At 40.2% G+C, this 114,381-nt stretch carries 117 protein-coding genes, 6 tRNA genes and 3 riboswitches (1 of these 126 only partly in view); of the genes, 58 read left to right on the forward strand and 65 right to left on the reverse strand.

Features of this window, described 5'->3' with window-relative positions:
• Window positions 1-824: hypothetical protein (locus V6W77_RS07460; RefSeq protein ID WP_334254260.1), on the forward strand; the 824-nt coding region annotated here is incomplete at its 5' end.
• Between the two features lie 95 nt (window positions 825-919).
• Here V6W77_RS07460 and V6W77_RS07465 read toward each other — a convergent pair.
• Genes V6W77_RS07465 through queC form a run of 3 tightly spaced genes read right to left on the reverse strand, consistent with a single transcriptional unit; the run spans window position 920 to window position 2,629 of the window.
• Window positions 920-1,546: a 7-carboxy-7-deazaguanine synthase QueE gene (locus V6W77_RS07465; protein WP_025235494.1), complete on the reverse strand. Its 627-nt coding sequence runs from the start codon at window positions 1,544-1,546 to the stop codon at window positions 920-922.
• A complete protein-coding gene (queD, locus tag V6W77_RS07470; protein WP_283387012.1) occupies window positions 1,546-1,968 on the reverse strand; it encodes a 6-carboxytetrahydropterin synthase QueD in 423 nt (140 codons plus the stop codon). The genes V6W77_RS07465 and queD overlap by 1 nt, the downstream gene beginning before the upstream one ends.
• Window positions 1,961-2,629 carry a 7-cyano-7-deazaguanine synthase QueC gene (gene queC / locus V6W77_RS07475; protein ID WP_283387011.1) on the reverse strand — a complete coding sequence of 223 codons (669 nt, stop codon included), beginning with the start codon at window positions 2,627-2,629 and terminating at the stop codon, window positions 1,961-1,963. Before queC ends, queD begins: the two co-directional genes overlap by 8 nt.
• A 3-nt stretch (window positions 2,630-2,632) precedes the next feature.
• Window positions 2,633-2,677, reverse strand: a riboswitch (PreQ1 riboswitch).
• Between the two features lie 253 nt (window positions 2,678-2,930).
• On the opposite strand from queC, the gene ubiK reads away from it, so the two are divergent.
• Together ubiK and pgi are read left to right on the forward strand one after the other, a co-directional pair.
• The gene (ubiK, locus tag V6W77_RS07480; protein ID WP_334254261.1) at window positions 2,931-3,179 is read left to right on the forward strand and encodes a ubiquinone biosynthesis accessory factor UbiK; all 249 of its coding nucleotides are present in this window, start codon (window positions 2,931-2,933) and stop codon (window positions 3,177-3,179) included.
• A gap of 39 nt (window positions 3,180-3,218) precedes the next feature.
• On the forward strand, window positions 3,219-4,859 hold the full coding sequence (pgi, locus tag V6W77_RS07485) for a glucose-6-phosphate isomerase (RefSeq protein ID WP_283387010.1): 1,641 nt from the start codon (window positions 3,219-3,221) through the stop codon (window positions 4,857-4,859).
• A gap of 103 nt (window positions 4,860-4,962) precedes the next feature.
• On the opposite strand, the gene artM is transcribed toward pgi, so the two are convergent.
• From artM to artP, 4 genes are read right to left on the reverse strand one after another with little or no spacing between them, the layout of a single operon-like run.
• The gene (gene artM / locus V6W77_RS07490) at window positions 4,963-5,646 is read right to left on the reverse strand and encodes an arginine ABC transporter permease ArtM (RefSeq protein WP_025216874.1); all 684 of its coding nucleotides are present in this window, start codon (window positions 5,644-5,646) and stop codon (window positions 4,963-4,965) included.
• A gap of 1 nt (window position 5,647) precedes the next feature.
• Window positions 5,648-6,319 (reverse strand): arginine ABC transporter permease ArtQ, encoded by a 672-nt coding sequence (gene artQ / locus V6W77_RS07495; RefSeq protein WP_025216873.1) that lies wholly within the window; start codon window positions 6,317-6,319, stop codon window positions 5,648-5,650.
• A 4-nt stretch (window positions 6,320-6,323) separates the two neighbouring features.
• A complete protein-coding gene (locus V6W77_RS07500) occupies window positions 6,324-7,052 on the reverse strand; it encodes a transporter substrate-binding domain-containing protein (RefSeq protein WP_334254262.1) in 729 nt (242 codons plus the stop codon).
• A 20-nt stretch (window positions 7,053-7,072) separates the two neighbouring features.
• On the reverse strand, window positions 7,073-7,804 hold the full coding sequence (artP, locus tag V6W77_RS07505; RefSeq protein WP_025235487.1) for an arginine ABC transporter ATP-binding protein ArtP: 732 nt from the start codon (window positions 7,802-7,804) through the stop codon (window positions 7,073-7,075).
• Window positions 7,805-8,015: 211 nt separating this feature from the next.
• On the opposite strand from artP, the gene V6W77_RS07510 reads away from it, so the two are divergent.
• The 3 genes from V6W77_RS07510 to V6W77_RS07520 all read left to right on the forward strand — a co-directional run bounded on the left by V6W77_RS07510 (window position 8,016) and on the right by V6W77_RS07520 (window position 12,321).
• Complete coding sequence (locus V6W77_RS07510) at window positions 8,016-9,737, forward strand: protein-disulfide reductase DsbD (RefSeq protein WP_334254263.1); 1,722 nt, start codon at window positions 8,016-8,018, stop codon at window positions 9,735-9,737.
• An 18-nt stretch (window positions 9,738-9,755) separates the two neighbouring features.
• On the forward strand, window positions 9,756-10,325 hold the full coding sequence (locus tag V6W77_RS07515; RefSeq protein WP_334254264.1) for an elongation factor P hydroxylase: 570 nt from the start codon (window positions 9,756-9,758) through the stop codon (window positions 10,323-10,325).
• Between the two features lie 220 nt (window positions 10,326-10,545).
• Complete coding sequence (locus V6W77_RS07520) at window positions 10,546-12,321, forward strand: AMP-dependent synthetase/ligase (RefSeq protein ID WP_334254355.1); 1,776 nt, start codon at window positions 10,546-10,548, stop codon at window positions 12,319-12,321.
• Window positions 12,322-12,383: 62 nt separating this feature from the next.
• On the opposite strand, the gene V6W77_RS07525 is transcribed toward V6W77_RS07520, so the two are convergent.
• From V6W77_RS07525 to fabB, 5 genes are all read right to left on the reverse strand, one after another.
• Window positions 12,384-12,728: a RidA family protein gene (locus V6W77_RS07525; protein WP_025235483.1), complete on the reverse strand. Its 345-nt coding sequence runs from the start codon at window positions 12,726-12,728 to the stop codon at window positions 12,384-12,386.
• A gap of 10 nt (window positions 12,729-12,738) precedes the next feature.
• Window positions 12,739-13,239 (reverse strand): membrane lipoprotein lipid attachment site-containing protein, encoded by a 501-nt coding sequence (locus tag V6W77_RS07530; protein WP_025216866.1) that lies wholly within the window; start codon window positions 13,237-13,239, stop codon window positions 12,739-12,741.
• Between the two features lie 65 nt (window positions 13,240-13,304).
• Window positions 13,305-14,342 (reverse strand): branched-chain amino acid aminotransferase, encoded by a 1,038-nt coding sequence (locus tag V6W77_RS07535; RefSeq protein ID WP_334254265.1) that lies wholly within the window; start codon window positions 14,340-14,342, stop codon window positions 13,305-13,307.
• Between the two features lie 492 nt (window positions 14,343-14,834).
• Window positions 14,835-16,103 carry an NRAMP family divalent metal transporter gene (locus V6W77_RS07540; RefSeq protein ID WP_334232032.1) on the reverse strand — a complete coding sequence of 423 codons (1,269 nt, stop codon included), beginning with the start codon at window positions 16,101-16,103 and terminating at the stop codon, window positions 14,835-14,837.
• A 339-nt stretch (window positions 16,104-16,442) separates the two neighbouring features.
• Window positions 16,443-17,660, reverse strand: coding sequence for a beta-ketoacyl-ACP synthase I (gene fabB / locus V6W77_RS07545; protein ID WP_283387001.1), 1,218 nt, complete (start codon window positions 17,658-17,660; stop codon window positions 16,443-16,445).
• A 221-nt stretch (window positions 17,661-17,881) separates the two neighbouring features.
• Here fabB and V6W77_RS07550 point away from each other — a divergent pair, with 221 nt between their 5' ends.
• Complete coding sequence (locus V6W77_RS07550) at window positions 17,882-20,413, forward strand: class I adenylate cyclase (RefSeq protein ID WP_334254266.1); 2,532 nt, start codon at window positions 17,882-17,884, stop codon at window positions 20,411-20,413.
• Window positions 20,414-20,472: 59 nt separating this feature from the next.
• Here V6W77_RS07550 and V6W77_RS07555 read toward each other — a convergent pair whose 3' ends face one another.
• The 4 genes from V6W77_RS07555 to V6W77_RS07570 all read right to left on the reverse strand — a co-directional run bounded on the left by V6W77_RS07555 (window position 20,473) and on the right by V6W77_RS07570 (window position 25,120).
• Window positions 20,473-21,630 (reverse strand): chorismate mutase, encoded by a 1,158-nt coding sequence (locus V6W77_RS07555; RefSeq protein WP_334254267.1) that lies wholly within the window; start codon window positions 21,628-21,630, stop codon window positions 20,473-20,475.
• Window positions 21,631-21,752: 122 nt separating this feature from the next.
• Entirely contained in the window at window positions 21,753-23,822 is a 2,070-nt protein-coding gene (prlC, locus tag V6W77_RS07560) for an oligopeptidase A (protein WP_334254268.1), read from the reverse strand.
• 119 nt (window positions 23,823-23,941) lie between these two features.
• Window positions 23,942-24,682, reverse strand: a complete 741-nt coding sequence (gene pflA, locus V6W77_RS07565; RefSeq protein ID WP_334254269.1) for a pyruvate formate lyase 1-activating protein — start codon at window positions 24,680-24,682, stop codon at window positions 23,942-23,944.
• A 105-nt stretch (window positions 24,683-24,787) separates the two neighbouring features.
• Window positions 24,788-25,120: a helix-turn-helix domain-containing protein gene (locus V6W77_RS07570; protein WP_188157559.1), complete on the reverse strand. Its 333-nt coding sequence runs from the start codon at window positions 25,118-25,120 to the stop codon at window positions 24,788-24,790.
• A gap of 134 nt (window positions 25,121-25,254) precedes the next feature.
• On the opposite strand from V6W77_RS07570, the gene V6W77_RS07575 reads away from it, so the two are divergent.
• From V6W77_RS07575 to V6W77_RS07590, 4 genes are all read left to right on the forward strand, one after another.
• The gene (locus V6W77_RS07575) at window positions 25,255-25,881 is read left to right on the forward strand and encodes a DUF805 domain-containing protein (protein ID WP_334254270.1); all 627 of its coding nucleotides are present in this window, start codon (window positions 25,255-25,257) and stop codon (window positions 25,879-25,881) included.
• A gap of 22 nt (window positions 25,882-25,903) precedes the next feature.
• Window positions 25,904-26,134 carry a hypothetical protein gene (locus tag V6W77_RS07580; protein WP_334254271.1) on the forward strand — a complete coding sequence of 77 codons (231 nt, stop codon included), beginning with the start codon at window positions 25,904-25,906 and terminating at the stop codon, window positions 26,132-26,134.
• 2 nt (window positions 26,135-26,136) lie between these two features.
• Entirely contained in the window at window positions 26,137-26,391 is a 255-nt protein-coding gene (locus V6W77_RS07585; RefSeq protein ID WP_334254272.1) for a hypothetical protein, read from the forward strand.
• Window positions 26,392-26,457: 66 nt separating this feature from the next.
• A complete protein-coding gene (locus V6W77_RS07590; protein WP_334254273.1) occupies window positions 26,458-26,838 on the forward strand; it encodes a hypothetical protein in 381 nt (126 codons plus the stop codon).
• A gap of 96 nt (window positions 26,839-26,934) precedes the next feature.
• Here the strand turns inward: V6W77_RS07590 and V6W77_RS07595 are convergent, their stop codons facing one another.
• The 4 genes from V6W77_RS07595 to focA form a co-directional block, all read right to left on the reverse strand.
• Window positions 26,935-28,038 carry an adenosylhomocysteinase gene (locus V6W77_RS07595; protein ID WP_334254274.1) on the reverse strand — a complete coding sequence of 368 codons (1,104 nt, stop codon included), beginning with the start codon at window positions 28,036-28,038 and terminating at the stop codon, window positions 26,935-26,937.
• Window positions 28,039-28,163: 125 nt separating this feature from the next.
• A complete protein-coding gene (locus V6W77_RS07600) occupies window positions 28,164-29,189 on the reverse strand; it encodes a virulence RhuM family protein (protein ID WP_334254275.1) in 1,026 nt (341 codons plus the stop codon).
• 152 nt (window positions 29,190-29,341) lie between these two features.
• Window positions 29,342-31,666, reverse strand: a complete 2,325-nt coding sequence (gene pflB / locus V6W77_RS07605) for a formate C-acetyltransferase (protein ID WP_188157557.1) — start codon at window positions 31,664-31,666, stop codon at window positions 29,342-29,344.
• A gap of 89 nt (window positions 31,667-31,755) precedes the next feature.
• Window positions 31,756-32,580 carry a formate transporter FocA gene (gene focA / locus V6W77_RS07610; RefSeq protein ID WP_025235467.1) on the reverse strand — a complete coding sequence of 275 codons (825 nt, stop codon included), beginning with the start codon at window positions 32,578-32,580 and terminating at the stop codon, window positions 31,756-31,758.
• A gap of 199 nt (window positions 32,581-32,779) precedes the next feature.
• On the opposite strand from focA, the gene V6W77_RS07615 reads away from it, so the two are divergent.
• A complete protein-coding gene (locus V6W77_RS07615) occupies window positions 32,780-33,271 on the forward strand; it encodes a YqaA family protein (protein WP_334254276.1) in 492 nt (163 codons plus the stop codon).
• A 1-nt stretch (window position 33,272) separates the two neighbouring features.
• Here the strand turns inward: V6W77_RS07615 and V6W77_RS07620 are convergent, their stop codons facing one another.
• From V6W77_RS07620 to dinB, 5 genes are all read right to left on the reverse strand, one after another.
• Window positions 33,273-34,151 (reverse strand): MurR/RpiR family transcriptional regulator, encoded by an 879-nt coding sequence (locus V6W77_RS07620; RefSeq protein ID WP_334254277.1) that lies wholly within the window; start codon window positions 34,149-34,151, stop codon window positions 33,273-33,275.
• 37 nt (window positions 34,152-34,188) lie between these two features.
• Window positions 34,189-35,556, reverse strand: coding sequence for a class-II fumarase/aspartase family protein (locus V6W77_RS07625; RefSeq protein ID WP_273747815.1), 1,368 nt, complete (start codon window positions 35,554-35,556; stop codon window positions 34,189-34,191).
• Window positions 35,557-35,565: 9 nt separating this feature from the next.
• Window positions 35,566-36,933, reverse strand: coding sequence for a C4-dicarboxylate transporter DcuC (gene dcuC / locus V6W77_RS07630; protein WP_273747814.1), 1,368 nt, complete (start codon window positions 36,931-36,933; stop codon window positions 35,566-35,568).
• A 248-nt stretch (window positions 36,934-37,181) separates the two neighbouring features.
• The gene (gene htpX / locus V6W77_RS07635) at window positions 37,182-38,051 is read right to left on the reverse strand and encodes a protease HtpX (protein WP_025235465.1); all 870 of its coding nucleotides are present in this window, start codon (window positions 38,049-38,051) and stop codon (window positions 37,182-37,184) included.
• A gap of 87 nt (window positions 38,052-38,138) precedes the next feature.
• A complete protein-coding gene (dinB, locus tag V6W77_RS07640) occupies window positions 38,139-39,221 on the reverse strand; it encodes a DNA polymerase IV (protein ID WP_334254278.1) in 1,083 nt (360 codons plus the stop codon).
• 121 nt (window positions 39,222-39,342) lie between these two features.
• On the opposite strand from dinB, the gene V6W77_RS07645 reads away from it, so the two are divergent.
• Window positions 39,343-40,254 carry a LysO family transporter gene (locus V6W77_RS07645; protein WP_334254279.1) on the forward strand — a complete coding sequence of 304 codons (912 nt, stop codon included), beginning with the start codon at window positions 39,343-39,345 and terminating at the stop codon, window positions 40,252-40,254.
• Here the strand turns inward: V6W77_RS07645 and V6W77_RS07650 are convergent.
• Window positions 40,243-41,202 carry a GlxA family transcriptional regulator gene (locus V6W77_RS07650; RefSeq protein ID WP_283386986.1) on the reverse strand — a complete coding sequence of 320 codons (960 nt, stop codon included), beginning with the start codon at window positions 41,200-41,202 and terminating at the stop codon, window positions 40,243-40,245. The two genes, V6W77_RS07645 and V6W77_RS07650, sit on opposite strands and share 12 nt — an antisense overlap.
• A 142-nt stretch (window positions 41,203-41,344) precedes the next feature.
• On the opposite strand from V6W77_RS07650, the gene V6W77_RS07655 reads away from it, so the two are divergent.
• The 3 genes from V6W77_RS07655 to V6W77_RS07665 all read left to right on the forward strand — a co-directional run bounded on the left by V6W77_RS07655 (window position 41,345) and on the right by V6W77_RS07665 (window position 44,612).
• Complete coding sequence (locus V6W77_RS07655) at window positions 41,345-42,196, forward strand: MBL fold metallo-hydrolase (RefSeq protein ID WP_334254280.1); 852 nt, start codon at window positions 41,345-41,347, stop codon at window positions 42,194-42,196.
• Between the two features lie 174 nt (window positions 42,197-42,370).
• Window positions 42,371-44,137, forward strand: coding sequence for an aspartate--tRNA ligase (aspS, locus tag V6W77_RS07660; RefSeq protein ID WP_334254281.1), 1,767 nt, complete (start codon window positions 42,371-42,373; stop codon window positions 44,135-44,137).
• Between the two features lie 139 nt (window positions 44,138-44,276).
• A complete protein-coding gene (locus V6W77_RS07665; RefSeq protein ID WP_334254282.1) occupies window positions 44,277-44,612 on the forward strand; it encodes a hypothetical protein in 336 nt (111 codons plus the stop codon).
• 137 nt (window positions 44,613-44,749) lie between these two features.
• On the opposite strand, the gene V6W77_RS07670 is transcribed toward V6W77_RS07665, so the two are convergent.
• Window positions 44,750-45,586: a DUF72 domain-containing protein gene (locus tag V6W77_RS07670; RefSeq protein WP_334254283.1), complete on the reverse strand. Its 837-nt coding sequence runs from the start codon at window positions 45,584-45,586 to the stop codon at window positions 44,750-44,752.
• A gap of 107 nt (window positions 45,587-45,693) precedes the next feature.
• Between V6W77_RS07670 and V6W77_RS07675 the strand changes: the two genes are divergently transcribed.
• The 5 genes from V6W77_RS07675 (at window position 45,694) to ruvC (ending at window position 49,083) form a co-directional block, all read left to right on the forward strand.
• Window positions 45,694-46,569 carry a DMT family transporter gene (locus V6W77_RS07675; RefSeq protein WP_334254284.1) on the forward strand — a complete coding sequence of 292 codons (876 nt, stop codon included), beginning with the start codon at window positions 45,694-45,696 and terminating at the stop codon, window positions 46,567-46,569.
• Window positions 46,569-47,012: a dihydroneopterin triphosphate diphosphatase gene (gene nudB / locus V6W77_RS07680; RefSeq protein ID WP_334254285.1), complete on the forward strand. Its 444-nt coding sequence runs from the start codon at window positions 46,569-46,571 to the stop codon at window positions 47,010-47,012. Before V6W77_RS07675 ends, nudB begins: the two co-directional genes overlap by 1 nt.
• Window positions 47,013-47,022: 10 nt before the next feature.
• A complete protein-coding gene (locus V6W77_RS07685) occupies window positions 47,023-47,763 on the forward strand; it encodes a YebC/PmpR family DNA-binding transcriptional regulator (RefSeq protein WP_165888204.1) in 741 nt (246 codons plus the stop codon).
• 143 nt (window positions 47,764-47,906) lie between these two features.
• Complete coding sequence (locus V6W77_RS07690) at window positions 47,907-48,440, forward strand: ACP-like domain-containing protein (protein ID WP_334254286.1); 534 nt, start codon at window positions 47,907-47,909, stop codon at window positions 48,438-48,440.
• A 64-nt stretch (window positions 48,441-48,504) separates the two neighbouring features.
• Complete coding sequence (gene ruvC, locus V6W77_RS07695) at window positions 48,505-49,083, forward strand: crossover junction endodeoxyribonuclease RuvC (RefSeq protein WP_025235454.1); 579 nt, start codon at window positions 48,505-48,507, stop codon at window positions 49,081-49,083.
• Window positions 49,084-49,140: 57 nt separating this feature from the next.
• On the opposite strand, the gene murA is transcribed toward ruvC, so the two are convergent.
• From murA to mlaF, 7 genes are all read right to left on the reverse strand, one after another.
• Entirely contained in the window at window positions 49,141-50,421 is a 1,281-nt protein-coding gene (gene murA, locus V6W77_RS07700; RefSeq protein WP_334254287.1) for a UDP-N-acetylglucosamine 1-carboxyvinyltransferase, read from the reverse strand.
• Window positions 50,422-50,498: 77 nt separating this feature from the next.
• Complete coding sequence (locus tag V6W77_RS07705) at window positions 50,499-50,759, reverse strand: BolA family protein (protein ID WP_025235449.1); 261 nt, start codon at window positions 50,757-50,759, stop codon at window positions 50,499-50,501.
• 16 nt (window positions 50,760-50,775) lie between these two features.
• Window positions 50,776-51,099, reverse strand: coding sequence for an STAS domain-containing protein (locus tag V6W77_RS07710; RefSeq protein ID WP_025235448.1), 324 nt, complete (start codon window positions 51,097-51,099; stop codon window positions 50,776-50,778).
• Between the two features lie 11 nt (window positions 51,100-51,110).
• Entirely contained in the window at window positions 51,111-51,746 is a 636-nt protein-coding gene (mlaC, locus tag V6W77_RS07715; protein WP_025235447.1) for a phospholipid-binding protein MlaC, read from the reverse strand.
• 51 nt (window positions 51,747-51,797) lie between these two features.
• Window positions 51,798-52,322, reverse strand: coding sequence for an outer membrane lipid asymmetry maintenance protein MlaD (mlaD, locus tag V6W77_RS07720; RefSeq protein ID WP_334232001.1), 525 nt, complete (start codon window positions 52,320-52,322; stop codon window positions 51,798-51,800).
• Window positions 52,323-52,343: 21 nt separating this feature from the next.
• On the reverse strand, window positions 52,344-53,120 hold the full coding sequence (gene mlaE, locus V6W77_RS07725) for a lipid asymmetry maintenance ABC transporter permease subunit MlaE (RefSeq protein ID WP_025235445.1): 777 nt from the start codon (window positions 53,118-53,120) through the stop codon (window positions 52,344-52,346).
• Window positions 53,113-53,916 carry a phospholipid ABC transporter ATP-binding protein MlaF gene (gene mlaF / locus V6W77_RS07730; RefSeq protein ID WP_025235444.1) on the reverse strand — a complete coding sequence of 268 codons (804 nt, stop codon included), beginning with the start codon at window positions 53,914-53,916 and terminating at the stop codon, window positions 53,113-53,115. Before mlaF ends, mlaE begins: the two co-directional genes overlap by 8 nt.
• 222 nt (window positions 53,917-54,138) lie before the next feature.
• On the opposite strand from mlaF, the gene V6W77_RS07735 reads away from it, so the two are divergent.
• The gene (locus V6W77_RS07735; RefSeq protein ID WP_334254288.1) at window positions 54,139-55,533 is read left to right on the forward strand and encodes a Do family serine endopeptidase; all 1,395 of its coding nucleotides are present in this window, start codon (window positions 54,139-54,141) and stop codon (window positions 55,531-55,533) included.
• A 42-nt stretch (window positions 55,534-55,575) separates the two neighbouring features.
• On the opposite strand, the gene V6W77_RS07740 is transcribed toward V6W77_RS07735, so the two are convergent.
• Complete coding sequence (locus V6W77_RS07740) at window positions 55,576-56,439, reverse strand: LysR family transcriptional regulator (RefSeq protein ID WP_334254289.1); 864 nt, start codon at window positions 56,437-56,439, stop codon at window positions 55,576-55,578.
• A gap of 85 nt (window positions 56,440-56,524) precedes the next feature.
• Window positions 56,525-57,445 (reverse strand): LysR family transcriptional regulator, encoded by a 921-nt coding sequence (locus V6W77_RS07745; protein ID WP_334254290.1) that lies wholly within the window; start codon window positions 57,443-57,445, stop codon window positions 56,525-56,527.
• A 135-nt stretch (window positions 57,446-57,580) separates the two neighbouring features.
• Here V6W77_RS07745 and V6W77_RS07750 point away from each other — a divergent pair, with 135 nt between their 5' ends.
• From V6W77_RS07750 to V6W77_RS07765, 4 genes are all read left to right on the forward strand, one after another.
• Complete coding sequence (locus V6W77_RS07750) at window positions 57,581-57,898, forward strand: hypothetical protein (RefSeq protein ID WP_334254291.1); 318 nt, start codon at window positions 57,581-57,583, stop codon at window positions 57,896-57,898.
• Complete coding sequence (locus tag V6W77_RS07755; protein WP_334254292.1) at window positions 57,883-58,593, forward strand: MBL fold metallo-hydrolase; 711 nt, start codon at window positions 57,883-57,885, stop codon at window positions 58,591-58,593. Before V6W77_RS07750 ends, V6W77_RS07755 begins: the two co-directional genes overlap by 16 nt.
• Window positions 58,594-58,769: 176 nt before the next feature.
• Complete coding sequence (locus tag V6W77_RS07760) at window positions 58,770-59,759, forward strand: zinc-dependent alcohol dehydrogenase family protein (RefSeq protein ID WP_334254293.1); 990 nt, start codon at window positions 58,770-58,772, stop codon at window positions 59,757-59,759.
• Window positions 59,760-59,802: 43 nt separating this feature from the next.
• Window positions 59,803-60,774 (forward strand): TIGR03571 family LLM class oxidoreductase, encoded by a 972-nt coding sequence (locus V6W77_RS07765; protein WP_334254294.1) that lies wholly within the window; start codon window positions 59,803-59,805, stop codon window positions 60,772-60,774.
• Window positions 60,775-60,842: 68 nt separating this feature from the next.
• On the opposite strand, the gene V6W77_RS07770 is transcribed toward V6W77_RS07765, so the two are convergent.
• Window positions 60,843-61,724 carry a LysR family transcriptional regulator gene (locus V6W77_RS07770; RefSeq protein ID WP_334254295.1) on the reverse strand — a complete coding sequence of 294 codons (882 nt, stop codon included), beginning with the start codon at window positions 61,722-61,724 and terminating at the stop codon, window positions 60,843-60,845.
• 132 nt (window positions 61,725-61,856) lie between these two features.
• Here V6W77_RS07770 and V6W77_RS07775 point away from each other — a divergent pair, with 132 nt between their 5' ends.
• From V6W77_RS07775 to V6W77_RS07805, 7 genes are all read left to right on the forward strand, one after another.
• Window positions 61,857-62,525, forward strand: a complete 669-nt coding sequence (locus V6W77_RS07775) for an alpha/beta hydrolase (RefSeq protein WP_334254296.1) — start codon at window positions 61,857-61,859, stop codon at window positions 62,523-62,525.
• An 86-nt stretch (window positions 62,526-62,611) separates the two neighbouring features.
• A complete protein-coding gene (locus V6W77_RS07780; RefSeq protein WP_334254297.1) occupies window positions 62,612-62,860 on the forward strand; it encodes an alpha/beta hydrolase in 249 nt (82 codons plus the stop codon).
• 50 nt (window positions 62,861-62,910) lie between these two features.
• On the forward strand, window positions 62,911-63,561 hold the full coding sequence (gene nfsB / locus V6W77_RS07785) for an oxygen-insensitive NAD(P)H nitroreductase (protein ID WP_334254298.1): 651 nt from the start codon (window positions 62,911-62,913) through the stop codon (window positions 63,559-63,561).
• A 65-nt stretch (window positions 63,562-63,626) separates the two neighbouring features.
• A complete protein-coding gene (locus V6W77_RS07790) occupies window positions 63,627-64,355 on the forward strand; it encodes a flavodoxin (protein ID WP_334254299.1) in 729 nt (242 codons plus the stop codon).
• On the forward strand, window positions 64,355-65,038 hold the full coding sequence (locus V6W77_RS07795) for a DUF4405 domain-containing protein (RefSeq protein WP_334254300.1): 684 nt from the start codon (window positions 64,355-64,357) through the stop codon (window positions 65,036-65,038). Before V6W77_RS07790 ends, V6W77_RS07795 begins: the two co-directional genes overlap by 1 nt.
• A 31-nt stretch (window positions 65,039-65,069) precedes the next feature.
• Window positions 65,070-65,651 (forward strand): NAD(P)H-dependent oxidoreductase, encoded by a 582-nt coding sequence (locus tag V6W77_RS07800; RefSeq protein ID WP_334254301.1) that lies wholly within the window; start codon window positions 65,070-65,072, stop codon window positions 65,649-65,651.
• A 232-nt stretch (window positions 65,652-65,883) separates the two neighbouring features.
• A complete protein-coding gene (locus V6W77_RS07805; RefSeq protein WP_334254302.1) occupies window positions 65,884-66,819 on the forward strand; it encodes an alpha/beta hydrolase in 936 nt (311 codons plus the stop codon).
• A gap of 69 nt (window positions 66,820-66,888) precedes the next feature.
• On the opposite strand, the gene V6W77_RS07810 is transcribed toward V6W77_RS07805, so the two are convergent.
• Window positions 66,889-67,773, reverse strand: coding sequence for a LysR family transcriptional regulator (locus tag V6W77_RS07810; RefSeq protein ID WP_334254303.1), 885 nt, complete (start codon window positions 67,771-67,773; stop codon window positions 66,889-66,891).
• Between the two features lie 109 nt (window positions 67,774-67,882).
• Between V6W77_RS07810 and V6W77_RS07815 the strand changes: the two genes are divergently transcribed.
• Window positions 67,883-69,019, forward strand: a complete 1,137-nt coding sequence (locus tag V6W77_RS07815) for an alpha/beta hydrolase (RefSeq protein WP_334254304.1) — start codon at window positions 67,883-67,885, stop codon at window positions 69,017-69,019.
• Between the two features lie 54 nt (window positions 69,020-69,073).
• Window positions 69,074-69,523 (forward strand): cyclophilin-like fold protein, encoded by a 450-nt coding sequence (locus V6W77_RS07820; protein ID WP_334254305.1) that lies wholly within the window; start codon window positions 69,074-69,076, stop codon window positions 69,521-69,523.
• Between the two features lie 75 nt (window positions 69,524-69,598).
• On the opposite strand, the gene V6W77_RS07825 is transcribed toward V6W77_RS07820, so the two are convergent.
• Window positions 69,599-69,937: a winged helix-turn-helix transcriptional regulator gene (locus V6W77_RS07825; RefSeq protein ID WP_334254306.1), complete on the reverse strand. Its 339-nt coding sequence runs from the start codon at window positions 69,935-69,937 to the stop codon at window positions 69,599-69,601.
• Window positions 69,938-70,051: 114 nt separating this feature from the next.
• Between V6W77_RS07825 and V6W77_RS07830 the strand changes: the two genes are divergently transcribed.
• The 3 genes from V6W77_RS07830 to V6W77_RS07840 all read left to right on the forward strand — a co-directional run bounded on the left by V6W77_RS07830 (window position 70,052) and on the right by V6W77_RS07840 (window position 71,982).
• Window positions 70,052-70,735, forward strand: coding sequence for a DsbA family oxidoreductase (locus V6W77_RS07830; protein ID WP_334254307.1), 684 nt, complete (start codon window positions 70,052-70,054; stop codon window positions 70,733-70,735).
• Between the two features lie 9 nt (window positions 70,736-70,744).
• Window positions 70,745-71,416 (forward strand): alpha/beta hydrolase, encoded by a 672-nt coding sequence (locus V6W77_RS07835; RefSeq protein WP_334254308.1) that lies wholly within the window; start codon window positions 70,745-70,747, stop codon window positions 71,414-71,416.
• A 125-nt stretch (window positions 71,417-71,541) separates the two neighbouring features.
• Window positions 71,542-71,982 (forward strand): nuclear transport factor 2 family protein, encoded by a 441-nt coding sequence (locus tag V6W77_RS07840; RefSeq protein WP_334254356.1) that lies wholly within the window; start codon window positions 71,542-71,544, stop codon window positions 71,980-71,982.
• Between the two features lie 93 nt (window positions 71,983-72,075).
• Here V6W77_RS07840 and V6W77_RS07845 read toward each other — a convergent pair whose 3' ends face one another.
• On the reverse strand, window positions 72,076-72,474 hold the full coding sequence (locus V6W77_RS07845; RefSeq protein ID WP_012340851.1) for a Cd(II)/Pb(II)-responsive transcriptional regulator: 399 nt from the start codon (window positions 72,472-72,474) through the stop codon (window positions 72,076-72,078).
• Window positions 72,475-72,545: 71 nt separating this feature from the next.
• Here V6W77_RS07845 and V6W77_RS07850 point away from each other — a divergent pair, with 71 nt between their 5' ends.
• From V6W77_RS07850 to V6W77_RS07880, 7 genes are all read left to right on the forward strand, one after another.
• Window positions 72,546-73,160, forward strand: a complete 615-nt coding sequence (locus V6W77_RS07850; RefSeq protein WP_039195096.1) for a cation diffusion facilitator family transporter — start codon at window positions 72,546-72,548, stop codon at window positions 73,158-73,160.
• Window positions 73,161-73,335: 175 nt separating this feature from the next.
• Window positions 73,336-74,184: an MBL fold metallo-hydrolase gene (locus V6W77_RS07855; RefSeq protein ID WP_334254309.1), complete on the forward strand. Its 849-nt coding sequence runs from the start codon at window positions 73,336-73,338 to the stop codon at window positions 74,182-74,184.
• 102 nt (window positions 74,185-74,286) lie between these two features.
• The gene (locus V6W77_RS07860) at window positions 74,287-74,910 is read left to right on the forward strand and encodes a DsbA family protein (RefSeq protein ID WP_334254310.1); all 624 of its coding nucleotides are present in this window, start codon (window positions 74,287-74,289) and stop codon (window positions 74,908-74,910) included.
• A gap of 189 nt (window positions 74,911-75,099) precedes the next feature.
• A complete protein-coding gene (locus tag V6W77_RS07865) occupies window positions 75,100-75,390 on the forward strand; it encodes a hypothetical protein (protein ID WP_334254311.1) in 291 nt (96 codons plus the stop codon).
• Window positions 75,391-75,522: 132 nt separating this feature from the next.
• Window positions 75,523-76,494 carry a hypothetical protein gene (locus V6W77_RS07870; protein ID WP_334254312.1) on the forward strand — a complete coding sequence of 324 codons (972 nt, stop codon included), beginning with the start codon at window positions 75,523-75,525 and terminating at the stop codon, window positions 76,492-76,494.
• Window positions 76,495-76,499: 5 nt separating this feature from the next.
• Entirely contained in the window at window positions 76,500-78,881 is a 2,382-nt protein-coding gene (locus V6W77_RS07875; protein WP_334254313.1) for an Eco57I restriction-modification methylase domain-containing protein, read from the forward strand.
• A gap of 186 nt (window positions 78,882-79,067) precedes the next feature.
• A complete protein-coding gene (locus V6W77_RS07880) occupies window positions 79,068-80,015 on the forward strand; it encodes an NAD(P)H-dependent flavin oxidoreductase (RefSeq protein ID WP_334254314.1) in 948 nt (315 codons plus the stop codon).
• A 92-nt stretch (window positions 80,016-80,107) separates the two neighbouring features.
• Here V6W77_RS07880 and V6W77_RS07885 read toward each other — a convergent pair whose 3' ends face one another.
• From V6W77_RS07885 to nrfA, 8 genes are all read right to left on the reverse strand, one after another.
• Window positions 80,108-80,875 carry a TPR domain-containing protein gene (locus V6W77_RS07885; protein WP_334254315.1) on the reverse strand — a complete coding sequence of 256 codons (768 nt, stop codon included), beginning with the start codon at window positions 80,873-80,875 and terminating at the stop codon, window positions 80,108-80,110.
• 11 nt (window positions 80,876-80,886) lie between these two features.
• Window positions 80,887-81,318, reverse strand: coding sequence for a heme lyase NrfEFG subunit NrfF (gene nrfF, locus V6W77_RS07890; RefSeq protein WP_334254316.1), 432 nt, complete (start codon window positions 81,316-81,318; stop codon window positions 80,887-80,889).
• A 3-nt stretch (window positions 81,319-81,321) separates the two neighbouring features.
• The gene (locus V6W77_RS07895) at window positions 81,322-81,855 is read right to left on the reverse strand and encodes a redoxin family protein (protein ID WP_334254317.1); all 534 of its coding nucleotides are present in this window, start codon (window positions 81,853-81,855) and stop codon (window positions 81,322-81,324) included.
• Window positions 81,852-83,756 (reverse strand): heme lyase NrfEFG subunit NrfE, encoded by a 1,905-nt coding sequence (gene nrfE, locus V6W77_RS07900; protein WP_334254318.1) that lies wholly within the window; start codon window positions 83,754-83,756, stop codon window positions 81,852-81,854. Before nrfE ends, V6W77_RS07895 begins: the two co-directional genes overlap by 4 nt.
• Before the next feature lie 136 nt (window positions 83,757-83,892).
• Window positions 83,893-84,840, reverse strand: coding sequence for a cytochrome c nitrite reductase subunit NrfD (nrfD, locus tag V6W77_RS07905; protein WP_334254319.1), 948 nt, complete (start codon window positions 84,838-84,840; stop codon window positions 83,893-83,895).
• Window positions 84,840-85,517: a cytochrome c nitrite reductase Fe-S protein gene (gene nrfC / locus V6W77_RS07910; protein WP_334254320.1), complete on the reverse strand. Its 678-nt coding sequence runs from the start codon at window positions 85,515-85,517 to the stop codon at window positions 84,840-84,842. Before nrfC ends, nrfD begins: the two co-directional genes overlap by 1 nt.
• Window positions 85,517-86,179 carry a cytochrome c nitrite reductase pentaheme subunit gene (gene nrfB, locus V6W77_RS07915; RefSeq protein WP_334231918.1) on the reverse strand — a complete coding sequence of 221 codons (663 nt, stop codon included), beginning with the start codon at window positions 86,177-86,179 and terminating at the stop codon, window positions 85,517-85,519. Before nrfB ends, nrfC begins: the two co-directional genes overlap by 1 nt.
• A gap of 18 nt (window positions 86,180-86,197) precedes the next feature.
• Window positions 86,198-87,682 carry an ammonia-forming nitrite reductase cytochrome c552 subunit gene (gene nrfA, locus V6W77_RS07920; protein WP_334254321.1) on the reverse strand — a complete coding sequence of 495 codons (1,485 nt, stop codon included), beginning with the start codon at window positions 87,680-87,682 and terminating at the stop codon, window positions 86,198-86,200.
• 340 nt (window positions 87,683-88,022) lie between these two features.
• On the opposite strand from nrfA, the gene ilvG reads away from it, so the two are divergent.
• The 6 genes from ilvG to V6W77_RS07950 all read left to right on the forward strand — a co-directional run bounded on the left by ilvG (window position 88,023) and on the right by V6W77_RS07950 (window position 94,695).
• Window positions 88,023-89,675 (forward strand): acetolactate synthase 2 catalytic subunit, encoded by a 1,653-nt coding sequence (gene ilvG, locus V6W77_RS07925; RefSeq protein ID WP_334254322.1) that lies wholly within the window; start codon window positions 88,023-88,025, stop codon window positions 89,673-89,675.
• An 8-nt stretch (window positions 89,676-89,683) separates the two neighbouring features.
• On the forward strand, window positions 89,684-89,902 hold the full coding sequence (gene ilvM, locus V6W77_RS07930; protein ID WP_025235409.1) for an acetolactate synthase 2 small subunit: 219 nt from the start codon (window positions 89,684-89,686) through the stop codon (window positions 89,900-89,902).
• 210 nt (window positions 89,903-90,112) lie between these two features.
• Window positions 90,113-90,586 carry an anaerobic ribonucleoside-triphosphate reductase activating protein gene (gene nrdG, locus V6W77_RS07935; protein ID WP_334254323.1) on the forward strand — a complete coding sequence of 158 codons (474 nt, stop codon included), beginning with the start codon at window positions 90,113-90,115 and terminating at the stop codon, window positions 90,584-90,586.
• A complete protein-coding gene (gene nrdD / locus V6W77_RS07940; RefSeq protein ID WP_334254324.1) occupies window positions 90,583-92,364 on the forward strand; it encodes an anaerobic ribonucleoside-triphosphate reductase in 1,782 nt (593 codons plus the stop codon). Before nrdG ends, nrdD begins: the two co-directional genes overlap by 4 nt.
• Before the next feature lie 46 nt (window positions 92,365-92,410).
• Window positions 92,411-92,514: riboswitch (TPP riboswitch) on the forward strand.
• A gap of 56 nt (window positions 92,515-92,570) precedes the next feature.
• The gene (gene thiM / locus V6W77_RS07945) at window positions 92,571-93,389 is read left to right on the forward strand and encodes a hydroxyethylthiazole kinase (RefSeq protein WP_334254325.1); all 819 of its coding nucleotides are present in this window, start codon (window positions 92,571-92,573) and stop codon (window positions 93,387-93,389) included.
• Complete coding sequence (locus tag V6W77_RS07950; protein WP_334254326.1) at window positions 93,382-94,695, forward strand: MFS transporter; 1,314 nt, start codon at window positions 93,382-93,384, stop codon at window positions 94,693-94,695. The genes thiM and V6W77_RS07950 overlap by 8 nt, the downstream gene beginning before the upstream one ends.
• A 46-nt stretch (window positions 94,696-94,741) precedes the next feature.
• Here the strand turns inward: V6W77_RS07950 and thiE are convergent, their stop codons facing one another.
• Together thiE and sppA are read right to left on the reverse strand one after the other, a co-directional pair.
• Window positions 94,742-96,262, reverse strand: coding sequence for a thiamine phosphate synthase (thiE, locus tag V6W77_RS07955; RefSeq protein WP_334254327.1), 1,521 nt, complete (start codon window positions 96,260-96,262; stop codon window positions 94,742-94,744).
• Window positions 96,263-96,323: 61 nt separating this feature from the next.
• Window positions 96,324-96,420, reverse strand: a riboswitch (TPP riboswitch).
• A gap of 79 nt (window positions 96,421-96,499) precedes the next feature.
• Entirely contained in the window at window positions 96,500-98,356 is a 1,857-nt protein-coding gene (gene sppA / locus V6W77_RS07960) for a signal peptide peptidase SppA (protein ID WP_334254357.1), read from the reverse strand.
• Between the two features lie 104 nt (window positions 98,357-98,460).
• Between sppA and V6W77_RS07965 the strand changes: the two genes are divergently transcribed.
• Window positions 98,461-99,024, forward strand: coding sequence for a nitroreductase family protein (locus tag V6W77_RS07965; RefSeq protein ID WP_283386957.1), 564 nt, complete (start codon window positions 98,461-98,463; stop codon window positions 99,022-99,024).
• A gap of 1 nt (window position 99,025) precedes the next feature.
• Window positions 99,026-99,847, forward strand: a complete 822-nt coding sequence (locus V6W77_RS07970; RefSeq protein WP_334254328.1) for an SDR family NAD(P)-dependent oxidoreductase — start codon at window positions 99,026-99,028, stop codon at window positions 99,845-99,847.
• A 42-nt stretch (window positions 99,848-99,889) separates the two neighbouring features.
• Here V6W77_RS07970 and V6W77_RS07975 read toward each other — a convergent pair whose 3' ends face one another.
• Window positions 99,890-102,226, reverse strand: a complete 2,337-nt coding sequence (locus V6W77_RS07975) for a Tex family protein (protein ID WP_334254329.1) — start codon at window positions 102,224-102,226, stop codon at window positions 99,890-99,892.
• Complete coding sequence (pilW, locus tag V6W77_RS07980) at window positions 102,223-102,780, reverse strand: type IV pilus biogenesis/stability protein PilW (protein WP_334254330.1); 558 nt, start codon at window positions 102,778-102,780, stop codon at window positions 102,223-102,225. The genes V6W77_RS07975 and pilW overlap by 4 nt, the downstream gene beginning before the upstream one ends.
• A 214-nt stretch (window positions 102,781-102,994) precedes the next feature.
• Here pilW and V6W77_RS07985 point away from each other — a divergent pair, with 214 nt between their 5' ends.
• Together V6W77_RS07985 and V6W77_RS07990 are read left to right on the forward strand one after the other, a co-directional pair.
• Window positions 102,995-103,297: a type II toxin-antitoxin system RelE/ParE family toxin gene (locus V6W77_RS07985; RefSeq protein WP_334254331.1), complete on the forward strand. Its 303-nt coding sequence runs from the start codon at window positions 102,995-102,997 to the stop codon at window positions 103,295-103,297.
• A 52-nt stretch (window positions 103,298-103,349) separates the two neighbouring features.
• Window positions 103,350-103,652 carry a helix-turn-helix domain-containing protein gene (locus tag V6W77_RS07990; RefSeq protein WP_334254332.1) on the forward strand — a complete coding sequence of 101 codons (303 nt, stop codon included), beginning with the start codon at window positions 103,350-103,352 and terminating at the stop codon, window positions 103,650-103,652.
• 42 nt (window positions 103,653-103,694) lie between these two features.
• Here V6W77_RS07990 and rlmN read toward each other — a convergent pair whose 3' ends face one another.
• A complete protein-coding gene (gene rlmN / locus V6W77_RS07995) occupies window positions 103,695-104,855 on the reverse strand; it encodes a dual-specificity RNA methyltransferase RlmN (protein WP_334254333.1) in 1,161 nt (386 codons plus the stop codon).
• A gap of 247 nt (window positions 104,856-105,102) precedes the next feature.
• On the opposite strand from rlmN, the gene V6W77_RS08000 reads away from it, so the two are divergent.
• The gene (locus V6W77_RS08000) at window positions 105,103-105,999 is read left to right on the forward strand and encodes a metal ABC transporter substrate-binding protein (protein WP_112110581.1); all 897 of its coding nucleotides are present in this window, start codon (window positions 105,103-105,105) and stop codon (window positions 105,997-105,999) included.
• Between the two features lie 11 nt (window positions 106,000-106,010).
• Window positions 106,011-106,754: a metal ABC transporter ATP-binding protein gene (locus V6W77_RS08005; RefSeq protein ID WP_025216715.1), complete on the forward strand. Its 744-nt coding sequence runs from the start codon at window positions 106,011-106,013 to the stop codon at window positions 106,752-106,754.
• A 47-nt stretch (window positions 106,755-106,801) separates the two neighbouring features.
• On the opposite strand, the gene V6W77_RS08010 is transcribed toward V6W77_RS08005, so the two are convergent.
• The 10 genes from V6W77_RS08010 to pepT all read right to left on the reverse strand — a co-directional run bounded on the left by V6W77_RS08010 (window position 106,802) and on the right by pepT (window position 111,419).
• Window positions 106,802-107,611: a metal ABC transporter permease gene (locus V6W77_RS08010; RefSeq protein ID WP_025216714.1), complete on the reverse strand. Its 810-nt coding sequence runs from the start codon at window positions 107,609-107,611 to the stop codon at window positions 106,802-106,804.
• Complete coding sequence (locus V6W77_RS08015; RefSeq protein ID WP_334254334.1) at window positions 107,604-108,479, reverse strand: metal ABC transporter permease; 876 nt, start codon at window positions 108,477-108,479, stop codon at window positions 107,604-107,606. The genes V6W77_RS08010 and V6W77_RS08015 overlap by 8 nt, the downstream gene beginning before the upstream one ends.
• An 83-nt stretch (window positions 108,480-108,562) precedes the next feature.
• A complete protein-coding gene (locus tag V6W77_RS08020; RefSeq protein ID WP_334254335.1) occupies window positions 108,563-109,345 on the reverse strand; it encodes a Rossmann-fold NAD(P)-binding domain-containing protein in 783 nt (260 codons plus the stop codon).
• A 53-nt stretch (window positions 109,346-109,398) separates the two neighbouring features.
• Window positions 109,399-109,474: transfer RNA gene (locus V6W77_RS08025), tRNA-Gly, on the reverse strand.
• Between the two features lie 29 nt (window positions 109,475-109,503).
• Window positions 109,504-109,590, reverse strand: a tRNA-Leu gene (locus V6W77_RS08030).
• Window positions 109,591-109,629: 39 nt separating this feature from the next.
• Window positions 109,630-109,716 (reverse strand) — tRNA-Leu (locus tag V6W77_RS08035).
• Between the two features lie 18 nt (window positions 109,717-109,734).
• A tRNA-Gly gene (locus tag V6W77_RS08040) sits at window positions 109,735-109,810 on the reverse strand.
• A 25-nt stretch (window positions 109,811-109,835) separates the two neighbouring features.
• Window positions 109,836-109,922, reverse strand: a tRNA-Leu gene (locus V6W77_RS08045).
• 16 nt (window positions 109,923-109,938) lie between these two features.
• A tRNA-Gly gene (locus tag V6W77_RS08050) sits at window positions 109,939-110,014 on the reverse strand.
• 172 nt (window positions 110,015-110,186) lie between these two features.
• A complete protein-coding gene (pepT, locus tag V6W77_RS08055) occupies window positions 110,187-111,419 on the reverse strand; it encodes a peptidase T (RefSeq protein ID WP_334254336.1) in 1,233 nt (410 codons plus the stop codon).
• 204 nt (window positions 111,420-111,623) lie between these two features.
• Here pepT and V6W77_RS08060 point away from each other — a divergent pair, with 204 nt between their 5' ends.
• Entirely contained in the window at window positions 111,624-112,001 is a 378-nt protein-coding gene (locus V6W77_RS08060; protein WP_334254337.1) for a cytochrome b562, read from the forward strand.
• Between the two features lie 145 nt (window positions 112,002-112,146).
• On the opposite strand, the gene V6W77_RS08065 is transcribed toward V6W77_RS08060, so the two are convergent.
• Together V6W77_RS08065 and mfd are read right to left on the reverse strand one after the other, a co-directional pair.
• A complete protein-coding gene (locus tag V6W77_RS08065; protein WP_334254358.1) occupies window positions 112,147-113,031 on the reverse strand; it encodes a pirin family protein in 885 nt (294 codons plus the stop codon).
• A 203-nt stretch (window positions 113,032-113,234) separates the two neighbouring features.
• Window positions 113,235-114,381, reverse strand: partial view of a transcription-repair coupling factor gene (gene mfd / locus V6W77_RS08070; protein ID WP_334254338.1) — the end only. Its footprint extends 2,303 nt past the window's final position; 1,147 of the gene's 3,450 nt are visible here — the last part of the coding sequence; its start codon lies beyond the right edge, outside the window; it ends in the stop codon at window positions 113,235-113,237.

Here is a 114,381-nt window from a genome sequence, read left to right on the forward strand (position 1 = left end):
AAAATGCTCCTCAGGTAGAAAATGCTCCTCAGGTAGAAAATGCTCCTCAAACAGAGCTTACTCCGCCCGTACCACAGCCACAATCACAAAAAATTGACGCTTCTTTTGAGAAAATTGGTTCAGTAAAACTCAATAAAGACGCTCAAACTCTTGAGCTTAGTAGATTCACTTTGGTGGATCAAGCTGGCACAAAGCCAAAATTTGATGTGGTAAGCGGTAAACAAATTATTGAAGAAAAAGATTTTCTCGTATTAAATTTGGCTGATATTAATGCTGAACAACTCTCTAGCGATTTTCTTATCCGCAGTAGCGATGATCTATTCTATGGCTACTATAACGATACAAATAGCAAAAACCTTGTCGATGCTGCCGATAAATTCAGTCAATATTTTGTCGTGTATGATGAGAAACGAGTAAATAATAATATCTCTGATAAATTAAAAGCAACTTACCATAAAAAAGAAGGATTTGTATATGGTTCAAATCCACATACTAAAGAATTTGCCGCACGTATCAGCAAATTGGGTGATGTAGAAATTCAATTTGAAAATGGTCAAGCTCAAGGAAAAGTGAAAGACGGGAATTCTGATATATTTACTATTAAAGGTGATATAAAGCAGTTAGAGATTACCCCAACAGAAGGTAACCCAATTATTACGGCAATTTTAACCCAAAATCAAAAAAGCTATACTCCAGGAATGGAAAAAGCAATTATGGAAACTAAGTTTATTGATTCAAAGGCTGGTAATTCTGACCAAAAATACTTAATCGGTGAAGCAAAAAGCGATAATTGGCAAGCTATAATGGTTAGCGAGAAAAAATAAAGTTATCTTCTGCTAAAAACTGAAATAAAAAGACTGAGTCTGGATAATATCGGCTCAGTCTTTTAAATTGAAGAAAATCATCTTCTAACTTCTACTTATTCAATCCCCACAATTTTATGCGTTTGGATACTTAGTTGCCATTTAGGCTTATTTGGACGCTGATTTAATAACCCAATCTGGGTGATGGTTTCCAACAAATTCATTTTTCCCTCTTTTTCACAAGGCGAAAGGTAATAATGCTCTGCTTTAATTTTATTTTCCAATTGCTCACAAAACGTTTGAACCTCACCATCCACTACTACTCGCACTTCATTAGCAAATTCAATGCAACGGCGTTGATATTTTTCTTGATACATTCGTTTTGGGCTAGTTGCTATATAATCAATTTGCGGTGGTATTTCCTTTAAACCGTTAGTTTCAATCGCTAAAAAATAGCCTTCTTTTTTTAGTTGATTAAGTAATAGCGATAAATTGGGCTGAATAGTTGGCTCTCCACCGGTGATGATGATATTTTTTGCCGAATAACTTCTTACTTTGGCAAGAATCTCATTTAACGTCCATTGCTCAAATTGATTGTAATTGGTGTCGCACCACGGGCAAGTGAGATTACATTTGCCAAAACGCACAAAAATTGAAGGCATTCCGGTGTTAAAACCCTCGCCCTGCAAACTCTCAAAAATTTCAACAATCGGAAAGCTTGGGTTAGAAATCAGTTCTGCCATTATTTGCTGTACTCACAATAAGACGTTGGCGTTTCCCACAGGCGAATTAAACTTACCGGCAACCCTACTTTCTCGAGCTTTTCAAACATATATTTTGCCATTTCTTCTGCTGTCGTCCGGCTTGGAATACCGTAAACTTTCGATTTTAAATCGATAAGCAATTGTGCCACTTGGCTTTCGCGTTCGTTGTGTAAATCGTAGATAAAGGCGTGATCCATCGGCTCTAAAATATGGGTTTTCACTATTGCCTTTAGATCCGAATAATCCATCACCATTCCACGTTTTGCTCCTTCTTGGAACAGTTCTCCTGCTACTTCAACTTGCAATTTATAAGTATGTCCGTGCAGGTTTTGGCATTTTCCATCGTGTCCATCAAGCATATGTGCCATATCAAAACTAAATTCTTTTGCAATTTTAAACATTGGATTGTCCTCTTTCCGCCAAATATTCATTCAAACCTTTTTCTCGCAAAATGCAACTCGGGCAGTCGTGGCAACCGCCTTCAATGCCTAAATAACAAGTGTGGGTATGCTCACGAATATAATCAAAAGCCCCTAATTTATCGGCTAATGCCCAAGTTTCCTTTTTAGTCAGATACATTAATGGTGTGCGAATATTGAAGTTATAATCCATTGCTAAATTTAGCGTAACATTCATCGATTTCACGAATACATCTCGGCAATCCGGATAGCCACTAAAATCGGTTTCACACACACCGGTAAAGATAGTTTGGATACCCTGCCCTTTAGCATAAATGGCGGTATAAAGCAGAAAAAGTGCATTACGCCCATCAACAAAAGTATTAGGCGTGCTACCTTGTTGCTCAATTTTAGCACTATTATCCATTAACGCATTGGTGGTAATGGCTTTAATCACAGAAGTATCAATGAGCGTTTGTTTCACGCCTAAATCTTTGGCGATCCATTCAGCTTTTTCAAGTTCAATAGAATGGCGTTGTCCATATTGGAAAGTAACCACTTCCACATTTTCTTTACCAAATTCAGCAATGGCTTGGAATAAACAAGTGGTAGAGTCTTGACCGCCTGAAAAAATCACAACGGCTTTTGGAGTTTGAATTGTCATTTTATGTCCTTAGTTTTTTTGCGTGGGAGGTTTGCGAACCACGAATTAGTCAATACAAGCGGTTACAAAAAACATCGCTTTTTGAATGTTGGCTTTGCCAACGGCAGCGAAGTTGTGAACAATCCTTACAAGGATTGTGAATAATTTTGGCTTATATTTTACGAAAGGCGGCATTTTACAGAGAAATAAGATAAAAGGCTATTTAAATAGCACCAACTAACGCAATAAATCAAAGAATTTACTTTCTCTTATACCTAAAATTAACTAGAATTAGGATAATTTTATTGTAAGGAATTAGAAAATGCTCACGCCTAAAAACTTAGAAGCTATTGCTCAACAATTACACAATGCGTTACCCCAAAGTCTAAAAAATGTAGGTAACGATCTAGATGAAAAATTCAAACAGATTCTACAAGCTCAGCTTGCTCGCCTTGATGTAGTAACTCGTGAAGAGTTTGATGTTCAATCGCAAGTTTTACTTCGCACGCGCGAGAAATTAAATGAATTAGAAAAGCGTCTTGATGAATTAAATAAAGATGCTCAATCCTAAACCGATTTCAATTTGTAAATTCGTAAAAGGAAATAAAAAATGCAGAAAATCAATCCTGTTCAAACCTTTGCTTGGAATGCTTTGACTCAGCATAAAGCAGATAACCTCTCCATTCCTCAACTTTTCGCCGAAGATGCCAGCCGTTTTGATAAATACTCCCTTCGTTTTGAAAATGAATTGCTGGTCGATTTTTCTAAAAATGCGATTAATGACAAAACCTTAACCCTTCTTCGCCAATTAGCAAATGAATGTGGTCTGGATTCAGCTAAAAAGGCAATGTTCTCAGGTCAAAAAATTAACCGTACCGAAAATCGTGCCGTTTTACACGTAGCATTGCGTAACCGTTCTAATACGCCAATTGCTGTTGATGGTAAAGATGTAATGCCGGAAGTGAAGGCTGTATTAGCTAAAATGAAAGCGTTCTCTGAGCGTGTGATTTCAGGCGAGTGGAAAGGCTATACAGGCAAAGCGATTACCGATGTGATTAATATCGGCATTGGTGGTTCAGACTTAGGACCTTATATGGTAACAGAGGCATTACGTCCTTACAAAAATCATCTGAATATGCACTTTGTATCAAATGTCGATGGCACTCACATCGCAGAAGTGTTACGCAAGGTAAATCCTGAGACGACCTTAGTTTTAGTTGCTTCAAAAACCTTTACAACGCAAGAGACGATGACTAACGCCCTTTCAGCTCGCAAATGGCTATTGGATTTTGCTAAAGATGAATCAGCGGTGGCAAAACATTTCGTGGCACTTTCAACTAATGCGAAAGAAGTCGCAAAATTTGGTATTGATACTGAAAATATGTTTGAGTTTTGGGATTGGGTAGGTGGTCGCTATTCACTTTGGTCTGCAATTGGCTTATCTATTGCCCTTTCTCTTGGCTTTGAAAACTTTGAGCAGCTTCTTGCCGGTGCTCACGCAATGGATCAACACTTCTTATTAGCTCCAATTGAACAAAATATTCCAACAACGTTAGCTTTAGTGGGGATTTGGAATAACAACTTCTTAGGAGCAGAATCTGAAGCAATTTTACCTTACGACCAATATATGCACCGTTTTGCGGCTTATTTCCAACAAGGCAATATGGAATCAAACGGTAAATTCGTGGGTCGTGATGGTAAGCCTGTTACGCATCAAACAGGTCCTATTATTTGGGGTGAACCCGGTACAAACGGTCAGCACGCGTTTTATCAATTAATTCATCAAGGGACTAAATTAATTCCTTGTGATTTTATTGCACCGGCTCAAACGCACAATCCGTTAAGCGATCATCACAACAAATTACTTTCTAACTTCTTTGCTCAAACTGAAGCACTCGCATTTGGTAAATCCAAAGAAGTAGTAGAAAAAGAGTTCTTGGACGCAGGCAAAACGCTTGAAGAAGTCGCTGAAATTGTGCCGTTTAAAGTGTTCACTGGTAATAAACCGACTAACTCTATCTTAGTACAAAAAATCACACCGTATAGCTTAGGGGCATTGATTGCTATGTACGAACACAAAATTTTTGTACAAGGCGTGATCTTCAATATCTACAGCTTCGACCAATGGGGCGTAGAGCTTGGTAAACAACTCGCTAACCGCATTTTGCCTGAGCTAGAAAATAATGAAGAAATTACCAGCCACGATAGCTCAACCAATGGCTTGATTAACCAATTCAAGGCTTGGAGATAACCAATACAAGCGGTTAAATTTTCATAAAATTTTGCAACTCGCAATCTATAAAGTAAAAGCGGACAAATCTGTATTTGTCCGCTTTATTATTGATATTAACTGATTAGGCTTTTTCTACTTCAAGTCGCTCGAAGGCTAATACTTTGCTTTCTAATTTTCTGAGGATTACCGTCATAATGCCTGTAATCACTAAATAGATCACACCAGCCATTCCGTAAATGGTTAGAGCATCATACTCCGTGCCATATAATTGGCGAGCGTAGCCCATAATATCCATAATCGTAATGGTTGAGGCAAGCGATGTACCTTTGAAAACTAATATAATTTCATTACTGTAAGATGGTAAAGCTCGTTTTAACGCATAAGGAATTAAAATTTTAAGCGTATCTAAACGGCTTAAACCCAATGCTGCACAGGTTTCCCATTGTCCTTTCGGAATCGCCTTTACCGCACCGTGAAACAATAATGTCGTATATGCGGCACTGTTCAATGATAATGCCAATACGGCACAGAACCAAGCATCTGAAAACAATCCCCACACAGCACTTTGCGTGATCCACTCAAATTGTCCCGGTCCATAATAAATCAGGAAAAACTGAACTAACAATGGTGTACCTGTAAACAGTGTTAAGAAACTATTAACCACCCATTTTACCGGGCGATTTTCCATTGAAAGTAAAAAAGTGAGGCTTACTGCCAATATAAAACCAACAACCAATGCCACTGCCATTAAAGCAAGACTGGTTGGAATACCCTGTGCAATCACGCTCAAATATTCTTGCCACATATTATCTGCCTCCTCTTTCAAAACGAGTAAAACGCAATTCAAGACGGCGGATAAATACCTGGCTGATTAAGGTAATCGCTAAATAAATCAAGGCTGCTAAACCATACCAAGTGAACGGCTCGTGAGTACGAGTGTTAATCAAGTCAGTTTGACGCATTAAATCGTGAACACCGATAAGCGAAACCAATGCGGTATCCTTCAGTAATACTAACCATTGGTTACTCAACCCAGGTAAAGCGTGTCGCCATACTTGAGGCATTACAATATGAATAAAAGTATAACTGCGGCTTAAACCAAGAGCTGCTCCAGACTCCCACTGCCCAAGCGGAATAGCTTGAATTGCACCACGCAAACTTTGTGAAGCATAAGAAGCAAAAATGAATGAAAGTGCCACAACACCACAACCGAACGGTCCAACTTCAACATATTGCCCTGTCAGCAATTCCAATACTTCAGGCGTACCAAAATAGATCAAAAAGACAACCAAAATTTCCGGTAAGCCGCGTAGTAATGTTAAAAAAGTACTCGTTGCTTTACGCACAACAGCCCACTTACTAGTTTCTAAGGAAACAAAACCAATAGACAGCACAAAGCCAAGTAGTAAAGAACAAACCGCTAACCCTAAGGTCATTAGGGTTGCGGTGTAAATTAAGGGAAGATAATCAGTAAACATCAGATTATTTTGTCATCCATTTATCGTAGATTTTTTGGTATTCGCCATTCTCTTTAATCGCTTTAATACCTTTATTCAAACTTTCAACCAACTCAGCTTTTGATTTATTTAACGCAATACCTAAGCCGTTGTTAAAGTATTTTTTATCGGTAATTTTTTCGCCAATAAAACCTAACTCAGGGTTTTTATCGAACATTTCTCTTACCACATCAGTATCACCAAAGATAATATCAATACGTCCATTTTTCAGGTCTAAAATAGCATCTTGTAAACTAGCATAAGATGACACTTCATATTGCTTCGCTTCATTTGCGATATATTGTTGATAAGTTGTACCGTTTTGTACCCCCACTTTTTTCGCTGTTTCAAGCGTTAAACCTTTATCTTTTACCGCAATAAAGCTTGCAGAACTTTCATAATATGGCTCAGAGAATAACACCTGTTTTGCACGAGCTTCTGTGATATCAATTGCTGAAATTGCTGCATCAAAACCACCACGACCTTTCACTAAACTTGGGATTAATGAGTCAAACGACATACTTTTGAAGTGGCAAGTCGCATTAATTTCTTTACAAATCGCATTGGCGATATCCACATCAAAGCCGATAATTTCACCTTTCTCATTGGTTAATTCAAAAGGCGGGTAGCTTGGCTCCATTGCAAAAGTAATTTCTTGCTGTGCGTTTGCCATTGCGGAGGTGGCAATTAAAGTCGCTAAAAGTAATTTTTTCATTGTTGTGTTCCTTATTTTTATTAGGAGTGTGAAAGATAATTTGCAAACTCAGCGGTTTTTGGTTGCATAAAACAACTTGCATCGCCTTGTTCAATAATTGAACCTTTTTCCATATACACCACTTTCGTTGCTACTTTGCGAGCAACACCAACTTCGTGGGTTACAATCACTTGCGTGATGCCTGTTTGTTGAAGTTCTTTAATAATATCAACAACTTGAGCAGTAATTTCAGGATCAAGGGCTGCAGTCGGTTCATCAAAAAGTAGTACTTGTGGCTGCATCATTAGGGCTCTTGCAATTGCCACACGCTGTTGCTGACCACCGGAAAGATGCAGAGGAAAACGATCTGCAAACTCGCTTAAACGTAAACGTGCCAAGTGTGTTTTCGCACGGCTTGTTGCTTCTTCTTTGCTTAACCCAAGCACTTTCATTGGAGCTTCAATTAAGTTTTGCATTACTGTCAAATGTGGCCATAAGTGATATTGTTGAAATACCATTCCCACTTCACGGCGTAATAAACTTACTTCTTTACTATTTGTTTTCGCGGCTAAATCAAATTTATGATTTGCAATTGCTAATGTGCCGGATTGCGGCACTTCCATTAAATTTAATGTACGAATTAAGGTACTTTTGCCTGCCCCACTTGGACCAAGCAAGACAACTGTGTCGCCTTTTTCAATCTCTAAATTAATGTCAAATAAGGCTTGGTTTGAGCCGTAAAAAAAATTGACATTTTGAATGCGAATTGCCATTCGTTAAAATCCTACTACACTTTAAAATAATGAATGAATAGTAATTATTATTGCATAAATATGCAATAACTTTTTTATTTTATTGTAATTTTTTACTAAAAAATGACCGCTTGTCGAAGTTAAAAGAGTACAAGCGGTTCAATTTCTTCAGAATTTTGCAATTTATTGCGTTATAATCCGCTCAATAGAATTTTAAAATGCTTGATTGAATATGATTAAGACGCTTTTTTCCCTATTTGTAAGCCTGTTGATGATAGGCTCATCTCACGCAGGGCTTTTCTCTTCTAAACCTAAATTTTTAAAAGCGGAAGAAGCCTTTGTTTTTTCGTTAGAAAACCGCAATGAAAACCTGCTACTTAATTGGAACATTGCCGAAGATTATTATCTCTACAAAAAAGAGATCAAAATTACACCACAGAATATTGAACTTGGCGACATCAAATTCCCAGCGGCTGAGCAGTATAATGACGAATTTTTCGGGCAGGTTGAAATTTACCGCAACGAACTACAATTAGCCGTGCCGTTTAAAGAGGTTAAAGATAATGCAGCTATTGAGGTGGTTTATCAAGGCTGCACCAAAGGTTTTTGCTACCCACCCGAACGACTAGAACTGAAATTCGATAGTATTCTTACCGCAAATCCTGAAGAACTGGCAGAACAAGCGGTTGAAAATAGCGAAAATTTTGCAAAATCAGAACAAGATAAACTTGCCGATAAGCTATCAAACAACCGCTTTTCGATTTTTTGGTTCTTTGTGCTTGGGTTAGGTTTGGCTTTCACGCCTTGCGTACTGCCAATGTTACCGTTGCTTTCTGCCATTGTGATTGGCAATAAAGAACGCCCTTCTACCGCAAAAGCCCTCTTGCTAAGCCTAGCCTATGTTCAAGGTATGGCTCTAACTTATACGTTACTTGGCTTAATTGTAGCGGCAATTGGTTTGCCATTCCAAGTCGCACTGCAAAGTCCACCTGTATTGATTAGTTTATCCATTGTTTTCATTTTACTCGCTTGCTCAATGTTTGGTTTGTATGAAATCAAACTACCAAATAGCTGGCAACAAAAACTGAATGCGATGAGCCAAAAACAGCAAGGCGGTGCATTTGGCAGCGTTTTTGTAATGGGTATGATCGCAGGATTAATTGCTTCCCCTTGCACTTCAGCCCCTCTTTCAGGTGCATTGCTTTATGTTGCTCAAAGTGGCGATTTATTAACCGGAGGATTAGCTCTTTACTTGTTAGCATTAGGAATGGGGCTTCCGCTTATTCTTATTACACTATTTGGTAATAAAATTCTGCCGAAATCAGGCGAATGGTTGCTAAAAGTCAAAACTGCATTTGGCTTTGTTATGCTTGCACTGCCTGTATTTTTATTAAGCCGCGTGTTGCCAAGCCACTATGAACCCTTTTTGTGGTCGGCACTTGCCGTCGCATTTTTGATTTGGTTATTAGAGACAATTCCATCTCGCTCTATAATGCAAAAAATCATCAAAATCTTTTTACTCATAGCATTAGCCTTTGCCGCTAAGCCTTGGACAGATTTAGTTTGGAATGGCTCTCAAATCGAGAAACAAAATACTCAACACTTAACGTTAGAGCAAATTCACTCACTTGCAGATTTAGAGGCAAAATTGACCGCTTCCAAAGGTAAAAAAGTGATGCTAGATCTCTACGCAGATTGGTGTGTTGCCTGTAAAGAATTTGAAAAATATACATTTACAGATACTAATGTTCAGCAAAAGCTCAATGAGATGGTTGTTTTACAGATCGATCTCACCAAAAACTCCACAGAGAACATTGCATTTATGCAACATTTTAATGTATTAGGTTTACCTACAATCCTGTTTTTTGATGAAAACGGCAATGAATTAAGCCAATCTCGTGTTACCGGTTTTTTAGAAGCGAACCAATTTTTAGACCGGTTAAATAAACTTTAAAAGAATAAAAGGAAGAAAATGAATCAAGAAAACCACAAAATTGAAGATATTATTCGCATTTTTGATGACTGCTTTGCTACCGAATACAATACTCGGTTAGAACGTGGTGGCGATTACCCTATCTATTTACCTGCCTTTTTGGCAGAAGATGGCGTAAAAAGTGAACGCCCTTACAACGTGATTTTATTTGCTCACGGCTACTACAGCAGTGCATTGCACGAAATTGCCCATTGGCTGGTTGCTGGTGAAGAACGCCGAAAATTAGAAGATTTCGGTTATTGGTATGAACCGGACGGCAGATCTGCCGAACGCCAACGTGAATTTGAGAGTGCGGAAATTAAGCCTCAAGCAATAGAATGGGTACTCGCGACCGCTGCCGGCTTCCGCTATTTTGCGAGTGCCGATAATCTCTCCGGCAACCCGGGCGATAATTCTGCATTCAAACAAGCAGTATATGCTCAAGTAAAAACTTACGCAGAACGAGGTTATCTCCCTAAACGAGCCGAAACCTTGCGTAAAGCATTATGTGCGTTTTATGGCACGCCTGATGTAATTGACTTAAAACAATTTAATATTGAACGGATTTAGTTGCAAAAATCTGAAAAAATATGACCGCTTGTAAACATTACAAGCGGTCTTTTTTGCAAAATTTACACACCAGACAATTTGCTAACATCATCTTCTAATTGATACTTCACTCCCAATCTAATTTCAGCGTACACTTGTTACTTTTTCCTAGATTTATCGGATAAAAATAGTTATATTAGAGTACACTTGTTCACTGAAATTTAAAATTAAAAACAGAATGATGACATCTTTAGACTTCCACTTTATCAATCGTTTTCACCAACAAGCTCAGAGGTTATCTCTCCAGCCTGCAGCCCGTTTTCTCCAAAATGGAAAATGGGTGGAGTTGAATTGGGTAACATTGCAAAAACATATTGATGAACTTTCTTACGCTTTGTTAGCTAGTGGTATTGAGGTGCAAGACAAAGTGGCTATTTTTGCACAAAATATGCCTCGTTGGACGATTGCCGATATCGGCACAATGCAAATTCGTGCCGTTAGCGTGCCAATTTATGCAACGAATACTGCTAAACAAGTTGAGTATATTTTAAACGATGCAGATATTAAAATTCTCTTTGTTGGCGATCAAGAACAATATGATATTGCTATTGAAATAGCGAACAAGTGTCCACTATTACAAAAAATAGTGGCAATGAAACAGTCTATTAAATTGCGTGATATCAAAATTGCTCAACATTGGCAAGATTTTATCAACGTATCGCCAAATGATACTGAATTGAATCAACGATTAAATGATAAACGTTTAGATGACCTATTCACTCTTATTTATACATCAGGCACAACAGGTGAACCAAAAGGGGTAATGCTAGATTATGCGAATTTAGCTTATCAGCTTCAGGCTCACGATAAAGCACTTCCGAACATCGATGAAAATGATGTATCGCTCTCATTTTTACCCATTTCTCATATTTTTGAACGGGCTTGGGTCTATTATGTTCTACACCGAGGTGCTATAAACTGTTATTTGGAAGATCCCCATCAAGTTCGTGATGCTCTTACTGCACTAAAACCGACTTTAATGTGTGCTGTACCAAGATTCTATGAAAAAATTTATGCGGCAATATGGGATAAAGTAAATCAAGCACCAAGCCACCGCCAAACCTTGTTTAATTGGGCTATTCGCTCGGCTCAATCCCATTTACTTGGTAAAAAAACAACTTTTTTAAACCGCTTGCAATACATCATTGCAGATAAATTGGTTTTATCCAAATTACGTTCTCTTCTCGGTGGAAAAATCCGTATGATGCCCTGCGGTGGTGCAACACTTGATCCTTCTATAGGTACCTTTTTCCAAAGTATTGGTATCAACATTAAACTTGGGTATGGTATGACTGAAACTACTGCCACAGTTTCCTGCTGGTCAGAGAACAATATCAATGTTCATTCAATTGGTATCTTAATGCCTGGTACAGAAGTTAAAATCGGTGAAGAAAATGAGATTTTAGTACGAAGTGGAGCCGTTATGAGGGGATATTACAAAAAGCCTGAAGAAACCGCTAAGACTTTCACGGCAGATGGATTTTTGAAAACAGGGGATGCAGGGGAACTCGATTCTCAAGGTAATCTTTATATTACAGATAGAATTAAGGAGTTAATGAAAACCTCAAATGGCAAATATATTGCCCCACAATATGTTGAAGGGAAAATTGGTAAAGATAAATTTATAGAACAAATTGCCATTATTGCTGATGCGAAAAAATATGTTTCTGCATTGATTGTCCCTTGCTTTGACAGCCTTGAGGAATACGCCAAGAAACTGAATATCCGCTATCAAGATCGCCTAGAGCTGATAAAAAATGCTGAGGTGGTTAAAATGTTCGAACAACGCATAAATGAATTGCAAAAAGATCTTGCGAGTTTTGAGCAGATACAAAAATTTACCTTATTATCTCAAGCATTTACAACTAAAATGGAAGAAATTACGCCTACATTAAAACTGAGACGAAAAGTGATTTTAGAACGCTACAAAGAACAAATTGAGCAAATGTATAAATAGCACAACTCTTTGAGTTTTAAGTGAAATTCACATAAAAGCAGATCGCAATGATCTGCTTTTTGTTATACAGCTGCTGTTACCACAATTTCCACTTTCCAGTTTGGATTAGCCAATTTCGCTTCAACCGCAGCTCTGGGCGGAGCATTATTTTCGGCAACCCATTCGTCCCACGCTCGGTTCATTTCAGCATAGTCTGTCATCTCTTTTAAATAAACCGTTGCCATTAAAATTTTGCTTTTATCGGTGTTAGCTTTTGCTAACCATTTATCAATTTCAGCCAATACTTGCTGGGTTTGAGTATAAGCATCGGCTGTTTCATCAAGTGGCACTTGCCCTGCTAAATATGCTACGCCATTGTGAATGGCGACTTCTGAGAAGCGATTACCAACTTCAAAACGTTGAATCATATTATTTCCTCTAGCTTTTTAAACATTGTCCTTTATAAGCTTTATGCCCTTTAACTTCCTGTCTAATCTCCATTTTTTGATTAGAAAAATCCGTTACCATTAATTCAATAGTTTTATTATTTTCAGTATCAGACAGAGAGCTAAATAAATTCTCTTCAAATTGTTGTAAAGCAGGATCACGCTGCAATTCAGCCCATATCTCAGCACGATGAGTGCGTTGTAATGACTGGGTTACGATACGATAAACAATTTTATTATTCTGTAAATTCCAACGTCCATTTTGTTGTATAGAATAAATAAAAATCGGTTTTTGGAGCGGGTAATTAATTGTGCCTTGATTGATAATATTACCGTTTGATGCAAACTTCAGATTATCTATCGTGCTAATATTAAAATCGTCGTAATTAATCGTACATTTCCAATTGCCAATTAATTGGTTAGAATTAGAAATGCTTGATGAACAACCGGCTAATGCGAATGCGGTTAAACCTAAAAAAATTAACTTTTTCATATTCTCTTAAAAAATAAAGCGGTAAAAAAATCTTATTTTTTGACCGCTTGTATGTGATATAAAAATTATTCTACTTTAACAATCCAGCCTTCCGGTGCTTCAACATCACCAAATTGAATGCCTGTTAATTCTGCATATAAACGGCGGGTAATTGGACCGACTTCCGTTTCAGAATGAAAAACGTGGAACTTATCTTTGTGCTGAATACCACCAACAGGGGTGATTACTGCGGCTGTACCGCACGCACCTGCTTCAATAAATTGATCAAGTTGGTCGATATACACATCGCCTTCAATCGCTTCCATACCTAAACGTTCTTTGGCAATATGGAGCAATGAGTATTTGGTAATACTTGGTAAAATTGACTCTGAAATCGGCGTGATAAATTTGTTATCTTTAGTAATACCAAAGAAGTTTGCCGCTCCCACTTCTTCAATTTTCGTGTGCGTTTTCGGATCTAAATAAATCGCATCGGCAAATTTACGGGTTGCCGAACTTTCTTCCACTGCTAATTCGTGTGGTAATAAACTTGCTGCATAGTTTCCGCCCACTTTTACGCCGCCAGTACCCATTGGAGCAGCACGGTCATAGTCTGTTGTGATAAAGTTAGATGGTGCTAATCCACCTTTAAAATACGCTCCCACCGGGCAGCAAAATACGGAGAAAATAAATTCAGGAGCTGCTCTCACACCAATGTTTTCGCCAACGCCGATTAAAAATGGGCGTAAGTAAAGCGTTGCACCAGAACCATAAGGACCTAACCAGTCTTGGTTTGCTTTAACCACTTCCTTGCAAGCACGGATAAATAATTCAGTCGGCACACGTGGCATTAATAAACGATCTGCCGTACGTTGCATACGTTCTGCGTTTTGATCAGGGCGGAATAAGTTGATTGAACCATCTTTGCAGCGGTAAGCCTTTAAGCCCTCAAAACATTGTTGTCCGTAATGTAATGCAGTTGAGCCTTCGTGAATGTGTAATACGTTATCTTGTGTTAATTCGCCTTCATTCCATTTACCATCTTTCCAGTGAGCAATGAAACGGTAATCTGTTTTGATATAGGAAAAGCCTAAATTTGCCCAATCTAACTCTTTTAATGCCATTGTTGTGTCCTTTTATTTTTTTAATGTTGCTAATTAATTCAGATATTCTAAAACAAAATGGAGGTTGAAGTAAGGATTTTTCAGAGAAATTGAGTGAAAAAATTAGGACTTAAATTTATATTTTTTTACACTTTATCAGCTATTAAATAGCCTATTCACTCGCTAACATTTTCAGATTGGAGAAACAACCAAGCACCATTGTTTTCCCTAATATAATCCTAATAATTTCAATGAGTTAATCTTACTAGATAAAAAGAAAACTTACTCCCCATCAGATTTAAATTATCTGCTTATACAAGCGGTCAAAAACGAATAATTTTCTGCAAAATATACCTATCTTTATAATGAATAGCTTTTTCGGTCGATGAGAAACGATTCAAATGAAGCTAGAAGGACTAAGCACTGTGGAATACAGCACTCAGTCCTTGAATTAAATCAATCTAACTTTTCGATACAGAGCTATTTTTAGCCGCCTTTTTCATCTCTATTAAATTAACCAATAATTCCAAACTGCTGTGCTAAGAATAATAATGCAAAAGCAGTTAAGTAAATTAAGCCAACGACTGCTAACCAGAATAATCCGCCTGTTACACGGTGCTCGCCTTTCAGCACTAATGAGAAGTTTAACCACGCAAAAATTGGCGTTGAAACAAACGATGAAATCATTGCAAATTTCAGCATTGTTGCTACATCACTCATAAATACACTAATAATTAAGATACCAATTGCTGATGTGAGTGTTAGCCAGATCGCTAATTCTGTTTGAGAATGCTCTTTACGGTTCGTTAAAATACGCAATGCTTCTGCATTCGCACGAGAATATCCGTCAATAACTGTAATGGTTGTACCAAACATACACATAAAGGCAATGAATGCAATTAACAGCTTAGACCAATCACCAATTGCAAAGGCATACATTTTGATCAATTGAGCAATGTATTTTACACCGGCTTGCTCAACTTGTTCGCCTGAACCATATTGTACCAATGCCCCTAATGCTAGGAAAACAATTGCTAAAATGGCTGTGCCAATATAGCCCACGTTGAAGTCAAAAATACCGTCTTGATAGCTGATTTTACTAAAACGTTTTTTAGCAATAACCCACATTGAGTTAATTGCTGAAATTTCAATTGGTGCCGGCATCCAACCCATTAAAGCAACAATAAAACCCAGTGCGGCTAAATTCCACGGAGACGGCTCAATAAAATCAGGGGCAACTGTAATTCCACCCTTTAAAGCCGCAATCACTACTGCAGTTACTGTTGAAACCGTTAGAGCAATCATAATCCATTTAGATAGAGAATCTAAGAAACGATATTTCCCTAAAAGCAATATTCCCCAGGTTACTACAATCACGATTGTCCCTGCCATTGGAATGCTTAAATCAAATGGAACACCTAATGCTGAAAAAATAAATTTTAAGATCGCAGCCGTAACAATGCCTACAGCAGCCGTATTAATCATTGCGGCAATCACATTTAGAATAAAGAAAATAACGAGATAAATACCACCCTTATCTTTATAACCTTCTAATAAACTTTTACCGCTTGAAAGTGTGTATTGCACGCCAAAACGGAAAAACGGATACTTAAACAAGTTCGCTAAAATAATAATAATTGCTAATTGCCAACCATAAATTGCACCGGCTTGGGTTGAAGCAACAATATGCGAGCCACCTACAGCCGCTGATGCCATTAAAATACCCGGACCCATTGCGGCAAACTTACTTTGCCAAGTTGAACGTTCTACTTGTTGTGTCATATATTCTCCAAAATATGTGTAAGACCTTTAATAAGGCTCCATTCTACTCATAAAATAAAGTAAAAAATAGATGACGAAAAATCTTGTTAAAAAAATGCTAAAATTATTATGCTGTTTAATAAATTGAAATTCTTTTATATGGCGACCAGAAAAATAATTTAGCAAAATTTAATGCTAAAAATATAACCATAAGTAGATAAAAATAAAATTTTAAATTTTTTATCAAAAATATGGGAAAGGTGTGAAACAGAGGTGAATTTGCAAATTTTTAGCCAAATTCAACCGCTTGTAGGCAATAAAAAAGTGCGTTACCGCACTTTTTTATCCATTAAGATGAGACTATTTTGAATAACGTTGGAATACTAAGCAGGCATTTGTACCACCGAAACCAAAGCTGTTAGACATAACAGTCGTTAATTCTTTATCTTGGCGTTCAGTTACAATATTCATACCTTCAGCTTGCTCATCAAGAGTTTCAATATTAATGCTTGGTGCGATGAAGTTGTTATCTAACATTAATAATGAGTAAATTGCTTCGTGAGCTCCTGCTGCACCAAGTGAATGTCCAGTCATTGATTTGGTTGAAGAAATAGCAGGCTTTTTATCACCAAATACATTGCGGATTGCCCCCAGTTCTTTTACATCACCCACTGGTGTAGATGTGCCGTGAACATTAATATACTCAATCTCACCATTTACCGTTGCCATTGCTTGTCTCATACAACGCTCAGCACCTTCACCACTTGGAGCTACCATATCATAACCGTCAGACGTTGCACCATATCCCACAATTTCAGCGTAGATTTTAGCACCACGGGCAAGAGCGTGTTCTAATTCTTCTACAACCACAACCGCACCACCACCTGCGATAACGAAACCGTCACGGTTTGCATCATAAGCACGGCTTGCTTTGGTTGGTGTGTCATTATATTTAGAAGATACCGCACCCATTGCATCAAATTCAGTTGCACATTCCCAAGAAAGCTCTTCCGCACCACCTGCAAAAACGATGTCTTGTTTGCCTAATTGAATTAATTCCATTGCGTGCCCGATACAATGAGCAGAAGTCGCACAAGCCGAGCTGATCGAATAGTTCACACCACGGATTTTATATGGTGTTGCCAAACAGGCTGACACGCTTGATGCCATTGTTTTCGTTACCGCATAAGGACCAATACCTTTCACGCCACGCGGACCACGCACCGCATCACACGCTACTAATTGACTATGAGCCGAACCTGTACCAGCACCGATAACTAAGCCCGTACGATCGTTAGAAATTTGTTCTTCAGTTAAACCTGAATCTTCAATCGCTTCTTTCATAGAAAGATAAGCATAAGCCGCTGCATCGCCCATAAAACGATAAATTTTACGGTCAATTAGCTCTGCCGGGTTTAATTTAATTGTCCCTGCAACTTGGCTACGCATACCTACTTCAGCAAAATCAGGCACGAATTCAATGCCCGATTTTCCTTCTTTTAATGAGGCTAACACTTCTTCTTTATTGTTACCAATACTTGAAATAACACCTAAACCTGTAATAACAACTCTTTTCATTTTGTTTCCTTCATCATTTTTTCTGAAAAAATAGTCAATTCAGCTTACACTTGTTCACTCAAATAAGCTACTAAAACTTGTTTATTTTACACTAAAATTATGACTGGTCTGAACTCTTTTAGAGAAAATTGTATTTTTTACTTTTTTGAGCTATTACCTTATACTATCATTACTTTTCAGCTAAAATGTTAAGTGGATCACATTTTAAAAAGGAAATTAGCGTGAAAACACTCTCCCTTGAAGCTACTACAGCAAAAATAGTAGAAGGAACTGCTATTAAGGCAAGTAAGGGAAATTTTTCCCAAAAATTAGCTTTAACTAAAAAAAGAATTGATAAACTTAATGCTTATCGCATTGAGCGGGCTATTAGTGCCAATAATCAAAGCTTTAGCCACGTTTTTTCATTGCTCCCATTACTTATTCATCTTAACCACCCAAGCTTACCTGCATATGTAGAAAATGCACCGCAAGGTATTTGGCATTTTGAATTATCTGATTATCAAAAAAACTCATTAATGTCTTATAGCTTTCACGAGGCTATTTCCGAACATCATTTAAAAAATCAAACTCATTTTGATGCTCTCTACTGTATGGGGAGCACGGGGTCTATTACTCAAACAAGTCTGTCAGATTTAGATTTATGGTTATGCTATTCAAACACGCTTACTATTGAACAATATAAATTAATGGAGCTTAAAATTACTAAGCTACAAGAATGGGCGAAAACCTTTGATGTGGACATTAATATTTTCTTAATGAACCCGGAGCAGTTTAAAACTCAAACTTACAGTAGTGGTGTAACAGATGAACACAGTGGTTCAGCTCAGCATTTTTTCTTGCTTGATGAATTTTATCGTTCAGCCATACTACTTGCAGGTAAACGCTTACTGTGGTTACATCTGCATAAAGATGAATATCAAACTGCTCATAATAATCCTGAAATTGATTTAAACGAATGGGTAGATTTTGGCGATTTCTCCAGTCTTTCTACGAGCGAATTCTTTGGGGCAAGCCTATGGCAACTCTATAAAGGGATCAATAACCCTTACAAATCAGCCATTAAGATTTTATTGCTGGAATGCTATGCCCACACTTACCCGAAAACAAAATTAATTTCAAAAGAGTTTAAGAAAAAAATTCTGAGTGATGAATCAATTGAATACCATTTTGACCCTTATCTAGCAATGCTTGAGCTAGTTACCGAACATCTTATTACTCGCAAAGAATGGGTAAAATTAGACCGCTTGCGTGTCTGTTTTTATGCAAAAGCGATTGAAGGGGAAATCAGAAAAAACTGGCGTACAGAAGCGTTACAATCTTTAGTTGAACAATGGTCTTGGAATGAGGCACAAACTACATTATTACAAAATCGCCTAAACTGGAAAATTAAGCAAGTGATGAGCCACGAAAATATGCTGATTGATCACCTGCTACAAAGCTATCGTAACTTAATCCACTTCGCTCGAAAATTCCATCTTAATCCGAGTATTATGACCAACGATACCGACATTTTAATGCGAAGACTTTACTCTGTATTTGAAACTTTGCCGGGTAAAGTGCCGTTAATCAATCCGAAAATATCGCCGAACGTAGCAGAAAATGCCGTAACTTTTATTGAAGTAAAAGCCGGTAGCTCAATGCAACCAGGTTGGTATTTAGTGAATCAAGCACCCAAAAGTCAATATGATTCAAACCTTCGCTATGTTCACTACAACAAAAGCCCGGTTAAACTGATTGCTTGGGGATTTTTTAACGGCATTATAAATGCCAATACCCATTTGCACACGGCGAGCAATAACCTAAATACGCAGAAATTACGCCAATTTATTACCGATTTACGCTTAACTTTCCCGATTCAAGCACCGGAGATGACACAGGAAGATATGTATCATCCGAATAAAATTCGTAACTTAGCGATTGCGATCAATTTAGTGCAAGATCCGACGGAAACCATTACTGACTTGCCTAAAAAAGTTTGCCAAAGTGATCTATTTAATTTTGGTAAAACGCAAAAAACCTTAGTCGGTAGTGTCAGCATTATTTACCGAAATGTTTGGAATGAAATCCGCACTCAACATTTCGACGGCGAAGATGCCATTTTAAAAGCACTGAAATTAGTTTCTAATCGAATTTATCAAAGTGCAGCCTCACCAAATTCCGTGAATATTTTTTGCTATAGTAAATATTTACGCAGCGATCTTCGTGAGTTTGTTGCTGATTTAGTGCATAAATGTATTGCAATTCAAACAGGTTGTTTACTGCACGCCGATGAGCTACGCCACTTAAAAATTGCGGGCAAAACGTGGCAAGTGATCTTCCGTAAACAGACGGTTGGCATTAAGCAGATTGAAGAACAAGCGGTCGAAAATCGTGAAAACGTTGCAAATCTAACCGCTGATATAGCCAAAGAGAAAAAACCATTTCCTCAAAAAATCAGCGAATTTGCCAGCGAAGGCTTTTTGCAATTCTTCTTTGAAGATAACCAAGATAGCAGTTTTAATGTGTATGTGGTTGATGAAAAAAATAGTGTGGAAAGTTACTATAATTGTTCCGGCAATAAAGAAGAAAAAATCCGAAAAATCAATAAATTACAACACAATAAACAGCAGAAGGAAAAAACAGATATCTCATTTGGCAGCTTTAACCACCCACAATTTTATCAACTTATTTCTCCTAATGGCGAGTTGTCTATTGTGCCGTTCCAAAGCCGCCAACATTTAGACTACCTCGCTGCTCAAGAAAGTAAATGCTAAATTACTCAAACATAATGAAGGGCTGTGTTTAAAAGCAGCCCTTCATTCATTTTTATTGATTAAAGCTTCACAGGCTCAATAATTTCACTCGGGTAGCAACCTAACACTTTAAGATAGCTAGTTACTTCTTCAAGTTCTATCAACGCTTTTTGCGTATTTTCGGAATGAATATTCGCTTCTAATTCCACATAAAACATCTCTTCCCAAGGCTTACCATAAATCGGACGAGATTCTAGTTTTGTCATACGGATATTATGGGTTTTGAATACCATCAACGCATCTACCAATGCACCGGCTTGTTGAGTGGTAGTCATCAATAATAAAGTTTTAGTTTGTACCTGTGGTGAGACTTTCACCGCTTCCTTAGATAACACAATAAAACGGGTGATATTATTCGGCTGATTGGCAATCTCGGTTTTAATGCTAGTTAAACCATAGAGCTTACCGCCATCTTCATTCCCTAGTGCCACAATATTAGGCTTATTCAAACGTGCTACCATTTGCATGGCGTGCGAGCTGCTTTCGCAATATTTAATATGCACTTTATCTAGGGTTGCCAAAAATTGGCTACATTGCTGAGCCGGCTGAGGGTGGGTGTAAACGGTATCTACTTCAGCTAAACCCACATTGCCGTTTGCTAATACACAATGTTTGATCGGGTAAGCCAACTCGCCCACTAAGGTTAAATCCGTATGCTGCAACAAATCATAGACTTCATTGATAGAACCTGAAGTGGTATTTTCGAGCGGCAGCACGCCAAACTCCGCCTCGCCCGAACTGACTTTTTCAAACACTTCATTAAAAGAGCCACAGCTTAGCTCCAGCAACGCCCCTTGATATTTTTTGGCAAATTGACGAGTTGCCATATTGGAATAAGAGCCACGCATTCCTAAAAAAGCAACTGACACCTGCTCTTCTTTCTGAGCGTTGAGTTTATTTTGCAGATAAGTTTGCTGAGTCAGCACCGAATCTTCAATAATGCGTTGGAAAATTTGGGTAACATATTGCGGATCGAGCTGATAATTCTCCGCTTCCGAAAAATTAACTAATTCTTGCAATAACGCTTTTTCACGCTCTAAATCTCGCAGCGGTTTTTGCGTGATTTCCTTGCTACGCACCACATCAAATGCCAAACGATGGCGTTCGGCAAGTAGCTTTAATAAATTGCGATCAAGGGTGGTAATTTGTGTTCGAATATCGGATAAATCTAAAGACATAGGTACATTCTCGTTATAATTAATGTTGGAAATTATAACCTGTTCCCAAAGAAAGAAAAGACAAGCGGTCAAATCTGCAAAAAATTTTGCAATTTTGACCGCTTGGTTGTTTTCATTTAACGCTAGTTTGTACCACAGGCTTCAGATGCCGTGTTACCCAAAATCCCTTTATGTCTGAGTAACGCATCGAGGGTTGGTTTTCTGCCACGGAAGCGTTCAAATAGCACCATTGGCTCTTCTGAGCCGCCACGGGTTAAGATATTATCTAAGAAAGATTGTCCGGTTTCCGCATTGAAAATACCTTCTTCCTCAAAGCGTGAATAAGCATCTGCTGAAAGCACCTCCGCCCATAAGTAGCTGTAATAGCCTGCCGCATAGCCACCGGCAAAAATATGCGAGAAACTGTGTGGCGTTCTTGCCCACTCCACGCCTTTTGCCACTGCCACTTTTTCTTTCACTTCTTTTAACAATGCCAATACTTGACCTTGTTTGTTTGGGTCGTACTCGGTGTGTAGGCGGAAATCGAACAAGCCGAACTCTAATTGGCGTAATACAAACATCGCCGCTTGGAAGTTTTTCGCCGCCAATAATTGCTCTAATTTCGCTTTTGGTAACGGCTCTCCAGTTTCGTAATGCCCTGAAATAAAGGCAAGTGCCTCTTCTTCCCAGCACCAGTTTTCTAAGAATTGGCTTGGTAATTCCACCGCATCCCACGGCACGCCGTTAGTGCCGGCAACATCGCCTACTTCAATTTCAGTCAGCATATGGTGAATACCGTGTCCAAATTCGTGGAATAAGGTAGTAACTTCATCGTGCGTAAACAATGCCGGTTTGTCGCCAATCGGCTTGTTAAAATTACAGGTTAAATAGGCAACCGGTTTTTGCAGTGAACCATCCGCTAAGCGTTTTTGGTTGATGCAATCGTCCATCCACGCACCGCCACGTTTGTTTTCACGAGCGTATAAATCAAGGTAGAACGAGCCACGCAAGCGGTCATTTTTATCAAAAATATTGAAAAAACGCACATCTTTATGCCAAACATCTACGTCTTGTTGTTCTTCCACACGCATACCGAAAACACGTTTCATCACCTCAAACAAGCCTGAAAGTACTCGGTTTTCAGGGAAGTATGGGCGAAGTTCTTCATCATTCACTGAATATAACGCTTGTTTTTGTTTTTCGCTGTAGAAAGTAATATCCCATAAATCCAAATGTTCTACGCTAAAGTGTTCTTTGGTAAATTTTTTCAATTCGCACAATTCGTTTTTACCTTGTGCTTTTGAGCGAGTGGCTAAATCGTTTAAGAAATCCAATACTTGTTGTGGATTTTCTGCCATTTTGGTGGCAAGGGAATAATCCGCATAGGTTTTAAAGCCAAGCAGTTGTGATCTTTCGTGGCGTAATTTTAAGATTTCATCAATGATGGCACTGTTATCCCATTTGCCTGCATTTGGACCTTGATCTGAGGCACGGGTTACAAAAGCTCGGTACATTTCTTCACGCAAGGTTTTGTTTTCGCAGTAAGTCATCACTGGCAGATAGCTTGGAAATTCAAGGGTAAAGCGATAGCCTTTTTTGCCTTTGCTTTCAGCGGATAATTTTGCGGCTTCAAGTGCCGATTCCGGCAAACCTTTTAATTGAGCTTCGTCAGTAATTACGATGTCCCAACCCATTGTGGCATCTAGCACGTTATTGCTAAATTGTGAGCTAAGTTCCGATAAACGAGCGGAAATTTCGCCATAGCGTTTTTGTTTATCTGCTGGCAGAGAAATGCCCGATAATTCAAAATCTTGCAGGCTGTTTTCTATCGCTTTTTTCTGTGCAGTCGAATAGTGAGCAAATTCAGGGCTGTTTTTTAATTTTAAGTAGCCTTGATATAAGCCTTGATGTTGCCCCGCCCAAGTGCTGTATTCCGATAATAATGGTAAACAGGCTTGATATTCTTCACGCAATTCAGGAGAGTTTTTCACCGCATTTAAATGCCCTACCGGCGACCACGCACGAGAGAATTTGTCGCCCGCCATCGCTTGCGGCATATAGAAGTTTTCCCACGTTGGGTTTTCAATTTTTGCCACCGCCTCAATGGTTTCACGGCACTCTTTAATCACGGCTTCCACCGCAGGTTTGATGTGTTCAGGTTTGATTTTGGAAAACTCAGGCAAGCCTGTGTAATTTAAAAGAGGGTTAGACATTATTTTTTCCTTTTATAGTCAAAATGAAAATTCGTATCAAAATAATACACAAAGTTGGAGAGAAAAGAAAACAAGCGGTCATATTTTGCAAAAAACCTACAAAATATAACCGCTTGTCTTTAGAATTTGACTGTGTGTCCGTAACTTTCAATAATTTTTTGGATACGCTCTAAATCTTCTTTCGGTGGTGGCAACACGCCGTCCAGATCATATTTATAGCCTAAGGTTTCCCACTTGTGTGCACCTAAGCGATGGTATGGCAATAGTTCCACTTTCTCAATATTATCCATTCCTTGAATAAATTGTCCTAAGCGATGAGCAGAATCATCATCGTCCGTATAGCCCGGCACAACCACATAGCGAATCCAAGTCGGCTTATTCATTTTGTGTAAATAGCGAGCAAAATCAAGGGTACGTTTATTAGACACACCAACCAAATCTTGGTGAATTTCATCGTTAAGCTGTTTTAAATCGAGCAACACTAAATCGGTCACTTCCAACATTTCATCCACTAATGGACTGTAATTACGGACAAAACCGTTGGTATCAAGGCAAGTATTGATCCCTTCCGCTTTACAAGCTCTGAACCAATCACGCACAAATTCCATTTGCAACACTGCTTCCCCACCCGAAGCCGTTACGCCACCACCGGTTGCTTTCATAAAATGCTTGTAAGTCGTTACTTCTTTCATTAGATCTTCAACGGTAATTTCTTTGCCACCATCCAGATCCCAAGTATCGCGATTATGGCAATATTTACAACGCATTAAACAGCCTTGCAAGAAAAGAATAAAGCGAATTCCCGGACCATCTACTGTGCCACAGGATTCATAAGAATGGATACGTCCAACAACAGACATTTACTTACCTCGAACCTCAAAAAATTTTGACAAATTGTAGCAAATTTTTAGATTGTTCGCAGAAATAAATCAAGCCATTAAACTTTACTCAGCGAGAAATCCCAACTATTTTTTGATCTCTTTCAGAAAATCAACTAATAGCGATTTTTGCGTTTGGGTTAATTCCTGCCAATATCGGTCGGCTTCATCGCTATTCCAATCAAATCCTTCCATACAATCGGCAAAAAAGTAACTGATCGGCGTTTTCAAAAAAGTCGCAATCGCCACCAAATGTGCCACGTTGATCTTATTCGCCCCACGCTCGTAGCGTGAAAGTTGTGGTTGAGAAATATCCACATACTCCGACAGCCTTTCCGCCGAATAGCCCATTTCTCTGCGTTTTTGTTGAATTCTTTGACCGACAAGACGGTCGATGTCTGATGCCACTGGTTGTGCCATTTTGCTGCCTACTCTGATTATTCATTTTAGGCATATTTTTTGTGATTTATTGCATTGACTGAATATGCTATAAGGCATAGAATACGCACATTAAATGCCTAGAAGGCATATTTTTCAATAATAGGAGTTTAAAAATGAATATCATCAAAGGAATCTTTGGATTTCAGGGAAGGGTTGGAAGAGCCTCCTTTACTCTATTCTTGTTATTTTTCTTTATAGGCTCTATAGCATTTAATCTAGCTATTCTTTTGTTAGTTGGTATGCGAGGAGAATTCGCTCTATTAGATATAATTCAGGAAGAGCCTGTATTCTATACTTCACTACTAATTGCTTTAGTTATTTATTTGATAATTAAATACTCTTATCTTACTAGAAGAGTTCATGATTTCAATAAGAAGCCAACAGAAAGTAAACTATATAACACAATACTCCTGCTTGATATCACTTCTTTTTTATTGATTATTTATTATCTTAATATGCAATCCAAAATTAATTATGATTTGATTGAACAATATCATTCATTAATGTTCTCTAGAATACAATCTGATATGGAGCAGGCAGAATATCTATTTATGTCATCAAATGAATTAAGAGATTCTCTATCACTACTGACTAATTCTGGAGGAGTTATTATTATCTATATGCTAATTTTAGGGCTTTCTTATTGTTGTGTAGTTTCACTATCTTTTCTTAAAGGTAACGATGGAGAAAATGATTTTGGGAAACCACAAGTTCCATTTTGGAAGAAAACAAATTCTTAATTAACCTAGATAGGAGAAAAGTATGCGTAATTTAAGAAAATTAGCTATTTTAGCTATTGGTTTAGGAACGTCTGTAAGTGCTTTTGCAGATTTTATTACTGCTTGGGAAGTATCTGATACTCAAGAGTGCGGGGTACAATATTGTAGATGTACATACGATGCCGATGGTCTAATTTTTACTATCAATATAAAATCAGGCTATTGTCCTTTGAGTATTCAAATTGATCCAGAAACAGGAAGATGGAGACGATAGCAATGAGCACTGAAATTCATATTATCAGCAATAATGTAGAATTGCATTCTGATATTATTTCTAAATTAGAAAAAGAAAATTATACATTCTTAGAAAAATATAGCGATAAGGCTACTAATGGGAAAAAGCACATTCTTATTTTCCATAAAGAAATATTTGATATTAATTTAGAAAAATTAAAAACTAATATAAAAAAAGAGCTAGATTCTATCATTCCCAATTTATATTCAGACATTGAAATTAAAGTATCTTACTAGTTGATTTTTAATATAAAGCAACTTAAATTTAGGTTGCTTTATTTTTAATATTTATTTTTTTCAACTATGTGCAATTTAAAATCAGTATTCATTTTAATCCCCCTTATTTTTCCTCTTTCAGCCCTTGCCTGCGATGAAGATTACGGGCAAGGACAACGCTATTCCACAGGTTATTATCTTAAGAACGGAAAGCTCACAAAAAGCAAAGTCAGAAACTGCTCAAATGGAATGCAAGAACAGAGCCATACTTTTGATAATGGTGTTATAGTGAGTTTTATCAACATCAATTTAGCAATGACAACAGGCGGAAACGGCTATCAAACTGATGCTTATATCAATGGGAAAGAGGCGAAAGAAGTGAAACGATTAAAAGGTATTCCCGCTCACTTTAGAGGTCAGTGCTACCAACCTAAATCGAAAGGTTCAAAACAAATTTATTGTATTTAGCGTACTCAATTTATCGACAAACAGCCCAATTCAGGGCTGTTTTACTTTAAAGTTGATTATTTTAAGTATATTCCAACCGATTACAAGCGGTCGATTTTATAACACTTTTTGCCAAACAGCTTTCGGTAGTAAGTAAACATCTTTTTCTGCCTTTTCACCTTCGCCGACAATATGCCCAATGCCGCTTGCCATAACCGCTAAAGTTACATCAAAGGCATTAATACTGTCGCCATAACCTGCTGTGAGGTTAAACATTGAGCCGTCTGCCAACAGATAAACGGTTTTCTCACCTACTTGGTAAGCATTGACATACGGCATCGGCACGCTCATCGGGTGTTGTTTTAAAAACGGCACATCAATTTCTTCGGCAACGTGTCCGACATTTAAAATAAATAAGCCTGATTTCGCTTGTTCAATCATCTTGCCTGAAAGCACGTTTTTCGCCCCTGTTGCTGTGGCAACCACATCAGCAATTTTGATTGCCTCAGCAAGTGGCATTACCATCCAACCGTCATATTCGGCTTGTAACGCTCTTGCACGATCTAATTCAGCCACAATCACTTTACCACCGTAGGCTTTTGCTGAAGCTGCCACACCTTGCCCTACCAAACCATAACCAATAACAACTACTGTTTTTTCGTGTAGGCTTAAGTGGGTGGTTTGTAAGAAAGTATGCCAAGCGGTTAAGCCCACCATATGGCGGTTGTGTAAACCTTCTTTCACCGGCAAATCATCCCAGTTGAAAATCGGGTAATAAGGTTTCAGACCATTTAAACGGTTCACGCCTGAACCGGTGGCTTCTAAGCCTGCTTTCACACCTGTTTGTAAGCCTTTCGAGTGAATGAGTGAGGTTAAATCCGACCCCATTTCGCATAAATGGGTTGGCTGCCAATCTACTGCTTTTTGGAAACTTTCGTGCCAGTCGGCATTGGACATATTTCGCCAAGCGTGAGCATCTGCACCGTGTTCAACTAAATACTCTACAACATCATCTTGTACGGTGGTTGGGTTGCAAGTGGTTAAAAACACTTTTGCCCCTTTATCTAGCAAACCTTTCACTAACGGAGCCATTTTCAAATCTAAGTGCATATTGCACGCCAAGCGGACGTGAGATAAATCAGGTAAAGCCTCAACAGCCGCACGTGTACGGGTCATATGTAGTGTTGCCCAATTTAATTCAGCAGAAAAATTTTGATACATTAAAGAAACCTTATATAAACAAATTAATAACATATTGGAATTATACGCTATATTTAAATTTTTGCATTTTTTAAACCTATTTTCACCGCTTGTAAGCGGTTAGTTTTCCGTAAAAATTTGCAAACCTAACCTGCGTGGTATTTGGCTGCTATCTCTTTTACCATTAAGTCAAAATCACTTTCATAACTCAAATCTTGTTTCACTCGGTATTTTTCAAATTCGCTTAAGGCAAACGATTTAGCGATTTCAGCAGTAACTTTGCCGGCATCTTGTAAAATTTCTCGGTCGGTAGCGGCAAGAAAGCGATTGAGACGGGTTTCCCAATCTGCCATTGTCATAGGAATTTGGCGTTCTGCCATATCTTCTGCCATATCTAAATAAGCCGATACCAGCCGTTGTAATTGTGCCAGCTCATTGTCAGACAGGTAATTTTTGGCAACGACTACATCAAAGGGGTAAATTTTACCCTGCGGAGCGTCTTTCCAATTCGTTAGCCCCATATTCGGTTTTTCGGCATTGGCTCTTGCCATAATCAGTTCAGCAGCAGTTTGTCCGTGAATTGCCCAGTGCAATTTATTTTGTACTGTAGCAAAAAAGCGTTTGGTGGCAGTTGCGGTGCGGTCGTAATCCACTGCGGTTGCATAAATGTCGGTGATTTTTTGGTAGAACTTGCGTTCGGATAATCGAATTTCCCGAATGCGAGCGAGCTGTTCTTCAAAGTATTTTTTGCCTAAAATAGTGCCGTCATTTTTTAGCCGTTCATCGTCCATCGCAAAGCCTTTAATCGCAAAGCTCTGTACAATTTCAGTCGCCCATTTGCGAAACTGCACTGCTCGCTCGGAATTAACTTTATAACCTACTGCGATAATGGCAGATAAATTATAGTGCTTCGTCTGGTAGTTTTTTCCGTCTTGGGCAGTTATCCAAAAAAATTGGATAACTGAATTTTCAGCTAACTCATTGTCATTAAAGATTTTTTTAAGATGATAGCTAATTGTTCGTACATCAACATCATACAACACTGCCATCATTTTTTGGCTTAGCCAAACATTTTCATCAGAGTAAATAGCATCAACTTGGCTTTCCCCTGTTGCCGTGATAAAGGTCAGATATTCTGCCACAGAGGAACGAATTAAATCTTGCTTAGACATCTCTTTCTCCCATATAGAACACTGTAATTATAAACAATATTTCTAAAGCTGTGTAAATGAATAACTATTTTTTCGAGCGAGATCACAAAAAAACCGCTTGTGGCATAAATACCACAAGCGGTTGATTTTTCTAAAAGTTTTGCAAATTGCTATTACATACTTTCAGTAAAGGTACGGGTAATTACGTCCATTTGTTGCTCTTTGGTTAAAGAGTTGAAACGTACCGCGTAACCTGATACACGAATGGTTAATTGTGGGTATTTCTCTGGGTGTTCTACCGCATCTAATAATGTATCGCGATTTAATACGTTCACATTTAAGTGCTGACCACCCTCTACTGTTGCTTCGTGGTGGAAGTAGCCGTCCATTAAGCCCGCAAGGTTACGTTTTTGTGCTTCATAATCTTTACCTAACGCATTTGGTACGATTGAGAAGGTATAAGAGATACCATCTTTCGCATAAGCAAACGGTAATTTAGCCACAGAAGTTAATGAAGCAACCGCACCTTTTTGGTCACGTCCGTGCATTGGGTTTGCACCCGGTCCGAATGGAGCACCTGAACGGCGACCATCTGGCGTATTACCTGTTTTCTTACCGTAAACCACATTAGATGTGATAGTAAGAACAGACTGAGTTGGGGTTGCGTTGCGGTATGTTTTAAGTTTTTGAATTTTCTTCATAAAACGTTCAACTAAATCAACAGCAATGTCATCTACACGGTTGTCGTTGTTACCAAATTGTGGATATTCGCCTTCAATCTCAAAGTCAGTTGCTACATTTTTCGCTACGCCAACCACTTCGCCAGCTTTATTTTTGATTTCAATGTCCGTGCGGATTGGTTTTACTTTCGCATATTTGATCGCTGAAAGTGAGTCAGCCGCCACAGATAAACCTGCAATACCACACGCCATTGTACGGAATACATCACGATCGTGAAGTGCCATTAATGCCGCTTCGTACGCATATTTATCGTGCATAAAGTGAATGATGTTTAAAGCAGTAACGTATTGCGTTGCTAACCAGTCCATAAAGCTGTCTAAGCGAGTCATTACGTCATCGTAATCTAAGTATTCGCTTGTAATTGCTTCAGATTTTGGACCAACTTGGTCGCCTGATTTCTCATCAATACCACCATTGATTGCGTATAATAAGGTTTTCGCTAAGTTTGCACGAGCACCGAAGAATTGCATCATTTTACCTACAATCATTGGGCTTACGCAGCACGCAATCGCATAGTCATCATTTTGGAAATCCGGACGCATTAAGTCATCGTTTTCATATTGTACTGATGAGGTATCAATAGATACTTTTGCACAGTAACGTTTAAACGCTTCCGGTAACTGCTCAGACCAAAGAATGGTTAAGTTTGGCTCCGGAGAAGGACCCATTGTGTAAAGAGTGTGCAAAATACGGAAACTGTTTTTCGTTACTAAAGTACGACCATCTAAGCCCATACCTGCTAAGGTCTCAGTTGCCCACATTGGGTCGCCTGAGAATAATTGATCGTATTCAGGTGTACGCAAGAAACGCACCATACGCAACTTCATTACTAAGTGGTCGATCAACTCTTGAGCTTCTTGTTCGGTGATTTTGCCTGCTTTTAAATCACGCTCAATATAAATATCTAAGAATGAAGATACACGACCAAACGACATTGCCGCACCGTTTTGCGATTTAACCGCTGCAAGGTAAGCAAAATAAGTCCATTGTACCGCTTCTTGTGCATTGGTTGCCGGTTTAGAAATATCGTAACCATAGCTTGCCGCCATCTCTTTCATTTTGCCTAACGCACGGTGTTGCTCGGCAATTTCTTCACGCAATTGAATGGTTGCTTGAATATCTTCACCGGATTCTAAACGAGCTTGTAATGAAGCAAACTGACGTTGTTTATCTTTCATTAAGAAATCTGCACCGTAAAGTGCCATACGGCGGTAGTCCCCAATGATACGACCACGACCATAAGCATCCGGTAAGCCGGTAATTACGCCTGATTTACGGCAACGTAAAATATCCGGTGTGTAAACATCAAATACGCCTTGGTTGTGGGTTTTACGGTATTCAGTAAAGATTTTTTCAACTTCAGGTTTAAGTTCACGACGATATACCTGACAAGAGCCTTTTACCATATTGATTCCACCAAACGGCATAATCGCACGTTTTAACGGAGCATCAGTTTGAAGACCCACGATTTTTTCTAATGATTTATCAATATAACCCGGTGCGTGTGAAGTAATGGTTGATGGAGTATCGCAATCAATATCGTACGGTTCGTGCGTTTTGTTTTCGACTTTAATCATTTCCATTACATCTGCCCACAATTTACTTGTTGCAGGTGTTACTTCAGCTAGGAAAGATTCATCGCCTTCATACGGTGTGTAGTTTTTTTGGATAAAATCACGCACATTTACTTCAGTTTGCCAATCGCCGGCGGCAAAACCTTCCCACGCTTTTTGTTGAGCGTCTGTTAATTGAGTCATTTTAAGTCCTCTATGTTAGTAAGTTAAAACGGGAAGCAGTTAATTTTTGGTAAAATTTTGCAAAAATTTGACCGCTTGAATCTAAAATCTTAGTGCTTTCTAATGTATAAGAACCACTGCATTAAGCCAATGAAGAAAACTCCACCCACAATATTGCCTAATGTAGCAGGAATAAGGTTCTTAAATACAAAATGAGATAAATCTAAATCCGCAAATTGTGCAGGATCAACATTAATTGCCGTCCAAAACTCCGGAGCGGCAAAATGAGAAATTGCAATTCCCATTGGAATCATAAACATATTTGCCACACAGTGTTCAAAACCGGAGGCAACGAACATTGCAATTGGCAACATCATAATAAAGGCTTTATCGGTTAGGCTTTTACCTGCATAAGACATCCACACTGCGATACATACCATAATGTTACAGAAAATACCTAAACAGAATGCTTCAAACCAAGCGTGATGAATTTTATGCTGTGCCGTATTTAAAATAACCAAGCCCCATTGCCCTTTAGCCGCCATAATCTGACCGCTAAACCACACAAGCAATACAATTGAAATTGCACCAACAAAGTTACCAAAATAAACCACTACCCAGTTTTTAAACATTTGTAGCCAGTTAATTCTTTTACTTGCTCTCGCCACAATCGTAAGGGTTGAAGAGGTAAACAATTCTGCTCCAAATACCACACACATAATAACGCCAAGCGAGAAAACCAAACCGCCAATCAGCTTAGCCACCCCCCAAGGCATTCCACTCGCACCTACTTGGGTTGTAGTATAAAATACAAAAGCTATTGCAATAAAACCGCCTGCAGTAATGGCAGAAAGAAAGGAATAAAATTGATTTTTTGTTGCTTTATAAACCGCACCATCTTCTGCGATTTTTGCCATTTCAGCAGGAGAAAACATCAGATAACCTTAATTATGAGAATTGAAAAACCGATATATTTTGAAGGAATTATAGACCTCTTCGTTTCATCTTTAAATAAAATCTTACATAATCAGAGGTATTTCTACTCTTTTTTTTGATGTAGAACAAAATCCCTTAAAAGCACAACATTTAATCAAATTCTAACAAACAAAATATTAACAAATTAACAATAAATTTATGACAGAATATATCACTTCATTTTTCAGCTTATTCTTCTCTGAACAAAACCAACTCATTACAATGTTTTTTAGCGGACTACTCAGCTCGACCCTATTGCCGGGAAATTCTGAGATCATTTTTACCACACTTGCAAGCCAGCATATTGTGTCAAATGAAACACCTTACCCATCATTATTTGTTTTAATAATTGTTGCGACCTTAGGAAACAGCTTGGGTAGCTTAATTACTTATGCTATGGGCTTGTTAGTACCTCACCCGAAAAAAACGGATCGTCGCTATACACAATGGGCATTAGAAAAAAGTAAAAAATATGGCATTTTAGTCTTACTTTTTAGTTGGCTACCCATTGTTGGCGATATTTTCTGTGGAATAGCAGGCTGGCTCAGATTCAACCTTTGGCAAAGCATTATACTTATTGTAATTGGCAAGCTATTGCGATACCTCTTTCTACTGGCAACACTCTACCCTGTTTTGAAATATGTTTTATAAATTAACTAGAAAATGTATGGAAATATTGGAATAGCTCTTCAAGTTCTTCAAAATTTCCTTCTTCTTCTGATTTTTCGTAGCATAAATGTAAAACTAATTCAATGAAATAAAATCCAATAATACGGCTTTGAAATATTGCATTAGCATCACTTGGTAATATAAATTGAATGTCTGTGAACTTTCCATATGGATTCGAAGCCGAATTAGTAATTAGAACAACACTTGCATCTTTATTTTTGAACCATTTTCCTATCTCGATAGCAACATTATTAAAACGATAATAAGAGAAAATAACTAAAATATCATTCTTATTTAAATGTAGCATTTCTTTAGGTAACTCACTTGTGTCCAGAGAAAGCAAAGAAATATTATCACGAAAATATTTTATTAATGTAGAAAAATGTTTTGCCATTGCAAATGAAGAAGATGGACCAATAACAAAAATCCTTTTTTCTTTATCAAGCAATAAATTAATTAAAGCATCTAAATCTTTTAAATTTAATTGCCCTATAAATTTATCTAGTAAATTTTGAATATTATAGCTAAATTTAGTTGCCAAGCTCGTGGTACTAAAAAAATTATTTTTTTCTTTTTGATTATAAATAGTAATTGGAGGACGCAATTTATTAGGTTCAAGTCCTAGCTCAATGCTTTTTTTAAATTCTGAATAACCAGTAAATCCTAATTTATTTAAATAACGCCCAATAGTTGCTTTACTCACATTAGCATTTACAGCAACATCAGTAATCCCACAATAGATAATCTCACTAAAATGCGATTTAAAATAATGCGTTAATCTTAATTCAGCGTCAGTTAATCTTACTAATTTATCAGCTAACCGATTATACTCTTCTAGCACTAAAGAATTCAATTTTGTCATTATTTTTCCTCACTATTTTATAAAATTTACTTAGGCTCTAAAGATTACTTTTAATACGAGAGAAACTAGAAAGAGTCTCTTGAATTAAACTATCATTACAGCCTAAATAGTTTGAAGGATTACAGGATTCCAAAATTTCAGAATCACTCAAAACATCTGTAATTAATTTATTACTTAAAAGTATATCAATCATTGATTTTTTATCATTATCCCCTCTTAATACTTGCTGCATTAATTTATAAGCAGACTGGCGACCTATTTTTTCAGCTAAAGCCATCATTACAGATTCCGACATAATAAAGTAGTATGACGCATTAAAATTTTCTCGCATCCTATTTACATTGATAACTAAATGCTCAAATAATTCTTTAGCTCTGAATAATGCAGTTGAAACTGCTAAGCAAGCTTCTGGCATCAAATTCCAACTTAACATACGCATTGAAGCAGAACGTACATCTTGCTGATCTAACATATTTGGGGCCCCAGATGCATACATCCATCCCATTCGTGAAAGTGTTTGTAACATATTACAATCACGAGGATTTGTTTTATGTGGCATTGTGCTTGAACCACCACCTTTTTTTCCTTCCATAGCTTCAAAAATTGGTGTGCGACACATCAATTCAATATCATTTGCTATACGGCATAAAGTACCGTGAATAAGGGCAAAGAATTGAATGACTTCAACATTTTGATCTTGGCTAGCATTATTCAATCCTTGCGGTACTGTTAGCCCAAGCTCAGCACAAAGTTTATCTCTTACATCCATTCCCTGTGAGCCCACAGATGCTAGATTCCCTACTGCTCCTCCATACATTCCTACAATTGCTCGTGGATAAATTTGTTCAAGGCGACTAAGATGTCTGCAAATTTCATTCAAATAAGAACTCATTTGCAACCCCCAAGTAGTTGCAGAAGCATCAATAGCATTTGTTCTGGCAACCATCACAGTATTTTGATGCTCAACTATAGAATTACTTAATTGATTACCTAAAGCAATTAACTGTTTTCTGATAAGAGTCAAACTTTCTTTTAATCGCATTGATAAGCTACTATCTAATAAATCTTGTGTAGTGCAGCCCCAGTGCAAATATTTTTTTACCAAATCATCCCCATTATCTGCAACTTGATCAATGATAGGTTTAATTGGCATTCCTATAACTTGTGTTTCTTTTATTAAACGCTGCCAATCTATTTCCAGACTATCACAAGCAGTTTCTATTGATATAACTGCATCAAGAGGAATAATACCCAATTCCGCCTGCACCTTAGCAATTGCTTTTTCAAATTTGAGCCAACATTCAATCTGGTAATTTTCTGACCAAATTTTTTTCATTTCTTGTTGGGTAAATAATGGAGAATAAAGAGAAGCATCAAAAACAGAAACAGATGAATTCATATTCATAAAAACTCCTTAACCAACAATAATAGAAGTAACGATTGTAGCAATTAAACCACCTACCATTGGAATTGATGTACGCTTAACCAATTCAATTGGTGAGATATTAGCAACACCTGCACAAGCTAGCACAACACCAGATACAGGAGAAAAAGAGCGAAAGATGCCTGCTGATAATTGCATTGGCATTGCTAATGTTGCCGTTGATATTCCTAAATTAGCTGCAGCTGTTGGTGCTAATCCGCCCAAACTAAAGAATGCAGCATTACCTGAACCAGATAATAAAGTGACTAATCCAATAATAGAAACTAATAAAATAATCATCATTGAAGAACTTAAACCTAAATGATCAGATAAATGCATCAAGCCATCAATAAAACCTATAGTTTCTAGTCCAACTACAAAAACCTGTGCTGCAATAATTAAAGAGACAACACTAGCAAATATATCACCCATTCCCTGTAAATAAACTTTGAGTGATGCTGCCACTTTTTTACCATCTTTTGTATAGATAAAATCAAATAACATCGCTACAGCAAGAGAAAGAAACATTGCAGTAACAACATCAATTTTTATTGAAGTTACCAAAAACTTACTGAATGTTAGTAAAAGAGCTAGAGGTAAAATAGGTAAAATAGCAAAGTAAAGAGGTACCGTTTTTTGTTCATCATTTTTAACCTCCAGTTTAGATTCTCCGCCTTTTTGTGCATCTCTTTTATCAAAGAACTTTTGTGTTACGATATGTAAAATAGCAATTACAATTGCCGTTATGATTCCTACTATAAGTTGGTGCTCTATAAAATAACTAGCGGCATCGATACCAATAATTTCAGCAGCTTTATTAGATGCTCCTGATGCTGGGCCTAGATCTAGACAAGCTGTTGTCGCTAAAACTGCTGCAACAGATGCAGGAGTGCAGCCAATAGAAACTAAAACAGGATAAAGGGCAATCAATAAAAGCATTGCTAGCCCAACTGCACTAGGAATAAATACATTTAAAATTTGTCCTATAATATAAGTTAGCCCTAATAATAAATAAGGGTTACGAATATAGGACAAAGGTTTTATCGCAATTTTTACTAATGCATTAGCAGCTCCAATATGTCCCATATATTTAGCAAAACCACCAGTTGCCATAATAATTAGCCCTATTTCTGCAACAGACTTAGCACTAATCGCTTTAATTACTAAGAATAGGTCAATAATTTCTGTTCCAGAAGATTGAGTTCCTTTTGGTAAAAAGGGAGTATTATTTCCCAGAATACCGATAGTAATCATCAATAATCCTGCAAATAAAAGAATGGCTTGCGTATTATATTTCTTAATAATGAAATATCCCGTAGCAATCACGATAAGAAGAGCAATAATTGAGAGCATCATCATAACCTCCTGAATTAATATGGAAGTTTGACTATAAAACGATGGGTAAATAAAAAATATGAGAAAAAGAATTTCCCATTTATCTTATGTTGAGAATGTGATCTCTATCACATTTAATGAGCACTATAATATCTTTATTAATAACCAGTATTTGAGTATTTCAACAAAACTATAATTTAATAAACGTACCGAAACTTAATTATAAAAAGGGCGAATATTATTTTTCATTCGCCCCCTAAATAATATGTATATTATAAGCCTCTTAACGCTTCGATACGTTTTTCTAACGGTGGGTGGCTCATAAATAATTCTTTACCACGTGCACCGTTAATCATAAACGCAGCAAGAGAACCGTGCAACTCTTGTGGCTCGTGAATACGCTGCAAACGTTGTAAAGCTGCAATCATTTTCTCTTTACCTACTAACTGAGCCGAACCTGCATCTGCACGGAATTCACGATGGCGGGAGAACCACATTGCAATCATTGTTGCTAATACACCAAATACCATCTGCAACACAATATCTACCACCCAAAACACTAACGTGTTAGTGCTTGAGTTACCGTTTTCATCACGAGAACTTGCCGCAGCAGTTGAAATAATACGAGCTAAGAAAATCACAAAGGTATTTAATACACCTTGTAAAAGTGTCATTGTTACCATATCGCCGTTAGCAATGTGTGCCACTTCGTGTGCGACTACCGCTTCCGCTTCATCTTGGGTCATTGAGTTAAGTAAACCTGTACTTACCGCAACTAACGAATTACTCTTTGTTGCCCCTGTTGCAAATGCGTTTACATCTGCTGAGTGGTAAATGGCAATATCCGGCATCGGGATATTTGCTTGCTGTGCTTGGCGTTGAACAGTGTTGAATAACCATTGTTCCGCTTCATTACGAGGTTGTTTAATTACTTCTGCCCCAACTGAGCGTAACGCCATTGATTTAGATAAAAACAGAGAAATTAAAGAACCACTGAAACCAAATACTAAAGAAAGAATTAAAATCCCACCAACGCTTTGCCCTTGAATACCGGTTACATTAAAAATAATATTTAAAACAATCCCTAAAACAAAGGTAATCGCTAAGTTGGTTAATAAGAATAAAATGACACGTTTTGCCATAATGTTGTAAATCTCCAAAAATAATAGATGCAATGTTGCCTAATTAAGATAATGCTTTTGTCAGCAAATTCAAGAGTTTGTTCACAATTATTCCCATAAATTTAACTGCTTATTTACTTTTTTCTCGGGAAAATGCACATTTAAGCCGATTAAGCGGATTTTTCGCTTATTTCTACGTACAAAAATTTGTGCTAATAATTCCTCAAATCGCTGGTAGGCAAAGCCTTCGGTAGTTCGCTCAAGCGTAGTTTGGGTAAAGTCATCAAACTTCAATTTTATGCCTAATTTTTTAAATTCAGCTAACGGCACATCTGACCAGTTCCGCTGAATTCTAAATGCTAATTTATCAAATAGCTCTGCAATCACTGATTTGGCTTGCTCAAACGTCCAAATATCATCAAGTAACGTATTTTCTACCGCTAATGACTTTCTTGGGCGATAAGGCTCTACTATTCTTTCGTCTATGCCGTGGCTAAAATCCCACAATCTTTGTCCAAATTTACCAAATTCACGGTAAATTATCGCTTTTTCTGCTTGCTGAATATCGCCACAGGTTTCAAAACCAAGCTGCTTTAATTTTTCATTAGTTACTTTGCCTACGCCGGGGATTTTTGCAAGCGGTAGATTTTTCACAAAATTTTGCACTTCATCAGGGGTAATCACAAACTGCCCGTTAGGTTTGTTTTGATCGGAGGCAATTTTGGCTAAAAATTTCAGTGGAGCAACGCCGGCAGAGGCGGTTAATTTCAGTTCATTGAAAATATCATTACGGATAGCCTCTGCAATCCAAGTGGCAGAACCTGAATAAAGCTCGCAATCACTCACATCTAAATAGGCTTCATCAAGGGAAAGGGCTTCGATAATATCGGTATAGCGGTGAAAAATTTGGTGAATTTGAGCGGAAACCGCTTTATACAATGGCATATTCACCGGCAATAAAATTAAATTCGGGCATTTTTTCAAGGCGGTTGCGGTCGCCATCGCACTGTGCAAGCCAAATTTTCGGGCTTCGTAATTGCAAGTTGTCAGCACACCACGTTGATTTGCACTGCCGCCCACCGCCACCGGTTTGCCGACCAAAGACGGATCTTCTCGCATTTCCACCGCAGCATAAAAGCAATCCATATCAATATGGATAATTTTCCGCTGACTTTTGCTTTGATTCGACATTTGCAAAATTCCCCAACAATCACACCGCTTACAATAAAATAACTGTATATAAAAACAGTTTTATTTTATGCCCTTATTGTTAAAATTTCAAGATTAAATCAATATTAAAAAAGGATAAAAAATGCTCTACGGTTTAGCCATTGTGCTAATTCCCCTTTTTCTTGGTTATCTAATCACCGTTAAAAACCACCGCTATATGGCGATTGTCAATAAAGTCGTGAACATCTGCCTTTATCTGATTTTGTTGGTAATGGGGATTTCGCTCGGACAAATCGACAACATCTTAACCGAGTTGCCACAAATCGGTGGAATGGCGTTTAGTTTAGTTGCTATTTTGCTTCTCTCAAACATTGCAGGTTTAGTGATTTACGACAGATTACAACCAATGAAAAGAGAGCAAATCAGCCGAGACGAACTCCCTTCTCGTCTGCATTTACTCATTGATTCCTTTAAATTAATCGGCGTAACCTTACTAGGCGGCATTATTGGCTATTACACTAAAGGCTCTGTAGATTTCCCTTTACACGCAAGCACTTATGTTTTAGAAGTGATGATTTTCGGGGTGGGTATTCAGCTTCGCAATAGCGGTATTCCATTGCGAGAAGTATTCTTTAACAAACGGGGCATTTACACTTCAATTGTGATGATTGTAAGCTCGCTAATTGGTGGCATAATTGCCTCATTTTTACTCAATATTTCACTTGCTAAAGGCTTAACCTTTGCTTCTGCTTTCGGTTGGTATTCCCTTTCAAGTGTGCTGGTGAACGATGCTTGGGGTCCGATTTACGGCAGTATTGCTTTTTTTAATGATATTTCTCGTGAAATTTTATGCCTGTTTTTAGTGCCGCTCTTTATGCGACAATTCCCCTCAACCGCAGTCGGCATTGGCGGAGCAACCTCTCTTGACTGTATGCTCCCAATCATTCAAAAATCGGGCGGTATTCAAATTGTGCCACTTGCCATTAGTTTCGGCTTTATCGTCAATTTAGCCGCCCCGTTATTATTGGCGATTTTTATTGGGTTAGAGGGTTAAACTACCGAAATTCCGCCTCCATTGACTTGGGCTAACAAAATGTTTAGTTTTAAAATGTTGGCGGAAAGAAGTAGCCGTTTGAAAGCCTATTTCTGCTGCAATTTGCTCTATACTCAAATCACTGCTCTCCAATAATTCTCTTCCCCGTTGCAAACGAGTTTCTATTAACCATTCGCCTACTGCCATACCTGTCGCTTTACGAAAATGGCGAGTAAAGGTACTACGACTCATTGCTAAACGTTCAGCAAGTTCATCAATAGTATGTGCATTATTTAAATTTTCTCTTAGAAAATCCAATAATTGATTGATAGTTTGGTTATTGGTTCGTGTTGCAATCGGCTGTTCAATAAACTGTGCCTGCCCCCCATCTCTATGAGGAGCAGAAACTAACATTCTTGCTAAACGATTACTTACTTTCACACCGTGAAATTTCCGTACAATAGCTAAGCAACAATCTAAACCAGCCATTGCTCCAGCAGAAGTAATTAACCTATCTTGTTCAACATAAAGAGCATTTAAATCTAGTTTTATCTGCGGAAAACGCTGACTGAAATCAGCTTCAGCAAGCCAATGTGTTGCCGCCATCTTGCCGTTTAGTAAACCACTATAAGCTAACGCATAAGTGCCATAACACAGACCTATAATTGTTGCACCACGCTGATAGTTTCGTTGTAAAGCCTCGCTAAATAGTGAGCTAGGTGGTGTATTAAGATCTGCCCACCCTGCAATAACAATGAGATCTGCTTCATCTAAGTAATTTAAATCCTCATCGGCAGAAATTGTAATTTTCCCACCATTTCCGACCGCTTGCAGTTGTTCTTCTGAAACCGTTTTGCATTCAAAAAGTGGCAATCCATCTATCTCCGCCATAAAAATCATTTGCGGAGGCACGAGAACGATAGGATTGAAATTTGGGTAAAGCACAAAAGCGACTTTAGGCAAATTCATTATTTTTTCCTAACAAATGAAATTGACCCAATTCTTTCGATTACTGCTCTAAAAGTCAATATTTCTTACTGCTATTTTTGCCGATAATAACCCTCATCAACAAGCAGTCATTTTTAATGAAATCTCACATAAAGGAAATATTATGAAATTAAAAGCTACTCTTGCTTCTCTCACATTAAGCTCAATGCTTATCAGTACAGCAAATGCTGAAATCAGCTATCAACATATTCGTAATGCTACGGCAAAAATAACTTATGGTGATGCAACTTTTTTAGTTGATCCTTACTTAGCTGAAAAAGGCAAATATGCCGGTTTTGCCGGCACTAAAAATAGTGAACAACGTAATCCTATGATTGATCTGGCTGAACCTGTAGAAAATATTCTAAAAGGTATAGATGCGGTTATTGTAACGCATACTCACGATGATCACTGGGACGAAGTTGCACAAAAATTAATTGATAAAAATTTACCGATTTTTGTACAGGATGCAAATGATGCTAAGATTATTCGTGCTCAAGGATTTAAAGATGTGCGAGTAGTCGGTAAAAATACGGAATTTAAACAAGTAAAATTATCTAAAACAGGGGGTCAGCACGGCACAGATGCTATGTATTCCAACCCTGCTTTAGCTGAATTATTAGGTAATGCAATGGGCGTAGTATTCAAATCTAAAAATGAGAAAACCCTTTATATTGTAGGCGATACCATTTGGAATGAACAGGTAGAAATGGCATTAAATCAATATAAACCTGAGGTTATTGTGATGAATACCGGGCACGCAGAATTAGGTAATTCTTCTGATAGTATCATTATGGGAACGGCTGACGTAGCAAAAATGGCAAAAATAATGCCAAACTCATCAATTATTACAGTACATATGGATAGCGTTAATCACGCAACAACGAGTAAATCAGATATGAAAGCATTCATCAAAGGGACGGATTTTGAAAAACGCGTTTATGTACCAAATGAAAGCGAAGTATTAAAATACTAATATCACATCTAACCATAACAAGCGGTCGTTTTTAACTAACATTTTGCAAAAAATTGAGTAAAAATCACCGCTTGTTTGTTTTTATTTCTCCCTTTCAAGCCAATTTCCGCTATAATCTTCAAGCTTTCCCCGATATTCGGGCAATCATTTTCAAAATTCAAAAGGATAATTTATATGATGCGTTCTCACTACTGCGGTCAGCTAAACCGCTCGCACGTTGGACAAGTTGTTACCTTAAGCGGCTGGGTTCATCGTGTTCGTAATCTTGGTCGTTTTATTTTTATGCAAATTCGTGATCGCGAAGGTATTGTGCAGGTGTTTTTTGATGAAAAAGACGAAGCACTTTTCAAACAAGCCTCTGCTCTGCGTTCAGAAGCTTGCGTGCAAATTCAAGGTGAAGTGATTGCTCGTGATGAATCGCAAATCAATAAAGAGATGGCGACTGGCGAAATTGAAGTGTTAGTGAAAAATTTAGTGGTGTATAACAACGCTGAAGTAATGCCGCTCGACTTCAACCAAAATAACTCGGAAGAACAGCGTTTAAAATATCGCTACTTAGATTTACGCCGTCCGGAAATGGCAGAAAAACTGAAAACTCGTGCCAAAATTACCAGCTTTGTTCGTCGCTTTATGGACGAGCACGGTTTCTTAGATATCGAAACCCCAATGCTAACCAAAGCTACTCCTGAAGGTGCGAGAGATTACTTAGTGCCAAGCCGTGTGCATAAAGGCAAATTCTATGCTCTGCCGCAATCACCACAGCTCTTCAAACAGCTTTTAATGATGTCGGGCTTTGACCGTTATTATCAAATCGTAAAATGTTTCCGTGATGAAGATTTGCGTGCAGACCGCCAACCTGAATTTACCCAAATCGATGTGGAAACCTCATTCCTCACAGCAGAAGAAGTGCGTGCATTGATGGAAGAGATGATTCACGGCTTATGGAAAGCGACTCTAGGCGTGGATTTAGGCAAATTCCCGATGATGACGTGGCAGGAAGCGATGCAACGTTTCGGCTCAGACAAGCCGGATTTGCGTAACCCACTTGAAATGGTCGATGTTGCCGATATTCTAAAAGAGGTGGATTTCAAAGTTTTCAGCGGTCCGGCAAACGATCCGAAAGGGCGAGTGGTCGCATTGCGTGTGCCAAACGGTGCAGCCTTAACCCGCAAAAACATTGACGAATACACCCAATTCGTTGGTATTTACGGTGCGAAAGGTTTAGCTTGGGCAAAAGTGAATGATGTAAACGCAGGCTTAGAAGGCATTCAAAGCCCAGTGGCAAAATTCTTAAATGAAGATGTGCTAAAAGCCCTATTTGCCCGCTTAAATGTTCAAAATGATGACATTATTTTCTTTGGTGCGGATAACTGGCACGTTGCAACCAATGCGATTGGTGCGTTACGCTTAAAAGTGGGTAACGATTTAGGCTTAACTGACACCACAGCGTGGAAACCACTTTGGGTTGTTGATTTCCCAATGTTCGAGCGTGATGATGAAGGCAATCTTTCAGCAATGCACCACCCGTTCACTTCACCGAAAGATTTATCGCCGGAAGAATTAGTGAAAGATCCGGAAAATGCGGTGGCAAACGCTTACGATATGGTGATTAACGGCTACGAAGTCGGCGGCGGCTCTGTGCGTATTTTCAACCCACAAATGCAACAAACCGTGTTCAGCATTTTAGGCATTAACGAAGACGAACAACAAGAGAAATTCGGTTTCTTATTAGATGCATTAAAATTCGGTACACCGCCACACGCTGGCTTGGCATTCGGTTTAGACCGTTTAACAATGCTGATTACCGGCACCGATAATATCCGTGATGTTATCGCCTTCCCAAAAACCACAGCAGCCGCCTGTTTGATGACCGAAGCTCCTAGCTTTGCAAATCCGAAAGCGTTGGATGAGTTGGCGATTAGAACGATTACACAGGAGTAATAAAATAGGTAGGTTTAGAGCAAGTCTAGCCTACCTTTCTTTTATTAAATTTATGATGAAAAGACCAATTTCTCTTTCTATTATTATATATGGGCTAATAATTATCTCCTTCGGTATAATTATTTTTCAAGGATACTCTGTGATTAAAGTAGCACAAATATTCAAAGAGGGAGATGACCTCTCGATAAATTTGTATCGTTTCTTAAATCCTATTATTTATCCTGTAATGCTAATTATTGCTTCCATTGGGGCACTCAAAGGAGCATATTGGAGTAAGATAGTAATATGGGTTTGGCTAATTCCCAAACTCATTAATAGCTTACTATTGATATTCCTTGAGTTCGAATTAGCAAGTGTTATTCAATTTAGTTTAATACTTGGGCTATCTATATTATTTTTCTATGTTTTTTCACGCTCAGATGTAAAAGCATTTTTCCAAGAAAAGCTAAAAAATTCTCTCGAATTACAAAAATAACCTTGTAGGGGCGCCCTTTTGTTTTAACAAGCGGTTGAAAAAGCGGAATAATTTGCAAATCGTCTTTTAGTTCCCAGCACGAGCCGTGCCGGGTTACGCATAATTGAGCAGCTCCGCTGCTCTTTTTTCTTTTTGGGTTAAAACAAACTCTGCTGTCCTAACAAATGCTCCGGCACAGGTTTTATCTGAAATCCTTTCTCCGCCAAAAATCCTTTGAGCGTTTGGATATTATAAAATGCGTGACTTTTGGTGGTGTTTTCAAAGTAGAGATAGAGTTTGTCGAACTCTGCTTTTCGATGAAACAGCAAATCTGCCAAACCGTTCAACTCTTCGTCCGAATAACGATAATCGTGGCGTTCTGCCGCACTTTGCCCTTTCCACCAATCAGGATTGCGACCATGCAGTCGTAAATAAGCGGTGCGTTGGTTGGCGAAAAAATGAAACGCTGGCAAACCGATATTCTGCGGATAATCCACATTGCACCAAATCAGATTTGGGCTGTTCGCAAAGGTGTCAAACACAGGCGAAATATGCCAACTTGGATGGCGAAACTCAATCGCAAGCGGTTGATTTTCAAACCATTTTATCAATTCGCCCAAATAACGGCGATTGGGCGACGTGCGTTCAAATTGAGTTGGGAACTGAATAAACAAATTCGCCAGCACATTTTGCTCCATAAGCGGTTGCAACGCATTCAAAAAGGCTTGAGCCTGCTCTAAAGTTGCGGTGCGTTGGTGGCTGAAATCTTGGTGTAATTTCACCGAAAAATTCAGCCGCCCTTCCGCTTTCTGTACCATTCCCTCAAAAGCTTTCTGCCCAATGGGAGCGTGGAAGGTGCTATTGATTTCGAGCGTGTCGTAATGCTGGCTGTAAACCGCCAGAAAATCCTCTTTTTTCGTGCCGAAAGGATAAAGTGTACCGATTAAGTCGGTGTCGGCATAGCCACCAGTGCCGATGAAAATCTGTGGAAACATTGTCTTCCTATCATTTTAATTTTTTGCAAATTTTAGTGATTTTTAGACCGCTTGCAAACTGTTAATAAAAGAGTAAGATTTGTTATCTTTTGTTGTGAGGGATCACTATGTGGATTTGGTTTACTCTACTTGCTGCGGTGGCTCAAGCCGGTCGCAATGCTTTTCAAAAACAGCTTAGCCGAGATGTGCCGGTGCTGGGGGTAACTCTTGCCCGTTTTTTCTATGCCGTGCCTTTGGCAAGCGGTTATTTGGCGTTTTTGTATTGGCACGATGAATCACTGACTTTACCGAATTTTCCACCGCTCTTTTTTGTGTATGTGGTGGGTGCAGGCTTGGCTCAAATTTGGGCGACCTCATTAATGGTGCAACTTTTTCATCTCAAAAATTATGCGATTGGGGTGGGCTTAGCCAAAAGTGAGGCAGTGTGGGCCGCGTTGCTTGGTGTACTATTTTTTGGTGTAACGATCAGCACACTCGGCTGGCTAGGTGTGGTTTTAGGGGGCGTGGCGATTTTCTTAATGACCGGCAGTGGTAACTTACGCCAACTTTCGTGGAAAACACTTTTCCTCGGTATCGCCAGCGGTTTATGCTTTGCCCTCACATCACTTTGGGTGCGAGAGGCAAGCTTGCAACTAAACAGCCATTTTTTGATTTCAGCCGCTTGGGTACTGTTTTCGGTGATCAGCTTTGAGGCTGTGTTACTGGTGGCTTATCTCACCATTTTCCAACCCGACACGCTACGAAAATTTTTCCGTTTCCCGAAATTAGGGATTCTCACCAGCCTGTTTTCATTTCTCGGCTCGTTCGGCTGGTTTAATGCAATGAGCCTTAACCACGTTGCCTTTGTGAAAACCCTCGGGCAGGTAGAGATCTTCTTTATCTTAGGTATTTCCTATTTTATATTTAAAGAACGCCTTAAAATTCAAGACTTTATCGGGCTGATTTTGGTGGTCATTGCAGCAATTTTGGTGGTAATAAATTGATGAACTACAAAAACCCTAATAGTGTTCTCGTGATAATTTATGCTAAAAACACAAATCGGGTGCTAATGCTACAACGCAAAGACGATCCTGATTTTTGGCAGTCGGTAACAGGCTCGATTAACGTTGGCGAACAACCGATTGAGGCAGCATACCGTGAAGTGATTGAAGAAACCGGTTTGCAAATTTCTGCCGAAAAACAACCGCTTGTTGATTGTAAAAAGCAGATAGAATTTGAAATTTTCCCGCATTTTCGGTATAAATACGCACCTAATATCACACATTGTGTCGAACATTGGTTTTTGCTGCCGCTTGAAAGCGAACAAGAACCGATTTTAAGCGAACATCTAGCCTATTGCTGGGTTTCAGTTGAGGATGCGGTCAAAATGACAAAATCCCCGAACAACGCACAGGCGATAAAACAATATTTAACAACATTAAAATAAGGACAACAAAATGGCAGGTCATAGTAAGTGGGCAAATATTAAACACCGCAAGGCAGCTCAAGATGCTCAACGCGGTAAAATTTTCACCAAATTAATTCGTGAGTTAGTAACCGCAGCAAAACTCGGTGGCGGCGATGTAAGTGCAAACCCTCGTTTGCGTTCAGCAGTCGATAAAGCATTATCCAGTAATATGACCCGTGATACTATCAACCGAGCGATTGAGCGTGGTGTGGGTGGTGGCGATGACACCAATATGGAGACTAAAATCTACGAAGGCTACGGTCCGGGTGGCACAGCCGTAATGGTAGAATGTTTAAGCGATAACGCAAACCGTACTATTTCACAAGTTCGCCCAAGCTTTACCAAATGTGGCGGCAACTTAGGTACAGAAGGTTCTGTAGGCTATTTATTCAGTAAAAAAGGCTTAATTTTAATTGCGTCTGGCGATGAAGATGCTTTAACCGAAGCCGCGATTGAAGCCGGTGCAGATGATATCCAAGTACAAGAAGACGGCTCATTTGAAATCTATACCGCTTGGGAAGATTTAGGTGATGTACGTGATGGCATTGAGGCAGCAGGCTTTAAAATTGAAAGTGCAGAAGTCACAATGATTCCATCAACCACCGTTGAACTTGATGCAGAAACTGCACCAAAATTACTTGATTTAATTAATCGCCTTGAAGATTGTGATGATGTACAAAACGTTTATCACAACGGCGAAATCAGTGATGAAGTAGCGGCGTTGCTTTAATTAAACAGCCTATTAAAAAGCGTAAAAATGGGGATAATTTGAGTTATCCTCATTTTTTTATGAACTTTTTTCACATAGCACCTCTCTAAATGAATAGAGGCGATTGCTTCTAAATTCTATGAAAATTACTTAAGGAGAAAACTATGAAATTAGTCAAATTCGTTCCCGCTCTAGCCGCAACTTTAGTATTAGCCGCTTGTTCTAATGCAAATAACCAACCGGCTCCTCAACCAACTGTAGATCCTGTAGCAAAAGTAGCTGACCAAGCAGCTCAACAAGTAAATGAAATTGCAGGCAATGCAGCTCGCGGAGCGGCAGCTGTTAAAGTGGAAAAAGCGACTGACAGCTCAAAATCAATCGTTTACCGTTGTTTAAGTGGTAAAAGAGTAACCGCGACTTATGCTTTCCAAGGTGATGAAGCAAAAGCGGTAAACTTAGTATTAAAAGAGGGCAGAAAATCGCAAAAAATCCCAACTTTAACACGTAATGCTGAAAACAAAGATTTTACCTCATTCGTTTCTGATGAATACATTTGGAACGTAGATAGCAACTTCTCTCTTGCCAATGCAACCAAAGAAACTACCGGTATGCTGACGAAAAAAGGTAAAGATTCTGACGATATCTTAGCGAAACTTTGCGATGTAGATAAAAAATTAACGAAAAAATTAAATAAATAAGCATTGATTAATTAAACTATAAGCGAGAAGATATACCTTCTCGCTTATTTTATTTATAACAGAAATGGCTATTATTTTAGGAATTGACCCTGGCTCTCGGGTAACTGGTTATGGGGTCATCCGCCAAAACGGGCGGCATTTAGAATATCTTGGAAGTGGTGCAATTCGCACAACAGTGGAAGATTTACCTACTCGGCTTAAACGCATTTACGCTGGCGTGAGCGAAATTATTACTCAATTCCAGCCCGATATGTTTGCTATTGAACAAGTCTTTATGGCAAAAAACCCGGATTCTGCATTAAAACTAGGGCAAGCACGAGGTACAGCAATTGTGGCTGCGGTCAATCACGATTTACCGGTATTTGAATATGCTGCGAGATTAGTAAAACAAACGGTTACTGGTATTGGTTCTGCGGATAAAATTCAGGTACAAGATATGGTAACCCGAATGCTACAACTCTCAGCTAAACCACAAGCAGATGCCGCTGATGCTTTAGCTATTGCGATTACTCACGCTCACTCTATTCAACATTCTTTAGTTGTAGCAAAACAGAGCCAACAAAGCGTGAGTAATGAGAAAGAGCAGATTTTAGCCTTAATGAAAACCCGTTATAGCAGGGGGAGATTTAGGTTGAAAGGATAATAGAAACCGCTTGATAGCTTCACTAACAAGCGGTTCTTTTTGTAGAAAATTTTGCAATTACTCGCCTTCAAATGGTGCAGAGAAACGTTCGATTCTCGCACCAATGCCACGTAGTTTTTCCTCAATGTGTTCATAGCCACGATCGATATGGTAAATTCGATCAACAATAGTTTCACCGCTTGCAATACAGCCGGCTAATACTAAGCTAATTGAAGCACGAAGATCAGTTGCCATAACTTCTGCTGATTTTAAACGATCTACACCATAGCAAATAGCAGTGTTACCTTCAATTTCTGCTTTAGCTCCCATACGGATTAATTCCGGAATATGCATAAAGCGGTTTTCAAAAATCGTTTCAGTAATACGGCTTGTGCCATCTGCGACTGCATTTAGCAAGGTAAATTGAGCTTGCATATCCGTTGGGAAGCCAGGGTGAGGCATTGTGCGGATATTTACCGCTTTCGGGCGACGACCAAGCGAATCTAATGTAATTGTATCTTCTGTAACATCAACTTGCATTCCTGCTTCACGCAATTTTTCAATTACTGCATCAAGCGTGTCAGCTTTGGTATTACGACAAGTAATGCGGCCACCTGAAATTGCAGCAGCAACAAGGAATGTACCCGTTTCAATACGATCCGGTACCACGCTATGTTCACAACCACCTAAATGTTCGACACCTTCAATAGTGATCATATCAGTCCCTGCACCGGAAATTTTCGCACCCATTGCATTTAAGAAATCAGCAGTATCCACAATTTCAGGTTCACGGGCAGCATTTTCAATCACAGTTGTGCCTTTTGCAAGCGTTCCTGCCATCATCACCGATAAAGTCGCCCCTACGCTCACTTTATCCATATAGACTCTTGCACCGCTTAAACGCCCTTGTGAGGTCGCCTTTACATAGCCTTCGTCTAATTCAATTTGTGCACCCATTTTCTCTAAACCTGAAATGTGCATATCTACCGGTCTAGCACCAATAGTACAACCACCCGGTAATGAGACCTGACCGACTTGGAAACGTGCAACTAGAGGTGCTAACGCCCAAATAGAAGCTCTCATTGTCTTAACTAATTCGTATGGTGCGATATAATTATTGATGTTGCTTGCATCAATATGTACAACGCCTTTTTCAGTGCCTTTCTCAACAATTACGCCTAATTGACGTAAAATTTTAAAGGTAGTATCAACATCTTTTAAATCAGGTACATTTTTTAATGTAACCGGTTTTTCTGCCAAAATAGAGGCAAACAAAATAGGCAAGGCTGCATTTTTTGCACCAGAAATATCTACTGTTCCACTCAAAGAGAATGGACCATACACACGAAATTTTTCCATTTGGGATTAGTCCTAAAATTAAGAATAGCAATTTATTCGAATTTGTAGGGGCAAATTGCAATTTGCCCCTATGATTATTAACCAACCATATTTAGCAAACGTTCAGTTTTCCATTTTTCTGTACTGAATACTTTAATGGTTAATGCGTGAATTTCATTTGTTGTGAAATAATCTGCTAAGGGGGCATAAACCGCTTGTTGTTGTTTTACTTTTGAAAGTGCGGCAATACTATCACTCACTACAATTACACCAAAGTGGGCATTTTCGCCTTGTGCGTGAACTTCGGCTACATCGGTTAAGCTTTGTTTTAAAATTTCTTCAATTTGTGATGGAGTCATTCTAAGTCCTAATTCTTTAAATAATAAATTGCTCAAACCAACCATCTAAATCATAGAGTTCTGCTAATGTTTTCACAGAATCTGGCGTATTGATCAGAGAATTTGGTATTACTTTATGATAATGATTTAATAATTCAGCAAGTAGCGTAAAGCCGGCAGAATCCACACGAGTGATCTCTTTTAAGTCCCAATATAACTTTTGATTGCCTTTTGGAGATAAAAAAGAAGCACGTTGCTTCCATAGTGGAAGCAACGTGTTACGAGTTAATTCGCCCGATAGTTTCACAAATAGACTTTCATTGTTTTGCTGAATGTCCCATTGTAATGTTTTTTGAGGCATAACTAAACACCTTATTTTAAGGTGATTGGTTGTTTTGCTGATTGAGCTACTTGTGCAGTTAAGGCATCAATTCCCTTTTGGCGAATTACACCAGCCCATTCATTTTGTTTGGTTGCAACCATACTCACACCTTCAGCAGCCATATCGTAGGCTTGCCATTCACCGCTTTTACTGTTTTTACGCCATTTAAAGTCTAATTTAATTGGCTGTGCCGCACCTTTACCAGATACATTTACACGAATGCTCACAATTGATTTACCATCCACTGATTTCGGACTTTCAATTTGTACTTGTTGGTCTTGGTATTGCGTTAAAACTTGTGCATAAGATTGCTCAACAAATTGACCAAATGCAGTAAAGAAAGCTTCTTTTTGTGCATCGGTTGCAGAGGCTAAATTTTTGCCTAATACTAACTGACCTGCATATTTTACGTGAACGTGCGGCATTAAATCGTTACGCACGATAGTACGTAAATATTCAGGATTTGCCTTGATTTTGCTTTGATTTGCTTTGATATTGCCAAATAACTTATCTGCTGTTTGTTGCATTAATACATAAGGGCTGGTTTCTGCAAATGCTGTGGTTGAAAATAATGCAGACACTGCTACTAAACCTGTTACGATAATTTTTTTAATGTTTTTTAACATTATTGATACTCTCCAAAATCTCTAATCACTTAGAGGTTCTTATTATTTGAATTACTCTGCCTTTGGTTCCACAGAATCATTCGCTTTTTCATCTTCAGTTTTATTTGACTTTTTATCACCATATAAGAACTGACCGATTAAATCTTCTAATACCATTGCAGAGTTAGTATCTACAAAAGTATCGCCTTCTTTCATTATTGCAGTTTCGCCTTCAATCATAAAGCCGACATTTAACGCAACATATTGTTCACCTAATAAGCCAGAGGTTTTAATTGAAAGTGAGCTGGTATCCGGAATCTGATTAAAATTTTGATTCACAGCTAAAGCCACTTTCGGAGTATAGTTTTTTTGATCTAGTGAAATATCAGCCACACGACCTACTACCACTCCCCCAACTTTAATTGGTGCACGAACCTTTAGTCCACCAATATTGTCAAAAGTTGCGTAAAGAGTGTAAGTTTTCTCACTAGAGAAGCCTTGTACGTTTGCTACTCTCAATCCTAAAAAGACTAAAGCCCCTAAGCCAAGTAGCACAAATAATCCTACCCAGAATTCATATTTAATTGATTGACGCATTGTCTGTTCCTTTTCCTAAAATCAACCGCCGAACATAATCGCAGTTAAAATAAAATCTAATCCCAAAATTACAAGTGAAGCATTTACCACTGTTTTTGTGGTCGATTGGCTAATACCTTCTGAAGTTGGCACACAATCATAGCCATTAAATAATGCAATCCAAACTACGGCAAAAGCGAAAATTACACTCTTAATAAAGCCATTGATTAAATCGCTGGCATTAACCGAGTTTTGCATTACTGACCAGAAACTGCCGCCATCAACACCTTTCCAATCTACCCCGACAAGCGAGCCACCCCAAATGCCGATTGCGGTAAAAATCACTGCCAGAATAGGCATTGAAATCACTCCAGCCCAAAAGCGAGGTGCAATAATACGTCTAAGTGGATCAACCGCCATCATTTCAAGGCTGGAAAGTTGTTCTGTGGCTTTCATTAAACCAATTTCTGCCGTTAGTGCCGAACCGGCTCGCCCTGCGAATAATAATGCGGTAACTACAGGTCCGAGTTCTCTTAATAATGAGAGAGAAACCAATGTGCCTAGACTGCTTTCCGCAGCAAAATCCACTAACACCACATAGCCTTGTAAGCCTAATACCATACCGATAAATAAGCCCGAAAGCATAATAATTAAGAGAGATTGCACACCGAGTACATAAAGTTGCTTAATCAGCAACGGCGTATGTTTTCTAAATTCAGGCTTACCGATTAATGCTCCCCATAACATAAAGGCTGAACGCCCTAAGGTACGGATAAAATTAATCACAAAAGCCCCAATAGAGCTAATAAAATTAACCATTAAACAGCTCCTCCGTATACTCTTTTGCCGGATAGTGGAAACGTACAGGACCATCCGCTTTACCTGCTAAGAATTGCACTACCTGCGGATCGTTGCTTTCTAACAACATTTCCGGTGTACCTTCTGCGATAATACGTTTATCCGCCACAATATAGGCATAATCAGCAATACTTAACACTTCTTTCACATCGTGAGAGACTACAATAGAGGTGAGATTTAATGCTTGATTTAGCTCTTTGATCAATTCCACAATCACCCCCATACTAATCGGATCCTGCCCGGTGAAAGGCTCATCATACATAATCAGATCAGGATCCAGTGCAATAGCACGAGCAAGTGCCGCACGACGTGCCATACCACCGGATAATTCAGAAGGCATTAAATTTGCAGCTCCTCGAAGCCCAACCGCTTCAAGTTTCAACAATACTAATTTTCTAATGAGCTCTTCAGGTAAGCGTGTATGCTCTCGAATCGGGAAAGCCACATTGTCAAATGTAGAAAGATCAGTAAATAAAGCACCAGATTGGAACAACATTCCCATCCGCTGACGAATTTCGTAAAGTTCTTTGTTGTTGGCTTTACAAATATCTCTGCCATCAAACAATATTTCGCCTGATTCAGGTAAAATTTGCCCGCCAATTAAGCGTAATAAGGTGGTTTTACCTATTCCAGACGGACCCATAATGGCAGTTACTTTGCCTTTTTGCACTTGCAAATTGAGATTGTCATAAATCACCCTCTCCCCTCTTTTGAAGGTTAAGTTCTTTACTTCAACCAAATTTTCCGTTTTAGACATCAAAATAGGACTCAAATTAATAAAAGTGATGTATGGTCCATTAAATTTGAGAGAAAGTCAAAAAACTTTTAATAATCTGACAAAACTTTAGTTCGCAAGCGGTCTGATTTTAGAAAAATTTTGCAAATTGATGAACTGACAAAAAAAGGGCTTGTCTTAGTAAACACGAGCGATTTCACTCGTAAATTATAAAAAACATAGGATATGAGGAACATACACAATATGAATAAAACACTCAAAAAATCATTTTTAACCGCATTAGTTTTAGGCTCAAGTATCGCAGCAATGCCAATGGTGGCACAAGCTACATTACCCACTCAAGTGGATGGTCAGGCAGTGCCTAGCTTAGCACCGATGTTAGAAAAAGTTCGCCCTGCTGTAGTAAGCATTGCAGTTGAAGGCAAAACAAAAGGCGATTCTCGCCGTACTCGTGATATCCCACCCGAATTTGAATTTTTCTTCGGTCCAAATGCGGATTTCTTTGGTGATCGTCAATCAGCACCTCGTAACTTTCGTGGTGTAGGTTCAGGCGTTATCATTAATGCAGAAAAAGGCTATATCATCACAAATAATCACGTTATTGATAATGCAGATAAAATGACAGTAAAGCTGGAAGATGGACGTGAATTTAATGCGAAATTAGTCGGAAGTGATCCACTTTCAGACGTAGCATTAATCCAAATTGAAAATCCGAAAAACTTAACCGAAATTAAATTTGCTGATTCCGACAAATTACAAGTGGGCGATTTTACAGTCGCAATCGGTAATCCGTTTGGCTTAGGGCAAACGGTAACATCAGGCATTGTTTCTGCACTGGGTCGCTCAACAGGCAAATCAGATGAAGGTTATGAAAACTATATCCAAACTGATGCCGCAGTCAATCAAGGTAACTCAGGTGGTCCGTTAATTAACTTAAAAGGAGAATTAATCGGTATCAATACTGCTATTATCTCTCCTAGTGGCGGCAATGCTGGTATTGCTTTTGCAATCCCAAGTAATATGGCAAACAGCTTGGTAAGTCAAATTATTGAATTTGGCGAAGTAAAACGTGGAATGTTAGGTATTAAAGGCGGTGAGCTCAATGCAGATCTTGCGAAAGAATTTAATATTGCTACCCAACAAGGTGCATTTGTGAGCGAAGTATTACCGGATTCAGCCGCAGCTAAAGCAGGCTTTAAAGCAGGTGATGTGATTACTGAAATTAACGGTCAAAAAATCCGTAGCTTCAGTGAATTAAGAGCAAAAGTTGCTACTTCTGGTGTAGGTAAAGAAATTGAATTAACTTACTTGCGTGATGGCAAAGAAGCAAAAGCAAAAGTTACGCTACAATCAGACTCAGAAGCCAAAACCACCGCAGAAAATATCATTCCTTCATTAAAAGGAGCGGAGTTTAATAACTACAGCTCAAAAGGCATTAAAGGTGTTGAAGTTTCAAGCGTAGAAAAAGGCTCAATCGCCGAAATGCGTAGCTTGAAAAAAGGCGATATCATCATTGGTGTAAACCGCCACTCTGTTGAAAATATTGCGGATTTACGAAAAATTTTAGATGCTAAACCATCTGTGGTTGCTCTAAATATTGTGCGTGATGGGGCAAATTTCTATATTATTTTGCAATAAATAATAATGAAAATAAGGTGGGCTTACCCACCTTATTTTTTCCTAACTTAATTTAGTATTAACAAAATCCAAAAATGCCCTCATTAGAGCTGACTGATGGCGATGTTTCACGTAAAGTAAATGCACGGCAAAGTCCGTTTTGGGTAAATCAGATAAGACCTCTACTAAGCCACATTCATCAATCAAGCGATTTGCCGTTGTGAGTGAAAGCATTCCTATGCCACGTCCATTTTTTATCGCATTTTCAATGGCATATACATCATTACTGGCAAAGGTGTAAGGTAATTCCAGCAATTTTTTACCGTTTGGAATGCGTAAAAATTTCTGGTCTGCTCTCGCCCAGCCCACAAGCGGGAAATTTGCTAAATCCGCCAAAATGTTTGGCGTGCCAAATTTGTCCAAAAGTTTGGGATGAGCCAGCCATTTGACACGGTTTGTCATTACTTTTTTGGCGATGACGGTATCGGTATGAAGCTCCCCTACCCGAAAAGCAAAATCTATGCCGTCTTCTACCAAATCCAAAATGCGGTCGGTTACTTCCAAATGCACACTCACCTTTGGATATAGCTCACAAAATTCATCTATCCACGCCCAAATTTCCTCCATTCCCATAGCGGTAGAAATACGAAGTTTTCCACCAATTTGGCTATCATCGGTAGTAAAGTTTTGCGTGATTTGGATCAGATTATCTACGCTTTGGGCAATTTGCTCGTAGAGCTGTTGCCCTGCCATTGTGGGCTTTACACCTGTTTTTTGACGGTCAAAGAGTTGTACGCCTAGTGATCTTTCAAGCTCGGCAATTTGACGGCTAATGGTAGCTATGGGTACACCAAGTTTTTCTGAAGTTTTGGATAGAGATCCTGTTTGGACAATACTGGTAAATAGAGGAAACGTATTGAGGTTCATTTTGGATTTTCAATTTTGATAATATTAGGCTTAATTTAATCAATTTGTATTTCGTTTTTCAAGAATTTTTCAGCCTGTCAGAAAACTAAACCTGCCAAGCCTTCCCCTCTTCCCACTTCTCCACAAAAAAATCCATTACGGCTTGTACGTTGATCGGGCGGTAGGCACTAGGTGGGGTGAGAATGGCGACATAGATCTCTTGGTTGTCGCTGGCAATGGGGGTATCGGGCAAAATCGGCACAAGTTTGCCAGAGCGGATTTCATCACACACCGCCCAGTCGGGCATCATCACAATGCCGTTTCCAGCAACTGCCATTTCAATCAGGCTGTTGCCGTTGTTGCTCACAAAACTCTCTTGTACCTTAATTACCTGCTGGCTTGCCTTTTCTCGCCAACGCAATAAACCCAACTGCCCACGATAAATCAAGCCACGATGGTTTGCTAAATCGGCAATGTGTTGCGGTGTGCCAAATTCGGCTAAATAGTCGGGCGATGCCAGCAGTAAAAAACGCTGTTTGGCGATCACTTTGAGCTTTAAATTGCTGTCGTTCAACGCCGCCACACGGAAAATAATGTCCGCCGTTTCGCTGTAAGGATCAACAAATTGATCGGTTTGGGTCAAGTTGATGATTAACTTTGGATAGCGTTTGGCAAATTCCGCCAAATAAGGGATAACGTGTTTTTTGCCGAATGCAACAGGGGCATTGATCCGAATAATCCCTGATGGCTCTTGGTTGCAGCTATCCAGCTCATCGCTCAAGGCATAAAATTGGCTAACAATGGCGTGGGCGTGAGTGGCAAAAGTTTCACCAGCCTGCGTTAAACTCATCGCACGGGTGCTGCGGTAAAACAGCGTCTGCCCAAAATCGTCTTCTAACTGTTTGATTTGGCGAGAAATGACTGAACTTGCCACATCGTATTGGCGAGCCACTTCGGAAAAATTCTTTTCACGTGCTACCGCAAGGAAAATTTCAAAGGCGTGAATGGTGGTGTTTTTTGCGTTCATTTGTGCTGATTTGGTAAAAGTGCTTTGCGATTGGTGTGATTTTAGCAAATCATTGTTTTATTTAAAATACGCTCATTCCGAGATGATGCAGTTTCATCATCAATTTGATTCACAATTAACTATCGAGTGTATTTTATGAAAAAATTATCAAAAATCAGTTTAGCGTTATTACTCTCAGGTGTCTTTGCAACTTCTGCGGTAATGGCTCATTCCCATTCTCACGCTGTTCATCAACCAAAAGAAAATATCGTGGCACAAAAACGTACCCAAGTGGACGGTTACTACCGTATGATGATTGGCGATTATGAAGTTACCGCACTTTATGATGGCTATCTCTCTATCGGAGCACCTGTTTACCAAGAATTTACCAAACTGACTAAACAAGAGTTAGACGATTTAATTTCAGGTCAATTCCGCCCAATGCTCCCGATGGCGGTGTGCAAACTGCGGTAACTGGTTACTTAATCAACACAGGCAAAAATTTAGTGTTGCTTGATGCAGGTTCAGGCGATGTGTTTGATGATAAAGTAGGTAAATTAACCGACAGCTTGATCAAAGCAGGCTACCGTCCAGAGCAAGTGGATACCATTATTCCAACCCACTTACACTTTGACCATTTCAGTGGCATTACCCGTAACGGCAAAATGGAATTCCCAAATGCCACCGTTTACATCGCTAATCAAGAAAAAGCATTTTGGTTAAACACCCCAATCAAAGATATGCCAGAGCATACCCAAAAATATGCACAATGGACTCGTGATGCCGTTGCCCCTTATGCAGCAGCAGGGAAAGTGAAATACTACAATTTGGGCGATGAAATTATCCCAAACTTTAAATCTGTACCAAGCACAGGACATACACCGGGACATTCTAGCGTAGAAGTGACTTCAAAAGGCGAAAGTTTATTTGTTTGGGGCGATCTATTACACAACCACGCCCTACAATTACCTGAGCCAGAAGTGGCGGCAGAATTTGACGTGGACTCAAATGCAGCTCGTCACAGCCGTGTAGAAATCTTGCCACAATTAGCCGAACGCAAAGTGTGGATCGCAGGGGCTCACTTGCCATTCCCAGGCTTAGGACACCTACGCAAAGAAAGCAAAGGTTTCTCTTGGGTATCTGTTGAATATATCCCATTAGAATACTAATTTTTTTGAACAAAACACCGTTTGTTAAAACAAGCGGTGTTTTATTTTCAGGCAGCCTAAATAAATAATTTATGCAAATTATGCAAAAGCAGTTTTGCGATTTGTGTGGTTTTTCCATAATGAACTATCGGATACACTGATTTCATCTTGAAAATCTTGTGATTAAGGAAAAACAAATGAGCAAACAAATTCAATTTACCCAAACAGGTTCGCCTGATGTGTTACAAATCGTTGATGTAGAAATCCCCACCCCAAAAGCGGACGAAGTGCAAATTCAAATCCACGCCATTGGCTTAAACCGTGCCGAGATGATGTATCGTGAAGGGGCGTATGTGATTGAGCCTGTATTCCCTGCCACAATGGGCTATGAAGGGGCAGGTATCATCACTGCCGTAGGAGAAAACGTCAGCGAATTGGCTGTTGGCGATAAGGTCAGCGTCATTCCGTCCTTTATGTTTACCGAATACGGCACTTATGGCGAAGTCGTCAATATGCCAAAACACGCTGTGGTTAAACACCCTGAAAATTTAACGATGGAACAAGCCGCCGCAAGCTGGATGCAGTTTGTTACCGCTTACGGTGGTTTGATTGAGTTTGGCAAAGTGAAAGCTTGCGATGTTGTCGTACTGGGGGCTGCGACCAGCTCGGTCGGCTTAGCGGCAATTCAAATCGCCAAAATGCAAGGGGCAACCGTGATCGCCCTTTCTCGCACCCACGCCAAAGGCGATGTGCTTTTAAGCAAAGGGGCGGATTTTGTGCTTGCCACAAAAGAAGACGATGTTACCGCTAGACTTCTTGAAATCACGGGCGGCAAAGGCGTGAATATGGTGTTTGACCCTGTGGGCGGAAAAGAAGCCGCAACCATCATCAACGCAATGGCACAAGACGGTCGCTACATCATTTACGGAGCATTAAGCCACGATGACATTGCCGTGCCTGTGTTCCCAATTTTGGGCAAGCATTTAACCGTGCGGGGTTATGAGCTGTTTGAAATCACGACTGTGCCTGAAAAATTAGAAATTGCGAAAAAATTTGTGTTTGATGGCTTGGCAAGCGGTCAATTACGCCCTGAAATTGACAAAATTTTTGCTTTTGATGAAATGGTCAAAGCCCACGAATATATGGCGAGCAACCAGCAGATTGGTAAAATTGTGGTAAAAATCTAAACAAAAGACCGCTTGTAAGCGGTCTTTTGTTAGGAGTGAGAATATGAATGAAGCGTTAAACTATCCGGCGGATTTAAGCCATCACAATGCATTTTCCCGCCTTTTTCAGCAAGGCAAATTGACCTTTGGCTTAATCGCCCCCTTTAAAGGCTATGCCGATAGCCCCTTTCCCGATATTTCGGATTTGGGTGATTTAGCCGAGCTTGCCGATCAACTGGGCTTTTCGGCATTGTGGCTGCGAGATGTGCCGTTTTTTGATCCGCATTTTGGCGATGTGGGGCAAGGGCTAGATCCCTTTGTCGCACTGGGCTATTTGGCAGCACGCACGAAAAACATCGCCCTTGGCACGGCTGGCATTGTTTCGCCCCTGCGTTCGCCAGCCCATATCGCTAAATCTGCGGTGAGTGTGGATCATTTGACGGGCGGACGTTTTATGTTGGGCGTATCGTCCGGCGACAGACCCATCGAATACCCTGCGTTTAACGAAAATTTTGACAACCGTGCCGAGCGTTTTCGGGAGAGTTTTGAGCTAATCCGCACCCTAACCAACCCGCAAACCCACGATTTTCCGCTATTCAAAGGCACACATTACGGCAGTTTAACCGGTGAGATTGACACCTATCCGAAAGTCAAAAATCGTCTGCCGATGGTGGCAATCGGGCGGGCAAGACAAGAAATGGAGTGGCTTGCCAACACGCCCGATGCGTGGATTTGGCACGGTGTGAATCCGAATGATACGGCTAAAATTATCCAAAAACTGACCGCACTTAACCAAGACGGCATTTGGCGACCGTTCGGTTATGCCAATTTTGTCGAATTGCTGGACGACCCAAACGCCCCAGCCCAGCTCTACAACAATATCTATTTGCGTGGCGGATCAAACGGTTTGCGAGCGTTTTGGCAAGAACAGCAAGAACAAGGCTTATCACACGTTACCCTCAATCTCAAACCCACCACACGTCCCGCCGAAGAGGTATTACACGACTTGGCAGAGAATGTGCTGGCGAAGTTATAAAATAGAAACACTTCTTGTGGCAACGCAAGCGGTGTTTTTCTCTCAAAAATCGGCAAAATTTCGGGCGGTTAAACCCTCAAAAAATCCACCAATGCCCTTAACGCCGGTGAAACTTGCCGATGGGGGAAGTAGAGATAATCCGGCGGATAAATCATCGCCCACTCATCTAACACGCTGATTAGCTCGCCGTTATCGAGATATTTCTGCACCAACGCTCGTTCAATCCAGACCAAGCCCAAGCTATCTAGGGCGGATTGAATCATCATCTGCGTATCATTGAAAATCCATTTGCCTTGTACCGATGTCGTCATCGTTTCGCCGGTTTGGGGGGATTTAAATTGCCAATTTAATAGCCCACCGTGAGTGGGTAGGCGAACTCGCACACATTGATGACGGCTCAATTCATCGGGCGTATTCGGCTTGCCGTAACGATGAAAATAGTCCGCCGTCGCCACGCAACACATTCTCTGTTCCTGCGAAATTCTCACCGCAATCACATCTTGATTTAACGTATCGCCACTGCGAATACCGGCATCAAACTTCTCTTTAATAATATCCACAAAGCGAATTTCGCTAATCAGCTCCAACACCACATCGGGATAGTCTGCCTGAAATTGCCGAAATTTATCCCACGCCAGCCATAGCGAATTAGGCGTGCCGTTAATGCGGAGCGTGCCTTGCAAGCGGTCTTTTTGGCTTAATACTTCGCTAATTTTGAGCGAAATCTCGTTAAACAGCGGTGAAATTTGCTGAAAAAGCAGTTGTCCTGTTTCGGTGGTTGCCACTTTTCGGGTGGAACGATGAAACAAGCTCGTGCCAAGTTGCCGTTCTAAATTACTAATACTTTGGCTGACTGCCGAACGAGATACGCCCAACTGTGCCGCCGCTTTGGTAAAATTTTCGGTTTCGGCAACCAGTAAAAAGGTACGGAGATCGTGGTGGTTAAACATTTCATCTCTCTAATTGGTTAGATTTTCTAACCATTGTATGCAGAAATCGACAGCTTATCAAACTAAACTTATTCACTATAATGCTCGTCATCAATGCTCAACAGGGTAAATTTCATCCATTAGGAGGCCAAAATGAAAAGCTCATCATTATTTAAAACCGCTCTTTTTTCTTTAACTGCAATGGCGGCATTAACGCAAACTGCCTTTGCCACCACTGCAACACAAGGTTCGGAAATCGTGAAAATTGAAGCAGGCAAAATCTATTCCGAAGCACACCGCCAATCCATCGGCAAATATATGGAAAAAGTGCGTTACGACAATAATGGCATTGAGATGGTGGCGAATCTCTATTTCCCTGAACATTTTGATAAAAGCAAAAAATACCCAGTGATTGTGGTGGGTCACCCCGGTGGTGGCGTAAAAGAGCAAGCCAGTGGTTTATATGCCAAATTACTTACCGAAAAAGGCTTTATCGCCATTGCGTTTGACGCATCACACCAAGGCGAAAGCGGTGGTTTGCCACGCCATTTGGAAGATCCGGACAAACGCACAGGCGACTATATCGCTACCGTTGATTATTTAACCACCTTGCCTTATGTGGATAGCGACAAAATTGGTATGCTTGGCATTTGTGCCGGTGGTGGCTATTCAACTGCTGCCACCTTGCGTGACCCACGTGTAAAAGCACTCACCACCATCAGTGCTTACCACGTTTCCAACCGTAACTGGGACGGCTCAGCAATTTCAGCCGAAAACAAACGCACTTTCTTGCAAAATGTTGCGGCACACCGCAAGATTTAGCCGAAGCCTACGACTACTATTTAACCGAGCGTGGCTACTTCCCGACAGCACAAAACAAATTCCTCTTCTCGGGTATGGGGAAATTTATGTATGTGGATCGCATTGCCGGCATTGAAGATCTACTGACTCAACCACTCTTGGTAGTTGCAGGTGATGCAGCAGGTTCTCGCTGGCAAAGTGATTTGATTTTTGAGCGTGCAAAATCAGTCAAAGATAAAGAATTTATGCTGATCAAAGGGGCAACCCATATGACGATGTACGACAATCTCGATCACATCAATCAAGCCCTCGATAAAGCCGTGCCTTTTTTCCATAAACATTTGCAAGTGAAATAACACCAAAATGCCGTTTGAATGTGCAAACGGCATCATTACAAGGAAACAAAATGAACGCATTAACCCTTGCCCAGCAACGTTACACCACCAAAGCCTACGACCCGGCCAAGAAAATCCCAGCGGAAACCGTTGAGCGGATAATAGAGATTTTACGTTTAACGCCCTCTTCCACCAATGTTCAGCCGTGGCATTTTGTGCTTGCCGAAAGCGAACAAGCCAAAACCCGCATTGCCAAATCAATGCTTGGCACGGACGATTACAACATTCCCAAAGTGATGAACGCTTCGCATATCATCGTGCTATGCAGTGTGAATGATGTCACGCCCGAACATTTAGAAAAAGTCACCGATTGTGAAGTCGCCGCAGGGCGATACAGCCAAGCTGACCGAAAACGCCTTTCTTCGGCACGCCGTGATTATGTGGCACTTTACCGCTCACAAGGCAAAATCCCGATGTGGGTGGAAAATCAAACCCATATCGCACTCGGGCAGTTGCTTTGGGCAGCGGCGATGGAAGGGGTGGATAGCACCGCTATCGGCGGTTATCAATTTGATGTATTAGACGCAGAACTTGGTTTAGCGGAAAAAGGCTTACACAGCAGCGTGATTGTAACGCTGGGCTATCGAGCCGAAGACGATCCAAACGTCAGCAAACCGAAGGCGAGATTGCCTTTATCGCAGATCTTGACGGTGTTGGCGTAAAGGTGCAGAGATCGTGGTGGTTAAACCTTTCATCTCTCTAATTGGTTAGATTTTCTAACCATTGTATGCAGAAATCGCTACCTTATCAAACCAAACTATGCTTTTATAATGTCGATAATTCAGTCAGATACAGAGGAAATCGAATCAAAATGGACAAACTATTCAAGGCGTTGAGCCTCTCTTTGCTGTTTATCAGCCCCGCAATGGCGGAAAACAAGCCGTTAATTCTCTATTTTTCGCAACCGCAAACGGTGGATAAAGATAACAATCCGGTTAAAGCGGAAACGATTGATGCTCACTCGGGGGCGAGCATGATTTTGAAAAATAACGCCTTGCTGGGTTCAAACGAATATCTTGCCACACTGATTCAGGCTCACACCCAAGGCGATTTGGTGCGGATTGAAACGGTTGAGCCTTACAGCACCGATCATAAAACTTTGCTAGATCAGGGGCAGGAAGAACAGCGTAAAAACCACAAGCCTATGCTGAAAACGCAGATCGATGTCAGCGGTTACGATACCGTGTTTGTTAGCTACCCGATTTGGTGGTATAAGCTCCCGATGGCGATGCAACGATTTTTTGAGGAACAGGATTTCAGTGGCAAACGGCTGATTTTAGTTGCCGGACACGGAGCAAGTCGATTTAGTGGCACCACCCAAGTCATTCAAAAATTACAGCCGAAAGCAACGGTGATCGAAGGGTTTGAACAGAATATGTGGGATTTAACCCAAGCGGACGACAAACTCGAACAGCGTTTAAGCGAACGTTTGATTGAACTCGGTTTTGCAAAATAATGGGGAAAAAACACCGCTTGCGACTCGCCCAAGATCTGATTTTAACCGCGATTTTGACCGCACTTTTCGGCTATCATTTGTGGGAAGAGCCGATTCACGAATGGCTGGGGCTGGCTTTTCTGACCCTGATTGGCTCGCACACGGGGCTGAATTTCTGGTGGTTTAACACGCTGTTTAAACGCAAACCACACGGCATACAAGCGGTCAAAATTGGGGTGAATTTTGCGACTTTTGCCCTGTTTCTCACCGCTTGTTGCACCGGTATTTTGCTTTCTAAGCATATTTTTGACGGCTTCTTTTTCCACTCCACAGCGGAAAACGTCCGTAAATTGCATATGCTTTCAACCCACTGGTTGCAAATCGTGGTCGGCATCCATTTGGGGCTACATTGGCAAGCGATTGGCACGATGCTGGCGAATGGGTTGCGGTTAGATTTGGACGAAAAACACGCCAAAATTGCCGCCAAAATCCTGTTGCCGATGCTTTGGTCAATCCTCACGCTGTATGGCATTTATGCCTTTGTACAACGAGATTTGTTGCCCTATCTGCTCAACCAAGTCAATTTCGCCTTTTTCCAGTTCGGCGAGGAGAAGGGGCGGTTTTACTTTGATTTTTTCGCCATTCTGATTGCGGTGGCGTATATCACCAGAATTGCCCTGTGGGTGATCTTTTTTCGAAAATAGACGGGAATTTCCCTCAAATAAGGAACAGAAAATGAAAAACATCTTAATCATCAACGGACACCAACCTTACGATTTTTCCAAAGGCGAGCTGACCCAATCGCTGATTGACGTGGCAACCCACGCCTTGCAACGCAAGGGCTTGACCGTCAAACAGAGCCGAGTCACCGCCTACGACATCAATGAGGAACTGGAAAAATGGCAGTGGGCGGATGCAGTGATTTTCCAATTTCCGTCTAACTGGATGATGATGCCGTGGTCGGCAAAAAAATATATGGACGATGTGTTTACCGCCGGAATGGGTGGGATTTTATGCCTGTATGACGGCAGAAGTGCGGAAAACCCAACCGCCAATTACGGCACAGGCGGAAAAATGCACGGCAAAAAATATCTGCTTTCCGCCACTTTTAATGCCCCAAAACAAGCCTTTGATAATCCTGATGAATATTTATTTCAAGGCAAAAATTTGGATGACCTATTCTTCCCTATGCATTGCAATTTCCGCTTTTTTGCTATGGAACAACTGCCGACCTTCGCCTGTTTTGACGTGGTCAAAAATCCTCAAATTGAGCAGGATTTAAAGGCATTTGAACAGCATATTTTGGCGAATTTCTAACGAAAAATGACCGCTTGTAGAGAATACAAGCGGTGTTTTTTCGTCAAAAATCTGCAAATTTTCAGACAGCCAAAGTGCGGTGCAATTTTGCAAAATTTTACGCAAAATCCACCGCTTGTTTTTGCTTTTATCCTTCCATTTTCAGAAATCATCTTCCCATAAATCGCTATTCTTTGTTGAATTTTAAAAATCTATAATAGGCTCATTCCAATCAAACAGTAGAGAAACTTTTATGAAAACGATCCTAAAATCCACCGCACTTGCGTTAGCGTTGTCCTTATCTTTTGGCTCGATGGCGAGTGCTGAGACCGCTTCCCTGCCGAAAACAGTGGTAGAACAGCCTGCCATTCAAACCATCAAAACCCTTGACGGTTTAAATTTGCATTTACAAAAGGATATGCCAAACACCAAGCCGAAAGCGGTGGTGGTGATTTCGCACGGGTTGGCGAGCCATTCGGGTGTGTTTGGCGAGTTTGCCAAAACGATGAACCAAAATGACATTGCCGTGTATCGCTTTGACCACCGTGGGCACGGCAAATCGGACGGGCGAGATTCCATTCACATCAACAGCTATTTTGAAATGGTGGAAGATTTACGCCTCGTGGTCGAAAAAGCCAAACAAGAAAACCCGAACACGCCGGTGTTTGTGTTGGGCCATTCGATGGGCGGACACATCACCGCACTTTTCGGCACAAAATACCCGCAAGGGGCGGACGGCTTTATTTTGGCGGCGGGCGTGTTGCGGTATAACCAGATGAATTTCGGCTATCTGCCACGCCCCGAGCCGGCAGGGAGCTTTGTTAATGGCTTTGAGGCGGCTCACAAAACCCTGAATTTACCGATGCCGGATATGGGGGCAGGGCTGTCGCTGCCGAACGATCCGCTGATGTTGGAGAAATTTTCCGTCTCTTTCCCGAACAGTTTTAAAGAGGGCGTGCAATATCTGAAAGACAATGACGATAAATTTGTCGCCCCTGTGCTGTTAGTCAGTGGCGATGCGGATCTGTACGTTGTACCGAAAGATGCCATCGACTTTTATAATGAAACCAATTCGGTAGATAAAAGCCTACGACTGTACCCGAATATCGGGCATATGTTAATGCTCGACAGCAACGGCAAACTGATTACCCAAGATATTGTGAATTGGATTGGGGAGCGGGTGAAATAAGAGATATTAGATAATTGAGTACACCGTTTAATTTCAAAATTAAGCGGTGTTTTTTTTGAAAATTTATTCCTAAACTCTCAAACTCTCCACCACCACCTTCAATGCAGGCGAGATATTGCGGTGCGGATAGTACAAATACAACGCAGGCAAACTTGGACAATAAGCAGGCAACACAACAACCAATTTGCCACTCGCCAATTCATCGGCAATAATTTCTTGCGGTAAATACGCTAAGCCCAAACCGTGCAAACAAGCCGTTTTGACCGCTTCATCGTCATCAAACAGCCAACGGCAAGGCGGTGTTTGGGTAAACGGTTTGCCATTAAAAATCAGCTCCCATTCGTATAATTTGCCATTGCTCATCACATAGCCGATCCCTTGGTGATGTACCAGCTCGTCAGGCGTTTTGATTAAACCAAATTGCTTGATGTAGCTTGGACTTGCCACGATTGTCATCGCCAAAGGCTCGCTGATTTTTACCGCTATCATCATCTCTCCCACATCATCACCCAGTCGCACGCCAGCGTCAAATCCTTCGGTGACAATGTCCACAAAGCGATTGTTGGCGGACAAATGCACGGTAATATCAGGATATTGCGTTTGAAAATGAGCCAGTTTGGGAATCAGCGTATTTTGCACCACTTGTAAGCCTGCACTGATTTTTACTGTGCCACTTGGGGCGTTACGATAATGGGCAAGGTGGGTCAATTCGCTATCAAGTTGAGCAAAACTTTTTTGAGCGGTGGCAAACAGCTTTTCGCCTGCGTGAGTAAGCGACACAGTACGAGTGGTACGGTTAAACAGTTGTAAGCCCAAGCGACTTTCTAGCAATTTAATGGTTTTGGACAAGGCTTGGGGCGAAACACCGAGTTTGTCGGACGCACGGGCAAAGTTTTTTTCTTGGGCGACCAATAAAAAAGCGTACAAATCATTGTAATTTTGGCGGTATGGCATAGGCTTATTATCAACTTAAAATTGATAGTTTAGCAAATTTTTTGCATATTATCATCTGATAAATGGGCTTGTATAATACGCACATATTTTCAACAACCAAAGAGATTTTATGAAAATCAAAACCTTAACTTCCGCTCTTTTATTAAGCACCGCACTTTTGGGAGCAAATGCTATGGCAAACACCATTCCAACTTCGGCAACACAAATTACCGTTCCTGCTCAAAATATTCAACTCACCCAAGAATGGGACAAAATTTTCCCAAAATCAACCAAAGTTGAACACCGCAAAGTTACCTTTAAAAACCGCTTTGGCATTACTTTGGTGGGCGATTTGTACATTCCCAAAAACGCCAAAGGCAAGTTACCTGCCATTACCGTTTCAGGACCTTTTGGGGCGGTAAAAGAACAAACATCAGGGCTTTATGCACAAACAATGGCGGAGCGGGGCTTTGTTACGCTTGCTTTTGACGGTTCGTACACAGGCGAGAGTTCAGGCTTGCCACGCAATATGCCAAGCCCAGAAATCAACAGCGAAGATTTTTCAGCCAGCATTGATTATTTGAGCAGTTTGGAAATTGTGGACAAAGACAAAATCGGCATTTTTGGCATTTGTGGTTGGGGCGGATTTGCCTTAAATGCAGCAAGTAGCGACCCGCGTGCCAAAGCGGTGGCGACTTCCACAATGTACGATATGACCCGTGTGGTTGCCGAAGGTTATGCCATCAATATGCACCCCAACGCACAAGGCACTTACGACCGCACTGCACCACAAACAGCGGACGCACGCCACAAAATGCGTCAGGCAATGGCAAATGCCCGTACCAATGCTTCGCAAAACGGCTATGCCGATTTACAGCCTGCCAACAATTTGCGTGCCAAAGACTTTACCGCCGATACGCCTTTGTTTGTTAAAGAATATTCCGACTTTTACACCACAAAGCGTGGCTTTCACCCACGAGCGGTCAATTCTAGTCCTGACGGTTCTTGGGCGACCACAGCGATGATTGGAATGCTTAATATGCCAATTTTAAAATACGCCGATGAAATGCGTACGCCAACTTTAATCGTACACGGCGAAAAAGCCCACAGCCGTTATTTTAGCGAAGGTGCGTTTGAAGCGATTGGCTCATCAAACAAAGAATTGTACATCGTACCAAACGCCACGCACGTTGATTTGTACGATAACCAAGCAGGCAAAATTCCCTTTGATAAATTTGAACAATTTTTTAAAGCGAATTTAAAATAACGCCCAAGCCGTCCAAAACTTTATTTTTGGACGGCATTACTATTAGGAAACACGATGAAAGCATTATGGATATTGGCAATTTTTGCTTTGTTTTTAACCGCTTGCCACGCCCAAACGCCAACCCAACCGCCAAAACAGGAACACGCAATGCACTCGTCCGTCATTTCTTTAAGCATTAACAATCAAGTATTTGATTTACAATTAGAAAATAACCAAACCGCCCAAAGTTTTGCCAATCTGTTACCGCTGGATTTGACAATGAGCGACCATTTAAAGAATGAAAAATACGCCACTTTGCCAAACGCTTTGCCTACCAACGACAAAACCGCAGGACAAATCCACGCAGGTGATGTAATGCTTTATCAAGGCGATACGGTTGTGATTTTTTATGAAAGTTTTCACAGCAATTATCGCTACACCAAAATCGGACGAATCAACAATGCCGATGCACTCAAACAAACACTTGGGCGTGGCGATGTGGTGGTGAAATGGAATGCAAAATAAAAAATGCCGTTTGCAAAAAAAATGTAAGCGGTGTTTTTTTATTGGCAAAATAATTTTCAGACCGCCTGAAAATCCCTAACGATAAATTTCACCCCATTCACACAAAGCGTCCAAAATCGGTATCAACGACAAGCCTTTATCCGACAAACTGTATTCCACTTTGGGCGGAATTTGCGGATATTCGGTGCGAATGACCAAGCCGTCATTTTCCAGTTCTTTTAAGGATTGGCTTAATGTTTTGACCGAGATTTTGCCGATTTTGCGTTGCAGTTCATTAAATCGCATATTGGGCGGATTACGGTGTAACCAAAACAAAATCACCATTTTGTATTTTCCGCCAATCAGCGACAAAGCATAGCCAAAACCTGTTTCGTCAAGCGACTCTATATTTTGATAATTGGGGGCGTTCAGCATTTTACACTTTCCTTTGGGTTAGTATATTACGACAAGTATCGTACTGTTTTTTTAAATCATACACCATTATAATAGACACACTTTCTTTTTTAAACCCTAAATCGGAGTATTTTTATGAACATTCAAATCTGGTCAGATTATGCCTGCCCTTATTGCTACATTGGCAAACGCCATTTGGAACAAGCCCTTGCCCAATTTACCCACGCTGATAAAGTGGAAATTGAGTTTAAGGCATTTGAACTTTATCCCAATGCAGGCAAAACGGCGGTCAATACCACCCAAGAACGCATTGAGAAAAAATACGCCAAAAGCCCACAAGGGGCGTTGGAGATGATTGCCCACATTGAAAAAATGGGCGAGCGGGCAGGTTTAACAATGAATTATGCAGGCGTGAAAAATACCAATACTTTTGACGCTCATCGTCTCTACCATTGGGCAAAAAGTTTGGGCAAGGGCGATGAGATGAACGAACGCTTAATGCGTGCCTATTTTAGCGATAATTTAGAGCTTGCCAATCACGACAATTTAGCAAAATTTGCCCAAGATGTCGGCTTAAATGGCGATGAAGCCAAACAAATGCTGGCAAGCAATGACTTTATCCAAGCGGTCAAAGACGATTTAAATCAAGCCCATCAGATTGGCGTGCAAGGCGTACCGTTTTTTGTGTTTGACGGCAAAACGGCTACTTCTGGAGCAATGCCTGTGAGCAGTCTTTTGGGGCTGTTAAACCAAGTTTATGACGACAATCAAGCGGACAATCTGACTGGGGCAAGCTGTGGCATTGACGGCTGTGAGTAAGGGGCAACAATGGCAATCACAGAATTGACACCGTCCGCCCAGCCCATTGTTTTGGGTCATCAAAACGCCCCCAAAGTTTTGATTTTGATACACGGATTAACCCTTTCAGGCAGGCAGTTTGTGCCGATTGGCGAGTTTTTGCTCGCTCATTTGGGGCAAGAGTGGCAAGTGATTTTACCCACCGCCCCCATTCAAAAGGTAACTTGGCTGGGCGGTCAAATGGCAAGTGCTTGGTTTGATTTGCCTGTGGGGAGATTTGACAAAAACCAAGACGAAACAGGACTAAACCAAGCCAAAACCTATATTCACAGTTTGATTGATGAATTGGTACAGATTGGCGTTAATCCTAAAAACATCGTGTTGGGCGGATTTTCGCAAGGCGGTGCGTTGGCATTGCTGTCCGCTTTGACTTATCCTGCACGGCTTGGCGGTGCGGTGTGTCTATCTGGCTATTTGCCAATGGCGGATAAACTTGGTAATGCTCTTCAACGAGCAGATAAATCCCCCATACTGCTGGCACACGGCACGCACGATGAGCCGATAGACATTAGCCTTGCCAAAAATGCGGATTTGATGTTGCAAAATAATGGTTTTACTGTGAATTTTAACACTTATCCGATTGGACATAGCATTGATGAAAGAGAGCTTTTTGATGTGGCAGATTGGTTAAAACAGCTTTAATAACAATACCGTTTGAGAAATTCAAGCGGTGTTTTTGTTTTTTAACTCATTAAAAAATACACCTTGAAATGTGGGTATCTTCCCCCAATATTTTAAAAAGTTTTTTGACAAATATGGAGCAAATGATGAGCTTTAACCCCCAAACCGAACGAGTCGCCCTAAAAGAGTTGGTGGACACTTTTTCCAATTTGGCGGACGAGAAAAAAGTCGCCGAACAAATGGCGTTATTTACCAAAGAAGCAATCGTACAAACTTTTATCGGTGGAAAATTGGTATTTGATATGGCGGGTGTTGCTCAAATTGAGCAAACTTTTAGCGATTTTTTGGCGGGCTTTCACACCGTTTATCACATTAATGGGCAACACACCGTGTCTTTTGTTGATGAAAATAATGCCACAGCGATTAACTATTGTGCGGTTAAATTGGTGGAAAGCAAAGACGGCAAAGAAATCCTACACGACCACAGCATTCGCTATAATGACACTTATGTCAAAGAAAATGGCAAGTGGCTGATTAAACACCGCATTGCCAATTTTATGATTAGTGAAACCAGAGTGATTGGGTAATTTGGGACACCGCTTAATTTAAAAATTAGGCGGTGTTTTTTTATTGAAATTTTGCAAAATCAACTTTCAGGCGGCAGCCTGAAAAATATTCCGCTATTCTTTTTCTTTAATACCTTGAATAATCTGACACTTATCAACCGTTTTATTTTCACAACCCACAAATTGCATTAAAAAAGTTTTAACTTGTTGTAATTCTGTGATTTGTTCGTCCAAATATGCCAAATGTTGCTCGGCAAGTGCATTGATTTCATTGCATTGTTTGTTAGGCGTTTGTTGTAATTGCAACAGCGTTTTGATGTTACTTAAAGAAAAACCGATATTACGGCAAGTTTTAATAAAGCGTAATTGTTCTAACTGATTTTCATCAAACACACGATAGCCATTTTGTTGATGTGTAGGGGCGATTAAGCCTTGTTTTTCATAATAACGAATGGTTTCCAAATGTACGCCTGTTTGTTCACTGGCTTGTTTTATTTTAAAAAATTTTGACATTTTGGCTTGACCCTGTAATGACTACGGAGTTTATAGTATAGCAAATTTCATCTTAAAACAGGAGCAAAAAAATGGCGTGCCAAAATTGTTGTGGTTCAAATCAGCCCATTCATCAATCGCCCAAGTACAAAAAAGCCTTGTGGATTGTCTTGATATTAAATTTATCAATGTTTTTTGTGGAAATTGTGATGGGGGTTAAATCGGGTTCAACTTCGCTGTTGTCGGACAGTTTGGATTTCTTGGGCGACAGTGCCAATTATTTGATAAGTTTGATTGTTTTGCCAATGGCGTTAAGTTACCGAGCCAAAGCATCTATGGTTAAGGGGCTAACGATGGGCGGTTTTGGTTTATTTATTTTAATGACGACCATTTATCGTGTGTTTTATGGGGAAATGCCCAGTTATTCTGAAATGAGCATTGTGGGATTTTTGGCGTTATTGGTCAATGTGTCGGCATTGTTGATATTATTAAAATTTCGTGATGGCGACAGCAATGTCCGCAGTGTGTGGGTGTGTTCCCGAAACGATGCGATTGGTAATGTGGCGGTAATTTTAGCGGGTATGGCAGTTTATTTTTTTCAATCAAAATATCCTGATTTAATTGTGGCGTTTGTTTTGGCATTTTTGGCATTACAAGCCAGTCAAGAAATCATCAAAAGGGCTTGGGCGGAATTAAAAGTCAGTTAATTTAAAACACCGTTTGGATTAATGTTCAAGCGGTGTTTTTTATTTTAATAATCATTTAAAATCAACATCTTAAAATTTATTTTCATACTTACTTTTTTGTAAGTACTTCCAAATATAAATTAAGGGCGTATAATGCACCACATCAAATCAATCTTTTAACCTTTTGGAATTTTTTATGAAAAAATTATTACTTGCCACACTTTTGCTGAGTGCCAATTTTGCCCACGCCCTAGAAATCAAAACCTATTCTGCCGATGAAAAAAGCTTTTCGGTGCAGTCCACTTTGGTGCTTGGCGAAAAAGAAGCAGTCTTGATTGACGCTGGTTTTACCCGTGCTGATGCCTTGCGTATTGCGGGCAATATTTTGGACAGCCAAAAAGAATTGACCACGATTTTGGTAAGCAATGCCGACCCTGATTATTATTTTGGCGTGGCAACCTTAAAAGAAATTTTCCCCAATGCCAAAGTGGTAACAACCCCTGCCGTATTGGAAAAAATCAACGCCAAAGTAGAAGGCAAAGTCAATTATTGGTCGCCAAAAATGGGGAATAATGCCCCAAAAGCGGTGGTATTGCCTGAAAAATTGGACAGCAATACGCTGACTTTGGACGGACAAAACATTGAAATTCGTGGCACGACAGGCATTTTGGCACATCGCCCTTATGTGTGGATTCCGTCTTTAAAAACCATTACAGGCAATGTGTCGGTGTTTGGCAATATGCACCTTTGGATGGCGGATGCACAAACGCCAGCCGAACGCCAAGCGTGGATTGCCCAACTTGACGAAATGGCAAGCCTTAAGCCCAAAGTTGTGATTGCAGGACACGCCACACCCAATACCAAAATGACCGTTGATTTATTAAAAGCCAATAAAGCCTATTTGAAAAAATATGAACAAGTTTTGGCAAGCAGTCAAAATAGCGGACAAGTCGTTGCCAAAATGAAAGTTGCTTATCCAAAATATCAAGCGTTGGGTAATTTGGAATTGGGAGCAAAAGTGAATAAAGGCGAAATGAAGTGGTAAAAAGTTGAAATTAAACTTTTTAAATTGATTTATCCAAAATCATTACCCAAGTTTTTGGCTTGGGTAATTTTTTTTAAACGAGATTTTATTAAAAGAGACCATATGAAATTTATCTATTTATTTGACCCTTTATGCGGTTTTTGTTATGCGTCATCAAAGGGCATTGCCAATCTTGCCAAAACGCACGAAGTTGATGGTTATGCCACAGGATTATTTGCCAATACAGGCAAAATGATGGACGAGCAGTTTGCCAATTATGCGTGGGCAAATGATATGAAAATCAGTCAGATGACAGGTTTGCCATTTAGTGAAAACTACCGTCAATTATTATTAAAGGGCGGTGAATTTAATTCTTTTGCTTTAACGGTTGCTTGCGTGTTATTGAAAAATCACAAACCCAATGAATTATTACCCGTATTTTCAGAGTTACAAAAACTGCGTTATGTGGACGGTTTGGATACCAGCGATATTACTGTGGTAAAAAATGGTTTAATCGCTCTTGGACAAAACAACATTGCCAATCAATTAAATAACGATGAAAGTAAAAATTTGGCAAATGACTTTATTAGGCAAGGGCAATTATTGGCAAGTCAATTTGGCGTGCGTGGCGTACCCAGTTTAATTGCCGAAATCAACGGCAAATTTATTCAAATACCCAGCCAATTTTTATATCAAGATACGGATAATGTGGCGGATAATATTGAACAGTTTTTAAAGGGTTTTTAATAAAAAACATCGCTTGCAGAAATAAAAGCGGTGTTTTTTATTGGCAAAATAAACTTTCAGGCTGCCTGAAAATCCATTTTCTTAATTTTTATCTTTCCATTTTTAAAAATCAACTTCCCATTTTTAACCATTCAATTATCAATAATAAAATTCTATAATATCCCATACTTTTGAATGAGAGAACCCAAAATGACCGATTACCTTGACAATTCAACCAAAAAAATCAAACTCGCCCTGCAACTCGTCTCCCCTGTGGTGGTGGGGACGGCTCACGATGTGGCGGATTTTATGGAAGAATGGTTTAATGCTGGGGCGACAGACGGCTTTTCGCTTGCCCCTGACAGCCAAATGGGCGTGCGTGAATTTGTGGAAAAAGTCGTGCCGATTTTGCAAGAGCGGGGGATTTATCATACCGATTATGAAGGCGATACGCTAAGGGAGCATTTGGGCGTGCCATATCAGTATGGGTTAAAAGGTTAAGGGAAAGGAAAACACCGCTTGGGGAAAGGTAAGCGGTGTTTTTGTTTCGTGGGTAGTTTGAAAGGTGGATTTTTAGGCTTAAAAATGTTAAAATTTTGAAATTTTTTTCAAATACCGTTGAGTGATGCACTTATGCAAACCTTTGATTTAACTACAAATAAGCTCATTTCTAATTTTAAGAATCGCACCTTTAATAATGAATCTGATGTGCAAATTCAATTTTATACTGCGATTGTCAATCCAATCATTTCAAACCTGAACCAAAATTCTACGGTTAATTATTCTTTTAATAACGAACATCGTTTTTTACAAGGCGGTAGGGCTGACGCAGTATTTGAAAATTTGGCTTTTGAAATTAAAAAATTAGGTTATTTTGATACCCCAAAAGGTATTAATGAAGCCTTGTTTGGTAGAAATGATAAAGATAATGGTCTTTACGAATATATTTTTGAATTAGCCAATATTGAAAAAACAGATAGTGATGAAATAAAAATTAAAAAAATTACCCATCAAGTTGGCATTGGTTTTGATGGCAAACAGTTTATTTTTGCTCGTTTTGCCACTTCTCACAACAATCAAATTATTAAAATACAAAAAGGAAGTCTTGCCAATCAAGAGTTTAATTTACCCTTAAATTTTACCTATGAAATTTTTGATATAGAGTCTGGCATTGAACGCTTAAAAATTCTCATTCGCCAAAGAGAAAAGTTGGCTTTAAGTAAAGAAACTTTATTACAATTTATCAATCCAAGTCAGCCAAATATTCGTAATGGTGTTAATACAATTTATAAAAGTTTAATGAGTAACTTTGATAGTACCAATCCCAGCAATCGTGTGATTACTTTGTATAATGAATGGGATAGGGTTTTTGGTGTTCTGTACGGCGAAGAAAATGAGCAAACTGATTTTACAGACTATATTAAACCCTTAAAAGATTTGTATCAAATTGATGATAGCCAATATCCCAATTTGGATATGAAAAAATATTTGTTTTCATTGCAAACCTATTTTAATATTTTAATCAAATTACTCATTAATAACTTTTTAAAACAGTTAATTAATCCAGAATTTGAAATGCAGTCAGCATTAAAAAATCTGTTTTAAAAGACTTGTTTGAAGGAAAAGACGAAAAACAACAAAATATTATTGCTAACTTTTTTGAAATTCATTTTTATGAATGGTTTGTTTATACTGAAAAATTTGACATATCCGTTATTCAGTATGCAATTGAAATCATTAATAATTTTGAAATGTCGTCATTTCAATTAAAACCTGAAACAATGCAAGATATTTTGCAAGAAGTTTATATGGGTTTAATTCCCAAAGAAATGCGTCATTTGATGGGTGAGTATTTTACGCCTGATTGGGCAGTAGAATTTGTATTGTCCAATGTAGATTATAATGGCAATATTGATGAACGAATTTGCGACCCAACTTGTGGTAGCGGTGCATTTTTATTACAAAGTATTAAAAAGATTGCAGAACAAAACCCTTTAAGTGATTTAAATGGTTTAAATAAAATTACCAGTAATGTGGTGGGATTTGATATTAATCCAATTTCTGCAATTTCCGCCAAAGCCAATTATATTTTGGCATTATTGTCTAATTTTAAAGGAAATAAAGACGATTTGATTAATCAATCCATTCATATTCCTATTTATATTAGCGATTCTGTTTTAACACCTGTTGTTTATTCTGAACAAAATCAAAATAAATTAGTCATAAAAACACATTTGGGTGAATTTGTTTTGCCTAAATTTAATTGTCAAAAAACCGCCAATCAATTTTTGGATATTTTGGGCGAAAATGTATTGCGAGCAGACATATCAGGCTTTGGCACAGCAAAAAACTTATTTCAATCAATATTGACAAATCAATTGGGGTTAACTTGTGAAAATGATTTGGCAATTTCTTTGGTATTATTTGAACAACTTTGCGAATTGCATTCGGCAGGAAAAAATTCATTTTGGGGTAAAATTTTTAAAAATAGTTTTGCTCCAATTATGATTAATCAAAAATTTGATTATGTGGTTGGTAATCCGCCTTGGATTAGTTGGAAATCTATGAGCAAAACTTATCGTGAAGGCACGCTAGATGTTTGGCAAAGTTATGGCATTTTTGAAAAAAGTGCTTATGATAAAAAAACAACCCACGATGATTTTGCAATGGCAGTAACTTATGTGGCTGTGGATTATTATCTTAAAGACAATGGAAAATTGGGGTTTTTATTGCCTGCGTCCTTTATCAAATCATCAAAAGGTGGACAAGGATTTAGAAAATTTAAGATTGTAAGAAATGGGCAAGATGTGCCATTTTCTGTATATCGTTTAGATGATTTTTCAGAGATTGAACTATTTACCATTAATACAATGGCGATATTTATGCAAAAAAATATTGCAATGCAATATCCAATGAAAAATTATCATCAATGGCAATATTTAACAAGAAAAATTAAATTTGACAGTCATCAAAAGTGGCATAATGTTAAACAGGTATTGGGACATAAAAAATTAACCGCTTTTCCTGTTTCTAATAATGACATTCAGTCATCTTGGATAACATTAGATGAGCATTATCTTGAATTAAGTAAGAGAATTTTAATGCCAAATAACCAAAAGCCAAATTATAAGGGCAGAAAAGGCATTGAACCTGCGGGGGCAAAAGGGGTGTATATTTTGGAAAAACCCATTAATCAAAATGGCAAAGCCAAAATTACCAATGATATTAGCAGGCAACGCAGAAAAGATATTTTGGATAAGGGGTCGCATACTGGTATTGTTGAACCTGATTTGATTTATCCGATGCTTGGTGGTCGTAATATACAGCGTTGGCGAGTGATGAGCCACGAGTATATGCTCGTGCCACATACCGCTCAACATAAATATGGCATTCCTGAAATTGAATTAATGCAAGATTATCCATTAACTCATAAATGGCTTGAATTTTATAGAAAAGAATTATTTGATAGCCGAGTTCAAAATGGTAAGTTTTTTGACCCAGAAAAAAATCCATTTTACCGCTTGGATAATGTAGGGGAATATACTTATAGCCCTTACAAAGTATTATGGAAAGAACAAACAGGCAGTATGTCAGCAGTGGTTGTTGGAAATGCCCAAGAAAGCCTTATGGATTATGATATTGGTTTATTGGGTAAAGATAAAATCATTGTTACTGACTCAAAAGTGTTATTTTTGGCATTGGATAATGAATGGGAAGCCTATTATATTGGTGGTATTTTAAATGCCCCGACCATTCGTCATATTATTGACAGTTATGCGGTTAGTACCAATCGGGGTACAGAAGTTTTGGATTATTTAAATATCCCAAAATTTAATAAAACCATAAAACTTCATAATGATATTGCCCAGTTATCAAAAACCATTCATCAATATTGCAAAAATTTAACCACAACAAATGATTGGCATAAAGATAAAACATTATTGACATATGAAAAAGAGTTAGATGTTTTAATTATTTCATTATTTGAATGATGGTATCAACACCGTTTGCAGGAATGTAAGCGGTGTTTTTTATTGGAATTTTGAAAAATCATTTTCAGGCTGCCTGAAAACCTATCTTTCCATTTCTAAAAACCAACTTTCCAAAAATCGCCATTCCATTGCCAATTCTAAAATTTTATAATACCCCCATTTCATTTATTTTAAAGAGAAAATTTTATGAACCGCATTAGCCAAATCCTAAACATCAAACACCCCATTGTCCAAGCCCCAATGTCGTGGCTGACGGACGCTCATCTGGTGGCGAGCGTGGCGGACGCAGGCGGACTGGGCTTTTTAGCCCCACACGCAGGGCAAACGACCAACCCTACTTCCAACGAGGAAGTTTTAGAGCGTATGCGTAACGAAATCCGCAAGGTCAAAGCCTTGACCGATAAGTCTTTTGGCGTGCCATTTATGTTGTCGTACGATTTTTCGCTGATTCCTTTAATGGTGGATTTGTTGATTGAAGAAGGCGTGCCTGTGGTGCTGGACAATGGCTGGCTTGACCCCGAGATTTACGCCAAACTTAAAAACGCTGGCATTAAAATCATCTGCCGTTTGCCCAATCCCAATTTGGCGGACGCACTCAAAGCCCAAGAATTAGGGGCGGATATTTTGGTGCTGACGGGCTTTGATGAAGGCGGCACATTGCCAATGAAAGAAGTGGGCAGTTTTAGCGTTTTGGCGGAATTTGTCGGTAAAGTGGATTTGCCGATTATGCTGGCTGGTGGTATTGCTGATAGAAAAGCGGTTCAGGCTGCCTTAACTTTGGGGGCGGAGGGCGTATGGATTGGTACGGCATTTATCGCCACAACTGAATGCCGAAGCCATCAAAAAGTCAAAGAATGGATTGTCAATTCAACAGCTAATGATTTGTTATTGTTCCGCACCGAGCCGTATTATTACCGCTCTTTGCCAACCGAACTGGCGAGAAAATGCTTTGAAATGAGCGAAAACGGGGCAACCCGTGCTGACATCACCAAGGTGATGAACGCTGGCACAGGAATGCGTCTGGGTATGCTGGAAGGCGATTTTGACAATGGCTATGTGTCGGTGGGCAATGGCATTTCACAAATCCACAAAATCAAAAGTGTGAAAGAATTGATTCATGAGTTGATGGGTTAAATTGGCAAAATCCAACACCGTTTAAATGAACATTTGAGCGGTGTTTTTCGCTCGTAGTTTGCAACATACCCTAGAAACAATACCACTTACACTTATTTCTCCTGTTGCCCTTCCAACATCTGCCTTGCCATTTCCATACTTTGAATAATCGCTCGGCGGTTAATCGCATCATTGTTGCTATCTAGCACTTTCCGCCAGTAATCAAGTGCTTGTTGGTAGTCATTATTTAGAAAGCCATCCGAAGCCCGCAGTAATAAACTAGCACTTTCATTTTTATCTAAACTCAAGGCTTCATCAATAATTGCATTAATTTCTACGGTCATTTTCTGTCCGTTATCGTAATAACGGGCAGTGGCAATTGCCCCTAAAATAGCGGCTTTTTTACCAAGTAGTTTTTGAGCATTGTCGTAGCAAACTAAGGCGGAGTCGAAGTCATTGCTTAACACATAAGCCTGCCCTAATTCATACCACAGGTCTCCACTATTGGGATTTTCTCTTAGCTGATTTTGTAGACTGATAATGTAGCGTTCATTTTTTGATGTGCCGTGCTGCTCGCTTACTTGTTGCTGAAAATCTTTGTGGACTTTCAAGCCTTCTTGTACAACTTGATAACGCCCTGAGAAGGCATAGTAAGCAGTTCCTAACAATAAAATTGCGATAAGTGAAAGCATTGCCATTTTAGCAAGCGGTCGATTTTTAACGTTATTTTGCAACTCATTTTTTTCAAATTGAGCCTTCTCAAATTGGTAACGCTGCTCTGCCTCACGCTCATATTCTTGCTTCACATCATCTGCAAAATGTTGAGCAAATTTGACCGCCTGTTGATAATTTTCTCTGCTTAATTGATCACGGGTTTCCATTGAATTTACTCTTATTTGGTTCTATTTTTTCGAGTTCGCCATAAAATCGCAATAAACAATAAGCCGAACAATCCAACCGGTAAGCCCCAGAGCACCCACGTTTGTGGTGTAAGCGGTGGCTGGTAATTCACAAAATTGCCGAAACGTTCAGTCATAATGCGGATAATTTCCTCATTACTTTTGCCTTCATTTACCATTTCGTACACTTCAATCCGCAAGTTATAGGCGGCAGTTGCGTTTGATTCCACCAAATTTTGGTTTTGGCACTGTAGGCAACGTAAAGAGCGAGCAAGTGAAATCGCCCTTACTCGGTCTGATTCGTTTTTGAATTGAAAAGTATCTACCATATCCGCTTGGGCGGTATTAATGCCAATACTCATCGTAAATACAAGCGGTAAAATTTTGGCAATTTTTTGCAAAAGTGAAAATAGGTTAGTTATCATTCACTATTTTTCCTTCCTAAGAGCCTCTAATCTTGGCATAAAATCTTGGGAGAAATCCGGGTTGTAGCCTTTTTGTTGATAACGTACCACGCCGTGTCTATCAATTAAATAGCTCGATGGGGCTGATGAAACTTTAAGCGTTTGAATTAAAAAGCCTTTTTCATAATCATCAATAATCAAGCTAAACGGATTTCCCCAATTTTGTAATGCTTTAAGAGCATCATTTGGGCGGTCGCCATAAGTTAAACCAACAATCGGCACGCCTTGCTGTTTGAGTTCTAATAAAATAGGAAATTCTTTAATACACCAAGTACACCAGCTTGCCCAAACGTTGAGAATATAAGGCTCTTGAGGCAAGCTGTTGTTATTTAAATGAGCATTGCCATCAAGTAAGTTTTTGCCTACAAATTCAGGGAAAGGCTTACCCTGCCAATCTTCGGTTGGTGAAAGTGTATCTTTATTCATTAACGGCACGGCAAGAAAGCCCACAATCATTACAAGTATCAAAATAGGAATAAGTAACAATGCTTTTTTCATTTTTTATGTTCTCTACGATAGCCGAATAATGCCAAAATGGAGGCAATAATCATAATAATACCACCCAGCCAAAGGGCTTGCACATAAGGCTTGTAATGCAGGCGGAAAGCGTATTCTAAATTACCGAATTTATCGCCCATAACAATGTAAATATCGTCTAAATAGTGGTGATAAAGCCCGACCTCTGCCATCGTCATCGTACGCACATCGTAATAACGTCTTTCCGGCGTTACTGTTGCAAGCACTTTCTCATCTTTACTAATTGAAAATACGGCTTGTTCTGAGGTGTAATTTGGACCAATTAAATCGTGATAATCTTGATATTTGAAGGTAAAACCCGCTAATTCCGCCTGTTCATTTGGTTTTAAACGTACGCCGATTTCATCGCCATAATAGCTGTTCATCATCGCTCCAATCACGCAGATCGCAAAGCCGATGTGGGCTAATCGCATTGCAAGCGGTTTTATTTTGAACATAAATGGCAAATAAGGGATATGGGTTAAAATAATCCATACCGCGAAACTGATGAACACAATTGGCAGTAGCACGAAATCAAAATGCGGTCTTTGTGAAATAGAGGTGTAAATTATGCCGAGAGCCAAGCCTACTGCCACAGGGAATAACCATAATTTTACTAAAATCTGTTTAGTTGGGATCTGTTTCCAGCGTAGCACTACTGCAAATCCCATCACTACCATTAGCAGTAAACTAAGCGGAGCAAAAACACTATTGAAATACGGAGCACCAACCGAGATCGATCCCCAATTCATTATGGTAAAGATCATCGGATAAAATGTACCTAACAATACGACACAAGCCGCTACACTAAATAAGCCGTTAATCAGTAGGAATGCTGTTTCTTTCGAGAGCAAATCAAAACGAACTTTGCCTTGCCATAAATTAGCTCTAAAGGCGAAAAGAGCTAAAGCAACGAAACTGAGGCTAAAAAAGAGGATAAGAATTGCCATTCCTCTGTCAGGATCAACCGCAAAAGCGTGAACAGATGTTAAAACCCCGGAGCGAACAATAAATGTGCCTAATAAACTTAGAGCGAAAGCGAAGATGGCAAGTAAAATTGTCCAGTAGTAGAACACGCCTCGTTGTTGGCTCACAATCAAACTGTGCACTAATGCTGTGCCTAATAACCAAGGCATTAATGAGGCATTTTCAACAGGATCCCAGAACCACCAGCCGCCCCAGCCGAGTTCATAATACGCCCACCAAGCTCCTAAAATGATGCCTGCAGTAAGGAAACCCCACGAGATCATCGTCCACGGGCGGAGCCAACGCATTACTGCCGCATCCATTCCACCGGAAATTAAGGCAGCGACAATCATCGCAAAGCTAACCGCAAAGCCTACATAGCCTAAGTAAAGTAACGGAGGGTGGAAGATTAAACCAATATCTTGCAACATTGGATTGAGATCTCGCCCTTCCGGTGGAGGTGGAAAACCTCGCTCGAATGGGCTAGAAACTAACAAGATGAAAAGTAGGAAACCGAGTGAGATCAGCCCTAGCATTACTAGGGTTCGATTAGCAAATAAGCGGTCAATTTTTTGGGAAAATTTGCAAAATACTGCAGACCAAAGCACAAGAGCAGTGAGCCAAAACAGCATTGAACCTTCGTGTCCACCCCAAGTAGCAGCAAATTTAAAGAAATCAGGAAGTTGGCTATTGGAATGGGCTGCGACATAGATAACAGAAAAGTCATCTGTCAAAAAAGCATAGACTAAAGCGGAAAAGGAAATTGTGGTGAAAGCAGCTTGCAAATAAGTAAACAAAGGCGATAACGCCAGCCAATGATATTGCTTGCGTAGCTCTCCCCAAAGTGAAAAACCAATTTGAAAAACCGCTGAAATTGCAGCCAATAAAAGTGAAAAATAGCCCAGTTCAGGTAGCATAATAAATCCAAAAAATGACCGCTTGTGAAGGTAAAATAGGACGAAAATAGATATTTAATTAAGTTCCCATCTTTAGCAAAGAGGGGGGCTATATTAGCCCCCACCCTATTGCTTAAATAATGTTTTAGCTTATCGCTTAGCTTGCAATCGTAAGTTGCCCTGCATAAAGGATAAAGTAACGTAAGCAGAGTACACCGATTAAGTCGAAAATGGAAATTAAAATAATAAATTTCACATTATGTTTCAAGCGGTGGCTACCAAAAATATTTGCCGTTAATGGAATAGCGATACCAATTAACATTACGCCGATCCAGAATACGCTACCCCAGAAGCCTGAAAGTGCATTTGTTAAAGCAAGTGATTTATCTGCCCCACCGAAGTGTAAGCCCACAAAGAATGCCACAATTAAACCTAATTCAGTTACCATAATCGGCACTTCAAATTTGTGCATAAAGTGGACTTCGTGGCTCTCGCCCGATAATTTACCGGCAAGTAATACCATCAGGAATGTTGCCGCAATACCAGAAGATGCACCGGATGCTAAGAATAGTGCCGGTAACACAGGGTTGTTTAACATCGGATAGCTGACTAAGGCTGATAGTAGGAAACCTGTGTAAGCCCCTAATACCGCCGCTAACACGAATAAGATAAATTCAATTGGTTTTAACAGTTTTGCTTCGGCAAAATCGATCAAGCCCGAAAACATTGGTAGATAACGAGCAATCCAATCTTTAAACATAATTGCAATCCAAACAACGAGAACTGCCATATAAAGTTGGAATAACATCACCCCCATCGACATTACCGATGAAAAGTTGTAGTTGAACATTAATTTCCAGAATGTCCAAGGCTTGGTCAAGTGGAAAATAAGTAGCAACAAACCAATGATAGTTGGTAGTGTACCAAGAATTGCCGCACTGCGAATAATCCAGTTTTGGCTTGGTTTTTCGATTTTTACACCGCTATTACGGTAAGCAATCGCTAACTGTACCGCACCTGATGAAATACCAAGTAGGAATAAATAGATAGCGATGGTGCCGTCCCAAACAAGGTTTGGGGTTTGGAAAGGTACATATTCATTCATTATCTATGTTCTCCTTTACCAAATGGAATGTGATACAAGTTCGGCTCTGTACCGAGCGATGTTTTCGTACGATAAACAGAGTTGTTTTTCACTTTGTGGAAAATATCGCTAGTTGGATCGTTCATATCACCGAAGGTTAATGCTTTGGTCGGGCAAGCCTCAACACAAGCCGGTTGTTTGCCTTCAGCCAAGTTTGTATCACGGCAGAAGTTACATTTATCTGCGGATTTTTTCTCTGGGTGAATGAAACGTACACGGTATGGACACACCGCAATACAATATTGACACCCCACACATAAATCTGAGTGAACATCCACAATTCCCGTTTCCGGATCAACAAAGGATGCACCTGTCGGGCAAACACTTACGCAAGGTGCGTTAGTACAATGTTGGCAAGATTGACGGAAAAACTCATACTGTACATTTGGGAATTCGCCAAACGGCTCGCTACGGATAATTTCTAATCGAGAAACACCTTCCGGCACTTTGTTTGTAGTACGGCAAGCGTCCATACACGCAGTACAGCCGATACAAGAAGTTTCATCGTGTACCATCGCATAACGAATTTTCTTTTGTTCTTTCTCAGTAGCAAGAGTTACTGAGGTAGCAAGCCCAGTGCTTGCTACGACAGCTATAGCACCTGCCCCTGAGACGAAATCTCTACGGGTGCAAGTCATTATTTTATTCCTTTTGCTTCTGTGGCTTTCATTTCAGGATTTTTAAATTCTCCTGAATGAATTTTAGTATGACAATCTGTACAAAGTTTAATACGATCTTTTTCAGGAATGTCTTTCATCGGATCTTTTTCCGGGTGAATCTCATGACAGTTCGTACAAGTAATTTTTGTTGCGTGTGTGTCGTGAGCCCAGAATTTTTCACGCAATTTCTCTGGTGTATGGCAAGCTACACAAACTTGATTTTGCTCATTAATAGAACGCTCAAGATCTGCATTACTTGCTTTACCATGAGGGTTAAAACGCATTACGTCTTTCACCCCTTTACGATGGCTTTCAGAGATATTCCCGTGGCAACTCACACAGGTAAGTTGCTCGCCTGTATTTGGACTTTTCACATCTTTTTGGAAATGTTTTCCTGCGTGATGGAAAGGCTTACCTGTTGCATTCGCTGATTCGTGGCACTGTGTACAATATTTGTTTGGATCACGTCTTGCATCAGTTACAACTTGGCTATCTTGCGTTTGTGGCTGTTCTGATTGCCAAAGTGGTTTTGGACGTTCAGGCATCACCGCATTCGCACTGGAGATTGTAAAAAAACCTGCAAATATGACCGCTTGTACTAGGGCGATCGCTCGCCCTGTTTTTGACATTAAGTTTTTCATAGTTCACCTCAAGCTACATTATTTTGCATCTGCTTTTGGTGCATCTTCTGCCGGCAATAAGCCTTTAGCACGAGCTTCTTTTTCCCACTGTGGAACAACTGTTTTTAAGAACTCATCTTTCGCCGCTTTTTCTTTAGGAATGTCTAAGCCAATAACTTTTTGTGCTTTTTCTTTAGTTGAAATATCAGGAATTGCAACCGGTGTGCTTACATTATGTTTCGCTAATACAACACCTAACTCTGCACGAGCATCTGCTGCACGCTCAAGACCTGTTGCAATAGTGCGTAACATTACATCTGGTGCGTGGAAGTGGTTACCGTGCCCTGCTGCTGAGTAGTCCCAACGCCATTGAGCGTGGCGGATAGCTGTTAAGATGTTTTTCATCTCTTCTTCTGTTGCACCGGCATCCCAAGCTGCTTTCGCTTCAAAGTGAGCTTTCACTAATTGATCTTCTAAGCGAATCATTGCATCTCTGATATCGTGTTTATATTGTGCTACACGTTTTTGTAATGTTTCTTTACTTTGCTCGTGGCAAGTTTTACAACTTGCTTCAAAATTATCGAATGGATTACCAATTTTGTGTTCAGTATAAACTTTACCATCTTTATCTTTCACTTTTGGCATATGGCAATCTGCACAGGTTACGCCATTTTTACCGTGAGTACCTTGTGCCCAAACTTCAAAATCAGGATGCTGAGTTTTTAACATTGGAGCTTTAGATAAAGCGTGTGTCCAGTCGGCAAATTTGATTTCATCATAGTATTTTTCGATGCTATCTACATCAATACCGTTTTTCCAAGGGAAGGTTACATCTGTTTTATTTTTGAAATAGTACTCAACGTGGCAGTTTGCACAAACAGCTGGACGCTGACCGTGTTTGTCTAACTCTTCAAATTTCCAACCGATGGTATTTAAAGCACGTAAAACGTGAGGGCGAGCAACACGAAGTGCCGCTTTGCCTTCTTTAAACTCTTCTGAAGCAGTATCGTGGCAGTCTGCACAACCAATTGAGTTCACAACTTCTGAACCATATTTTGCCCATTTAGGGTCAAAGTAACCACGCTCGCCTTTTTCTTCAATCAAACGAGGAACATCCGGACCTTTACACGCCCAGCAAGCTGAAGGCTGTGGACCGTCGTTTTCATCTTTAGGTGCTCCGGTACGCAAAATATCACGCACATCGGTAACCGCATAATAGTGCCCGCGTGGTTTGTTATAGTCTTTAGAGAATGCATAACCTGCCCATAAAATCACAAAACGAGGATCGTACTCTAACGCACTACCACGATCGGTTGATTGAGAAGTTGCTTTCCAAGAATTGTATTGGAGCGGGTACTTCTCTGCAAAAAGATGGTTTGCAGACTCAACCGTTACGCCTAATTTTTCATGTTTAACGGCTTTATCTGTTAAAGATTCTTTTTTGGCTTCTTCAGCTAATGCCGGTTGTAAACACCCCAATATTGAAATTGCAGCCACCATTAGGCTTTTCGTGAATAATTTCATTTTGGTTCTCCCACTCAGGTAAAAAATCATTAAATATAAATAAGAATTTTTCCTATTACATTAATAAGAAAATTCTAATAATTCATTAAGGAGAATATGAAATTTAAATCAACTCTACTATCGCAAAGTGAAGATTTTTTGAATTAAATCAAGAAAATTCCGCAAAATACCCCTTAAGGGGTAAAGCCTTTTACCGCCTAAATAAAAACGACTTTTATTTGCTTAAATAATAGATAAAATCAATTCTTACTTTAGTCAAAATTAAAGTTTAAAAAATAGAGAATTTGTGGTATCTATAACATTTTTAACAAATAATAAAAAATGCAAAGGACACAACACAATGAATGGTGCAAGATTTATTACTGAGAGCCTAAAAGCTCACGGTGTAACTCATCTTTTTGGTTATCCGGGCGGAGCAATAATGCCAACCTATGATGCCATATATGATTCGGGCTTAGAGCATCTTCTCTGCCGAAATGAGCAAGGTGCTGCAATGGCAGCAATTGGTTACGCTCGTTCAACAGGAAAAGTGGGCGTTTGCATTGCTACTTCAGGACCGGGAGCGACGAATTTAATTACCGGATTAGGTGATGCGGCACTAGATTCTATTCCTATCGTTGCTATTACAGGGCAGGTTGCAAGCCATTTGATCGGTACAGATGCCTTCCAAGAAGCAGACGTTCTCGGGTTGTCGCTCGGCTGTACTAAGCACAGTTTTATCGTTCAAAGTATTGAAGAACTACCTGAGATTTTAGCCCTTGCGTTCCAAATTGCTCAAAGTGGTAGACCGGGTCCTGTATTAGTTGATATTCCGCGAGATGTTCAATTAGCTCCTATTAATGCTCACCCCATTGTTTATACGAAAGAGAAAGCCCCTACACAAAATGCAGAGAAACTAGCTGAAGCCAAAAAACTATTATCAGAAGCTAAACGCCCTGTACTTTATGTTGGCGGAGGCGTAGGAATGGCTGACGGCGTACAAGCGGTCAGAAATTTTGTAAAAATTGCAAATATTCCTTCTGTTTCCACACTAAAAGGATTAGGCACTATCGAACCAACCGATCCGCTTTATATGGGTATGATTGGTATGCACGGTACAAAAGCCGCTAACTATGCCGTACAAGAGTGCGATTTACTCATAGCCTGCGGTGCTCGTTTTGACGATCGTGTAACCGGTAAATTAGACACTTTTGCTCCTCACGCAAAAATCATTCATATTGATATTGATAATGCTGAAATTAACAAGCTACGACAAGCTCAAATTGCCCTACAAGGCAGCCTCATAGAAGCAATTAATTATTTAGCTCAACCGTTAGACATTGATGCTTGGCGTGAAGATGTACGTAATTTAAAACAGCAATTTGACTTCCAATATCAAGATAATGCTGGCGAGGGCGATATTAATGCAGTGGCATTATTAAACACGCTTTCTGAGCGTAAAGCGAAAAACAGTGTCGTAACAACCGATGTTGGTCAGCACCAAATGTGGTCGGCACAACATTTAACTTATACCGATCCGAAAAACTACATTACCTCAGCAGGCTTCGGCTCAATGGGCTTTGGCTTGCCTGCTGCAATCGGAGCTCAAGTTGCTCGTCCTGAAGATCAAGTCATTGTTATTACAGGCGATGGCTCAATTTTAATGAACATTCAAGAACTTGGCACCATCAAGCGTGGTAAGCTGCCGGTAAAAATTTTGTTGCTGGATAACCAACGTTTAGGAATGGTTCGCCAATGGCAATCTCTATTCTTCCACGGTCGCCACAGCCAAACAATTTTAGACGACAACCCGGATTTCGTAATGCTTGCTAAAGCCTTTGATATTGAGGGCGAACGCATTGAAAAGGCTTGCGAAGTTTCGGACGGAATTGACCGCTTGTTAAATGCCAAAGGGGCGTATTTACTCCACGTTTGCATTCCACAAGAAGATAACGTCTGGCCTCTCGTACCACCAGGTGCTTGTAATGCGGATATGCTGGACGATGATGTGTAGGAGGAAAAATGCAAGAATATCAATTAACCTTAAAAGCCAACAAACGCCCGGAAACTTTAGAGCGTATTTTAAGAGTGATCCGTCATCGTGGTTTTGAAGTAAAAAGTTTGAAGGTTGAAGCAAATAATGCAACATTTGAATTAGAATTGACTTTAGTAAGCCAACGCCAGATTTCACTTTTAACCCATCAATTAGAAAAACTGTTTGATGTTATAGAGATCAATTAGTCAAACTTTTCAAGACCGTGTGTTTTCTACACGGTCTTTTTTTCGCCAAAAATTTACAATTCTCTATCTTTTTGATTTTATTCACATCTTCAAATTTCAACCTATTTTTCTTATTTTTTGCTCTTTACTTTTTAAACCCAACAGATCTAACATACTATATATAGTGTTAAATAATGTTAAAAAACACAATATATTGTGTTAATAATAAAAATGGAAAACCTCAGATTCAGTTCAGAACAAATTGTTTGGCAAGAAGTGCCGAATGAAACTTCACTGGCTTTTCTCATTACAGGCTGTCCGCTTGGCTGTAAAGGCTGCCATAGTGTAGAGAGTTGGAAAGCCTACGAGGGAAAAGAGCTAACGCTTGATTATCTCAATGAACGCCTAAAACGCTATCAAGGTTTAATTAGTTGCGTGCTATTTATGGGGGGTGAATGGCAAACGGAAAAATTACTCTCTTTATTAAAACGTTGTAAGCAACAAAAGCTACAAACTTGCCTCTACACAGGCTTAGAGCGGCACGAAATTCCTCCTTGTTTACTGACTGAATTAACTTACTTAAAAACAGGTCGTTGGATTGCCGAGCAAGGCGGATTAAACAGCCTGACCACTAACCAACGTTTTATTGATTTACGCAATAATGAAAATCTAAACCACTTATTTATCAAAGGAGCAATGCTATGATTCGCTTAGAAGCGAAACAAATTTCAGAAAAATTAGCTTTTATTGACCACTACATTCAAGCCCAAAATGCGGCTGATGGCTCAAAAATGGACGCTAACGCCAACGTAACACAAAAAAATATTGCCACAATGGAAAACGAGCTGATGAAAGATTTTTTTGTGCAAATTAATCGAGCAAAAATCAGCGAAAAAATTGCAAAACTTTTTGATAAAGAAACCGCTTGCGAATACTTACGCCAAATTGAAGCACACGAAATTTACGTTCACGATGAAACCAGCCTCAAACCTTATTGTGTATCGGTTACAATGTATCCGTTTTTGCGTGATGGCTTAACCAAACTGGGGGGCGAATCCAAAGCACCAAAACATCTGGCTTCTTTTTGTGGCTCTTTTGTCAATTTTGTCTTTGCTGTGAGTTCACAATTTGCAGGGGCAGTCGCTACAGTTGAGTTTTTAACCTACTTTGACTACTTCGCCCGTAAAGATTATGGCGATAACTACCTGAAAACCCATCGTTCCGACATTGAAAACCACCTCCAACAAGTGGTCTACAGCATTAACCAACCTGCCGCCGCACGAGGCTATCAAAGCGTATTTTGGAATATTTCGGTTTACGATAAATTCTATTTTGAGGCAATGTTCGGTAACTTTGTATTCCCTGATTTTGAAAAACCCTGCTGGGAAACCACCGCTAAATTGCAACTTTTCTTTATGCAGTGGTTTAACAAAGAACGTAGCAAAGCCATTCTTACGTTCCCTGTAGTAACTGCCGCAATGCTAACTGAACAAGGTAAATGCAAAGATGACGAATTTGCCAACCAAATGGCAAATGAGCTGGCACAAGGTAATTCCTTTTTTATTTATCAGTCGGATAACCCTGATTCCCTCGCTTCTTGCTGCCGTTTACGCAATGAAATCAGTGATCACACCTTCTCTTACTCACTCGGTGCTGGCGGTGTAGCAACAGGTTCGATAAATGTGATTACGATTAATATGAACCGTTTAGTGCAAGATAAGCGTGATTTGAGTTCAGAAGTCAGCAAGATCCATAAATATCAATATGCTTACCGAAAATTGATGGAGGAATATTTAGCCAACGGAATGCTGCCTGTTTATGATGCAGGATTTATTTCGTTAGATAAACAATTCCTCACTATCGGCATTAACGGTATGGCTGAAGCGGCTGAATCGCAAGGCTTGAAAGTAGGTTACAACCCTGAATATATTGAATTTGTGCAATCTCGCTTAAAAACGATTTTTGAGGCAAACCAAGCTGCCAGCCAACAATATGGTGTGAAGTTCAACACCGAATTTGTGCCTGCCGAAAATTTAGGGGTAAAAAATGCGAAATGGGATAAAGCAGACGGCTATTTCGTGCCTCGTGATTGCTACAACTCCTATTTCTATGTGGTAGAAGATGAAGAAACTAACGCTCTTGATAAATTCTTACTGCACGGCAAAGAGCTCATTGAATGGCTAGATGGTGGTTCAGCCTTGCATTTAAACCTCGATGAAGCCTTAACCGCCAACGGCTACCGTTCACTATTAGACACTGCCGCAAAAACAGGCTGCAACTATTTCTGCATTAACGTCAAAATCACGATTTGCAACGAATGTAGCCATATCGACAAACGCACTTTGCATCGTTGCTCCAAATGCGGCTCGCAAAATATTGACTACGGCACACGAGTTATCGGCTATTTAAAACGGGTTTCTGCCTTTAGTTCTGCCCGCCAAAAAGAGCATAGTTTGCGGTTTTATCATCGAGAAGCGGCTTAACGTTTAAGGTACTTTACAACCCTTTTCTAAAGTTTTATATTGAGCTCTCATTTAGTCGGGGTGCTTGTTTACTCAAATAAAGCAAGCTGAGAAATACCCGTTGAACCTGATGCAGTTAGCACTGACGTAGGAAACTAAAGGCTTAAAACCGATCTATTCCCGTTCGTGTTGGTGCATTGTTTTTTCAATACAATGAGGAATAAACGATGACCACATCTACCCAATTTCAATCAATCTATTTGCAAAAAATCCGGCAAAATCGACCGCTTGTTCATAATATTACCAACATTGTTGCCGCTAACTTTTCCGCCAATGGTTTATTAGCTCTCGGGGCTTCGCCCATTATGGCGGCTGCCATTGAGGAGATGGAAGCCGTGCCTCAATTAAGCTCGGCAGTGGTAATTAATATCGGCACATTAATCGGCAAAGAAGTGGAAGCAATGGTGCTTGCCGGTAAAACGGCAAACCGTTTAGGCATTCCTGTAATTCTTGACCCTGTCGGCGTTGGAGCAACCTCTTTTCGCCGCCAAACAGTTGAAATCTTGCTTAACGAAATCCAATTCACCGCCATTCGAGGCAATGCAGGAGAACTTGCCACCCTCGCAGGCGTAAAATGGCAGGCTAAAGGCGTTGATGCCGGCGAAGGCTCACATAGCCTTGTGGAAATCGCTCAACAAGTTGCTAAACGCTATAAAACCTTAGTTGCCATTAGTGGCGAAACCGATGTAGTAAGCGATGGCTTACGCACTGCGTTACTTAAAAACGGCAGCCCAATGTTCCCACAAATTACCGCTTCAGGCTGTTTATTAAGTGCCGTGTGCGGTGCATTTTTAGCCGTTGCTGAGAAAAAACGCTATTTCAACGCACTGGTTGAGGCTTGTACCGCTTATGCGGTTGCCGGCGAAGTTGCAGCAAAATCCCTCAAACCAACCCAATACGGGCAATTTGCAGTCAATCTTTTAGATGAATTAGGGGCTTTAATACCGGAAACGGTTGAGCAATATGCGGAGGTGGAATATGTCTAGCCTACAATCGAGTCCGACAAAAGTTGCCGTTGCCTCAATGGTTGGCACGGCAATTGAATACTTTGATAACTATATCTACACAATGGCTGCAGTACTGGTATTTAACGTGCAGTTTTTCAATAGTGATGACCCTGTTTCCAATCAATTAATGTCGCTTTCCGTTCTTGCCCTTGCCTTTTTCACTCGCCCGATGGGGTCGATCATTTTCGGGCATTTCGGCGATAAATATGGACGTAAACAAACCCTTATTGCCTCGCTTTTATTGATGGGCTTATCCACAGTAGCGATTGGTTTACTGCCAAACTATGCCGCTATTGGTATTTGGGCAACGGTACTGCTCTGCTTATGCCGTATCGGGCAAGGTTTGGGCTTAGGGGGAGAATGGGGCGGAGCTGCATTAGTCGCCACCGAACACGCCCCCAAAAACAAGCGGGCATTTTTTGGTATTTTTCCGCAAATGGGAGCTCCTATCGGCTTGCTATTAGCCAATGGGGCATTCTACTTAGTTAATCTCATTTATGGCGAACAAGCTTTTCTGGATTGGGCGTGGCGAATTCCGTTTGTTGCCTCTATTGTGATGATTTTTATCGGCTTATATATCCGCATAAAAATTAGCGAAAGCCCAATTTTCCTCAAGGCAGAACAACAAGGAAAAAACCGCCACACGCCACTTAAAACACTCTTTAGCAAGCATTTCAAGCCATTTATGATCGGCGTATTAATTGCCACCGCAGGCTATGTGCTATTCTACATTTTAGTTGCCTTTACCCCGATTTTCATAAAAAGCCCTGTTGCGGTGTCTAAAGCAGGTTACGCCACAGGTTTAGGCTTGCCGGCAAATCTCTACACCCAATATTTGCTGATCACATCCGTGATTTTCGGGATCGCCATTTTCTTCTCAGGCTTATATTCCGACCGCATCGGTCGCCGTTTATTACTACTCATCGCCACAGGGGCAACCGTAATTTACGGCTTAATAATGCCGTTTTTTCTAGAAAATGGCACACCAACCTCAATCTTTATTTTCTTAACCATCGGAATGATCTTAATAGGCTTAAGTTTTGGACCAATGGCAGTCATTCTACCCGAACTTTTTCCAACAGAAGTACGATACACAGGAGCCTCCCTTGCCTACACCGCAGCAGGTATTTTAGGGGCGAGTGTATTTACCATTATTGCGGTTAAAATTAACGAAAACTTCGGCTTATTTGGGGTTGGAGGTTATTTATCTGTCGCCTCATTGTTAAGCTTTTGGGCATTGTGGCAGGTTCACGAAACTAAAGATTTGGAATTGGCGGAGATTTAACTGAAACAAATTAGGCGGAACTTGCGTCCGCCTAACTATACTTTAACTATTCGTTCCAGCCACTTGCAAATTTTTCCAGATTTTTAACCGCTTGTTGCCAATCTGTAGCCTGCGTAATGGCACTCACCACTGCAGCACTGCCTACACCGGTGCTCATCACATTTTCAATTCTGTCTTCATTAATTCCGCCAATTGCTACCGTTGGAATTTGAAGTGGTGCAACCAGATCGACATATTTCGCTAAATTAATCAGTCCCTGTGGCTGCGATGGCATTTCCTTTGTCTGCGTTGGGAAAACGTGTCCAAATGCAATATAAGAAGGTTGAATTGCTAAGGCTCGCATAATTTCAAAATAGCCGTGAGTGGAAACGCCTAAACGCAAGCCTGCTTGCTGAATCGCCTGCAAATCGGCAGTAGCTAAATCTTCCTGCCCCAAATGCACACCGTAGGCTTGGTATTTCACCGCTAACTGCCAGTAATCATTCACAAATAAACGCACATTATGCTGCTTGGCAAGTGCTACACTTTGGGCAATTTCATTTTCAACCTCTGCAAGCGGTCGATTTTTCACCCGAATTTGCAAAGTTTTCACCCCAGCTGAAATTAAACGCTCAATCCACTCAAAACTCTCAACCACAGGATAAAGCCCAAGCTGATAATCAGTTGCTGCAAAAGGTTTTTTCAGCAAATTGAGCGGTGCAGAAACCAGTGCGGTTTGAGGGAAGAAATCAATATCTTCCGGGTAGCCTGTGTGGCATAACGAACTTAGTGCAGTTTGCCCTCTCCCTTCTTTTTCAGATAAACCTTTTTGTAAATACGCAGTAGCAACGGTTACGGCATCAGGCAAATCAAAACCTTTGGCTAACATTGAACCCACCGCAGAAGCATAGGTACAACCTGTACCGTGTGTATTAACACTTTGCAGTCTTAGGTGGGAAAAGGAAAAAATGTCTTGGGAGTTAAGCAGATAATCACTTACCGTTTCGCCCTGCCATTCAAAATGTCCGCCTTTGGCTAAAACTGCCTTCACACCTTGTGAAATAAGCATTTGAGCAGCAGTTTTCACATCATCAAACCTATTAATTTCAGTCTCGCTCAATAGGGCTAATTCAGTTCCATTTGGTGTAATCAGATCAACTAACGGATAGAGTTTTTCTTGCACTACGGGTAATAAAATACTGTCTGAGAGAGCCTGTCCGCTACTTGCTACCGCAACAGGATCGTAAACTACAAAGCAATAGTTTTTACTTTCTAATCGAATTTTTTGGATATATTCACATAAAATCTCAACTTGAGCCTGTGAACAAAGTAAGCCAATTTTGATTGCATTTGGATAGCCTTGAATGAGTAACGCTTCAAACTGCCGGCGGAAAGTGTGATCATCAACAGGTGTTACACAAAGCACGCCGTGTGGATGTTGGGCAGTAACAGACGTAACCACCGAACAACCAACTAAATTAAAATCGTGAAAGGTATGTAAATCGGTTTGTAGCCCTGCTCCGGCACAAGAATCTGAACCGGCAACCGTCCAAATCACTTTAGGTTGATGGGTATTAGAAATAGACATCGCAAAATCCTCTTTTTTAAAGTTAGGGTTTGCTTGTCAGAGATGTGGCAATAGGTAAAATTGAATGTTAAAACTTGTTCCCTACGCAGGTACTAACCTACAGGTTCGACGGATCTCGCAGTTGCGATCTCAGCCCTATGGCACTCCGACAAGCATTTTTAGTATAGCTTATAAGCGGTTATTTTCCACAAAAAATTGGCAAAATTTTCTGAAAAATGAACTGCTTGTTAGCATTGATTAATTTACTTTTCCGCAATTTAAACAGTATAGATACATCTGTTTTGGATCATTAAAACGTGAAAGGATTTCTATTTGTTTCTGCGATTGCTTCAGCACAGGTAAATTAAGCCAGTTAGTCAGGCTCACTTGTAGCTGAGTTTTGAAATCACGGGCAAGCGTGCCAAATAGGCTGTCGTCTTGTTCGGCAAACCATTGTAAACCGAATCGCTCAACCTTTGCTTTGCTCTGTGCTTCACGTTTTTGATTAATTAGATCAGATAAGGTAACAAAAGCCACATTAAAATTGCCTAACTCATCAACTAAACCGTGTTTTAGTGCATCAGAGCCTAGCCAAACTTGCCCTTGAGCGACCTTATCTACCGCCTCTTTTGACATATTTCTGCCACGAGAAACCAGCTCTAAGAAACGGTCATAGCCATTTTCAATGCCGATTTGCAGCACTTCACCTTGCTCTTTCGGTAGGCTTTTCAAACCGATTGGCTCAGCAAGTGCAGAAGTTGCAATACCATCTTCACTCACGCCTAAGTTTTTAGCTGTTTTTTCAAAAGTTACCGCTAAACCAAAAATGCCGATTGAGCCGGTGATGGTATTTGGGCTGGCGATAATTTTATCGCTGGTTGCCGCAATCCAATAACCGCCTGATGCCGCCATTCCCCCCATTGAAGCAACGACTGGCTTACCTTCTTTTTGGAATGCTTCCACTTCTTGGCGAATAAGCTCTGATGCCATCGCACTTCCACCCGGACTATTAATACGTAAAATCAAACCTTCTACGTTTTTATCGGCTCTTGCTTCTTGCAGTAATTTTACAATAGTTTCACTACCCACACCTGATTGGTCGCTCTCGCCTGTTATAATTGCCCCTTCCACATTCACAACGGCAATTTTAGGAGCGTTGATATCAGCAAAACGGTCATTTAGCTCAAGTTCATAGTCTGAAAATTCAATGTGGTTATACGCTCCCTCACTGTTTTCACCAAATTTCTCGATCAACTTTGCTTTGCTTTCTTGGTTAGACACTAGCTGTGTTACCCACTTTTGATTTAAGGCGAACTGAGCATCATCGCCTTTTGCAGCTTTATATTTTTCAATATAGTTTTCGGCAGATAAATTAATTTCTGTTGGTTCAATTTTACGGTTGTGAGCGATCATTTCCACCGTTTGTTGCCAAGTACCATTGAGCCAACCTCGAGCATTTTGTTTAGCCTCTTCAGACATATCATCACGCATAAAAGGCTCAACTGCTGATTTGTAAGTACCTACACGGAAAATATGTGGTTCAGCTTCAATTTTATCTAACAAGGTTTTGAAATAAGTATTGGAATAGCTTAAGCCTTGAAGCTCCACAGAACCCGCTTTATTTAAATAAATTTCATCGGCGAATGAGGCAAGATAATATTGCTTTTGTGAATATTGCTCACCAATAGCAATAACCGGTTTGCCTGATTCTTTGAAGCTATTAATTTCATTACCAATAAAATCTAAAGAGGAAAAATCAGCATTTTGTAAATTATGCAAATCCAGCACTAATCCTGTAATTTGCGGATCATTTTTCGCTTTGCTAATCGCCTGCACTACATCAAAAGTTGAAATTTTAAAGGGCTCGGCTCCGCCTAGTTCAGATTGAAGCAAGCGGTAGAAATCAGTAAATTCTTCGCGATTATCCACCAAATAACCATCTAAATTTAAACGTAACGCCCCTTGTGTAAAAACAGGTTTTTGCGTGTTTTGCGAAGAAGTAATAAACCCAACCACAGGCACTAAGAATAGAATAAATAAGATAAAAAAGAGGTTAATAACACACTCTCTAATACAGCGAAACATTTTATAAATCGCTTTTAGCATATTTAACATCATAAATCCCTAAAAATAAAACAGTCAGCACAGTATAAAGCAATCACGGAATGAATAAAATATGCTATTCTTAAACCAAAAGAAATTCATAAAAGGTAATGTTTATGCAAATCTTAGATCTATTACATCATCGCCGTTCTAATAAAAAATTTGGTGATAAAGCCCCAACTCCCGAACAACTTGAACAAATTTTAAAAGCAGGATTGCGAGTGCCTGATCACGGCAAATTAAAACCTTATCGTTTTGTGGTGATTGAAAAAAGCGGAATGCCACAACTTTGCGAGCTCTTCAAAGCTGCGGTTGAAGAATTTGATATGGGCGAAGAACGTTTGAAAAAAGCGGAAAAGTTATCTAATCAAGCCCCTATGATTATTGGTGTAATTGCGAAGTTAGATCATAGTATTGCAAAAGTACCCACTTGGGAGCAGATGATAACTGCCGGTTGTAGCAGCTATGCCATTCAACTAGCCGCAAATTCACTCGGCTTTGATACAGTTTGGATCACCAATAAATGGGTAAATGGCTCAGCTCTTCGCTCTGCTTTTGGCTGTCAAGAACAAGATCAAGTGATCGCCTTAATTATGCTCGGTTCGCCTGAGGAAGAAGGCAAAATCGCTCTCGCTCCGGAAAGCGAGAGTTTAGATGGTTTTGTAAACTATATAAGATAAAATGAAAACAATTTTAATCACAGGTTGCTCTTCCGGCATTGGATATGCGACTGCACATCATCTCAGAGATGCAGGCTGGCGAGTGATCGCCAGCTGCCGAAAAGAACAAGATGTCGAGCGGTTAAAATCAGAAGGGTTTGAATGCCTTTTGCTTGATGTAACCCATTCAGAACATATCCAAAATGCCTTTCAATATATTCAAACAAGCGGTCAATTAGATGCAATTTTTTGCAATGCCGGCTATGGTCAGCCTGGCTGTGTAGAAGATGTGCCAAAAGCTGCGTTGCAAGAAATTTTTGAAACCAATGTGTTTGGGACTTGGGAAGTTATTCATCACGCAATGAAAATCTTCCGAGAGCAAAATCACGGTAGAATTTTAATCAACAGTAGCATTTTAGGTTTTGCCGCAATGCATTATCGTGGGGCTTATAACGCGACTAAATTTGCCTTAGAAGGACTTGCTGATACCTTACGTTGCGAGCTGCACGGCTCTAATATTTATGTTTCGCTGATTCAACCCGGTCCGATTCAAAGTAACTTCCGCCCAAACTCAGTGGCAAAATTAGAACAATATATTGATGTGGAAAACTCCTATCACAAAGCCCTCAACCAGAGCCAATATCAACGTTTAACCACCAAAGGCAATGCCAATCCTTTTACCTTACCGGCAACTGCCTGTGCTAGAGCCTGTTTAAAAGCACTGAATGCCGAAAAGCCGAAAGCACGTTATCAAGTAACCTTCCCTACCAAATTATTTTGGTGGCTAAGACGGATTTTACCAACCGTAGCCTTTGATTATATGAATAGGAAGTTTGGTGGATGATTGATAAAAAATAAGGATGCAAACGCATCCTTATTTTTTTGATTACTTCTTCCACCCTTTCAACGCATCGGCAAAGGCATTGTTACCAAATGCGTTGCGGTTATCACGTTGCAAGCGGTCATTTTTTTGCGGATTTTTGCGAATTTCCGCTGAATTTCGACCGCTTGCAGCTTCACTTTTCTCGGTAGGTTTATCGTCTAAACGCATTGAGAGAGCGATACGCTTACGGGCAGCATCCACTTCCAATACTTTGACTTTCACCACATCACCGGCTTTAACTACCGTGTGCGGATCTTCGACAAAAGAGTTTGACAGCATTGAAATATGCACTAAGCCGTCTTGATGAACACCGATATCCACGAAAGCCCCAAAGTTTGCCACGTTAGTAACCGTGCCTTCTAAGATCATACCCACTTTTAAGTCGGTAATTTCTTCCACTCCATCCATAAACACCGCCGTTTTAAACTCGCCTCGTGGGTCTCTTCCCGGTTTTTCCAGCTCTTTGAAAATATCATTCACGGTTGGCAAGCCGAACTGTTCATCCACAAAATCTTTCGCATTTAGCGAATGGATTTTCGAGCTGTTACCCATTAATTCTGCTAACGTTGATGTGGTTGCCTGTAGGATTTTCTCAACGATTGGATAAGCCTCCGGGTGAACACTAGAGGCATCTAACGCATTTTTGCCGCCTAAAATTCGCATAAAGCCGGCACACTGTTCAAAGGCTTTAGGTCCTAAACGAGGGACTTTTTTCAGCTCAGTACGGCTAGCAAAACGCCCGTTTTCATCACGGAATGCCACAATATTTTCCGCCAAGGTTTTGGTCATTCCAGCTACTCTAGCGAGTAAAGGTACAGATGCGGTGTTCAAATCCACCCCAACGGCATTTACACAATCTTCCACCACCGCATCCAGTTTGCGGGCTAATTGGGATTGATTCACATCGTGCTGATACTGCCCCACTCCAATCGCTTTCGGCTCGATTTTTACCAATTCCGCCAACGGATCTTGCAAACGGCGGGCAATCGACACCGCACCACGCAGCGAGACATCTAAATTCGGGAATTCATTAGCAGCAAATTCTGAGGCAGAATAGACCGATGCTCCAGCCTCACTTACAACGACAGTTTGTGGTTTATTTTCTTTAATTTCTTTGATCACTTCTTTGGCAAAACGCTCAGTTTCACGAGAAGCCGTGCCGTTACCAATCGCAATCAGCTCAACATTATGCTTTTTAATCAAGCTGAAAATCGCCACTTGAGCCTCTGATTCTCGCCCTGTGTGCGGATAAATGGTCGCAGTATCAAGCAGTTTGCCTGTGTTATCCACCACCGCCACTTTTACGCCGGTACGCAAGCCGGGGTCTAAGCCCATCGTATTTCTTGCCCCTGCCGGTGCAGCCATCAATAAGGCGGAAAGGTTGCGGGCGAAAACATCAATTGCCTCATCTTCCGCTTTTTCACGCAAAGTACTCATTAATTCGGTCTCTAAATGCAGAGCCGCTTTGATTTTCCACGTCCACGCAATCACTTGCTCACGCCATTTGTCGGCAGGTTGATTATTGAAAATCACACCTAAGTGGCTGCGGATAATCTCTTCACAATGGCTGCTTTTTGCCCCTTCTTCCGCTTCCGGATCGGCATTTAGCGAAAGGGATAAAATGCCCTCGTTACGCCCTCGGAACATTGCTAATGCTCGGTGGGAAGGCACGGTTTTAAACGGCTCACTGTGGGCGAAATAATCACGGAATTTCTCACCCTCTTCCTCTTTACCCTCAATCACTTTCGATTCAAGGGTAGCGTAAGCGGTCAAATATTGGCGAAGTTTTGCAAGTAATTCCGCATCTTCGGCAAAGCGTTCCATTAAAATATATCTTGCCCCGTCTAAAGCGGCTTTGGTATCGGCAACGCCTTTTTCAGCGTTGATAAACTGTTCAGCAAGTAATTCTGGCACTTGGTTTGGATTGTTCCATAATGTTTCCGCCAAAGGCTCTAAACCAGCCTCAATCGCAATTTGCCCACGGGTACGGCGTTTTGGTTTGTACGGTAAATAGAGATCTTCTAACTCGGTTTTGCTTTCGCAATTTAAGATTTTCTCTCTTAATTCCTCGGTGAGTTTGCCTTGTTCTTCAATAGATTTCAGAATGGTTTGACGGCGGTCGTCCATTTCACGTAAATAGATTAAACGTGTTTCAAAATGGCGAAGTTGAGTGTCGTCCAAGCCACCCGTTACCTCTTTACGATAACGAGCGATAAAGGGGATGGTGTTGCCCTCGTCTAATAAAGTCATTGCCGCTAAAATTTGATGTGATCCCACATTTAATTCACCGGCGATAATTTGGCTGATTTGACGATTTAACTCACTGTTTAATTGACTCATTGATTTTCCTTCAATAAATTCGCTCGAGCTTTATCTAATTTTTCGAGCTGGGTTAATGTTTCATTCACTTTCTGCGGGTTTGGCTCTTTTTTCGCACACAGAATGATATTTTCTAAGCTATCTGCTTGATGATAATAGGGTTTTGGGCTTTTTACCGCTTGTTCAAATTGTTGATACGCCTGTTGAAATTGACCCTGTTTACACAAAAAAGTGCCGTAATTATTCAGTACATCAGGGCAATTTTCACTTAAATTGAGCGCTTGTTGGTAGGCTTTTTCAGCATTTTCCACTTCGCCGGTTTGTTGGTAATAGTAAGCAAGCACTGAATAAGGTAGGTAATCTTTGCTGTCGTGAGCAAGGGCTTTGTCGATGTTTTGCTTTGCTTTCGGAAAATCGTTTTGCTCCAGATAAGCCAACGCCAGATTAATGCGAGCTTTTACTGCTTCCGAACGGTTAAATTCTGGCTCTACTGAAGACTGAGGGTTAGAAGAACAAGCCGCTAGTAAAAACAGTGTAATACAAGCGGTCATTTTTAAGAAAAATTTTGCAAACATAGCGTTCTCCTGTCATCAAAAGGCTAAATTTTACTGTTCAATACCCTATAAGACTAGAGATTTTTGCATAAAGAGGGAAATTTTTCGTGCGATTTTTTCGACGCAGATCGCAAAAATAGAAATTGGGGATTGCTTAGCTTTTATCTTTTTTGCACGATACTTGACATCAAACAAAACTCACATAAACTAACCACTGATGATTACAAGGTGGAGTATGATAGATCCCAATAATCAATCTGTAGCACCTTTTGAAGTTTCCCTGACAAAACAAGCTCAAAAAGAATTTCTAACATTACCAATTTCTCTTCAAGCGGCAACGGCTGATGTCATTACTGAGCTTAAATTATATGGAAATACACTTACCGAGTCTGAAGTAAAATCCTTTAATAACGGACTTAAAGAGTTAAGAGCAAAATCACGAGAAGGCATTTCACGCAGTTTCTTTTTCTTTATGAAAGGAAAACGAGCCTATATTGTGCATATATTTCAAAAGAAAACACAGAAAACGCCCAAGTAGCATCTTGAACTGGCTTTTGAACGAATGAAGAAATTAAAACAGGAATTAGAAAATGACAAAAGATCTTGATTTAGCAGTTATCTCTTTTGATGAAGTGTTACAGCAAGCGATGACAAATCCTCACTTTAAAGAGGAATTTGACGAGCTGAGAGTACAGCGAGAATTAGCTCAAATGCTAAAACAGGCAAGGCTTGAGAAAAACCTCACACAAGCACAAGTTGCCGAGCTTTCAGGGATTAATGTAAAAAATATCAGTCGCTTAGAACGAGGCGTCGTTTCTCCTAAATACGCAACGGTTGTCCGCTACGTAAATGCATTAGGTGGTTCATTCCAATATGTTCCACATTTAGGATAAGAAAACAAAAGGCAGGAAACCCCTGCCTTTTCTCTATTCAGATTACTGCGTTTTCACATCAATCCCTTGTCCAAACTTGCGTTTTTCTAAGGTACGTTTGGTGCGGTCGATCACATCGCCGGCAAGCTGACCGCAAGCAGCGTCAATGTCATCTCCTCGGGTTTTACGCACTGTTACGGTGAAGCCGTATTCCATCAGCGTTTTTTGGAAGCGATCAACACGGGAATTTGAACTCTTGCCATAAGGAGCTTCCGGGAACGGGTTCCAAGGAATTAAGTTCACTTTACACGGGGTATTTTTCAACACTTCCGCAAGTTGATGTGCGTGGTCTGTGCTGTCATTGACGTGATCTAACATCACATATTCAATCGTTACTTTACCGTGGTTAGCGTTAGATACATCTAAGTATTTATTCACCGATTCCATCAACATTTTGATGTTATATTTTTTGTTAATCGGCACTAATACATCACGCAATTCATCATTTGGAGCGTGGAGCGAAATCGCTAATGCCACATCAATTTGCTCACGCATTTTATCTAACGCAGGCACCACGCCTGAGGTAGAAAGAGTTACACGGCGTTTTGATAAGCCGTAGGCAAAATCGTCCAACATAATTTCCATTGCAGGAATCACATTGTTCATATTCAAAAGCGGCTCGCCCATTCCCATCATCACCACATTGGTAATCGGACGTACACCGGTTACGCCAAAGTTACCGATAATTTTAGAAGCTCGCCACACTTGCCCGATAATTTCTGACACGCTTAAATTTCGGTTAAAACCTTGTTGTGCCGTTGAGCAGAAAGTACAAGCTAACGCACAGCCTACTTGTGAAGATACACAAAGGGTTGCACGATCATCTTCCGGGATATATACGGTTTCGATTTGCTGATCGCCTACTTGCATCGCCCATTTGATTGTACCATCTGCCGAGCGTTGTTCTACTGCCACTTCCGGTGCTTTAATTTCCGCAATGCGTTTCAATTTTTCACGCAATACCTTATTGATATTGCTCATATTATCAAAATTATCTTCCCCAAAATGGTAAATCCATTTCATTAGCTGATCGGCACGGAAAGGTTTTTCCCCCATTTCCGCAAAAAGCTCACGCATTTCTTGGCGGTTTAGGTTTAATAAATTGATTTTTTCTTTCGGTTGGTCTGCTGCTCCACAGGCAGCATTAATGATTTGTTCTGACATAAAATTAGAAAGCCTCGTTGTTACACGTTTTGTGGCAAAAGGTTAGGACGAACTTGCCCTTGTTTTGCGATGATTTTTAAAGCGTGCAATTTTACTGGTTCTTTTGTTTTAAGGCTAGTGCTTTTTAAGTCAAAATGTTTTGGATAAATAATATCCTTATAAAATATAAGACTATTTACATCAATCTAAATGATCTATAGAATGCATAACGATAATAATCATTCTCAATAATAAAAGGAGGCTGAAGATGAAATTATCAACAATCAAAAAAGCATTAGTCCTAACCTTTGGTTTAAGCTCTGCAATGGCAATGGCAGAACCGTTTAAAGTTGTAACCACCTTTACCGTTATTCAAGATATTGCACAAAACGTAGCAGGTGATAAAGCTACTGTTGAATCAATTACTAAACCCGGGGCGGAAATTCACGATTATCAACCTACGCCAAAAGATATTGTAAAAGCCCAAAAAGCTGATTTAGTATTATGGAATGGTATGAACCTTGAGCGTTGGTTTGAGCGTTTCTTTGAAAATGTAAAAGGTAAACCTGCCGTTGTTGTAACCGAAGGGATTACGCCAATGCCAATTACCGAAGGCGAATATAAAAATCTACCAAATCCACACGCTTGGATGTCCACCGACAATGCATTAATTTACATTGAAAACATTCGTGCAGCTTTAGTAAAATACGACCCTAAAAATGCCGAAACTTACAACGCAAATGCAAAAGCCTATGCTGAAAAAGTCAAAGGCATTGCTGAGCCACTTCGCCAACGTTTAGCCTTTATTCCTGAGCAACAACGCTGGTTGGTTACAAGCGAAGGGGCATTTAGCTATCTTGCAAAAGACTACAACTTAAAAGAGCTTTATTTATGGGCGATCAATGCCGAAGAGCAAGGCTCACCGAAACAAGTTAAAAAAGTGATTGATGGCGTGAAAGCGAATAAAATCCCTGTTGTCTTTAGTGAAAGTACCGTTTCAGACAAACCTGCTAAACAAGTAGCGAAAGAAACCGGTGCGTTATACGGTGGTGTGATTTATGTAGATTCACTTTCAGAAAAAGATGGTCCTGTACCAACTTATTTAGATCTACTGAATGTTACCATCAGCACCATTGTTGAAGGTTTCGAGCGTAGTAAAAAATAACCAGAGTTAAAATGACAACACATTCAACCTCCATTTCCGTCGAAAATTTATCCGTCCGTTACAATAACGGACACATCGCCTTGCACGATGTGTCGTTTCAGCTTGAAAACGGTACGATTTGTGCATTAATCGGGGTAAATGGAGGGGGTAAATCCACACTTTTTAAAAGTTTAATGGGGCTGGTAAAACCGCTTACCGGCTCGGTTAAACTGAGTCAATTACCCATTTCTAAAGCCTTAAAGCAAAATTTAGTCTCTTATGTGCCACAAAGTGAAGAGGTAGACTGGCAATTCCCTGTTTCTGTTTATGATGTCGTAATGATGGGGCGATACGGCTATATGAATTTCTTGCGTATTCCTCGTGGAATTGACAAACAAAAAGCAGAACAAGCAATGGAGCGTGTCGGTGTTTTGCATCTGAAAGAACGACAAATTGGCGAACTTTCCGGCGGGCAGAAAAAGCGAGTCTTTCTCGCCCGAGCCTTAGCCCAAGAAAGTAAGATTATTTTGTTAGATGAGCCTTTTACAGGTGTTGATGTAAAAACTGAAAATGCCATTGTTGAATTGCTCAAACAGCTCAAAGAAGAAGGGCATTTGATTTTAGTTTCTACTCATAATCTTGCCAGCGTGCCAAGTTTTTGCGATCAGGTGTTAATGATCAACCGAACATTATTAGCCGCCGGCAAAACAGAAGAAACCTTTAATAATCAAAACCTAGAAAGGGTATTTGGTGGTTTATTACATTATCAAAAATAGTGTTTGAACAATAGGGAGGCTAACGCACTCCCTATTTTTTATTTGTGTTAGCGGATTTTAGAATACGCAAAACTTAGGAAAAAAATGACCGCTTGTACTAGAATGATAGTCGGACCTGTAGCAGCATCAATATGGTAGCTTAGTAAAGTACCAAATACAGATGAACCGACGGAAATCACTAACGCAATGGCAAGCATTTTATCAAACCGCTTTGTGAGCAAGTAAGCAGTAATCCCCGGTGTAATCAGCATTGCCACCACTAAAATCACCCCTACAACTTGCATTGCACTGATAATAGTTAAAGCTAATAGTGATAGCAAGCCATAGTGCAATAATTTCACCGGTAAACCAACCACTTTGGCTTGGTTCATATCAAAACAATAAAGTAAGAAATCTTTACGTTTGAGTAGCATAACTGCAAAGGTGAAAAGGCTCACTACTACTGTTTGGATTAAATCGCTTTTCGTTACACCCAATAAGTTTCCAAATAAAATATGGGTTAAATGTTCACCCGTATTAAATGCGGTAAATAATAGAATCCCAAAGGCAAACATACCCGAAAACACAATCCCCATAATGGTATCTTCTTTTAAACGACTGTTCTCTTTTAAATAGCCAACCGATAACGCACAAAATAAGCCCGAAGAAAATGCACCAATCGCAAGTGGTAAGCCTAATAATGAAGAAATCACCACACCCGGCAATACTGCGTGGGAAATGGCATCCCCCATTAAAGACCACCCCTTCAACACCAAATAGCAAGAGAGAACGGCACTCACACTCGCCACTAAAATAGCTGTGATGAGGGCGGTTTGCATAAACTCAAACTGAAGAGGTTCTAAAATCCAATCAAGCATTTTGCCCCTCCCCTTCTCGCTCTTCTCCTTTCACAAATTGACCTTTTTGCGAAACTAAACCATATTTAGGAGCGAAACAAAATGCAGCGAGAAAAATCAAGGTTTGCAGGCATACAATCACAGCTCCTGTTGCCCCATCTAAAAAGTAGCTTAAATACGCTCCTAGCCCTGAAGTTAGTGTGCCGATAATCATTGCAATCATCACGACTTTAGAGAAACGATCCGACAATAAATACGCCGTTGCTCCCGGTGTTACCACCATCGCAATCACTAAAATTGCCCCAACAGTTTGTAATGCCACTACCACACAGGCACTTAACAGAGTAAAGAAGATGACTTTATAGCGTAATGGCGAAATACCCACTGAAAGAGCGTGGTGCTCGTCAAAAAAGACGAGTAGCAAATCCTTCCAAAATAGGATCAAACCGAGTAACGAAATGGCGATAATCAGTACCACTTGCCACAAATCTTCATCAGCAATCCCTAAAATATTTCCCATCACAATGGAATTTACGTCCACTGATGTCGGATTTAAGGAAACAATAAACATTCCTAAGGCAAAAAAGGTGGTAAAAATAAAGCCGATGACAGCATCTTCTTTAATTTTTGTGAGGCTTTTTACCCAAAGAATTGATAATGCCGCCAAAATCCCCGAAAAAAACGCTCCAACGGCGTAAGGTAATTTTAACGCATAAGCAATGGCAACTCCTGGCACGACTGCGTGCGACAAGGCATCACCAATTAAAGACCAGCCTTTTAGCATTAAAAAGGCGGAGAGAAAAGCACAAACCAAGCCCACTCCCATACTCACAAAAATCGCTTTTTGCATATAGTTGTAGGCAAAAGGTTCTAATAAAACATCAAGCATAAAATCCTAACAAGTTGTTGATAATAGTTCGCATATACTACCATATAAACCACTTTGTATGTAGGGATTAAACCTGTATTTTGCTAAATATCTAATTTAAAATCGTAAGGATTCGGATAGCGATAAACAAAGCCTAGCTCTCTGCAAATTTTGTCTGCTTTTACTACTCTTACAAGCGGTTGATTTTCGTCAGAAAATTGCAAATCGCTCAAGCCTAAACGTTTTGCCATTTCACCATAATACGCTTTACGGGTAGGGTGCTGTTCTGCACATAAATGGAAAATGCGTTGCCCGTTTGGTTTTTCTAAAAGCAGGGAAATTGCAGATAAACAATCCTCTAAATGGACTAAATTCACGGGTTGGTTTGGTGATTTCAAATTCGATTTTCCCGCCAAATAAAACACTGGGTGGCGTTGCTTGCCGACTAGTCCAGCTAATCGCAAAATATCGCAATCAATGTCTTGGCTTAATAGCCAGCTTTCTACTTTTGCCAGTAATTGTTCTAGCTGAACGTCCGAATTTTCATCAAATTCGCCGGATTGCATCGGCAGCACTGAGGTAGAGCTGATGAAAATCAAATGTTTTAAGCCTTTAGTCATCGCAAATGATGTCAGTTTTTGAATACCTAAAAAATAATCCTCTTCACTTGTCGTAGAAGGCGGCAAAGCAATAACCATTGCATCAGTTGCCAAAATACGCTCAATGTCAGGCGTAATGGCAAAATGATTTAAGTCTAGCAGATAGCACTCAAACGGCAAATCGCCCACTGTGCGTTTTGAACCAGCAACTTGCCAGCCCTCATTTTGTAATTTTTGGGCGAGCGGTAAACCTAGCCAACCTAAGCCAATAATGGTGATTTTTTTCATAAATTTTAGGCATAAAAAAAGCACCTTGTGGTGCTATCTGCTCTTTTTAAGATTGGAGCGGGAAACGAGGCTCGAACTCGCGACCCCGACCTTGGCAAGGTCGTGCTCTACCAACTGAGCTATTCCCGCATATTTGGTATTTTTTTAAATTACCGAAATGGTGCCCGAGGCCAGACTTGAACTGGCACGCCCCGAAAGGCGAGGGATTTTAAATCCCTTGCGTCTACCGATTCCGCCACTCGGGCTTCGATAATGTTTTGATTTTAAAATTGTCTTTTTCTAAATGGTGCCCGAGGCCAGACTTGAACTGGCACGCCCCGAAAGGCGAGGGATTTTAAATCCCTTGCGTCTACCGATTCCGCCACTCGGGCGACACGATATAGAAAAATTGGAGCGGGAAACGAGGCTCGAACTCGCGACCCCGACCTTGGCAAGGTCGTGCTCTACCAACTGAGCTATTCCCGCAAATTTTAAATTGTTGATTTCTAAATGGTGCCCGAGGCCAGACTTGAACTGGCACGCCCCGAAAGGCGAGGGATTTTAAATCCCTTGCGTCTACCGATTCCGCCACTCGGGCAGCACGATATAGAAATTGGAGCGGGAAACGAGGCTCGAACTCGCGACCCCGACCTTGGCAAGGTCGTGCTCTACCAACTGAGCTATTCCCGCATTTAAAAACGCTACGAACTTCGTAGCGTCTCAACAGGTGCATATTCTATGGATTTCCGATTTAATGTCAAATAAATTTACAGGAAATCTTTAAAAAATGGTTTAAGTGGCGAAAAATAAGGCTTTTTTGCAAATTTTTGCACAAATTTAACCGCTTGTAATTCACTCTGGGCTAAAATTGATACTCGGTAAAGCCTGTTGCAATACCAACTACAACCGTTGCCGCCTTTTCCATTGTATCAACAGAAATAAATTCAAAACGTCCGTGGAAGTTCTCTCCTCCGGTAAATAAATTCGGACAAGGCAAGCCCATAAACGACAAACGAGAGCCATCTGTACCACCTCGAATCGGCTCTAAATTCGGATCAATGCCCTGCTCACGCATCACTTTTTCCGCAATCTCAATCAGGTATGGATAGCCGTCTAGTACCTCACGCATATTGCGATACTGTTCAATAATCTCAACTTTGCCGCAGTTTTCGCCGTAAATTTTCTGCATTTCTGCCATCGTGTCTGTCAGCATTTTGCCAAATGTTGCCAACTCTTCACGCTCAAAACTACGAAGAATATAACGCACTTCTGCTTTATCTACACCGCCTTCAATATCGTGCATCATAATAAAACCTTCACGATGCTCACTAGTTGCCGGGGTTAAATGTGGTGGTAAACGGTTCTGGAATTCACACGCTCGTTCTAACGCATTGATCATTTTACCTTTTGCCGTGCCGGGGTGAACGCTGCGACCAAAGAAAGTTACCACTGCGGCATCGGCATTGAAATTCTCATACTGCAACTCGCCAAGCGGGCCGCCATCTAAAGTAAAGGCGACATCGGCACCAAAGGCTTTCACATCAAAATGATCTGCTCCTCGCCCAATCTCTTCATCGGTGGTAAAACCAACGCGGATTTTGCCATGCGAAATCTGCGGATTGGCTTGTAAATACTCAATCGCTGAGAGAATGATCGCAATGCCTGATTTATCATCTGCACCAAGCAAAGTTGTGCCGTCAGTGGTCACTAATGTATCGCCAACTAACTTGTTAAGATTCGGAAAATCCTGCGGCGATAAGCGGTCACCGCTGCCCTTTAGTAAAATATCGCCCCCCTCATAACGCTCAATAACTTGTGGTTTAACATTTTCGCCACTGAAATCAGGCGAGGTATCCACATGGGCAATCAAACCAAGTACAGGGGTTTTTTTATCCGTATTCGCAGGTAAGGTAGCAAACAGATAGCCGTTCGGATCAAGATAAATCTCTGTCAGCCCCATTTGGCTCACTTCATCTTTTAGTAAATGCAATAAATCCCACTGCTGCGGCGAACTCGGCACATTTTGGCTTTTTGGATCGGAAGTGGTGTGAATTTGGGTGTAACGTAAAAGGCGATTGAGAAGCTGCTGTTTCATTGTTATTCCTGAAATCTTTTGAAAAGAAAGTAATGTAAATTTTATGGAAAATTCTACCGCTTGTATATCATTTTAGCCATCAAAAGAATGGCTATTTCACCAACAAATCTCTTTTATTCCGCAACTCGCGGATGCTATAATTTCCGCCGATTTACCGGCTCAAATTTTGAGCTTTTTGATTACTTTAATCGTGGGAACTTAACTATGTTAAAACTTAAAACACTTTTCGTCGCAGCAACTTTAGGTGTGGCAGCAATCTCAGCCCAAGCAGGCTTAAAAGATGATATGCAAGGCATTCTTGGTGCAGTGAAAGAAATGGCAGCATCAACAACTTCTGAACAATATATCAAAGCGGCAGATGCGTTTGTGGCTAATGCGGCTTCAGCACAAAACACCTTACCAATAGATTTCAACACCAACGATGCCAAAGCGGTTGAAGGCTACAAAAAAGGCTTACAAGATGTGATCGATGTGGCTAACGAAGGTAAAAAATTAGCAGCTGAAGGCAAATTAGCGGAAGCTAAAGCGTTATTAGCCAAATTAGAAGAGCTAAAAAACCACAACCATAAACTCTATAAATAATGATAGATGTTGAAAAGCCCGCTTGTAAGCGGGCTTTTTTGTTTGGGATTTTGCAAATATTAAACTATATGCCCAATTTACATCAAAATAAAAACGGTGGATTTTTGCAAAATTCTACTCAAAATCCACCGCTTGTCACGCCTAATTAGCCGTCAATTCGACCAAACTTTCCGCTTTGAACATCGTGAATGGCTTGAACAATCTCCTCTCGACTGTTCATCACAAACGGGCCGTAGCCTACCACAGGCTCATTGAGCGGCTCGCCGGTTAAAATCAGCAATTTGCTGTCATTATTTGCGTCAATAACCAGCTCTGAACCGCCACGTTCAAAAGTGACTAACTCGCCTGTACGAGCCAGCGACGTTTCGCTAATTTGCACGGTTCCGGATAGCACCAGCACAATCACATTATGACTCTCTGCCAAATTGAACGTTGCTCGTCCGCCTGCATTTAGCACCGTATCCCACATATTGATCGGGCTGAATGTTGAAGCTGCCCCATTTTTGCCGAGTAACTCACCAGCAATCACTCTAACGGTTCCCGCATTATTTTCCAGCTCGACCGTAGGAATATCTGCCGAAGCAATGGCTTGATATTTTGGCGGTGTCATTTTGTCTTTTTTCGGCAAATTGACCCAAAGTTGCACCATTTCAAATACCCCACCGGTTTTAGCAAAATTTTCTGAGTGCATTTCTTCGTGCATAATGCCTGAACCAGCCGTCATCCACTGCACATCGCCTGCTTTGATTGTACCACCGCCACCGTACGAGTCACGATGAGAAACTTCACCTTGATAGGCAATTGTCACCGTTTCAAAGCCACGGTGCGGATGCTCTTCCACGCCACGCAGGTCAAACTCAGAATTATCCTGACGCCCACCTTGGAAAATTTTTGGTGGGTTGTAATCCATCAATAAAAACGGATCGAGATGTTTATCCGTATCTTGATAGCTAAACATCGATTGAACGTGGAAACCGTTACCGACCCAATGTTTTGCCGGTGCTGCCCAAACGTTTGATACTTTTTTGATTGTCATAATAATGCTCCTATATTTTGTACCAGAACCCTGTGTTCTGTTGATGGGAGAATTATAATTACAAACAAAATGTAGATAAATACTGATTTAATTTATTAATTATTTCATTTTAATAAACAATGTAGAGTTGTGCGATTGCTTGAAAAATTAGTCTAAGCGTGTAGCAAAAGGGCAGATTTAATCCGCCCTTTCCGCTTCTATCCGTCTATAATCTCTTTTAGCAAATTCTCCACAAATTCCAACCGCTTGCTATTCTCTTCCAGCGGTAATCTGAACTTGAATTTCACCGCCCCTTCGAAGCTGTACACCGCCGGTTGTTTTTGAATAAGCTGAATAAACTTCATCGGGTCAGGTTGGGCAGTCGGTTTGAACTCCAAGTAGCCACCGTTAATGCCCGCATCGATTTTCTTCAAGCCGAGCGGTTGGGCAGCGAGGCGGAGCTGGGTGATCGCAAACAAGTTTTTGGTCGCCTCCGGCAGTAGCCCGAAACGGTCGATCAGCTCGATTTTGAGATCTTTGAGCTGATCGAAGCTTTCCGAACTTGCGATCCGTTTGTAGAACGACAGTCGCATATTCACATCCGGTAGGTAGTCGTCCGGCAGTAATGCCGGTACTCGCAGTTCAATCTCCACTTGGTTTTGGGTGATTTCGTCCAAGGTCGGTTCACGCCCTTCCTGCAAGGCTTTGACCGCATTTTCGAGCAAGTCCATATAGAGCGAAAAGCCGATGCTTTCGATCTGCCCGCTCTGTTCACTACCAAGCAATTCCCCTGCTCCCCGAATTTCCAAATCGTGAGTGGCAAGGGCGAAACCTGCACCGAGATTATCGATAGTACTCATCGCCTCCAAGCGTTGCTCGGCATCTTTGGTCAGCGTTTTCGGGTGTGGCGTGAGCATATAGGCGTAGGCTTGGTGGTGCGAACGCCCCACACGTCCACGCAGTTGGTGGAGCTGTGCTAAGCCGAATTTGTCCGCCCGCTCGATGATAATTGTATTGGCGGTCGGCACGTCAATCCCCGTTTCGATAATGGTCGAGCAGACCAGCAGGTTAAAGCGTTGATGATAAAAATCGCTCATCACTCGCTCCAACTCTCGCTCTCGCATCTGCCCGTGACCGATCACCACTCGGGCTTCCGGCACAAGCTGGCTGAGTTTTTCGGCACAATTTTCAATGGTCGCCACATCGTTATGCAGGTAGTAAACCTGTCCACCACGCAGAATTTCACGCAAAATCGCCTCTCGAATCACCGCTTCATCACTTTGTCGCACAAAGGTTTTGATCGACAGGCGGCGAGCCGGTGGGCTGGCGATAATCGAGAGATCACGCATACCGTTCAACGCCATA

The organism is Mannheimia indoligenes (assembly GCF_036880405.1).
GTDB lineage: Bacteria > Pseudomonadota > Gammaproteobacteria > Enterobacterales > Pasteurellaceae > Mannheimia > Mannheimia indoligenes.

Excerpts from the sequence above, each read along its gene's own strand:
- V6W77_RS07465 (WP_025235494.1), bottom strand. The coding sequence starts at position 1,546 with ATGGCAGAACTGATTTCTAACCCAAGCTTTCCGATTGTTGAAATTTTT.
- queD (WP_283387012.1), bottom strand. The coding sequence starts at position 1,968 with ATGTTTAAAATTGCAAAAGAATTTAGTTTTGATATGGCACATATGCTT.
- queC (WP_283387011.1), bottom strand. The coding sequence starts at position 2,629 with ATGACAATTCAAACTCCAAAAGCCGTTGTGATTTTTTCAGGCGGTCAA.
- ubiK (WP_334254261.1), top strand. The coding sequence starts at position 2,931 with ATGCTCACGCCTAAAAACTTAGAAGCTATTGCTCAACAATTACACAAT.
- pgi (WP_283387010.1), top strand. The coding sequence starts at position 3,219 with ATGCAGAAAATCAATCCTGTTCAAACCTTTGCTTGGAATGCTTTGACT.
- artM (WP_025216874.1), bottom strand. The coding sequence starts at position 5,646 with ATGTGGCAAGAATATTTGAGCGTGATTGCACAGGGTATTCCAACCAGT.
- artQ (WP_025216873.1), bottom strand. The coding sequence starts at position 6,319 with ATGTTTACTGATTATCTTCCCTTAATTTACACCGCAACCCTAATGACC.
- V6W77_RS07500 (WP_334254262.1), bottom strand. The coding sequence starts at position 7,052 with ATGAAAAAATTACTTTTAGCGACTTTAATTGCCACCTCCGCAATGGCA.
- artP (WP_025235487.1), bottom strand. The coding sequence starts at position 7,804 with ATGGCAATTCGCATTCAAAATGTCAATTTTTTTTACGGCTCAAACCAA.
- V6W77_RS07510 (WP_334254263.1), top strand. The coding sequence starts at position 8,016 with ATGATTAAGACGCTTTTTTCCCTATTTGTAAGCCTGTTGATGATAGGC.
- V6W77_RS07515 (WP_334254264.1), top strand. The coding sequence starts at position 9,756 with ATGAATCAAGAAAACCACAAAATTGAAGATATTATTCGCATTTTTGAT.
- V6W77_RS07520 (WP_334254355.1), top strand. The coding sequence starts at position 10,546 with ATGACATCTTTAGACTTCCACTTTATCAATCGTTTTCACCAACAAGCT.
- V6W77_RS07525 (WP_025235483.1), bottom strand. The coding sequence starts at position 12,728 with ATGATTCAACGTTTTGAAGTTGGTAATCGCTTCTCAGAAGTCGCCATT.
- V6W77_RS07530 (WP_025216866.1), bottom strand. The coding sequence starts at position 13,239 with ATGAAAAAGTTAATTTTTTTAGGTTTAACCGCATTCGCATTAGCCGGT.
- V6W77_RS07535 (WP_334254265.1), bottom strand. The coding sequence starts at position 14,342 with ATGGCATTAAAAGAGTTAGATTGGGCAAATTTAGGCTTTTCCTATATC.
- V6W77_RS07540 (WP_334232032.1), bottom strand. The coding sequence starts at position 16,103 with ATGACACAACAAGTAGAACGTTCAACTTGGCAAAGTAAGTTTGCCGCA.
- fabB (WP_283387001.1), bottom strand. The coding sequence starts at position 17,660 with ATGAAAAGAGTTGTTATTACAGGTTTAGGTGTTATTTCAAGTATTGGT.
- V6W77_RS07555 (WP_334254267.1), bottom strand. The coding sequence starts at position 21,630 with ATGTCTTTAGATTTATCCGATATTCGAACACAAATTACCACCCTTGAT.
- prlC (WP_334254268.1), bottom strand. The coding sequence starts at position 23,822 with ATGTCTAACCCTCTTTTAAATTACACAGGCTTGCCTGAGTTTTCCAAA.
- pflA (WP_334254269.1), bottom strand. The coding sequence starts at position 24,682 with ATGTCTGTTGTTGGACGTATCCATTCTTATGAATCCTGTGGCACAGTA.
- V6W77_RS07570 (WP_188157559.1), bottom strand. The coding sequence starts at position 25,120 with ATGGCACAACCAGTGGCATCAGACATCGACCGTCTTGTCGGTCAAAGA.
- V6W77_RS07575 (WP_334254270.1), top strand. The coding sequence starts at position 25,255 with ATGAATATCATCAAAGGAATCTTTGGATTTCAGGGAAGGGTTGGAAGA.
- V6W77_RS07580 (WP_334254271.1), top strand. The coding sequence starts at position 25,904 with ATGCGTAATTTAAGAAAATTAGCTATTTTAGCTATTGGTTTAGGAACG.
- V6W77_RS07585 (WP_334254272.1), top strand. The coding sequence starts at position 26,137 with ATGAGCACTGAAATTCATATTATCAGCAATAATGTAGAATTGCATTCT.
- V6W77_RS07590 (WP_334254273.1), top strand. The coding sequence starts at position 26,458 with ATGTGCAATTTAAAATCAGTATTCATTTTAATCCCCCTTATTTTTCCT.
- V6W77_RS07595 (WP_334254274.1), bottom strand. The coding sequence starts at position 28,038 with ATGTATCAAAATTTTTCTGCTGAATTAAATTGGGCAACACTACATATG.
- V6W77_RS07600 (WP_334254275.1), bottom strand. The coding sequence starts at position 29,189 with ATGTCTAAGCAAGATTTAATTCGTTCCTCTGTGGCAGAATATCTGACC.
- pflB (WP_188157557.1), bottom strand. The coding sequence starts at position 31,666 with ATGACTCAATTAACAGACGCTCAACAAAAAGCGTGGGAAGGTTTTGCC.
- focA (WP_025235467.1), bottom strand. The coding sequence starts at position 32,580 with ATGTTTTCTCCTGCTGAAATGGCAAAAATCGCAGAAGATGGTGCGGTT.
- V6W77_RS07615 (WP_334254276.1), top strand. The coding sequence starts at position 32,780 with ATGACAGAATATATCACTTCATTTTTCAGCTTATTCTTCTCTGAACAA.
- V6W77_RS07620 (WP_334254277.1), bottom strand. The coding sequence starts at position 34,151 with ATGACAAAATTGAATTCTTTAGTGCTAGAAGAGTATAATCGGTTAGCT.
- V6W77_RS07625 (WP_273747815.1), bottom strand. The coding sequence starts at position 35,556 with ATGAATATGAATTCATCTGTTTCTGTTTTTGATGCTTCTCTTTATTCT.
- dcuC (WP_273747814.1), bottom strand. The coding sequence starts at position 36,933 with ATGATGATGCTCTCAATTATTGCTCTTCTTATCGTGATTGCTACGGGA.
- htpX (WP_025235465.1), bottom strand. The coding sequence starts at position 38,051 with ATGGCAAAACGTGTCATTTTATTCTTATTAACCAACTTAGCGATTACC.
- dinB (WP_334254278.1), bottom strand. The coding sequence starts at position 39,221 with ATGTCGAATCAAAGCAAAAGTCAGCGGAAAATTATCCATATTGATATG.
- V6W77_RS07645 (WP_334254279.1), top strand. The coding sequence starts at position 39,343 with ATGCTCTACGGTTTAGCCATTGTGCTAATTCCCCTTTTTCTTGGTTAT.
- V6W77_RS07650 (WP_283386986.1), bottom strand. The coding sequence starts at position 41,202 with ATGAATTTGCCTAAAGTCGCTTTTGTGCTTTACCCAAATTTCAATCCT.
- V6W77_RS07655 (WP_334254280.1), top strand. The coding sequence starts at position 41,345 with ATGAAATTAAAAGCTACTCTTGCTTCTCTCACATTAAGCTCAATGCTT.
- aspS (WP_334254281.1), top strand. The coding sequence starts at position 42,371 with ATGATGCGTTCTCACTACTGCGGTCAGCTAAACCGCTCGCACGTTGGA.
- V6W77_RS07670 (WP_334254283.1), bottom strand. The coding sequence starts at position 45,586 with ATGTTTCCACAGATTTTCATCGGCACTGGTGGCTATGCCGACACCGAC.
- V6W77_RS07675 (WP_334254284.1), top strand. The coding sequence starts at position 45,694 with ATGTGGATTTGGTTTACTCTACTTGCTGCGGTGGCTCAAGCCGGTCGC.
- nudB (WP_334254285.1), top strand. The coding sequence starts at position 46,569 with ATGAACTACAAAAACCCTAATAGTGTTCTCGTGATAATTTATGCTAAA.
- V6W77_RS07685 (WP_165888204.1), top strand. The coding sequence starts at position 47,023 with ATGGCAGGTCATAGTAAGTGGGCAAATATTAAACACCGCAAGGCAGCT.
- V6W77_RS07690 (WP_334254286.1), top strand. The coding sequence starts at position 47,907 with ATGAAATTAGTCAAATTCGTTCCCGCTCTAGCCGCAACTTTAGTATTA.
- ruvC (WP_025235454.1), top strand. The coding sequence starts at position 48,505 with ATGGCTATTATTTTAGGAATTGACCCTGGCTCTCGGGTAACTGGTTAT.
- murA (WP_334254287.1), bottom strand. The coding sequence starts at position 50,421 with ATGGAAAAATTTCGTGTGTATGGTCCATTCTCTTTGAGTGGAACAGTA.
- V6W77_RS07705 (WP_025235449.1), bottom strand. The coding sequence starts at position 50,759 with ATGACTCCATCACAAATTGAAGAAATTTTAAAACAAAGCTTAACCGAT.
- V6W77_RS07710 (WP_025235448.1), bottom strand. The coding sequence starts at position 51,099 with ATGCCTCAAAAAACATTACAATGGGACATTCAGCAAAACAATGAAAGT.
- mlaC (WP_025235447.1), bottom strand. The coding sequence starts at position 51,746 with ATGTTAAAAAACATTAAAAAAATTATCGTAACAGGTTTAGTAGCAGTG.
- mlaD (WP_334232001.1), bottom strand. The coding sequence starts at position 52,322 with ATGCGTCAATCAATTAAATATGAATTCTGGGTAGGATTATTTGTGCTA.
- mlaE (WP_025235445.1), bottom strand. The coding sequence starts at position 53,120 with ATGGTTAATTTTATTAGCTCTATTGGGGCTTTTGTGATTAATTTTATC.
- mlaF (WP_025235444.1), bottom strand. The coding sequence starts at position 53,916 with ATGTCTAAAACGGAAAATTTGGTTGAAGTAAAGAACTTAACCTTCAAA.
- V6W77_RS07735 (WP_334254288.1), top strand. The coding sequence starts at position 54,139 with ATGAATAAAACACTCAAAAAATCATTTTTAACCGCATTAGTTTTAGGC.
- V6W77_RS07740 (WP_334254289.1), bottom strand. The coding sequence starts at position 56,439 with ATGAACCTCAATACGTTTCCTCTATTTACCAGTATTGTCCAAACAGGA.
- V6W77_RS07745 (WP_334254290.1), bottom strand. The coding sequence starts at position 57,445 with ATGAACGCAAAAAACACCACCATTCACGCCTTTGAAATTTTCCTTGCG.
- V6W77_RS07750 (WP_334254291.1), top strand. The coding sequence starts at position 57,581 with ATGAAAAAATTATCAAAAATCAGTTTAGCGTTATTACTCTCAGGTGTC.
- V6W77_RS07760 (WP_334254293.1), top strand. The coding sequence starts at position 58,770 with ATGAGCAAACAAATTCAATTTACCCAAACAGGTTCGCCTGATGTGTTA.
- V6W77_RS07765 (WP_334254294.1), top strand. The coding sequence starts at position 59,803 with ATGAATGAAGCGTTAAACTATCCGGCGGATTTAAGCCATCACAATGCA.
- V6W77_RS07770 (WP_334254295.1), bottom strand. The coding sequence starts at position 61,724 with ATGTTTAACCACCACGATCTCCGTACCTTTTTACTGGTTGCCGAAACC.
- V6W77_RS07775 (WP_334254296.1), top strand. The coding sequence starts at position 61,857 with ATGAAAAGCTCATCATTATTTAAAACCGCTCTTTTTTCTTTAACTGCA.
- V6W77_RS07780 (WP_334254297.1), top strand. The coding sequence starts at position 62,612 with ATGTATGTGGATCGCATTGCCGGCATTGAAGATCTACTGACTCAACCA.
- nfsB (WP_334254298.1), top strand. The coding sequence starts at position 62,911 with ATGAACGCATTAACCCTTGCCCAGCAACGTTACACCACCAAAGCCTAC.
- V6W77_RS07790 (WP_334254299.1), top strand. The coding sequence starts at position 63,627 with ATGCAGAAATCGCTACCTTATCAAACCAAACTATGCTTTTATAATGTC.
- V6W77_RS07795 (WP_334254300.1), top strand. The coding sequence starts at position 64,355 with ATGGGGAAAAAACACCGCTTGCGACTCGCCCAAGATCTGATTTTAACC.
- V6W77_RS07800 (WP_334254301.1), top strand. The coding sequence starts at position 65,070 with ATGAAAAACATCTTAATCATCAACGGACACCAACCTTACGATTTTTCC.
- V6W77_RS07805 (WP_334254302.1), top strand. The coding sequence starts at position 65,884 with ATGAAAACGATCCTAAAATCCACCGCACTTGCGTTAGCGTTGTCCTTA.
- V6W77_RS07810 (WP_334254303.1), bottom strand. The coding sequence starts at position 67,773 with ATGCCATACCGCCAAAATTACAATGATTTGTACGCTTTTTTATTGGTC.
- V6W77_RS07815 (WP_334254304.1), top strand. The coding sequence starts at position 67,883 with ATGAAAATCAAAACCTTAACTTCCGCTCTTTTATTAAGCACCGCACTT.
- V6W77_RS07820 (WP_334254305.1), top strand. The coding sequence starts at position 69,074 with ATGAAAGCATTATGGATATTGGCAATTTTTGCTTTGTTTTTAACCGCT.
- V6W77_RS07825 (WP_334254306.1), bottom strand. The coding sequence starts at position 69,937 with ATGCTGAACGCCCCCAATTATCAAAATATAGAGTCGCTTGACGAAACA.
- V6W77_RS07830 (WP_334254307.1), top strand. The coding sequence starts at position 70,052 with ATGAACATTCAAATCTGGTCAGATTATGCCTGCCCTTATTGCTACATT.
- V6W77_RS07835 (WP_334254308.1), top strand. The coding sequence starts at position 70,745 with ATGGCAATCACAGAATTGACACCGTCCGCCCAGCCCATTGTTTTGGGT.
- V6W77_RS07840 (WP_334254356.1), top strand. The coding sequence starts at position 71,542 with ATGAGCTTTAACCCCCAAACCGAACGAGTCGCCCTAAAAGAGTTGGTG.
- V6W77_RS07845 (WP_012340851.1), bottom strand. The coding sequence starts at position 72,474 with ATGTCAAAATTTTTTAAAATAAAACAAGCCAGTGAACAAACAGGCGTA.
- V6W77_RS07850 (WP_039195096.1), top strand. The coding sequence starts at position 72,546 with ATGGCGTGCCAAAATTGTTGTGGTTCAAATCAGCCCATTCATCAATCG.
- V6W77_RS07855 (WP_334254309.1), top strand. The coding sequence starts at position 73,336 with ATGAAAAAATTATTACTTGCCACACTTTTGCTGAGTGCCAATTTTGCC.
- V6W77_RS07860 (WP_334254310.1), top strand. The coding sequence starts at position 74,287 with ATGAAATTTATCTATTTATTTGACCCTTTATGCGGTTTTTGTTATGCG.
- V6W77_RS07865 (WP_334254311.1), top strand. The coding sequence starts at position 75,100 with ATGACCGATTACCTTGACAATTCAACCAAAAAAATCAAACTCGCCCTG.
- V6W77_RS07870 (WP_334254312.1), top strand. The coding sequence starts at position 75,523 with ATGCAAACCTTTGATTTAACTACAAATAAGCTCATTTCTAATTTTAAG.
- V6W77_RS07880 (WP_334254314.1), top strand. The coding sequence starts at position 79,068 with ATGAACCGCATTAGCCAAATCCTAAACATCAAACACCCCATTGTCCAA.
- V6W77_RS07885 (WP_334254315.1), bottom strand. The coding sequence starts at position 80,875 with ATGGAAACCCGTGATCAATTAAGCAGAGAAAATTATCAACAGGCGGTC.
- nrfF (WP_334254316.1), bottom strand. The coding sequence starts at position 81,318 with ATGATAACTAACCTATTTTCACTTTTGCAAAAAATTGCCAAAATTTTA.
- V6W77_RS07895 (WP_334254317.1), bottom strand. The coding sequence starts at position 81,855 with ATGAAAAAAGCATTGTTACTTATTCCTATTTTGATACTTGTAATGATT.
- nrfE (WP_334254318.1), bottom strand. The coding sequence starts at position 83,756 with ATGCTACCTGAACTGGGCTATTTTTCACTTTTATTGGCTGCAATTTCA.
- nrfD (WP_334254319.1), bottom strand. The coding sequence starts at position 84,840 with ATGAATGAATATGTACCTTTCCAAACCCCAAACCTTGTTTGGGACGGC.
- nrfC (WP_334254320.1), bottom strand. The coding sequence starts at position 85,517 with ATGACTTGCACCCGTAGAGATTTCGTCTCAGGGGCAGGTGCTATAGCT.
- nrfB (WP_334231918.1), bottom strand. The coding sequence starts at position 86,179 with ATGAAAAACTTAATGTCAAAAACAGGGCGAGCGATCGCCCTAGTACAA.
- nrfA (WP_334254321.1), bottom strand. The coding sequence starts at position 87,682 with ATGAAATTATTCACGAAAAGCCTAATGGTGGCTGCAATTTCAATATTG.
- ilvG (WP_334254322.1), top strand. The coding sequence starts at position 88,023 with ATGAATGGTGCAAGATTTATTACTGAGAGCCTAAAAGCTCACGGTGTA.
- ilvM (WP_025235409.1), top strand. The coding sequence starts at position 89,684 with ATGCAAGAATATCAATTAACCTTAAAAGCCAACAAACGCCCGGAAACT.
- nrdG (WP_334254323.1), top strand. The coding sequence starts at position 90,113 with ATGGAAAACCTCAGATTCAGTTCAGAACAAATTGTTTGGCAAGAAGTG.
- nrdD (WP_334254324.1), top strand. The coding sequence starts at position 90,583 with ATGATTCGCTTAGAAGCGAAACAAATTTCAGAAAAATTAGCTTTTATT.
- thiM (WP_334254325.1), top strand. The coding sequence starts at position 92,571 with ATGACCACATCTACCCAATTTCAATCAATCTATTTGCAAAAAATCCGG.
- V6W77_RS07950 (WP_334254326.1), top strand. The coding sequence starts at position 93,382 with ATGTCTAGCCTACAATCGAGTCCGACAAAAGTTGCCGTTGCCTCAATG.
- thiE (WP_334254327.1), bottom strand. The coding sequence starts at position 96,262 with ATGTCTATTTCTAATACCCATCAACCTAAAGTGATTTGGACGGTTGCC.
- sppA (WP_334254357.1), bottom strand. The coding sequence starts at position 98,356 with ATGTTAAATATGCTAAAAGCGATTTATAAAATGTTTCGCTGTATTAGA.
- V6W77_RS07965 (WP_283386957.1), top strand. The coding sequence starts at position 98,461 with ATGCAAATCTTAGATCTATTACATCATCGCCGTTCTAATAAAAAATTT.
- V6W77_RS07970 (WP_334254328.1), top strand. The coding sequence starts at position 99,026 with ATGAAAACAATTTTAATCACAGGTTGCTCTTCCGGCATTGGATATGCG.
- V6W77_RS07975 (WP_334254329.1), bottom strand. The coding sequence starts at position 102,226 with ATGAGTCAATTAAACAGTGAGTTAAATCGTCAAATCAGCCAAATTATC.
- pilW (WP_334254330.1), bottom strand. The coding sequence starts at position 102,780 with ATGTTTGCAAAATTTTTCTTAAAAATGACCGCTTGTATTACACTGTTT.
- V6W77_RS07985 (WP_334254331.1), top strand. The coding sequence starts at position 102,995 with ATGATAGATCCCAATAATCAATCTGTAGCACCTTTTGAAGTTTCCCTG.
- V6W77_RS07990 (WP_334254332.1), top strand. The coding sequence starts at position 103,350 with ATGACAAAAGATCTTGATTTAGCAGTTATCTCTTTTGATGAAGTGTTA.
- rlmN (WP_334254333.1), bottom strand. The coding sequence starts at position 104,855 with ATGTCAGAACAAATCATTAATGCTGCCTGTGGAGCAGCAGACCAACCG.
- V6W77_RS08000 (WP_112110581.1), top strand. The coding sequence starts at position 105,103 with ATGAAATTATCAACAATCAAAAAAGCATTAGTCCTAACCTTTGGTTTA.
- V6W77_RS08005 (WP_025216715.1), top strand. The coding sequence starts at position 106,011 with ATGACAACACATTCAACCTCCATTTCCGTCGAAAATTTATCCGTCCGT.
- V6W77_RS08010 (WP_025216714.1), bottom strand. The coding sequence starts at position 107,611 with ATGCTTGATTGGATTTTAGAACCTCTTCAGTTTGAGTTTATGCAAACC.
- V6W77_RS08015 (WP_334254334.1), bottom strand. The coding sequence starts at position 108,479 with ATGCTTGATGTTTTATTAGAACCTTTTGCCTACAACTATATGCAAAAA.
- V6W77_RS08020 (WP_334254335.1), bottom strand. The coding sequence starts at position 109,345 with ATGAAAAAAATCACCATTATTGGCTTAGGTTGGCTAGGTTTACCGCTC.
- pepT (WP_334254336.1), bottom strand. The coding sequence starts at position 111,419 with ATGAAACAGCAGCTTCTCAATCGCCTTTTACGTTACACCCAAATTCAC.
- V6W77_RS08060 (WP_334254337.1), top strand. The coding sequence starts at position 111,624 with ATGTTAAAACTTAAAACACTTTTCGTCGCAGCAACTTTAGGTGTGGCA.